This window comes from Anaerotignum sp. (genome assembly GCF_030625865.1).
Lineage (GTDB): Bacteria > Bacillota > Clostridia > Lachnospirales > Anaerotignaceae > Chakrabartyella.
Map to the genome: position 1 here is coordinate 1 of NZ_DAOUQB010000004.1, position 87,016 is coordinate 87,016.

Annotated in this window: 86 protein-coding genes, 1 riboswitch and 1 other annotated feature; of the genes, 12 read left to right on the top strand and 74 right to left on the bottom strand. The window is 40.2% G+C overall.

The features are described 5' to 3' along the window. The 3 genes from P9Q65_RS01990 to P9Q65_RS02000 form a co-directional block, all read right to left on the bottom strand. On the bottom strand, nt 1-219 hold a 219-nt coding region (locus P9Q65_RS01990; RefSeq protein ID WP_304507420.1), incomplete at its 3' end, for an ABC transporter permease. Next, nucleotides 216-2,321, bottom strand: coding sequence for a COG1361 S-layer family protein (locus tag P9Q65_RS01995; protein WP_304507421.1), 2,106 nt, complete (start codon nt 2,319-2,321; stop codon nt 216-218). The genes P9Q65_RS01995 and P9Q65_RS01990, both read right to left, overlap by 4 nt. After that, the gene (locus P9Q65_RS02000; RefSeq protein ID WP_304507533.1) at nt 2,318-2,983 is read right to left on the bottom strand and encodes an ABC transporter ATP-binding protein; all 666 of its coding nucleotides are present in this window, start codon (nt 2,981-2,983) and stop codon (nt 2,318-2,320) included. The genes P9Q65_RS01995 and P9Q65_RS02000 overlap by 4 nt, the downstream gene beginning before the upstream one ends. 240 nt (nt 2,984-3,223) lie before the next feature. Here P9Q65_RS02000 and P9Q65_RS02005 point away from each other — a divergent pair, with 240 nt between their 5' ends. After that, complete coding sequence (locus P9Q65_RS02005; protein WP_304507422.1) at nt 3,224-3,466, top strand: hypothetical protein; 243 nt, start codon at nt 3,224-3,226, stop codon at nt 3,464-3,466. Nucleotides 3,467-3,534: 68 nt separating this feature from the next. Here P9Q65_RS02005 and hflX read toward each other — a convergent pair whose 3' ends face one another. The 30 genes from hflX to P9Q65_RS02155 form a co-directional block, all read right to left on the bottom strand. Continuing rightward, complete coding sequence (gene hflX / locus P9Q65_RS02010) at nt 3,535-4,812, bottom strand: GTPase HflX (protein ID WP_304507424.1); 1,278 nt, start codon at nt 4,810-4,812, stop codon at nt 3,535-3,537. 33 nt (nt 4,813-4,845) lie between these two features. After that, nucleotides 4,846-5,685: a diaminopimelate epimerase gene (gene dapF, locus P9Q65_RS02015; RefSeq protein ID WP_304507426.1), complete on the bottom strand. Its 840-nt coding sequence runs from the start codon at nt 5,683-5,685 to the stop codon at nt 4,846-4,848. 49 nt (nt 5,686-5,734) lie between these two features. Further along, entirely contained in the window at nt 5,735-5,962 is a 228-nt protein-coding gene (locus tag P9Q65_RS02020; protein WP_304507427.1) for a DUF378 domain-containing protein, read from the bottom strand. 63 nt (nt 5,963-6,025) lie between these two features. After that, nucleotides 6,026-7,294, bottom strand: coding sequence for a M16 family metallopeptidase (locus tag P9Q65_RS02025; RefSeq protein ID WP_304507428.1), 1,269 nt, complete (start codon nt 7,292-7,294; stop codon nt 6,026-6,028). A 129-nt stretch (nt 7,295-7,423) separates the two neighbouring features. Then, nucleotides 7,424-9,577, bottom strand: coding sequence for a polyribonucleotide nucleotidyltransferase (locus P9Q65_RS02030; RefSeq protein WP_304507430.1), 2,154 nt, complete (start codon nt 9,575-9,577; stop codon nt 7,424-7,426). A gap of 178 nt (nt 9,578-9,755) precedes the next feature. Further along, nucleotides 9,756-10,019 carry a 30S ribosomal protein S15 gene (gene rpsO, locus P9Q65_RS02035; protein WP_304507431.1) on the bottom strand — a complete coding sequence of 88 codons (264 nt, stop codon included), beginning with the start codon at nt 10,017-10,019 and terminating at the stop codon, nt 9,756-9,758. Between the two features lie 148 nt (nt 10,020-10,167). Next, nucleotides 10,168-11,067 (bottom strand): DMT family transporter, encoded by a 900-nt coding sequence (locus P9Q65_RS02040; RefSeq protein WP_304507433.1) that lies wholly within the window; start codon nt 11,065-11,067, stop codon nt 10,168-10,170. An 18-nt stretch (nt 11,068-11,085) separates the two neighbouring features. Beyond that, nucleotides 11,086-12,042, bottom strand: a complete 957-nt coding sequence (locus P9Q65_RS02045; protein WP_304507435.1) for a bifunctional riboflavin kinase/FAD synthetase — start codon at nt 12,040-12,042, stop codon at nt 11,086-11,088. An 11-nt stretch (nt 12,043-12,053) separates the two neighbouring features. Further along, nucleotides 12,054-12,956, bottom strand: coding sequence for a tRNA pseudouridine(55) synthase TruB (truB, locus tag P9Q65_RS02050; protein WP_304507436.1), 903 nt, complete (start codon nt 12,954-12,956; stop codon nt 12,054-12,056). Between the two features lie 12 nt (nt 12,957-12,968). Continuing rightward, nucleotides 12,969-13,931, bottom strand: coding sequence for a DHH family phosphoesterase (locus P9Q65_RS02055; protein WP_304507438.1), 963 nt, complete (start codon nt 13,929-13,931; stop codon nt 12,969-12,971). Beyond that, nucleotides 13,915-14,298, bottom strand: a complete 384-nt coding sequence (rbfA, locus tag P9Q65_RS02060; RefSeq protein WP_304507439.1) for a 30S ribosome-binding factor RbfA — start codon at nt 14,296-14,298, stop codon at nt 13,915-13,917. The genes P9Q65_RS02055 and rbfA overlap by 17 nt, the downstream gene beginning before the upstream one ends. 12 nt (nt 14,299-14,310) lie before the next feature. After that, nucleotides 14,311-16,569, bottom strand: coding sequence for a translation initiation factor IF-2 (gene infB, locus P9Q65_RS02065; protein ID WP_304507441.1), 2,259 nt, complete (start codon nt 16,567-16,569; stop codon nt 14,311-14,313). An 11-nt stretch (nt 16,570-16,580) separates the two neighbouring features. Continuing rightward, nucleotides 16,581-16,928 (bottom strand): L7Ae/L30e/S12e/Gadd45 family ribosomal protein, encoded by a 348-nt coding sequence (locus P9Q65_RS02070; protein ID WP_304507442.1) that lies wholly within the window; start codon nt 16,926-16,928, stop codon nt 16,581-16,583. Continuing rightward, nucleotides 16,921-17,196: an RNase P modulator RnpM gene (rnpM, locus tag P9Q65_RS02075; protein ID WP_304507444.1), complete on the bottom strand. Its 276-nt coding sequence runs from the start codon at nt 17,194-17,196 to the stop codon at nt 16,921-16,923. The genes P9Q65_RS02070 and rnpM overlap by 8 nt, the downstream gene beginning before the upstream one ends. 18 nt (nt 17,197-17,214) lie before the next feature. After that, a complete protein-coding gene (gene nusA / locus P9Q65_RS02080; RefSeq protein ID WP_304507445.1) occupies nt 17,215-18,321 on the bottom strand; it encodes a transcription termination factor NusA in 1,107 nt (368 codons plus the stop codon). A 23-nt stretch (nt 18,322-18,344) separates the two neighbouring features. Next, nucleotides 18,345-18,812 carry a ribosome maturation factor RimP gene (rimP, locus tag P9Q65_RS02085; RefSeq protein WP_304507447.1) on the bottom strand — a complete coding sequence of 156 codons (468 nt, stop codon included), beginning with the start codon at nt 18,810-18,812 and terminating at the stop codon, nt 18,345-18,347. 231 nt (nt 18,813-19,043) lie between these two features. Beyond that, a complete protein-coding gene (locus tag P9Q65_RS02090; protein ID WP_304507449.1) occupies nt 19,044-19,736 on the bottom strand; it encodes a DUF554 domain-containing protein in 693 nt (230 codons plus the stop codon). A gap of 245 nt (nt 19,737-19,981) precedes the next feature. Continuing rightward, nucleotides 19,982-20,788: a transporter substrate-binding domain-containing protein gene (locus tag P9Q65_RS02095; RefSeq protein ID WP_304507450.1), complete on the bottom strand. Its 807-nt coding sequence runs from the start codon at nt 20,786-20,788 to the stop codon at nt 19,982-19,984. 73 nt (nt 20,789-20,861) lie between these two features. Then, the gene (deoC, locus tag P9Q65_RS02100) at nt 20,862-21,509 is read right to left on the bottom strand and encodes a deoxyribose-phosphate aldolase (RefSeq protein ID WP_304507451.1); all 648 of its coding nucleotides are present in this window, start codon (nt 21,507-21,509) and stop codon (nt 20,862-20,864) included. Nucleotides 21,510-21,671: 162 nt separating this feature from the next. Next, nucleotides 21,672-23,642 carry a bifunctional 4-hydroxy-3-methylbut-2-enyl diphosphate reductase/30S ribosomal protein S1 gene (locus tag P9Q65_RS02105; RefSeq protein WP_304507452.1) on the bottom strand — a complete coding sequence of 657 codons (1,971 nt, stop codon included), beginning with the start codon at nt 23,640-23,642 and terminating at the stop codon, nt 21,672-21,674. Further along, nucleotides 23,639-24,229: a lysophospholipid acyltransferase family protein gene (locus tag P9Q65_RS02110; protein ID WP_304507453.1), complete on the bottom strand. Its 591-nt coding sequence runs from the start codon at nt 24,227-24,229 to the stop codon at nt 23,639-23,641. Before P9Q65_RS02110 ends, P9Q65_RS02105 begins: the two co-directional genes overlap by 4 nt. A gap of 2 nt (nt 24,230-24,231) precedes the next feature. Continuing rightward, a complete protein-coding gene (gene cmk, locus P9Q65_RS02115) occupies nt 24,232-24,909 on the bottom strand; it encodes a (d)CMP kinase (RefSeq protein ID WP_304507454.1) in 678 nt (225 codons plus the stop codon). A 14-nt stretch (nt 24,910-24,923) separates the two neighbouring features. Continuing rightward, nucleotides 24,924-26,159 (bottom strand): NAD(P)/FAD-dependent oxidoreductase, encoded by a 1,236-nt coding sequence (locus P9Q65_RS02120; protein WP_304507455.1) that lies wholly within the window; start codon nt 26,157-26,159, stop codon nt 24,924-24,926. 4 nt (nt 26,160-26,163) lie between these two features. Next, nucleotides 26,164-26,808, bottom strand: a complete 645-nt coding sequence (locus P9Q65_RS02125; RefSeq protein WP_304507457.1) for a histidine phosphatase family protein — start codon at nt 26,806-26,808, stop codon at nt 26,164-26,166. Between the two features lie 345 nt (nt 26,809-27,153). Next, entirely contained in the window at nt 27,154-27,870 is a 717-nt protein-coding gene (locus P9Q65_RS02130; RefSeq protein ID WP_304507458.1) for a pseudouridine synthase, read from the bottom strand. A gap of 67 nt (nt 27,871-27,937) precedes the next feature. Further along, on the bottom strand, nt 27,938-29,092 hold the full coding sequence (locus tag P9Q65_RS02135) for a D-alanyl-D-alanine carboxypeptidase family protein (RefSeq protein ID WP_304507459.1): 1,155 nt from the start codon (nt 29,090-29,092) through the stop codon (nt 27,938-27,940). A gap of 93 nt (nt 29,093-29,185) precedes the next feature. Next, complete coding sequence (locus tag P9Q65_RS02140) at nt 29,186-29,554, bottom strand: hypothetical protein (protein ID WP_304507461.1); 369 nt, start codon at nt 29,552-29,554, stop codon at nt 29,186-29,188. After that, entirely contained in the window at nt 29,529-30,080 is a 552-nt protein-coding gene (scpB, locus tag P9Q65_RS02145) for an SMC-Scp complex subunit ScpB (RefSeq protein WP_304507463.1), read from the bottom strand. The genes P9Q65_RS02140 and scpB overlap by 26 nt, the downstream gene beginning before the upstream one ends. Then, nucleotides 30,067-30,837 (bottom strand): segregation and condensation protein A, encoded by a 771-nt coding sequence (locus P9Q65_RS02150; protein WP_304507464.1) that lies wholly within the window; start codon nt 30,835-30,837, stop codon nt 30,067-30,069. The genes scpB and P9Q65_RS02150 overlap by 14 nt, the downstream gene beginning before the upstream one ends. Nucleotides 30,838-30,861: 24 nt before the next feature. After that, nucleotides 30,862-31,470, bottom strand: a complete 609-nt coding sequence (locus tag P9Q65_RS02155) for a site-2 protease family protein (RefSeq protein WP_304507466.1) — start codon at nt 31,468-31,470, stop codon at nt 30,862-30,864. A 187-nt stretch (nt 31,471-31,657) separates the two neighbouring features. Here P9Q65_RS02155 and P9Q65_RS02160 point away from each other — a divergent pair, with 187 nt between their 5' ends. Both P9Q65_RS02160 and P9Q65_RS02165 read left to right on the top strand, forming a co-directional pair. Beyond that, nucleotides 31,658-31,864 carry a helix-turn-helix transcriptional regulator gene (locus P9Q65_RS02160; RefSeq protein WP_304507467.1) on the top strand — a complete coding sequence of 69 codons (207 nt, stop codon included), beginning with the start codon at nt 31,658-31,660 and terminating at the stop codon, nt 31,862-31,864. After that, entirely contained in the window at nt 31,861-32,292 is a 432-nt protein-coding gene (locus tag P9Q65_RS02165; protein WP_304507469.1) for a hypothetical protein, read from the top strand. Before P9Q65_RS02160 ends, P9Q65_RS02165 begins: the two co-directional genes overlap by 4 nt. Nucleotides 32,293-32,413: 121 nt before the next feature. On the opposite strand, the gene P9Q65_RS02170 is transcribed toward P9Q65_RS02165, so the two are convergent. From P9Q65_RS02170 to P9Q65_RS02215, 10 genes are all read right to left on the bottom strand, one after another. Beyond that, nucleotides 32,414-33,331, bottom strand: coding sequence for a ketopantoate reductase family protein (locus P9Q65_RS02170; RefSeq protein WP_304507470.1), 918 nt, complete (start codon nt 33,329-33,331; stop codon nt 32,414-32,416). A gap of 23 nt (nt 33,332-33,354) precedes the next feature. After that, a complete protein-coding gene (locus P9Q65_RS02175; RefSeq protein WP_304507472.1) occupies nt 33,355-34,299 on the bottom strand; it encodes a DUF2971 domain-containing protein in 945 nt (314 codons plus the stop codon). A 15-nt stretch (nt 34,300-34,314) separates the two neighbouring features. After that, entirely contained in the window at nt 34,315-35,565 is a 1,251-nt protein-coding gene (locus P9Q65_RS02180; protein WP_334307189.1) for a glutamate-5-semialdehyde dehydrogenase, read from the bottom strand. Further along, complete coding sequence (locus P9Q65_RS02185; RefSeq protein ID WP_304507474.1) at nt 35,546-36,127, bottom strand: 5-formyltetrahydrofolate cyclo-ligase; 582 nt, start codon at nt 36,125-36,127, stop codon at nt 35,546-35,548. Before P9Q65_RS02185 ends, P9Q65_RS02180 begins: the two co-directional genes overlap by 20 nt. Then, a complete protein-coding gene (locus tag P9Q65_RS02190; RefSeq protein WP_304507475.1) occupies nt 36,124-36,792 on the bottom strand; it encodes a DUF2085 domain-containing protein in 669 nt (222 codons plus the stop codon). The genes P9Q65_RS02185 and P9Q65_RS02190 overlap by 4 nt, the downstream gene beginning before the upstream one ends. Beyond that, on the bottom strand, nt 36,752-37,234 hold the full coding sequence (locus P9Q65_RS02195; RefSeq protein WP_304507477.1) for a hypothetical protein: 483 nt from the start codon (nt 37,232-37,234) through the stop codon (nt 36,752-36,754). Before P9Q65_RS02195 ends, P9Q65_RS02190 begins: the two co-directional genes overlap by 41 nt. A gap of 22 nt (nt 37,235-37,256) precedes the next feature. After that, nucleotides 37,257-38,051 carry a glutamate 5-kinase gene (proB, locus tag P9Q65_RS02200; RefSeq protein WP_304507478.1) on the bottom strand — a complete coding sequence of 265 codons (795 nt, stop codon included), beginning with the start codon at nt 38,049-38,051 and terminating at the stop codon, nt 37,257-37,259. A gap of 237 nt (nt 38,052-38,288) precedes the next feature. Next, nucleotides 38,289-38,567 carry a hypothetical protein gene (locus tag P9Q65_RS02205; protein ID WP_304507480.1) on the bottom strand — a complete coding sequence of 93 codons (279 nt, stop codon included), beginning with the start codon at nt 38,565-38,567 and terminating at the stop codon, nt 38,289-38,291. Beyond that, complete coding sequence (locus P9Q65_RS02210) at nt 38,560-38,796, bottom strand: hypothetical protein (RefSeq protein ID WP_304507481.1); 237 nt, start codon at nt 38,794-38,796, stop codon at nt 38,560-38,562. Before P9Q65_RS02210 ends, P9Q65_RS02205 begins: the two co-directional genes overlap by 8 nt. A 154-nt stretch (nt 38,797-38,950) precedes the next feature. Next, nucleotides 38,951-40,630 carry a glutamine--tRNA ligase/YqeY domain fusion protein gene (locus P9Q65_RS02215; protein ID WP_330695144.1) on the bottom strand — a complete coding sequence of 560 codons (1,680 nt, stop codon included), beginning with the start codon at nt 40,628-40,630 and terminating at the stop codon, nt 38,951-38,953. Between the two features lie 539 nt (nt 40,631-41,169). On the opposite strand from P9Q65_RS02215, the gene P9Q65_RS02220 reads away from it, so the two are divergent. The 4 genes from P9Q65_RS02220 (at nt 41,170) to P9Q65_RS02235 (ending at nt 46,425) form a co-directional block, all read left to right on the top strand. After that, nucleotides 41,170-41,625 (top strand): DUF5721 family protein, encoded by a 456-nt coding sequence (locus P9Q65_RS02220; protein ID WP_304507482.1) that lies wholly within the window; start codon nt 41,170-41,172, stop codon nt 41,623-41,625. A gap of 128 nt (nt 41,626-41,753) precedes the next feature. Continuing rightward, on the top strand, nt 41,754-43,772 hold the full coding sequence (htpG, locus tag P9Q65_RS02225; protein WP_304507483.1) for a molecular chaperone HtpG: 2,019 nt from the start codon (nt 41,754-41,756) through the stop codon (nt 43,770-43,772). A gap of 419 nt (nt 43,773-44,191) precedes the next feature. After that, a complete protein-coding gene (locus P9Q65_RS02230) occupies nt 44,192-44,692 on the top strand; it encodes a hypothetical protein (RefSeq protein WP_304507485.1) in 501 nt (166 codons plus the stop codon). Nucleotides 44,693-44,742: 50 nt separating this feature from the next. Next, nucleotides 44,743-46,425: a carbon starvation CstA family protein gene (locus P9Q65_RS02235; protein ID WP_304507486.1), complete on the top strand. Its 1,683-nt coding sequence runs from the start codon at nt 44,743-44,745 to the stop codon at nt 46,423-46,425. Between the two features lie 65 nt (nt 46,426-46,490). On the opposite strand, the gene P9Q65_RS02240 is transcribed toward P9Q65_RS02235, so the two are convergent. Beyond that, nucleotides 46,491-47,246 carry an exodeoxyribonuclease III gene (locus tag P9Q65_RS02240; protein WP_304507487.1) on the bottom strand — a complete coding sequence of 252 codons (756 nt, stop codon included), beginning with the start codon at nt 47,244-47,246 and terminating at the stop codon, nt 46,491-46,493. A gap of 245 nt (nt 47,247-47,491) precedes the next feature. On the opposite strand from P9Q65_RS02240, the gene P9Q65_RS02245 reads away from it, so the two are divergent. From P9Q65_RS02245 to P9Q65_RS02255, 3 genes are read left to right on the top strand one after another with little or no spacing between them, the layout of a single operon-like run. Beyond that, nucleotides 47,492-47,827, top strand: coding sequence for an ArsC/Spx/MgsR family protein (locus P9Q65_RS02245; protein WP_304507489.1), 336 nt, complete (start codon nt 47,492-47,494; stop codon nt 47,825-47,827). A gap of 14 nt (nt 47,828-47,841) precedes the next feature. After that, nucleotides 47,842-48,639 carry a nitrilase-related carbon-nitrogen hydrolase gene (locus P9Q65_RS02250; protein ID WP_304507491.1) on the top strand — a complete coding sequence of 266 codons (798 nt, stop codon included), beginning with the start codon at nt 47,842-47,844 and terminating at the stop codon, nt 48,637-48,639. Between the two features lie 15 nt (nt 48,640-48,654). Continuing rightward, nucleotides 48,655-49,119, top strand: coding sequence for a low molecular weight protein-tyrosine-phosphatase (locus P9Q65_RS02255; RefSeq protein ID WP_304507492.1), 465 nt, complete (start codon nt 48,655-48,657; stop codon nt 49,117-49,119). Nucleotides 49,120-49,452: 333 nt separating this feature from the next. Here the strand turns inward: P9Q65_RS02255 and trpA are convergent, their stop codons facing one another. From trpA to P9Q65_RS02295, 8 genes are all read right to left on the bottom strand, one after another. After that, a complete protein-coding gene (gene trpA / locus P9Q65_RS02260) occupies nt 49,453-50,256 on the bottom strand; it encodes a tryptophan synthase subunit alpha (protein ID WP_304507493.1) in 804 nt (267 codons plus the stop codon). Beyond that, nucleotides 50,249-51,439, bottom strand: a complete 1,191-nt coding sequence (trpB, locus tag P9Q65_RS02265) for a tryptophan synthase subunit beta (RefSeq protein ID WP_304507495.1) — start codon at nt 51,437-51,439, stop codon at nt 50,249-50,251. The genes trpA and trpB overlap by 8 nt, the downstream gene beginning before the upstream one ends. Nucleotides 51,440-51,458: 19 nt before the next feature. Next, nucleotides 51,459-52,070, bottom strand: a complete 612-nt coding sequence (locus P9Q65_RS02270; protein ID WP_304507496.1) for a phosphoribosylanthranilate isomerase — start codon at nt 52,068-52,070, stop codon at nt 51,459-51,461. Beyond that, a complete protein-coding gene (trpC, locus tag P9Q65_RS02275; RefSeq protein ID WP_330695146.1) occupies nt 52,060-52,851 on the bottom strand; it encodes an indole-3-glycerol phosphate synthase TrpC in 792 nt (263 codons plus the stop codon). The genes P9Q65_RS02270 and trpC overlap by 11 nt, the downstream gene beginning before the upstream one ends. 11 nt (nt 52,852-52,862) lie before the next feature. Next, entirely contained in the window at nt 52,863-53,873 is a 1,011-nt protein-coding gene (trpD, locus tag P9Q65_RS02280) for an anthranilate phosphoribosyltransferase (RefSeq protein ID WP_304507497.1), read from the bottom strand. A gap of 16 nt (nt 53,874-53,889) precedes the next feature. Then, a complete protein-coding gene (locus P9Q65_RS02285; protein ID WP_304507498.1) occupies nt 53,890-54,453 on the bottom strand; it encodes an anthranilate synthase component II in 564 nt (187 codons plus the stop codon). Continuing rightward, complete coding sequence (gene trpE, locus P9Q65_RS02290; RefSeq protein WP_304507499.1) at nt 54,450-55,913, bottom strand: anthranilate synthase component I; 1,464 nt, start codon at nt 55,911-55,913, stop codon at nt 54,450-54,452. The genes P9Q65_RS02285 and trpE overlap by 4 nt, the downstream gene beginning before the upstream one ends. A gap of 51 nt (nt 55,914-55,964) precedes the next feature. Further along, nucleotides 55,965-56,223: a binding site (T-box leader), on the bottom strand. A gap of 119 nt (nt 56,224-56,342) precedes the next feature. Beyond that, a complete protein-coding gene (locus P9Q65_RS02295; protein WP_304507500.1) occupies nt 56,343-57,122 on the bottom strand; it encodes a PhzF family phenazine biosynthesis protein in 780 nt (259 codons plus the stop codon). A gap of 118 nt (nt 57,123-57,240) precedes the next feature. On the opposite strand from P9Q65_RS02295, the gene P9Q65_RS02300 reads away from it, so the two are divergent. Further along, nucleotides 57,241-58,653: an aminotransferase-like domain-containing protein gene (locus tag P9Q65_RS02300; protein WP_304507502.1), complete on the top strand. Its 1,413-nt coding sequence runs from the start codon at nt 57,241-57,243 to the stop codon at nt 58,651-58,653. 173 nt (nt 58,654-58,826) lie between these two features. On the opposite strand, the gene P9Q65_RS02305 is transcribed toward P9Q65_RS02300, so the two are convergent. The 6 genes from P9Q65_RS02305 to hemW all read right to left on the bottom strand — a co-directional run bounded on the left by P9Q65_RS02305 (nt 58,827) and on the right by hemW (nt 66,119). Beyond that, nucleotides 58,827-59,753, bottom strand: a complete 927-nt coding sequence (locus tag P9Q65_RS02305) for a cation diffusion facilitator family transporter (protein ID WP_304507538.1) — start codon at nt 59,751-59,753, stop codon at nt 58,827-58,829. A gap of 88 nt (nt 59,754-59,841) precedes the next feature. Further along, nucleotides 59,842-59,920, bottom strand: a riboswitch (NiCo riboswitch). A 132-nt stretch (nt 59,921-60,052) separates the two neighbouring features. Further along, nucleotides 60,053-61,210, bottom strand: coding sequence for a molecular chaperone DnaJ (gene dnaJ, locus P9Q65_RS02310; protein ID WP_304507503.1), 1,158 nt, complete (start codon nt 61,208-61,210; stop codon nt 60,053-60,055). 87 nt (nt 61,211-61,297) lie between these two features. Continuing rightward, nucleotides 61,298-63,139, bottom strand: a complete 1,842-nt coding sequence (gene dnaK, locus P9Q65_RS02315) for a molecular chaperone DnaK (RefSeq protein WP_304507504.1) — start codon at nt 63,137-63,139, stop codon at nt 61,298-61,300. Nucleotides 63,140-63,175: 36 nt separating this feature from the next. Continuing rightward, nucleotides 63,176-63,757, bottom strand: coding sequence for a nucleotide exchange factor GrpE (grpE, locus tag P9Q65_RS02320; RefSeq protein ID WP_304507505.1), 582 nt, complete (start codon nt 63,755-63,757; stop codon nt 63,176-63,178). Nucleotides 63,758-63,774: 17 nt separating this feature from the next. Then, nucleotides 63,775-64,821 (bottom strand): heat-inducible transcriptional repressor HrcA, encoded by a 1,047-nt coding sequence (gene hrcA, locus P9Q65_RS02325; protein ID WP_304507506.1) that lies wholly within the window; start codon nt 64,819-64,821, stop codon nt 63,775-63,777. A 155-nt stretch (nt 64,822-64,976) separates the two neighbouring features. Beyond that, complete coding sequence (gene hemW / locus P9Q65_RS02330) at nt 64,977-66,119, bottom strand: radical SAM family heme chaperone HemW (RefSeq protein ID WP_304507507.1); 1,143 nt, start codon at nt 66,117-66,119, stop codon at nt 64,977-64,979. Nucleotides 66,120-66,256: 137 nt separating this feature from the next. Here hemW and P9Q65_RS02335 point away from each other — a divergent pair, with 137 nt between their 5' ends. Beyond that, on the top strand, nt 66,257-68,131 hold the full coding sequence (locus tag P9Q65_RS02335) for an LTA synthase family protein (RefSeq protein WP_304507509.1): 1,875 nt from the start codon (nt 66,257-66,259) through the stop codon (nt 68,129-68,131). Between the two features lie 116 nt (nt 68,132-68,247). Here the strand turns inward: P9Q65_RS02335 and dpaL are convergent, their stop codons facing one another. The 16 genes from dpaL to rpsL all read right to left on the bottom strand — a co-directional run bounded on the left by dpaL (nt 68,248) and on the right by rpsL (nt 86,907). Then, nucleotides 68,248-69,450 (bottom strand): diaminopropionate ammonia-lyase, encoded by a 1,203-nt coding sequence (dpaL, locus tag P9Q65_RS02340; RefSeq protein WP_330695149.1) that lies wholly within the window; start codon nt 69,448-69,450, stop codon nt 68,248-68,250. Nucleotides 69,451-69,592: 142 nt separating this feature from the next. Then, on the bottom strand, nt 69,593-70,885 hold the full coding sequence (locus P9Q65_RS02345; RefSeq protein ID WP_304507511.1) for an alkaline ceramidase: 1,293 nt from the start codon (nt 70,883-70,885) through the stop codon (nt 69,593-69,595). A 286-nt stretch (nt 70,886-71,171) separates the two neighbouring features. Beyond that, the gene (locus P9Q65_RS02350; RefSeq protein WP_304507512.1) at nt 71,172-71,492 is read right to left on the bottom strand and encodes a putative heavy metal-binding protein; all 321 of its coding nucleotides are present in this window, start codon (nt 71,490-71,492) and stop codon (nt 71,172-71,174) included. Nucleotides 71,493-71,518: 26 nt separating this feature from the next. After that, nucleotides 71,519-71,893 (bottom strand): YccF domain-containing protein, encoded by a 375-nt coding sequence (locus P9Q65_RS02355; protein ID WP_304507514.1) that lies wholly within the window; start codon nt 71,891-71,893, stop codon nt 71,519-71,521. Next, entirely contained in the window at nt 71,890-72,606 is a 717-nt protein-coding gene (locus P9Q65_RS02360) for a DUF2161 domain-containing phosphodiesterase (protein WP_304507516.1), read from the bottom strand. The genes P9Q65_RS02355 and P9Q65_RS02360 overlap by 4 nt, the downstream gene beginning before the upstream one ends. Further along, a complete protein-coding gene (locus tag P9Q65_RS02365) occupies nt 72,603-73,862 on the bottom strand; it encodes an aminopeptidase P family protein (protein ID WP_330695150.1) in 1,260 nt (419 codons plus the stop codon). Before P9Q65_RS02365 ends, P9Q65_RS02360 begins: the two co-directional genes overlap by 4 nt. A gap of 169 nt (nt 73,863-74,031) precedes the next feature. Next, nucleotides 74,032-75,198 (bottom strand): alanyl-tRNA editing protein, encoded by a 1,167-nt coding sequence (locus tag P9Q65_RS02370; protein WP_304507517.1) that lies wholly within the window; start codon nt 75,196-75,198, stop codon nt 74,032-74,034. A gap of 228 nt (nt 75,199-75,426) precedes the next feature. Next, entirely contained in the window at nt 75,427-76,266 is an 840-nt protein-coding gene (locus tag P9Q65_RS02375) for a DegV family protein (protein ID WP_304507518.1), read from the bottom strand. A 236-nt stretch (nt 76,267-76,502) separates the two neighbouring features. Next, entirely contained in the window at nt 76,503-77,039 is a 537-nt protein-coding gene (locus tag P9Q65_RS02380) for a hypothetical protein (protein ID WP_304507520.1), read from the bottom strand. A 148-nt stretch (nt 77,040-77,187) separates the two neighbouring features. Next, a complete protein-coding gene (gene yihA / locus P9Q65_RS02385; RefSeq protein ID WP_304507521.1) occupies nt 77,188-77,772 on the bottom strand; it encodes a ribosome biogenesis GTP-binding protein YihA/YsxC in 585 nt (194 codons plus the stop codon). Then, on the bottom strand, nt 77,763-80,105 hold the full coding sequence (gene lon, locus P9Q65_RS02390) for an endopeptidase La (protein WP_304507522.1): 2,343 nt from the start codon (nt 80,103-80,105) through the stop codon (nt 77,763-77,765). The genes yihA and lon overlap by 10 nt, the downstream gene beginning before the upstream one ends. Nucleotides 80,106-80,401: 296 nt before the next feature. Continuing rightward, nucleotides 80,402-82,066: a S16 family serine protease gene (locus P9Q65_RS02395; protein WP_304507524.1), complete on the bottom strand. Its 1,665-nt coding sequence runs from the start codon at nt 82,064-82,066 to the stop codon at nt 80,402-80,404. 254 nt (nt 82,067-82,320) lie between these two features. Next, nucleotides 82,321-83,514: an elongation factor Tu gene (tuf, locus tag P9Q65_RS02400; RefSeq protein ID WP_304507526.1), complete on the bottom strand. Its 1,194-nt coding sequence runs from the start codon at nt 83,512-83,514 to the stop codon at nt 82,321-82,323. 183 nt (nt 83,515-83,697) lie between these two features. Continuing rightward, entirely contained in the window at nt 83,698-85,779 is a 2,082-nt protein-coding gene (gene fusA, locus P9Q65_RS02405) for an elongation factor G (RefSeq protein ID WP_304507528.1), read from the bottom strand. An 89-nt stretch (nt 85,780-85,868) separates the two neighbouring features. Beyond that, a complete protein-coding gene (rpsG, locus tag P9Q65_RS02410; RefSeq protein ID WP_304507530.1) occupies nt 85,869-86,339 on the bottom strand; it encodes a 30S ribosomal protein S7 in 471 nt (156 codons plus the stop codon). 145 nt (nt 86,340-86,484) lie between these two features. Beyond that, the gene (rpsL, locus tag P9Q65_RS02415) at nt 86,485-86,907 is read right to left on the bottom strand and encodes a 30S ribosomal protein S12 (RefSeq protein WP_304507532.1); all 423 of its coding nucleotides are present in this window, start codon (nt 86,905-86,907) and stop codon (nt 86,485-86,487) included. Between the last annotated feature and the right edge of the window lie 109 nt (nt 86,908-87,016).

An 87,016-nucleotide genomic window follows, 5' to 3' on the forward strand; every position in this document is an offset into this window, starting at 1 on the left:
GCCGCCGCCGTCACCGTTGGGTGAGTATACATTTATAACCTGTAAACTCCCCCAATCTGCCAATTGACGTGCAAAGCTCTCATTCATGCCAATCCCGATGGATACCATTACAACAATAGAGGCTGTACCAATAACAACACCAAGAACCGTTAGGAATGTACGAAGTTTTCGCTTCAATAAATTGCGCAGAGCCATATCTAATAAGTCTCTTGTACTCATAAAGACATATCCTCTCTGTCATCATCATCTTCATCGTCGTCTTCGTCTAAGTCATCTACACTTTCTGCAAAGTTACTGGGAGGATCTTGTTTCTGGCGTCTGACAAAGACAAATAACCCCATGCCAATCAGTGCTAATAACGCAATGGAAATCATTACTTTCTTCATATCCATAGGTGGTGTAGCATCCATATCTTCCATATCTTCCGGCATCATGGGCTCCATAACATTTAGAACAAAATCTCTACGATCTTCTTTAACCTCTCCTGTTGCATCCTCATAGGAGATCACAATACTTACAGGTACTTCACCACTATTATTTGGTGTAAAGGAAGTCTCATAGTATTCTCCGGCTCCCGAGTCCATATTACCGATATATGTATTCTTATTTTGACAATCCACATCGCCTTCAAGCTTTACCATTACGTTACTGAGGGTTACCTTACCTGTATTGTAATACCCAAAGGACACTGTTACAGGGGAATACATCTCCACTGTATCAGGCATTGCAAAATCATCCACCTGTAATTCCGTTACTTGCTTTACGTTAATGCCCAATAATTCTGTTGCGGTATATTCCTTTCCCGCACTGTCTTCATATTCAAAATTAACCGTTAGTGTGTATGTTTTAGGCTGAGCCTCAGGCACAACATACAGTCTTAATTGTTTTTGTGCTGTGCTTTTTGGACCAATTGCATCGAAATAAAATGTGTTACTACTCTTCACAGGAGTAAAAATGTTTCCTGATTTTTCACTTTCAGAAGATGTTTCCTCTGCTAAAGTTAAAAACATTTTGATATTCTTAACCCCTTTGGAAGCGTGGGTGTTCAAAATCTCCATATTTAAGTCAAACTCATGTCCTGCCATAACAATCAATGGATCACATGCATAGTTACTTACAATCAGCTTGGGCTTGCTGGAATTTTCCTCATCGGAATCGGGATTGCTCACATTTACCCCCGCGAACTGTTTAAAGGAGGAAACAGCCGTTCCGCCTGATGTATATTCTGTTGTAAATTGTATTGCATAATTTTGTGATTTCGAAGCCGCTGTTCCTGCAAAGGTATAAGAAAGTGTTGTGGTTGCTCCCGGTGCCAATTCAGATATTGTTTTCACACTCGCTGATTTTGGCACAACCGCAGAAGAATCCACGGCCTCCGCTGTTACTACAATATTTTTGGCGGCAATCTTCCCACTGTTATATAAATCAAAGCTAATTGTAAAATTCTGATTTACATCATAAACTCCGCTGGGTTCCTTCATATTCCGAATCTCCAACTGAGATTTCTGCCCCGCAATACCGCCAACATTTACATAATATGCCATTTCTTTTTCAACACTTTTTCCAAATTCGTCTTTAAAATTTAATTTTATATTTACAGGATAGTTCCCCGCCGCCATATCAGCACTGGCTACAAGAGAAAACGCAAAATCCGCACTGCCACCAGCGGGAATACTTGCATAATGTTTGCTGCTGAAACCACTGCTCAAACTGATTTTATCAGTCTCCAGATTGCTCAAGCTAATATCCACATCAAGCATTTCCTGTTCACCATTATTTAGGATTTTACCATTTAAATTTGCACTGCTGCCGGGAGACATGCTTTCCGGGCTGAGTTTCATACTATCTAATTTAAAACTAGGTTCATCATCAAACCCCTCCATTTTTAAATAAACAGTTTCAGAGCTTGAGAAGGCCGAGCCATTTGCATTTGTATATGTAATGTCCAGTGTTACAGGATAGCTGGATTCTTTCACTTCTCCGTTAACATTTACAATTAATGTGACATTTGTGTACCCGTTGGCACCGATACTGCCAACATCTCCTCCCCCTTTTATGGATACTCGAAAAGGATCCGTGGCATTTTTTTTCGCATTGATATAAACGCTATCCGCCGCTGATGCACCTTTGTTTTTCACTTGAAAGGTAAAGCGGTTTTCCTTGCCGGCCTCAACTTCAGCAACAGTATCTCCTGCGACGATAATTCTAGGAGAACCTGAATCGCTAATATCATCTGCAAGTGCCACTGCTGTTTGCCCCAGTACCATAGAAAGTATCATTACTGCCGTAAATACTCTCTGAAACAATCTTTTTCCCATCATTCTTTCTCTCCTTCACCCTGCGTTTTATCTTCAATCCGTTCCACCTTACCGTCTGATAGCATTACAATGCGATCTGCATAATCAGACAACTCTAAATCATGCGTTACAATTACCAGTGTCTGATTATTCTTTTTGGCCAATGCTGTAATCAAATCCATCATTTCATAGGTAGTACGGGTATCCAAATTCCCTGTGGGTTCATCTGCAAATACCACCTGCGGGCTATTGATGAACGCTCTTGCTATACTTACCCTTTGTTGCTGACCACCACTCATCTCATGGGGTTTATGATGTGCTCTGTCCTCCAGACCTACAGCTTTTAACATCTCCATTGCCCGCTCGTTGCGCTCTTGCAACGGAACATTTTTAAAAATTAATGGCAATGTAACGTTCTCCATAGCGGTCAACGTAGGCAAAAGGTTATATGACTGAAATACAAATCCCACATACTTCTGCCTAAAATCCGCCAATTGATCTTCATTCATCCGTTCAATATGCTTTTTGTTAAAAATAATTGCACCCGACGATGGTTTTTCTAATCCCGCAATCAGGTTCAATAAAGTTGATTTACCTGAGCCGGATTTTCCAAGTAAACAGCAAACTTCGCCCTGGCGTATATTTAGACTAATGCCACTCACCGCCTGAATTTGCTCACTCCCCATTTGGTAAATCTTTTTTACATCCTTTATTCGAATTACACTGCGACTCAAGCTTCACACTCCCTTAAACATACAAATTAATGCTGATTTTTAATAGCATTTTAATTCATTCTAACATATAGTTGTTACAAAAAATACCAATAAAACTTAAATCTTTCTTACAAATGTCATGACCTTCCTTTTTATGTGTTGCTCTCTCTCTTCATTCCTGCTATCATCTATATAAAAATAGGGGGGATTTATTTGATTACAATATTCAACCGAAAAGAATTAATCATTACTTATTCTTTAGAGAAAGAGGCCAAAATACGAAATCTGCTTTCCACTCATAATATTGATTATACCATCTCAACCCTTGGTAATATGATGCGAAACATTACGCCCAGTAGTTTGGATATAAGAATTGATGTCCCAACAGAATATAAAATCTATGTAAAAAGGAAGGATTATGAAAAAGCAGTTCATATCTTGAACGAAAACCGTTAAAAAAAGTTCCACTTTTCTAAAAAACTCCTGGAATTTATACTGATTTGTATAAACTCCAAGAGCCGATTTTACTGTTTATATTTTTCCAACCGATTGGCTGACTCATCATCCACATATACTTCCAATAAAACACCTTCCGGCGTATGCTCTTCTCGAATGATTTCACATCTGCCATGAACCCAACCAATTAAACCACCTTCTGTATACGGAACCAATGCAATCAAGGATTTTCGGAAACTTTTTAACAAATTTTCAACTGTTCCCAGCATTCCCTCTAGTCCATCACCGGTAAAAGCAGAAATCTGTACAATATCCCCTGCCCGTGTATCCAAAGGTAAAGGCAACTCCACATCCCTGTCCATTTTGTTAAACACTGTAATCACAGGTGTATCTGCACACCCCAAATCTTGGAGGGTTTTATATACCACCTGCATCTGCTCCTGCCTGTTTGGGTTAGAAGCATCTACCACATGCAACAAAATATCCGCATATTTTAGTTCTTCCAAAGTCGCCCGAAAAGCCTGTACCAAATGATGCGGCAACTTTTGAATAAAGCCAACGGTATCTGTCAGCAAAATTTCAGAACCATTCGGCAGTTCAACCTTTCTTGTGGTGGTATCAAGCGTTGCAAATAATTTATCTTCTGCCAAAACGCCTGCATCCGTTAATTTGTTGATGAGGGTAGACTTTCCCGCATTTGTATATCCAACCAAAGATACCACAGGCGTTCCTTTTTTACCCCTTTGCGTACGCAATAATTCTCGATGCGTTTGTATTTCCTTTGCGGCACTGTTTAATTCTGCAATCCGATCTTTAATATAGCGTCTGTCTGTTTCCAGCTTTTTTTCACCGGGGCCTCTTGTGCCAATCCCACCGCCAAGCCTTGACATAGATGCACCCATTCCTGTCAGTCTGGATAAACGGTATTTTAACTGCGCTAACTCAACCTGAATTTTCCCTTCTCCAGAGATTGCTCTACCGGCAAAAATATCTAAAATGACAATGGTTCTATCCATAACTTTTGTTTCAAGCATTTTTTCCAAATTCTTTAGCTGTGCAGGAGAAAGTTCATCATCGCAAACAACGCCTGTTGCTCCATAAGCCTCCAGCATCATTTTTAATTCTTCAATTTTCCCCTTACCCAAGTAATGACCGGGATGAATCCGTTCCCGTTTTTGTACGCTTCTGGCAACAGCAACCGCTCCTGCCGTACGCACCAACTCTTCCAATTCGTCCAAACATGCCTCTGTTTCCATTGCAGAACGGCTGTTGCGTTCCTCAGGCTCTACGGCAATTAAGATTACCTTTTCCTCTGATTCCGCCGTTTCATGTAATTCTTTGGCCATATATTTCCTCCTTTTTCCCCAACGAAATAAGGTTTAAACCTCTCTTAACCAAACACCGTCGAAAGAAAACGATGCCGGTCCACTCATATATACATGGTTATCTTGTTCGTTCCAAGTTATGGTTAATTCTCCGCCAACGAGAGATACTTGAACCTCCCTGTCACAAAAACCATTCAAAATAGACGCAACCACCGATGCACAGGCGCCAGTGCCACAGGCAAGTGTTTCGCCACTTCCTCTTTCCCATACCCGCATTTTAATATGCTTTCTATTTATAACCTGAACAAACTCAACGTTAGTTCTATTGGGAAATAAGGGATTTGTCTCCACCCGTTTCCCACACGCTTCTACCGGAAACACCTGTGGATCATCCACAAAAGTTACCGCATGGGGGTTCCCCATGGATACACAGGTGAAAATCAATTCTTTTCTATCAACAGTAATGCTTTTTCCAATCACCGGGCTGTCCCCATGAATAACAGGAATTTTTTCAGCCTCTAATACAGGTTCTCCCATATCCACAGAAACGGTTTTCACAATCCCCGCTTCAACATTTAAGGTCATATAACGCATTCCCCCTGCTGTCTCCAATGAAAGCTTTTCTTTTTTTGTCATACCTCGTTCATATACGTATTTTCCAATACATCGTACTGCATTCCCACACATTTCCCCTTCAGAACCGTCTAAGTTAAACATCCGCATACGAAAATCAGCCTTTTGTGAAGGCATAATCAAAACCAGACCGTCACCGCCAACGCCAAAATGGCGTTCACTCATGGCAATAGCCAGTTTTTCAGGCTGCTTCACGTCTTCCTCAAAGCAATTAATATAAATATAATCATTCCCGCAACCTTCCATTTTTGTAAAACGCATTTTCTTCCCCCTGTTCTTATGTAAGCAGCGGATTCCCGCTGCCATTTCATTAATGTCTTGCAATACGGACGGTCGGGCTTTCCTGCACAACAAAGTTGTACAAGGACAAGGACCATAACCCTGCCAAACCAACTAAGCCGAAGATTACTCTGGAGATCCAGAACATGCTTCCACCGAAGATGCTGGTAACAACATCATAACCGAAAAAGCCAATGAGTCCCCAGTTTAAAGCACCGATAATCACAAGTGTTAATGCGATACAATTCATAACCTTCATCTTAAAACCTCCTAAAAATAATTACGGAATAATACCGTTATCCTTATTATTCCTAGGATTCTATTAATTATGAAAAACTTTTTTCCCGATACTGTCAATATCAAACCCTTTGACATTTCCCACAGCACACCAACTGGCCTTTTCCATATCAAAAACCATATTTGTCACCTGTAAAATATCATCCGTCGTAACCTGACTAAGCTTTTCTATAACCTCTTCCGTATTCTGAATTCTCCCCCTTAAAAGCAGTGCTGAACCTGCAGAAGTCATTCGGTTTAGCGTACTTTCCGTACCAATAATGAAATTGCTAATGAGCTGTTCTTTCGTAACATCAATCAATTTTTGAGGCAATCCTTTTTTCTTTGTCGCCTGCACTTCTTCTGCAACCAGTTCATATACCCGTTCCAACTGGTTGGGGTTCATCCCTCCAGAGACGGAAAATAAACCCGTATCTGCAAAAGCCGTAGTGTAGCTGTAAATAGAATACGTCAATCCATTCTCTTCCCGTACTCTTTGGAATAACTTAGAACTCATGCCGCCGCCAAAAATCGTATTAAAAACACCGAGGGCATATTTCATAGGATTTTCTCGCTCAAAACCCGGAAAAGCAATACAAGTGTGTACCTGCTCTACATCTTTTTCTCGGGTAACGTGGGCAATCTGATATTCCGCCTTTGCATTATATTGGTCAAAGGGTTTTTTGGCTTTCCAAGAACCCAATGCCTTATTCAATAGCTCCATCATTGTGTCTGTATTGAAATTTCCAGCTACTGATAAAACCATATTTTCCGTATGATAATTTCTCTCGTAATATTGCCGAATACTTTCAGAAGTAAATGCAGCAATGGTCTTGGTTGTGCCTAAGATAGGCATCCCCAAGGAGGTATTTCTCCAAATGGTATCCTGCAATGCATCATGAACCACTTCTTCCGGTGCATCTTCATACATATTGATTTCTTCAGTGATTACATTACGTTCTTTTTCTACATCCTTTTGCGCAAACAAAGACCGCAAAACCATATCACTCATTACATCTAATGCCCTTTTAAAATGCTCATCTAATACCCTGGTATGATAACAGGTATACTCTTTGGTGGTATATGCGTTAATTTGTCCGCCTAAAGCATCCATTTCTTCTGCAATCTGCCTTGCTGTTCTGTTTTCTGTACCCTTAAACATCATATGCTCTATAAAATGAGAAACGCCATTTTCCTCTGGACGCTCATTTCTTGATCCATTTTTTACCCAAATACCAAAGGAAATACTTCTTACATAGGCAATTTCCTCTAATGCTACAGAAATCCCGTTATCTAGTTTTTTAATTATAACCATATTATCTCTCCCATGCACAAAAGCAGTAATTTTCTTTAGCATGTGTCAAATTAAATTTTTTATGCTTTCATTAAAAAGAGGCTGTGCAGGAAAACCTTCCTTCCCACAGCCTCCTATCCGGTTTAGATATTATGCTTTATGATGATGTGTTTCTTCCTTTGGTTTGTCCTCCTTAGGCATTGCATCCTTAATGGAGAAGTTTAATCTGCCTTGCTTATCAATTTCCATGAGCTTTGCGCTTACAATATCGCCTACAGCCAATACATCTTCAACCTTTTCCACACGCTTGTGGGAAATTTTAGAAATATGAATCAAGCCTTCTTTTCCTGGTGCAAGTTCAAAAAACGCACCAAAAGCCATGAGTCTTGTAATTGCACCTGTATAAACAGTACCTGGCACAGGATCCTTCACAATGGCATTAATCATATCAATAGCACGCTGAATATCTGCGGCATCCACGCCTTTGATAAAGATTGTACCATCATCCTCAGTGTCTATTGCACAATTCGTTTCTTCTATAATCTTTTTAATTACCTTACCTCTTGCACCGATTACCTCTGCAATCTTTTCTACATCAATCTGCATAGACGCAATTTTAGGTGCATAAGGAGAAAGTTCTTTTCTGGGTTCTGCAATAGCCTTCAGCATAACCTCATTCAAAATATATTCCCTTGCTCTGGCAGTCTGGGTAAAAGCCTGCTCAATCATAGCAAAAGTCAAGCCTTTAATTTTCATATCCATCTGAATGGCTGTAATACCCTCGCTTGTACCGGCAACCTTAAAGTCCATATCGCCAAAGAAGTCTTCCACGCCCTGAATATCTGTAATTTCGATAAAGTCATCATCGGAATCCCCGGTTACCAAGCCTACGGAAATACCTGCAACAGGCCGCTTAATCGGTACACCGGCAGCCATCAAGGACATGGTAGAACCACAAATACTCGCCTGAGAAGTAGACCCGTTAGAGCTTAGGATATCAGAAACCAAACGAATTGCATAAGGGAATTCTTCCTCACTGGGGATCACAGGCAATAAAGCTCTTTCCCCCAAAGCACCATGACCAATTTCACGTCTGCCGGGACCTCTGGAAGTCTTTGCCTCACCAACGGAATATCCGGGGAAATTATAGTGGTGGATATAACGCTTTCCTGTTTCGTTTGTATCCAATCCATCCAAACGCTGTCCTTCACTTATCATGCCCAATGTTGTTACAGTCAAGCACTGTGTCTGACCTCTGGAGAACAAAGCAGAGCCGTGAACACGAGGCAAAACATCTATTTCTGCGGAAAGCGTTCTGATTTCTTCAATGCCACGGCCATCGGGACGCTTATGATCTCTCAAAATCATTCGTCTTACTGTCATCTTTTCAAACTTGTAGATAATTTCACCCAGTAAGACGTCAATATTCGCTTCTTCGCCATAAATTGCAATTAATTTTTCTTCCAAAGCTTCCATCGCTTCGTCTGTAATGACTTTAAGTTTTGCGTCTCTGTCCTGCTTCAATTCAGCAAATACCGCATCTTCCATTCTTGCATCGGTAATGTATCCGGTAACCAAATCATAAGCTTCCTGATTAATCATGTGTTCTTCGTAAGGCGCCTTTTCTTTGCCTTCTTTTTCAACGATTTCCTGAATAAATTTTACAACCTGTAAGTTTGTATCAAAAGCCAAATGAATTGCTTCCATCATCAAAGCATCAGGAATTTCATCCGCTCCTGCTTCAATCATCATGACCTTATCTTCTTTGGAAGAAACAGTCAGGGATAATCTTGTACTTTCTCTTTGCTCCGCCGTAGGGTTTACAACCAACTGTCCGTCACAGTAGCCAATGCTTACGGAAGAAAGCGCATCTGTGAAAGGAATATCAGAAAGATTCAACGCCAAAGATGCGCCAATCATGGCTACAACCTCAGGTGCACAATCCTGATCCACAGACATAACGGTTGCCACAATTGCAACATCATTTCTGTAATCCTTAGGGAATAAAGGTCTTAACGGTCTGTCAATACATCTTGCGGTCAAGATAGCCTTCTCGGAAGGTCTGCCTTCTCTTTTGATGAAACCACCGGGAATTTTACCAACAGAATAAAGTCTTTCTTCGTAATCAATGCTCAGAGGGAAAAAGTCAATCCCTTCTCTGGGCTTTGCCGAGGCAGTAGCCGTTACCAAAACAGTGGTTTCGCCATAACGCAAAATTACCGCACCATTGGCCTGTTCTGCAACTCTACCAATCTCAGCTGTCAGCGTTCTTCCTGCTAAATCCATGGAATAAGTTCTAAACATAATGAATTCTCCTTTTGTTTTTCATCTTTGCACCATAGATCTTCAACTTTAACTACACCCAATTGATAGCTATAACCAAAGTTGGAAATCTATAGTGCCACACTCTCTTACTTTTACTTCTTTATATGATAGAAGAAAAGAGAGGACATTTCCCTCTCTCTTCTTTGTATCGCAAATCTTACTTTCTCAGGCCAAGTTCGCCAAGGATCGTACGGTATCTTTCAATATCCAAATCCTTCAGGTAATTTAAAAGGCCTCTTCTCTGTCCTACCATTTTCAAAAGACCTCTTCTGGAATGGTGATCCTTCTTGTGTTCTTTCAAGTGGTCTGTAAGCATTGTAATTCTTGCTGTCAACAGAGCAATCTGTACTTCGGGAGAACCTGTATCGTTAGGGGTTCTACCATATTTTGCGATAATTTCTTGTTTGTTGATTGTTGCCATTTTGTTTTCCTCCTTATAATTCCTTAAAACTAATTCTATTATGCATCCCCAAAAGACTAAGTGATGGTTGGAGAGTCCAAAGACCGAGTCTCGGTTTTACAATATTTTTATTCTAGCATATTCCCTAAATCTTTGCAAGGTCAATCCGCTAATTCTCGGCGTTTTCCAAAGGTTTTTCGTCAACCTCTTTGGCGAAATCAAGCTGGGAAAGAATGACCGCCACAAAAACCACGGCAAAACCCACTGCCATTTTCATGGTAATTTGTTCTTTATAAATTAAAACAGAAAAAATTACACCAAAAACCGACTCTAGGCTTAATAAAATTGTCCCTACGGTTGCATTAATATATTTTAACCCAATACTCTGGAAACTTAAACATAAAGCAGTAGAAAAAACTGCTAAATAAAGCACATTTCCTGCCGCTGCCCAGCTAATGCTTGAGGGAATGGTTCTCGTTACGAGAACGGAAATCCATCCCCACACTGCTGCCACACAAATTTGAAGCATCGTTAGGAGCATAGGATCTCTTCCTCTGCAAAAAAATGCTATGGATATAATATTTGCAGCAAAAGCAGCACTGCAAGCAAGTGTTATACCATCCCCGACAGAAATTCTTAAATTCCCCTCCAAAGAAATCAAACCAATTCCAATTAAACAAATGGCTGCTGATATTACATGGTTTTTCTTTGGTCTCTCCTTCATAACAACCCAGCATAAAAAAGGAACGATTACACAATATGCCGCAGTCAAAAACGCGCTTTTCCCCGGTGTTGTACCAAAGGTCATTGCCACCGTTTGCAGGCCCGTCCCTATTGCCATAGTTGTTCCTGCCACAAATCCTCCTATCAAATACCCTTTGTCGATTCGATGCCATTTTTTGATTGTAGCAATGGCAATCATTACCCCGGCAACGGTAAAGCGTGATGCAACAATAAAAGATGTTGATAGTTCGTCAACGGCAAATTTCTGAAAGACAAAGGCACTGCCCCAAATGGCAGCCGTTAAAAGCAACATAAGCGTCGCCCATAATTTCTTATTCCGATTCATATATTTTCTCCCCAAATTCTACTCTTGGGCGCTTTTCCATTTCGTTAAATACTCCTCAGATGCAAAATATTCTGCTGCCTGTTTCGCATTTATATTGATTTGCTGACGCAACTGTTCCACACTTGGAAATTTACGTTCGCTACGCAAAAATTTATAGAAAAAGGTTTGCAGTGTTTTTCCGTAAACATTCTCGTTAAAATCTAACAAATAGGTTTCCACAATCTTTTGCGTACCGTTTACCGTAGGATTAATTCCAATATTGGTCACACCATAATAATATTTTCCGTTATACAGCGTTTTCGTTGCATAAACACCATTCGGCGGAAACAGCTTTAAAGGGTGGGCAATAATGTTAACCGTAGGAAATCCAATGGTTCTGCCCAATTTTTTTCCTTCTGCCACAGTACCTAAAATAAAGTAAGGCTCTGTCAGCATTCGGTTTGCATCTTCTAAATCTTTCTGAATCAGACATTTTCTGATTCTTGAGGAGCTCACTCTTTCCTCCTCAAATAAAACAGAAGGAACAGCAATAACCTTTACGCCCCGTTCTTCCCCTAATTTTTGTAACATTCCATAATTACCCGATCGGTTAGAACCAAAGTGATAGTTCTCCCCTACAATCAAAACACGGCACTGCAATTTTTCAAAAATCAGTTTAACGGCAAAATCCTCGGCACTCATTGCTGCAAATTCTTGGTCGAAAGGATATTCAATATAAGTATTAACCCCCATACGCTCCATGGTAAATTTCTTTTCTTCGGGAGCCATAATGAGCGCAAAATTATCTTTTTTCTTAAACACCAGCATTGGATGAGGAGCAAAGGTAAAAACAACGCTTTTTAACCCTTCTTCCTCCGCAAACTGCTTTGTCAATTTGATCAACGCACGATGCCCCAGATGCAGACCGTCAAAATTGCCCAGCGTTACCGCAGTCGGCTGATTCTGTTCTATGTGCGTATCCGTGATATGTTCCATTTTTCTACTCCTTAAATCAACATCTTAAATGGTTTGATAAAAAAGCTTTTTTCTTCTTGCATAACTGTATATAACCCTACTAATTTTTTTTCATGGTCAAACACTGTAACAATTTGACCGGCTTCAATCTCTTTTTCGGCCTGAAAAAATCTATCCCAAATTTTTCCGCCGTTATACAGTAATTTCACAGAATTTTCCGAAACCAAAACCCTTGTATATTCCTTTAATGCGTCTTCCAGCCTTAAAAGAACCGACTCCAATTGTCCCGCTTCTGCAATGTCCTTTAATTCACCAAGTTTAATGGCATTTTCCAAAGAAAACGCCCCCGTTGCAGTTCGCACAAGACAGGCCATGTGCCCGCCACAGCCTAAAGCTTTTCCAATATCGGCGCAAAGCGTTCGGATATAAGTGCCCTTGGAACAATCTACATCCATCTCAACTTGACAAGGTGGAATAAAGCGGCGAATTCTAATGTCATACACCGTAATTTTCCGTGCCTTTCGCTCAACTTCCTTGCCTTCCCTTGCTAACTCATAGAGCTTTTTGCCGTTTATTTTTACAGCAGAATACATAGGCGGCACCTGCTCCAACGTTCCAATAAAGCCTTTAATAGTTTCTTGTATGTTGTTCTCATCAAAAATTACCGGCTTTTCCTCCAACACCTCTCCCGAGGCATCCTCCGTTGTGGTAGTAACACCCAAGTGCAATACAGCACGGTAGGTTTTTCGTCCGTCCATGATGATGTCCGCAAGCTTTGTCCCTTTGCCAACGCATATTGGCAATACCCCTTCTGCATCAGGGTCTAAAGTACCTGTATGACCAACCTTCTTCATATGCAGCGTTTTACGCACTACCGCAACAACATCATGGGAGGTAAATCCCTTTTCTTTATAAATATTTAGGATCCCGTCCAAGTGGTCTCCCCCTTACAGCATTTTTTCTATTTCAGCAAAAACCATTTCCTTTGCCTTGGCAATTGGTGCGGCAATGGTACATCCCGCGGCTTTCACATGACCGCCGCCGCCAAATTTTTGTGCCAAAGCACATACATCATAGCCATCATTTCCACGAAAGCTGGCCTTGACATCCATATCATTTTTCTCATATAGAAAACAGGCAATTTTTGTATCATTTACTCCCTTAAGGTAATTGATAATTGCGTCCAACTCTTTATTGGTACCTTTGCAATCCTCAATATCCCCCATGGTAATAGAACTGCAAATCACCCTTCCATCAAAATATCGCTCGGCCTTGTCAAAGGCTCTGCCCATAATTTTCATTTCCGAAAAATTTCGGCTGTCAAATAAAGCATTGTATATTTTGGTAAAAGGAATGTCATAATTCATCAACTCTCCTGCCACCTGCATGGTAAAAGGTGTCGTGGATGTATGGCGAAAACCACCTGTATCATAAATCAACCCGGCATACAAAGCCGATGCAATCTCACCATCCAGAGGAAAATATCCTTTTAACAGTTTAAACACAATTTCACTGGTGGAGGAAGCTGCCTCCTCCACATAGTTATATTCTCCAAAGTAAGAGTTACTGATATGGTGGTCAATATTTACAGTATGCTTTGCACTTCGAAAGATATTCTCAATCCCTTGAAACCGTCCTATATCACCGCAATCCAGGGCAATAAACAGTTCAACCTCTGTAACAACCTCTTTTTCAACAATCAAGGTACTGTTGGGTATCATATTATACTTCTTCCCATAAGGCTCCAGAAGTACCTGAACCATCTTTCCCCCTTTGTGTAAAGAAGCCGCCAAAGCAAGGCATGCCCCAATGGCATCTCCATCAGGGTTGGTATGCCCACAAAGCACAATGTTTTGATGTTGGGAAATGATTTCTCTGATTTTTGCTAAAGAATCATTCTTCTCCATCATTGGCATTCTTCTCCTTTAAATCCTTGGAAATTTGACTCAGCAACTGTTCCATATGAATCGCATATTCTGCAGATTCATCCAACTTAAATGTGAATTCAGGCGTAAAGCGTAAATTTATCCTCTGGGCAATCTGACGACGAATAAAACCGGAGGCGTTTTTCAAGCCTTTCATCACGTTTTCCTTCTCCTCATCATTCCCCAAAACCGACACATACACCTTGCAATATTTCAAATCAGGTGTTGTTTCAACCCTAACCACGCTGGTCATGGAACCAATGCGTGGATCTTTCAATTCTCCTCGTATAATCTGAGAAAGCTCTTTTAAAATCTCATCATTAATACGAGAAATTCTTGGATTATTTTTCATACTATCACCTAATTATCTGGGCACCTCAACCATAGTGAAGGCTTCAACCCAGTCACCTTCCTTTAAATCATTATACTTCTTAAATACAAGCCCGCATTCGTAGCCCGCCGTAACTTCTTTCACATCATCTTTAAAACGTTTTAAGCTTTCCAAATCGCCTTCGTAAACTACAATATTGTCACGCAGAATACGAACCTGGCAATTACGAACAAACTTACCGTCTTTCACATAGCTGCCTGCAATGGTTCCTACGCCGGATGCCTTAAACAACTGACGAACCTCTGCATGCCCCAATACCTTTTCTTCATAAACAGGGTCAAGCATGCCTTTCATGGCAGCAGTTACATCCTCGATGGCATTGTAAATAACACGATACAGACGAAGATCAACCTTTTCTTCATCAGCGAAGGCCTTTGCTGCCGGTTCCGGACGAACATTAAACCCAATAATAATTGCATTTGAAGCAGATGCCAGCATAACGTCGCTTTCTGTAATGGCACCAACGCCACCATGGATAATGCGAACTCTTACTTCCTCATTGGACAGACGCTCTAAGCTCTGGCGAACTGCCTCAACAGAGCCCTGAACATCGGCTTTTACTACGATATTCAATTCTTTCATATTACCGCTTTGAATCTGAGAGAACAAATCATCCAAAGAAACCTTTTGTGGTGTTTCCTTAATTAAGTTTTCTCTGTTTCTTGCAATAATGCTTTCCGCAACCTGTCTTGCCTGCTTATCGCTTTCTGCCACATAGAAGCTGTCGCCTGCAGTAGGCACTTCGGAAAGCCCTAAAATTTCAACAGGTGTGGATGGGCCTGCTTTTTTCACACGTCTGCCCTTGTCATCTGTCATGGCTCTGATTTTGCCATAAGCACTACCTGCTACAATGGGGTCACCCACCTGCAAAGTACCGCTTTGAACCAAAACCGTAGCAACAGGACCTCTGCCTTTATCCAGCTGTGCTTCTACAATAGCACCTCTTGCTTTTTTGTTGGGGTTTGCCCGTAATTCTTTCATTTCTGCAACCAAAGTAATCATTTCCAGCAAGGTATCAATCCCCTCTTTGGAAACAGCGGAAACAGGCACACAAATGGTTTCGCCACCCCAGTCTTCAGACAACAACTGGTATTCCACAAGCTCCTGCTTAACACGATCAGGGTTTGCGGAAGGCTTATCCATTTTGTTAATTGCAACGATAATTTCAACGCCTGCAGCCTTTGCATGGTTAATCGCTTCAACCGTTTGAGGCATTACACCGTCGTCTGCTGCAACAACCAAAATTGCAATATCTGTAATTTGCGCTCCACGCATACGCATTGCTGTAAACGCCTCATGTCCAGGTGTATCCAAGAAAGTAATGGGCTTGCCTGCAATCTGCACTGTATACGCACCGATATGCTGTGTAATACCACCGGCCTCACCCTTGGTTACATCACTGTGACGGATTGCATCCAATAAAGAAGTTTTACCATGGTCAACGTGTCCCATTACTACAACAACAGGAGGACGTTCTTCTAAAACGCTGTCATCCTCTTCCTCTTCCGCAAAAACGGTTTCCATAATGTCTTCTTCTTCTTCTTTTTCCAGAATCACATTATATTCTTCTCCGATGGCAACGGCAGTATCAAAGTCAATCGTTGCATTGATATTTAGCATTTTGCCCTTTTTCATCAAATTCATCACAAGATCGGAGCCTTTTTTCCCAAGAACCTCTGCCAAATCCTTCACTGTAATTGTCTCAGGAATGGTCTTTACCATAGAATCTGCGTTTTCAGTCTTTTCCACTTTTTCATCCGCTTCCAAAGCTTCCAGCTCCGCCATAAGAGCCGCTTCTTCTTCTCTTTCACGACGTCTACGCTCCAGAGGATTTTCTCTTACTTTCTGATCCTTTTTATTTCCTTTTTTGTTTTTGTCCACTTTTTTATTTCCGCTATTCTGCTGGTTATGAGGATTAGCTTTTTTTTCCGTATCTTTTTTGCCTTCTTCTTTTTTGCCTTCCTCTTTTTTTACATAAGGTTTTGCATTTTTTTCATTTTTAGCTTCAGGCTTTTTATTTTCCATCTGATTCTTTGCATCTTTTTTCACTCCGTTTTTATCAGATGCATTTTCCGATGGTTTATATAATGCTTTTACCTTCTCTACTGTGTCAGCATCCAAAACACCCATATGACTGGTTACTTCAATATTAATGCCCTTTAATTTTGTCATTAAATCCTTATTTGTAACGCCAAGTTGTTTTGCTAATTCATATATACGAGTCTTTGACATTCGCTACACCTCTACTTTCCAAACGACGAATCGCTTTTCCCTGTCTCATTCACAGTCTTTTCCTTCTCTGCCAAGTCCATCAGCTTCTTTGAAAAACCGGCATCCGTCACGGCAAATATTGCACGTATTTCTTCACCAACCGCTCTGCCTAAGTCTTCTTTCTCTCCCACTTCAACCAATGGTATTTTATAGTATGCTGCTGAATTATAGAATTTCTTTTTTGTGTTACCCGATGCATCCATGGCAAGAATCAACAACTCTGCTTTTTTCTTGCGAATTGCATTTTCCACGGCTACCTCACCACCGGCCAATTTTCCTGCCTTTTTGCATAGCCCTAAAAGAGAGTAAAATTTACTCATTTTCTTCACCACTCAGCTCTGTTAAAAGTTGTTCATATACCTCTTGGGGAACAGGCGCCTTAAAAGAACGTTCTAACCCCTTTGACTTTTGTGCCTTAGCCAGACACTCGCTGTTTGGGCAGATATAAGCACCTCGCCCTGGCTTTTTCCCTGTTCGGTCTAACGAAAATTCACCTTCATCATTGCGAACAATTCGAATCAGCTCTTTCTTGCTTTTCATTTCCTGACAGCCGGTACATTTTCTTAGAGGAATCTTTCTTTGCTTCATACTGCCATCCTCCTTATCTTATTCTGTTGTCAGTTCCTCTTCTTCAGCCTCAAACTCGTCTTTAGGAGCATCCGCTAAAAAATTGGTTTCTTTTGCCTGTGTTTCACTCTTTATGTCAATTCTCCATCCCGTCAGCTTTGCAGAAAGTCTTGCATTTTGCCCTTCTTTCCCAATTGCAAGAGAAAGCTGATGATCAGGCACTACAATTTTTGCACTCTGCTCTTCTTCGTTTAAAGCAACCGCCAATACTTTGGATGGACTTAATGCTGCCGCAATAAATTCTTTCGGATCATCACTCCAATTAATAACATCAATCTTTTCGCCGCCAAGTTCCTTCACAATTACGTTTACACGATAACCGTTCTGGCCAACGCAAGCACCCAATGCATCCACATTTTTATCCTTGGAATAAACAGCAATTTTCGTACGGCTGCCTGCCTCTCTGGCAATGCTTTTAATTTCAACTGTGCCATCAAACACTTCCGGTACTTCCTGCTCAAATAAACGTTTTACCAATTCCGGATGAGTTCTGGAAACAAAAATCTGTGGGCCTTTTGTAGTTTGTTTTACTTCCAAAACATACACCTTCAGACGATCCATAAAATTATATTGTTCACCGGGAATCTGTTCATTTGCCGCTAAAACCGCATCAATCTTACCCATCTGTACGATAATATTACGTCTATCTCTCCTTTGAACAATACCGGTTACAACCTCACGTTCCTTGGTTATATACTGATTATATAATATTTCTCTTTCTGCCTCACGGAATTTTTGAACCACTACCTGCTTTGCAGTCTGTGCGGAAATACGTCCAAAATCTCTGGGGGTTACTTCTAAATCCACCACATCACCCACAGTATAGCTGGGATTTAAAACCCGCGCCGCCGCCAACAAAATTTCATTCTGTTCATCTTGAATCTCTTCAACAACTTCTTTTTGGGCATAACAAGCCACATTTCCGCTTTCCCTATCAATCACAACTTTTATATTCTGACCACTGCCGAAGTTCTTTTTGCAAGCCGAAACCAAAGATGCCTCGATTGCTTCGAAAATAATTTCCTTGTCAATGCCTTTTTCTTTTTCAATCAAATTCAAAGCATCCATAAACTCCGCTCTATCCATTTTTCCTATTCCTCCTCTTAGCCTTAAAAAATCACTGCCAAGCGAACGCTGGCAACATCTTTTTGTTCAAACGCAATTACCTTGTTATTATCATCTTCAATAGAGATGACTTCATTTTCTAACCCCAATAATTTTCCTTGAAACTGTTTTTGTCCCTCAAAAGCTTTATAAAGCTTAATATCAATTATTTCACCACGATATTTTTCAAAATCCGCCGCTTTCTTTAACGGGCGATCAATTCCCGGAGAACTCACTTCCAAAATATATGCCTGCTCAATAGGATCTTCGGCATCCAGCTTTGCTTCTAACGCACGGCTCACACCTTCGCAATCATCAATATCTACGCCGCCTTCTTTATCAATATAAATGCGTAAATACCAGTTTGCACCCTCTTTTACAAACTCTAAATCAACCAATTCTAAATTTCTCTCAGCAATAATGGGTTCCAAAATAGGCATTATCTTCTTTTCCGTATTACTAATTTTTGCCATTCTTACACCTCTTTAAAAAAATTTGCCTATGCAATAACAAAGAGTGGGTATTTACCCACTCTTTCGTCCGCATACTATAAGTTCCTTGCACCAGTATAACACTGTCCATTTCAAAATGCAAGACCTTTCCTATATTTTTCCCCATTGTGATTCTTCAAAAAAACCCCTTAATCGAATCATTATTTTTAAAACAATCCCTCCACAATAAGAGAGATATGGTCATTTTGGATCTCAAATAATATTGGCCAAAAGCGGCGTTAACAAAATTGGCAAAAACATGGCAGGAAGATAGTTTAAAACCTTTAATTTGGTAATCCCCACCATGTTCAACCCCAATGCAAAAATCAAAACCGATCCTACACAAGTCATTTCTGCAACTACGGCATCCGTTAAAAAAGGTGCAACCACCTGTGCCAGCAAAACAATGCTTCCTTGAAAAACCAATACAAATACAGCGGAAAGCATTACTCCAACACCAAGGGTAGATGCAAATATCATGGAAGAGATAAAATCAAGTACAGATTTTGTAAAAAGCATTTCATAATTTCCTGATAACCCCGCTTGCAAGGAACCCACAACAGTCATGGCACCCACACAAAATAACAATGACGCAGCAATAAATCCTTCAGCCAAAGAAACGCTCCCATCCTCTTTTTTAAATTTTTGTTCCAACCTCTGCGCAAATCGTTTCAGCTTTGCGTCCAAATCAAAGCCCTCTCCAATGATAATTCCAATTGCCATAGAAATAATCAAAACCAATGTATTGCTTCCTTTTAATGCCCCCGACCAACCGATATATAATGTACAAAGCCCAAGGCCTTTCATCATTGCTTCAGAAATTCTTTGTGGCATTCCCGTTTTTACCGCCATGCCAATGGCACTGCCAAAAATAATTACAATTGCATTTACAATAACTCCCAGCATTTATCTCACCTCATCTTGCTTATAAGCATTGCAAGTATAGCATTTTTCAAAATGTTTGTCCATAAATACAATAATCCCAAATACAAAAATACGTTTTTTTCATAAAAAAATCCCCCGTAATTTACGAGGGATACCAGTTTAATATAAATACTTTGTTTAAGAATCAAGAAAAAACCCTATTTCCAGAGGTTTTAAATATCTTTGCTATTCCTAATAAAAATTTATCATTTGATACGGTAAAAGGCTTATTGACGGATATATGTTTCAATAATTTCTTGATATTTTCCGCTTTCCTTTAAATCCTCCAAGCCTTTGTTGAACATTTCCAAAAGTTCTGCATTTTCACCCTTAGGGACTGCAAAACCATAGGGGCTTTTTCGTTCGATATCAGAGACAATTTTCAACTCCATCCCCTGAGAAATAATATAACCCAATACGGGATAATCTTCAAATAAGGCTACACTATTGCCGTTTAGAACATCCTTATATACTTCACTAAATTCATCAAAAGTCACAATTCTAAAGTCATACTTATCTTGAATAGATCTTGCATACGCTTCTGCTTCGGTACCAAGGGCAACGGCAACGGCTACAGTTTTGCCTGCTAAATCTTCATAACTATTAATATCTCGTCTTGCGGCATCTACGCCCATAACGATACCACCCTCGAAATAAGGGTCAGAATAATCAAGCTTTTCCTTTCTTTCCTCTGTAATACTAATCCCGCCCATAGCGGCATCTACTTCGCCTTTCTCCACCGCCTGGAGCATCTCATTAAAGGTCATAGGTACTAATTCATATGTAAATCCCTGTTCTTTGGCAATGGCCGACAACAGATCAATGTCAATCCCTACATACTGATCTAAGGTGTTTTTAAACTCAAAAGGTGCAAATTCTGTATTTGTCGCAATAATATAGTTTTTTGTTTCAGTAGGTGTTACCCCTTCAGCTGTAATGGTTACCTTGGCTTCCTTCTTGCCACCGCAAGCTGCCAATCCAATTGCCATAGCAAATGCCATAATCAACACATTTACCCTCTTAAACAAACTCACCTCAAAAGCCCCCCCTTTTTTCTGTTCCACGACTCATGTGAATAGCACCTTCATCGTATTCCATAAAGCAAGTTTATTCGCAAAGCATATGCAACAAAGAGCTACTACCCAATCTGTCCGCCCCCATATTCAAAAAATCTTCCGCATCTTGAATACTTTTAATTCCGCCTGCTGCTTTGATTTTTGTGTCACCAAAGACATGTTTTGCAAACAATTGGATATCCTCTAATGTCGCCCCACCTTTACTAAAACCCGTACTTGTTTTAATATAATCCGCCTTAGAAGTGCTTACAATTTCACACATACGAACTTTTTCTTCCTCTGTGAGCAAGCAGGTCTCAACAATGACCTTAAGGATCTTAGCTCCACAGACATATTTCACTGCATTGATTTCCTGCAAAATTTTCTCGTAATGGCCTTCTTTCAGCCAGCCTAAATTGATCACCATATCAATTTCATTTGCACCATTTTTAATTGCTTCACTTGTTTCAAAAACTTTTGCCACGGTAGTTTGATACCCATTAGGAAAACCGATTACCGTACAAATTGCAACCTTTCCCTGCACAAAAGAAGCAGCCTGTGAAACAAAGGACGGCGGAATACAAACCGATGCCGTTTTCTGTTTCATCCCTTCGTTGCAAACTTCCATAACCTGCTCCCATGTAGCATCCTGCTTTAATAAAGTATGATCAATATGGCTAATTATGCACTGTTTTTCCATTTAGCACCCTCCTAAAACCGCAATTTTTCCATTTATATCCTGTTAAAAACTCGCTAACAACGACTTTTCACAAGCTAGCCTCATAAATAATTCCCATCTCCATAAATTATCTTCTTTTCCATATACAAAAAAACGTTGCTTTTCAGCAACGTTTTTTTGTAATTAAGCCTCTGTTGTAGCTTCCGCTTCAGTATTTTCTTCTTCTGCAGGAGCTTCCGCCTGTCTCTTGGAAAGGCTAATCTTTTTCTGTTCTGTGTTAACTTCCAAAACTTTCACGCTGATTACTTCGCCAACTTTCAGCTCGTCTTCAGGTTTTACTACATGTTTGTTTGCGATCTGGGAGATATGTACCAGACCATCAACGCCAGGTTCCAATTCAACAAATGCGCCGAAAGGTACCATACGAACAACCTTACCTTCAACAATTGTGCCAACTGCGTATTTTTCAGCTACAAAATTCCAAGGGTTCATTTTGATGTCTTTCAAGGAAAGGCTGATTTTGCCTTTTTCTTTGTCTACATCTAAAACAAATACCTCAACAGTCTGACCTTCTTTTAATACTTCCTTGGGGTTGGTAATTCTGCCCCAGCTCATTTCGGAAATATGAATCAAACCGTCAACGCCGCCCAAGTCAACAAACGCACCAAAATCTGTCAATCTGCTAACTGTACCTGTAACCTTAGAACCAGCTTCAATAGAAGCAAACAACGCTGCTCTCTTTGCACTGATTTCCTTTTCAACCAAAGCTTTTCTGCCACCGATAATACGACGTTTTACTCTGTCCATTTCAATGATATTAAAATCCAATTCCTGGCCTTTGAAAACGCTCAAATCTTCGATAAATCTATTTGAAACCTGAGAAGATGGAATAAATACTCTCACACCGTTAACAACTGCAATTAAGCCACCTTTAACCACTTCTGTTACAGTACCTGCAACAACTGTTTTTTCGTTGAAAGCTACTTCAATGTCTTCCATACCCTTCTGCGCTTCAATACGCTTTTTGGACAAAAGAACATTACCATCGCCGTCGTTTACACGGATTACAAATACTTCAATTTCATCTCCAGGCTGAACTAATTCACTGGGGATCACTGTTGGATCACTGCTAAATTCACCTCTGGGAATTACACCATCGGATTTATAGCCGAGATTAACGGAAACTTCTTCGTTTACAACCTGAATTACAGTGCCTTTTACAACATCGCCTGTGTGCAGGGTAACGAGAGAATCTTCTAACATTTGTTCGAATGTAATTTCCTCACTTCCTTCTAAATTTTGTACTGCATTATCAAATGCTTCGCTCATAGTAACAACTACCTCCTTAATTATTGCAGGTGGAGTAGACGCACCCGCAGTTATACCTATTTTATCATTCTTTAAAAAATTATTCAACACCAAATCGCAAATTGTTTCAATGTGGACAGTATTATTACAATTTTTCCCGCAAATCTCTACCAATTTTTGGGTATTAGAGCTTTTTTTGTCGCCAATCACAATCATTTTGTCAACTTTTTGTGATAATGCAACGGCTTCTGTCTGCCGTTTCTCCGTTGCGGAACAAATGGTATTGAATACTTCCAATTGAATATTTTTCTTGTTTAATTCTTTTACAATTTCCTCAAATCGACTTTGGCGAAAAGTTGTCTGCACCACGAGGATATACTTCTGCCCGTCTTTCAATTCCAATGCAGATGCTTCCTGGGGTGTCTCAATTATTTCCGCCTCATTTTCGCACCATCCATTGATTCCAATCACCTCAGGATGTTGGCTGTTGCCGGCGATAATCACGCCCTCATTTAAATCGTGATGCTCCTTCACCAGGTTATGGATTTTTTTCACAAAAGGACAGGTACCGTCAATCATACCCAGACCCTTTTCTTCCAGCGCATCATAAAGAGCCTTCCCCACGCCATGAGAACGTATCAAAACTGCGCCTTCTTCAATATTGTCAAGGCTTTCTATAATGGCAAGCCCCTTTTTTTCCAAATCCCCTGTAACCTCTTTATTATGAATCAACGGACCGTAGGAATAGGTTTTTTCCTTTTTTTCAATCTGTTTGTATGCCATTTCAATGGCTCTTTTCACCCCAAAGCAAAACCCTGCCGATTGGGCTAATATAATCTCACTCATAGTTTAACCTTCATCTCCTGGACCTTACCCATTATTTTTTCTGTAATTTCTTCCATCAGTTCCGTGTTAATTTTTATACCACGGTATTCCTCTAACATCATCGGTTCACCAAATTCAATTCTAATTTCCGAGCGAAACTTGTAACTACCTGAAATTGTAACAGGAATCACCGGTGCATCACCCTTCAAAGCAAACATGGCAACGCCGGCTTTTGCCGCTTTTGCCTCACCCTCTTTTACCCGTGTTCCTTCTGCAAATATTCCCAGCAATTCTCCACTTTTCAGTACGTTGATCGCTGTTTTAAAAGCTTTCATATCCATTACAGACTGGCGATCCACAGGAAATGCCTTCAAATTACGTAACAAAGCCCCCAAAACCTTATTATGAAACAGTTCTTTTTTTGCAATGTAACGAGGGAGCCGATCCAAATAAACAGCCATGGTGAGAGGATCAAAATTGCTGATATGATTGCAACAAAGCACACCATTGCCTTCTTGGGGAACATTCTCCTTCCCTACTATTTTTACTTTAAACATAATTGTATAAAAAATCTTAACAAGCACCTTTACCACAGGATATAGCGACATTATTACACCTCACTTATTTTTCCTTCTGCAATCTTTACGATTGTTTCCGCAACTTCATCAATGGTCATATTCGTTGTATCCAAATAGACCGCATCCTTCGCCTTACATAAAGGACTGTATTTACGGTTCATATCATTTTCATCTCGACGAAGGATCTCCTGCCGTATTGCATCAAATGCAGGCTTTTCTCCTTTTGCCTCCAACTCACCCATACGACGCTTTGCTCTTTCATCAACACCGGCATCCATATAAATTTTCACTTCTGCCTGAGGAAGTACAAAGGTACCAATATCTCTGCCATCCATAATCACAGCATACTTTTTGGCCATTTCTTTTTGCATATGGCTTAATTTTTGCCGCACAGATTGAATGGTAGCAACCTGAGAAGCCCCCTGTCCAATTTCTTGGGTTCTGATTTTTTGGGTAATCTCTTCGCCGTCCAAAAAAATCAGCTGTCCATCCCTTGTAGGCTGTATTTCCAGCTTTATTTCATCTAATAATGATAAAACACTCATTTCATCCAAAGGAGAAATTCCCTTTTGGATACAAAAATATGCTACTGCACGATACATGGCACCTGTATCCACATAAATAATACCCAACCTCTTTGCAACAGCCTTTGCAACTGTACTCTTTCCGGATCCCGCCGGACCGTCCACCGCAATGGCAAACTTCCTCATTCCAATTCCTCCTATCATTGGGCCAATACGCCTTCTCCCGCCGTATAACCGCTTGAAAAGGCAATTTGCAAATTATAGCCTCCCGTATAAGCATCCACATCCAACACTTCTCCTGCAAAATGAAGATTTTTTACAAACTTGCTTTCCATAGTAGAAGGATCCATTTCATCCACACAAATTCCGCCGCAAGTTATTACGGCCTCATTAAATCCTGCTGTTCCGGTGATAGTTAAAGGCAGTCCTTTCAATAAGGAAAGAAGGTTCTTTCTTTCTTCTTTCGTAATATTGTTCACCTTTTTATCCGCCGCAATCCCGGAGAGGGCAATGATAACAGGGATTAGTTTTTTCGGCAACAGGTCATCCAATGCATTGCCAAAATCTCGGTTGGCATACTTCTCAAAATCACGAAGCAAACGCATATCCAGCTTTTTTTCATCCATAGCCGGCTTTAAATCAATATACAGGCGATAACCCTCTTCCATCGAAAAGAGCAGATGCCTGCTGGCACTTAAAATTACAGGGCCCGATACACCATAATGGGTGAAAAGCATTTCCCCGAATTCTTCAAAAACAGTTTTTCCCTTTTTATTTTTCACCTGAATGGAGATGTTGCGCAGGCTTAAGCCCATCAAGCTTTTGCACCATGCCTCTTCCGCTTTCAAAGGAACCAAGGATGGGTATAGCTTCGTCACCTGATGCCCAGCCTTTTTTGCAAAACGGTACCCATCTCCCGTAGAACCTGTTGCGGGATAGGATAAACCACCTGTGGCAACAATCACTGCATCCGCCTCAACAACCGTTCCTTTTTTCAATCGCACGCCAACCGCTCTGCCTTGGGAAATCAAAACTTCCTCCACAGGGCTGTCCAAATGCAGCTTCACCTTACTTTCTCGCAAATATTGTTCCAACGCAAACACAACATCCAAGGATTTATCGGAAACAGGGAAAACACGTCTTCCTCTTTCCACCTTGGTCTCCAAGCCTAAGCGATGAAATAATTCTTGGGTTTGGGGGCTATCTAAATGATAAAATGCGCTGTACATAAAATAAGGGTTTCCCGGAATATTTTCCAAAAGTGTTTCCACATCACAATCATTGGTAAGGTTACAGCGACCTTTTCCCGTAATTAAAATCTTTTTTCCCAAGCGATTATTTTTTTCATATAAATGTACTTCATATCCACGGCTTCCCGCTCTTGCTGCCGCCATCATTCCCGCAGCGCCACCGCCCACCACAATAATTTTTTCCATATTGTCACCTATTTTTCAATAATTCGGCCATTTCCAAATGTGCCTTGTCATTTAGCGTCATTAAAAACTTTTTATCATCAAAAGTAATATCAATCATAGAAATTGATGTATTCGTCAGCCACATTCTACGGTACATGGTTAAATCCAAACCCAATAGCTTAATCATAAAAACCCGTAGCAACCCGCCATGAGAAACAATGGCAATCCGCTGACCTCTATGTTTTTTTATAATTTCTTCAAAGCCTGCCATAGAACGCTCTGCCACCTTATGGAATGACCCTTCCCCAGGCATAGTATGGGCAAAAGGGTTATCAAAAAAATCCGTATATGGCTTTCCGTATTTTTCCGTGAGTTCCGCCACGGTATGCCCTTCCCATTCGCCAAAATTAATTTCTTTGAAATGCTCGTCCATAATAAGAGAGAGCCCTTTTTGTTGCGCAATGGGTGTAGCTGTAGCAATTGCCCGTTTCAAGGGAGATACATATATGGCATCCAAAGGCATATATGTAAATCGTTTGGCTAAAAGTTCCGCCTGCCATTTTCCTTCTTCGGATAGCTCAATGTCTGTCCAACCCTGATAACGTCCGCCTCTATTCCACTCCGTCTCGCCATGACGGATTAAGTATAATCTTGTTTTTTCCTGTTTCATATGAAATCATTCCTTTTTATGAAATTTCTTAACTATATATTATACGTGACACACCCTTTTCTTTCAAGAAAAAAAGCCCCAAAAGGCATATCCTCATGTAATTTAAACTCAAAAACAATGTTGACCATTCTCCGGAGTTCAAAAATTACCACAATATGCATTGGAGCTTTCTGCGTATGAAAACCACTTTTACCCACCAACTACCCTGTGGCTTAAAAAGTTTCATAAAACATTCCTTTTCCAATTCATGAATAAATTAAAATTTCCCAACAAGAATTTATACCGTTTGGTGAATTACATATATTTTTGTTTTCAATTTTTTCCTATTATAAATAAAAAGAGCTTTTATAACCCTTTCAAATATTTTACTTCTTTGGGCGTAAGATGACGATACTTTCCCCTGGGCAAATCTCCAAGTTTCAATTCCCCCGTAGCAACCCTTTTCAATTGCGCAACAGGGTGCTTAATCGCCTCACACATCTTACGAACCTGTCTGTTTCTCCCCTCATGAATCACAATTTCCACAACGGATTGACGATCACCTTTTTCTAAAATCTGAATTTTAGCAGGCTTGGTTTTTCTGCCGTCAATAAAAACTCCTCGGCGAAATTTTTGTAAATCCATATCATCAGGAGTGCCATAAAGCTTTGCGGTATATGTTTTCTCCACATCATGCTTGGGATGGGTTAGTTTATATGTTAAATCCCCATCATTCGTCAACAAAAGCAATCCAGAAGTATCATAATCCAATCTGCCCACAGGAAAAATTCTTTCTTTTACGTCCCTTATCAAATCCATAACCCCGGGGCGTCCGAACTGCTCCTTTGCCGTTGTCACATAGCCTTCCGGCTTGTGGAGCATAATATAAACCATTTCCACTTCTTTTTTGCTGACTTTTTTATCTTGATACAAAACCTCATCTTTTTGAGGGTCAACTTTCGTGCCTAATTCCGTTATTACCTTTCCGTTTACTTTTATCTTCCCCGCTGCAATCAGTTCCTCTGCCTTTCGGCGGGATGCAACGCCTGCTTCCGCAAGAAATTTTTGAAGTCTTTCTTCCATACTGTTCCTCCATCTCTATCACATTGGAATCAGTATACCCCACAGGAAAAAGAAAGTCAAAGAAACTCTAAAACCAAGTAATCCAATTTTTATATAAATAGGAATACCAATCCGCTAAGGTATATGCCGATGCAGAGTCATTTGCTACAATGGGTATTTCCGTCAGCACCTCATCTTTCAGCTTAAGTTGGGCGTTTCCAAGCTTTTGCCCTGCTTGAACAGGAGCCTCTATGCTTTTGGGTAAAGATATGCTTATCTGCAAAGTTGCCTCCTCCTCTTTAGAAAACAAAGCTTGGTATCCTTCCTGCAAAACAGCGTCCACGGAGGACACCTTGGAATGCAAAACAGAAACGTTTCCGCAAACCTCCCCCTTTTTCACCGCTTCATAAGGAAAAAAGGTAGCAAAACCATAGTTCATAATTTCCTTTGTATCCGTCCATTTTTTCTCTTTACCCGTTGTTCCCCAACCACTGCCCAAAACAGCACTTACCAGTCGTACACTGTTTTGCTCTGCCGCCCCTACAAAGCAATGCCCTGCTTTATTGGTAAAACCTGTTTTTACACCCATTGCCCCTTTGTACTCTTTTAAAAAACGGTCGGCATTGGTAACTTGGCACTGTCTTTTTCCTGTGACCTCAGAAACTGTCACCTCTGGCAAAGCAATAATCCGACAAAACTCCTCATTTTTCAACGCATATGTAGCGATCAACGCCATGTCTTTCGCCGTGGAGTGATGTTTTGCAAAAGGAATCTGGCTGTCTAAACCATTGGGAGAACCGAAAACCGTATCTTCCGCCCCAATTTCAGCCGCTTTTTCTGTCATAAGTGCACAAAAAGCCTCCACACTCCCGGAAACATGCTCTGCCAACGCCACCGCAGTGTCATTGTAAGAACGCAACATCATAGCTGAAAGTAACTCTCCAACTTTCCATTGCTCTCCCGTCTTTAAATCCATATTTACCTCCGGCTGAGCAGCAGCGTTTTTGCTAACGGTAACCACATCGTCAAGCTTTGCATTTTCCAAAACCAAAATTGCTGTCATAATTTTTGTTGTACTCGCCATGGCCAGCGGTTCTTCTTCATTTTTCCCCCATAGCAAACGTCCGGTGTTTCCATCTACCAAAGCTGCTCCCTGCGCGCCTACGGAAGGCTCCCCTCCATAAGCAATGGAACAGCATAAAAAAAGCAGGAGAATAAAGATCCCTGCACGCCTCATGTGCATCACCCCTCTCCTGCTATGTTTATTCAGCTTTTCTATAATTCATACAAAAAAACAATCTGTTTTGGACATTCGCAAAAAATCTCGTATTGCAAATCAATCTCTGAATATATTTACCTCAGTAACCTGATTTTCCGCAATCTCCAACACTAACCATTCGCTGTCAATGGAAATGAGCCCTCTTTCCGGCCCTAAGTAATAAACCAAATTCCCATCTGTCTTAAAATACTCTGTTTCTGTATCTTTCCCCAGCAACAAAATAACTTCTTCCTTAGTCATCCCCAATAAATCGTGATTTTCCAATAAGTTATCCACCATGTCTACCCTTTTTTGTGGATCATTAACCCATCGTTCTGTTGAAAATGTGTGTATCATTTTACTGCGGACAACTACAAACACAATAAAAATAATGATGAGAAAACCAATTGTAAATTTTTTCTTATTCTTTGATAGAATTGCTTTCATCCTCCTCCATCTTTGAAGCTTCCTCCAATTCAGGCAATTCAGCTATGTTTTTGAATCCGAAATAGCGCAAAAATTCGTTGGTTGTCCCAAACATAATGGGCTTTCCGGGGCTTTCCATTCGCCCCACCTCGCAAACCAATTTTTTCTCAACCAGTTTGCTTACGGCATGTTCTGCACTGACACCACGAATTTCTTCAATCTGTGCACGGGTAATGGGCTGTTTATAAGCAACAATCGCCAATGTTTCCAGTAATGCCTGGGTTAAGCCCTGTCGGTTGGGGCTTTTATACATATTTCTTATGTATTCAAAACACTCCGCGGCAGTACACATCTGGTAAGCGCCATTGATTTCAACAATGCGAATTCCACGGCTTTCATTCTCATATTTATCTGCCAAAGTATGAATAATTGCTTTAGCCGTAGCCTTGTCCATTTCAATCGTTTGGGCAATTGCCGTCAAAGACACTGCCTCACCGGAAATAAACAGTAAGGACTCCACCACTGCTTCCAACTCAGATAATCTCATGCAAATCCCTTCCATCATATCTCGATATGGTAATTTCCCCAAAAGTCATTTTTTGAACAATTTGTACTTCTTTTCGTTTAATCAACTCTAATAATGCTAAAAAAGTTACGACTTTTTCCATCTTACCGGAATTTTTCCGAAAAATCGAAAGAAAGGTAGTCTTAGGTTGCAAAATCAGCATATCTCGGATATACTCCATCTTTTCCTGTACCGTAAATAAATCCCTGGGAACCGTTTTGAAGGAGCTTCGCACATGATCTACCTTGGTTTCCTTCCTGTGCATTACTTGGCGGAATGCCAAATATAAATCCTCCATACTTAAACCTTGAAGGAAATCCTCCAAAGTCTGGGATTCCTTTCCTTTCAACTGTTTCACCGCTTGATCAGCTTCTTTGTAAAGCACCAGAGCTGCATCTTCTTCCCGTTGGCGCCATTCTTCCGTAACTTCTTTTATTTTTTTATATTCCAAAAGCTTTAATACTAATTCTTCTCTGGGATCAGGGCCTTCTTCTTCCTCATTCTTGGGCTTGGGTAAAAGCAGCTTGCTCTTGATTTCCAAAAGAGTTGCCGCCATAACCAAAAATTCACTCATATCGTCCATATCTCTATCTTCTGCAGCATCTAGATATTCTAAATATTGGTCTGTCAAACGTGCCATGGGGATATCATAAATATCAATTTCATTTTTTTCTATGAGGTGATACAAAAGATCCAACGGCCCCTCAAAAGCATCTAATCGAATCGTAATTTTTTCCAATGAAATCACCTCTGCCCAATCCGCTTATAAAATAAAGAAAATCCGCCCTAAGATATTGATCACAAAATTGATAATTCCACCAAATAAACCTTGAAAAGCCCCAAAAAATAACAGGAACAGAAAAATCATCTGCACCATCTTTTCGTATTGCAGATACTGAAAATATTTATTTGCAGGCAAAGACACAGAAAGCACTTTTATACAATCCATAGGGGAGACAGGCAAAATATTATATACTGCCAATCCTACGTTATAGTAACATAAATAATTGAAGACCATCGCTAAATAAACATTCCCAACAGATGCCTTCGTATACAGCGCCAAAAAGATGATCCCCAAAACCAAATTTGCAACTGAGGGTAAAACTGCAACCAAAAGGGTATCTCTTTTTCTGTTTTTGTAATATAAAGCACTGGTTTCTACCGGCTTTCCCCAACCAAAGCCACCGCTGTAAAACAACAACAAAAAGCCAATGGGTTCAAAGTGGTTCACGGGGTTCAATGTCAAACGGCCCTTGCTTTTTGGCAAAGTATCTCCCAATGCTGTGGAAACCGCAGCTCTTGTAAACTCATGTATGGTTGTAGCAACAATAATACCGGGTATGCTCACCAAAAAAATCCAAAAGTAATTCATTCTATCCTATTCCTTTCCAAAGAAAATTGTTTTCCAATTTATAATGATACCAGAAATTCAAACCACAGTCAATTTAACCCTTTTTTAAAAATCAAATTTCCCTTCTTTTTTTGCAAAGTCAACTTGACATTTTGTGCAAAGTGAACTATACTAAAGCAAAGTTAACTTTGCAGAAAGGATGTGGATCATGAAAACACGAATCCCTGAACTACGGCGTCAGCAAAAGCTGTCTCAAGAAGAACTTGCAAAAGCAGTGGGTGTAACACGCCAAACGATCACTTCCCTTGAAGTGGGTAAATACACCGCTTCTTTGGTACTGGCCCATAAAATTGCCCTTTACTTTAACTTAACCATTGAAGAAGTTTTTTTATTTGATGAGGAGGAAAAATCATGAAAAAAATAAGTTTTGAGAAGCGGCTGCGGCTGCGGCTCCAAGTAAATATCGCCTGCATGATACTATCTGCCATTTTGTTTGCCATTGTTCTTTGGAATAAAGACTTTGCATTCCTTCAGCCTATGTATTCAGCTTCCCTTTTTGGTCTTTTTTTTGCATCACTAGCCTTGTTTATACGCAACAAAAAGCTAAAAATGGATCCTGAAAAAATGAGAACAATGGAACTACTGGAAACAGACGAACGGAATGTTCTGATCATTCGTGTAAGCTATACTATCTTCACCTATGTTTCCTTTGGTATTCTTTATATCTCTATGTTGATTTCAGGCTTTTTTTCCACAACAGTTTTCTATACCTTGGAAACCCTTCTTTGTGCTAACTTAGTTTTAGTCCTTTTTATTCGTAAAATGGTGGAGAAAATATATTAATCCTTGCTTTTTAGAATAAGGGAAGTCACAGAACAATTTGTTTGTGACTTCCCTTTCATATATGTACATTATATTCTTCAACTCTGCCTAAAAGCATAAGGAAAGATTTCCAATATACACTTTACTGCATTCCGGTTTTTCCTTCATATACCTTCTGCATAAAGGGTACAGAAACCTCCAGCTCCTTCGCTAATCTGCATCCATTGCCCACCAGCCATTCAAATTCCGTTTCCTCTTTCCCTTCAAGCATATCTCTATATAAAGAAGTGATGGTTTCCGGGGGGAATTTCAAAAAGCCCTCCATATTTCTTTGAGGCATATCATCCATGCCTGTAACTCCAGATGCCTTTGCTAAACGGAGAATATCTTCAAAAATCCCTCGCAAAAATTCCATCTTTTCTTTATCTTCTTGGATTTTCCCCGCTTGGCAGTCAAAGTAAATAAAACCACAGCTATTGCCGCACATCATGGCATACTTCTCCCAAAGTTCTTTCATGATATCCTGCCCATAGGTAGAGGGTAATCCTCCCTCATTTAGCATTGCCACAAGTTTTCTGGCTTTTTCGTTGTCCTTTCCATGGGCAAACCCTATGCCAATGCGCAAAAGCTTTCCTCCATTAAAAACGTGGCCAGTTTCTACAATATTGGAAAAACAATAAATATAGCTGTCGCTTACAACCCCTTTTCCGTCCAACCACCGGGAGACTGCTCTTGAAGCAGTAATACCATTTTGCAAAGGAACAACCAAAGTATCCTCTCCAACAATGTCTGCATATTTTTTGCAGGCTGCCTCTAATCCATAGCTTTTACTGCAAAGAAACAGAACATCCACAACCCCAATTTCCTTAGGGTCATCGGTAACCAAACCAGGACATATTTTATGACTCCCCAAAATATCCGACTCTAGATAAAGCCCTTTCTCCTGCAAAACCTGTTTCGTCTCTTCACGGGCAATGAAAATTAAATCTTTTTCATACTTTCTTAATCCTCCGGCAACGGTAGCCCCAACGGCACCTAAGCCCAATATCGCAATTTTCATTGTATCCTCCTTATGTCTGGTATTTAATATCGTAACGGAATATCCGAGAGCTTCACAGGAATATCCAGCCCTTGCCCCATTAGAAATGAACGCACACCTCGCACTGCAATATCGCTGTTATTTTTTGCACCCACCATGACAGATTCCAGTGGTATAGGTGTACCAATCCCATCAAATTCCACCATAATATAGGGTAAAAAAACCTGCTCTAGAATTCTAAACCTTGGTCGTCCTCCCCGTTCTGTTGCCAAAGGTGAAAAGACAAATCGATATTCCTCTTCCCCCTTAAAAAATTCGCTCTTAAAAAACATGGCATACACCGAGCAAACCATTGCCATATCACCGCCAATTTCAATTAAGGATTCTTCCCTTATGTCACCGGTTTCCTCAAAAATAGCCTCCAAATCCGAATAACCATCGTTAACCCCTCGTCGAATGCAGGAGAGCAGTGCCTCTAACAAGCAGGAAATTTGTACTTCCTCGTCATAAATAACCGTACCATGCAAAAACGACCTACTAGAAAACCCTTGCACCAGCTTCTCATAATCAAATCCAAGACAATACCCCTTAAAATCAGTAAATTCAGCCCAAAGCAAAGCGCTGTTTTCTTGCTTGGAAAAGGAAACCACATAAAAACTTATGTGATCCTCCTCCGGGATACAAACGGTTTGACAGGAAGGGGTTATAATGGCAAGCTCATCCATCTCTGCTTTTATAATACGATATAACCTCCGCCCCAGTTCTTTATTAACAATATATCGATCAATTAATTTATCCAAAACCTCTAAGGAATATAGAAATTCAAGTTTGTCATTCAAAAAATCGCTTTTCGTAGCAATAAATTGTCTATTTTCAACAATACCTTGAATTCCCTCTGCTGTTGTATAATGGTACAATTTATCACCGCTGTTGCAAAGGGGTACATGTATCCAATCATCTAAATATTTTGTTGTTCTCCCTGTTTCCACTTGGGAAGCCTCCCGTCACTGTCTGATTTGCCCGTTTCCATAAATAATATATTTTGTCGTTGTTAGTTCCTTCAAGCCCATGGGCCCTCTTGCATGGAGCTTTTGGGTACTGATCCCAATTTCCGCACCAAAACCAAACTGAGCTCCATCGGTAAAACGGGTTGAAGCATTGACATATACCGCCGCCGCATCTACTTCATTTAAAAACCGCTGGGCATTGGTGTAGTTTTCCGTAAGAATTGCTTCCGAATGTCCCGTTGAATATTTCCGAATATGGCTGATTGCTTCATCTATGTTTTGCACCACACGGGTAGAAATAATATAATCTGTATATTCCGTTGCCCAATCCTCTTGGGTTGCAGGTACGGAACCGGAAATTAAGGCACAGGCAGTTTCATCGCCTCTAATTTCCACGTTTTTCTGTTGTAAAGCCTCTCCCACCATAGGAAGAAACTGATCCGCAATTTTTTCATGCACCAATAGGCTTTCGCAAGCATTGCAAACGCCGGGACGCTGGGTTTTGGCGTTCATCACAATCGCCACAGCCTTGTCTAACTCTGCCGTTTCGTCCACAAAAATATGACAGTTTCCAACACCTGTTTCTATCACCGGCACAGTACTGTTTTGCACCACACTTTGAATTAATCCCGCTCCTCCTCGAGGAATTAAAACATCCAGATATCCGTTTAGGCGCATCATTTCATTTGCAGTCTCTCTGGAAGTATCGGGCACCACCTGAACAATGTCTCCGGGTAATCCCTGTTTTTCAAGGGCTTCACGAAATACGGAAACAACCGCTTGATTCGTACGAAATGCCTCTTTGCCTCCCCTTAGTATTACCGCACTGCCAGCCTTTAAGCATAAACCGAAGGCATCCGCAGTAACGTTTGGTCTGGCTTCGAAAATAATTCCAATTACCCCCATTGGCACCCGCTTTTGCCCGATTACCAGTCCATTGTCCAATGTTTTCATAAAAAGCACCTCACCCACAGGGTCATCTAAGGCCGCTACTTGACAAAGTCCCTCCGCCATTTCCTCAAGCCTTGCCCGGGTTAAGGTTAAACGGTCGATAAAAGCCCCCTTGATTCCCGATGCCAAAGCCGCATCAACGTCTTCTTTATTCGCTCCAAGAATATTTTCTGCCGCTGCCAAAAGTGCTTCTGCCGCACAGCAAAGAGCCTCATTTTTTTTCGGTGTAGGCAAAACCGCCAATACTACAGAAGCATCCTTTGCTTTTTTTCCCATTTCAACTAAAACACTCATCATTACAACCCCCTATCACGCCTTTTTCTGTCACAATACAATCAACGGGTATATCATATGCATCAACCTGCAAATCATCCTCCATGATCTGAAAGGAAAACGCCACGGCAATTTTATAAATATCGGGATATTGCTGAAAAAATCTATCATAATATCCCCCGCCATAGCCATAACGATTTCCTTTTTTATCAAATACACTTCCTGGCACAAGGAAAAAATCTCTTTCCCCCGGCGTCACTTCTTCATCTTCCCCTTTTTCCGGCTCCATTACACCAAAACGACTTTTTTTAAGTTCTAAAAAAGAGGATATGGTTACAAAATACATTCTTCCCTTCAATTTTGCAACGGGAACAGCAACTTTCTTTCCGTCCCTCCAAGCCTGCTCAATCAATTGGTATGTATTTACCTCCTCACCCATGCTGATATAGGTGAATATGGTATCTGCTTTTTGATATCTTTCACTGCTGCAAAGAATGTCAATAATCCTGCTGCTTTCCTTTTGTCGGACTTCTTCTGACATTTCTTTTCTTTTTTGCAATATTTTTTGTCGCAATTTATTTTTCATTGCCGCAACACCCCTATTGTTAATATGATGAATAAGCTACCACAAAATGACAGCGTCCAAAATGGCAGCTTCTTGTTTCCCAATAAATTTTTTAATATTACATACAAAAAATCAGTCCAAAAGCAAACAATACCCAGTACAATCACACTTGAAGCAATGATAAATTCCCCTATATTCATCCAAAGCAAAAGCCCCCAAACAAGGGTAATTCCCATGATAAAAAGTTGTTCTTTCGTAGATTGAAAAATAGGTTGCTCGTTCTCTCCAATAACATTAAAATTTGCACCTAATAAGAAAAATCCGCATAGAGAAGACCCTGCCAAAGCTCCTGTAACAACACGCAAAAATTGCGTACTTTCCCAAAATCCCATGTAACTAAAAAAACCATCAACGGAAATGGGAATAAAAGCACAGGCACCAAGTAGCATGCTCCAAGTTGAATAAGGCTTATTCCCTTTCAGTCTTCCAAAAATGAAAAAAAACACCATAGAAAAAAAGATGCCTGAATAGATTCCCGTACAACGGGCGCAAACGGGCAATTTCATTCCGTCAAGGATAAAACTACGCTCTGCCATCTGATGACAGACGGCAGAGCCAATAAAATCAAATATATCCATAACACTTTTAATAATATGGGAAATAGTAATACATATTCCCAACCACACCAAATAAGCCACCAACAATGCAACACAAAAACCAGATAGCAAACATAATACAGCTAACGGTAATCAGTGTTTTGCCAAACCCACGGTAATCCTCAACCGGGCTTTTTAGTAAAACAATACCTGCGATTAAACCGGCAACCTGACCAACTCCACCCACAAAAATAATCAAAAGAGTTATAATTACTTTTAATATTGTGGGAATCGTCTGTTCCTGAACGGGTTTTGGCTCCGTAGATTGATAGTCCTCCCAACTTCTTGTCTGATTTTCAGCCTGAAATTTCTGGGAAGTCCCATTTTCGTCTTCCACCGTAAATTCTTTTACTACTTCTGCTTCCTGCCCATTATCTTCTTTGGAATTTGCTTCATTTGTTTTTAAATTACAAATGGGACAACCCAAGCTTTCATCTAAAATTTGTCTCCCGCATTTGGGGCAATAACTCATACTAATCGCTCCTTATCTTATTTTACGCTTTCTTGCTGTGAAAGAATGTACCCACATCGTCACCGGCAATTACCCGATGGATAATAGTGGGATCCTCACCTAACACGATAGACATTCTTACCCCGGCATTTTGGCAAATGGATGCCGCTTGCAACTTGGTAAGCATTCCTCCCACACTAAACTGAGAGCCTTTGTCTCCGGCCATTTTCTTTATTTCGTCAGTAACCCACTCCACAGATGAGATTCTTTTCGCGTTGGGATTGGTTTTGGGGTCCTGATCATACAAAGCATCAATATCTGTCATCAAAATCAAAAGATCCGCTCCGATAATTTCTGCTACCAGGGCAGAAAGCCTGTCATTATCAGAAATTTCAATTTCATAGGTAGAAATAGTATCATTGGCATTTACAATGGGGATCACCCCAAGTTCCATCAATGTCTCCATGGTATTTTTCGTATTCTGATAACGATTATCATTGCTGATTTCTTCTTTTGTCAGTAAAACCTGAGCAACCGTTTGATTATAGCGATCAAAAAAATTATGATAAATTTGCATAATCATAGCCTGTCCCACTGCCGCCGCAGCCTGTTTTTGGCGGATGACCGTCGGTCTTTCTTTCATACCCATACGAACCGCCCCGACGCCAATGGCACCGCTTGTAACCAATACAACATCCTTACCACTGTTTTTAAGGTCCGTTAAAACCCAAGCCAATTCTTCTATCCGCTTTAAGTTTAATAGGCCGTTTGGATATGTAATTGTAGATGTACCAACCTTCACTACAACACGTTTGCAATCCTTCAACAATTCCCTCACAATAATTCACTCCAATTCCTGTGTATAGACAAAGTATACTATATTTTTCTTCCGTAAAAAAGGACTTTCGCTAATTCAAAGAAAATATTAAAGGTTTCTTTATAATATATCTTGTCACTTTAATGATTCTCTTCCATCACCTTAAGAAGCAATTCCACTAATTGGGGGGCAATATTTATACCTGAAAGCTCCTGCATTTCTTTTAACACCATCACCCTGCCCATATTTAAATTATTTTCATTTTTTGATAACATCTCTACATACCTTTCTATCATCGCCATTACCTTGAATATGATAGGGATTTCTTTCATAAAGAGTTTTCAGTATTCCCTGTATTGTATCTACGCTATAGTTTCTCTTTGATAATAACTTCTCCTTATACATTTCCCGCTCAGCATTACCTATTACCTGTTCAATATTCTGAGAAGAATGAACCTCGGTATCAAACCCAATTGCGATGCTGCACTTTATATCAAAAATCTTTTCCTTTGAGATTTCTAATTTTATCTCATCCATAATCTTTAATCCATTTAAATTGCCAAATGTAATGGACAATGGTTAATATTAAGCAAAATCCTATGTATGCCCAAACTCCCAGCAATTTGCCCCTTGCTTCATATACTTCATTTATATGCTTTGGTACAACCATAAAACTATTAATCTGGCTGGTAATATCCCGGCTTATGTCTGCTGCCACTTTTTCTGTAATTGTATCTGTTGAAACTATCCCATTAGAAAACACCATGTCTCCAGTAAAAAAACATTTATGAATTCTTTTATTTTACCACATTCAAGAAATGTTGGAAATAAGAATTATTATTATCTAATCAAGCTTATGCGGCGTTTTATAAATAAAAAAAACCGAAGAACATAGGCCAGCCCATATCCTTCGGTCATATTTATTTCGATAATTTAAAAGAACTTTTTAAAGGAACAATGCGGTTAAATACCATTTTTTCATTTGTAGTATCTTTCACATCCACAATATAGTATCCATTACGCATAAATTGGTAGCGTTCTCCTTTTTTTGCTTCCTTAATGGATGGCTCAATAAAGCATTCTTTTACTTCCAGAGATTTGGGATTCATAATCATCTCTCCGTTAGGATCCTCAGGATTATCCAGCATCATATAATCATACAACCTTGCCGTTGCCTGAACATTTTCCGTTGCACTTACCCAGTGAAGCGTCCCCTTCACTTTTCTGCCTTCAAAACCGCTGCCGCTTTTTGTTTCAGGGTCATAAGTACAATGAACCTCTACCAAATTACCGGCCTCATCCTTCACAATATCCGTACAAGTTACAAAATATGCACCCTTTAAACGCACTTCCTTACCGGGAGCCAAACGGAAGAATTTTTTCACAGGCTCCTCCATAAAGTCATCTCTTTCAATATACAACTCTCTTGTAAAAGGAACTATTCTGGAGCCAAGATCGGCGTTTTCCGGGTTGTTTTCCAACTCCATCATTTCCACCTGACCTTCAGGGTAATTCGTAATCACAAGCTTCAAAGGATCCAAAACTGCCATAACAACCTTAGCTTTTGCCTTTAAGTCATCACGAATACAATAATCCAACAACCCGCTGTCAACCATACTATTGGCCTTGGAGACACCAATTCGCTCACAAAAATCACGAATTGCTTCAGGTGTATAACCCCTGCGGCGTAAGCCGCTAATGGTAGGCATACGAGGGTCATCCCAGCCGTCAACCAAACCATCTTCAACCAAAGCACGAAGCTTTCTTTTACTCATAACGGTATTTGTCATCCCTAAACGGGCAAACTCAACCTGTCTGGGCGGATTTTCCGTATACCCTGCCTCTCTGACTACCCATTCATATAAAGGACGATGGTCTTCGAACTCCATGGTACAGATAGAGTGGGTTATGCCTTCAATGGCATCCTCCAAAGGATGGGCAAAGTCATACATAGGATATATGCACCATGCATCCCCTGTGGTATGATGGGTGGCGTGGGCAATTCTATAAATAACAGGGTCTCTCATATTAATATTGGGGGAAGCCACATCAATCTTAGCTCTAAGGGTGTGGGAACCGTCAGGAAATTCGCCCTTTTTCATACGCTCAAATAAATCCAAATTCTCCTCAACACTTCTGTTACGGTAAGGGCTTTCCTTTCCCGGTGTGCTTAACGATCCCCGGTATTCACGCATTTGTTCCGCCGTCAAATCGCAAACAAAAGCCTTGCCCGCTTTAATAAGCTTTAAAGCAACCTCATAATACTTTTGAAAATAGCTGGAGGCATAATATAATCTATCTTCCCAATCAAATCCTAACCACTTCACGTCCTCACGAATAGAATCAACATACTCCACATCTTCTTTTGTAGGGTTTGTATCATCAAAACGTAAATTGCATTTTCCTCCGTAAAGCTTTGCCAAACCAAAGTTCAGGCAGATGGATTTTGCGTGTCCAATATGCAAATAGCCATTAGGTTCGGGTGGAAATCTGGTGTGAATTTTGTTCAATTCACCCTTCAAGTCCTCCTGAATATAACTATGTATGAAGTTTCCGGTAGCACCTAATCCGCCATTTTCCATAATCTTTTCTTCTGCCATATTGCGTTCCTCCCAAATTTGTGGTTGTCTTACCTATATCACTACGTCAAAAACTTCCTTATAATTAGAGTCCATTTATAAAAGGATTCCCATATTTTCACATTTCAAACATAGTGATACCAAATGAATTTTCAAATAAATTCATGGTTATAAACGGCAGGTCTCCCTGCACCTGATTCAAAAGAGTGGGCTCACGTTCCCATTCTGTGACGCTTAATATTTTCCCCATGATACCATGGTAAAAAAGAAACATCTTAAATATCATAATTACAATATTATAATATAGCCTGTCTTTAAACGCAATTCATTTCCAACAAAATTTGCCTTATGTTTCCCAACATATTGTAATAGGATTTGTTTTTTTCTATTTTCCATAGTAGAATAAAACGAAAGAAATAAGTATATGAAATTCATTTTATGAATTATCTTTTGTTAGATAGTTTTCTTTTCATAAAAATAACAATAAATAAAAATTTTAGAGGAATATTTTTGGATACGGAGAAATTATTTTTCTCATAGAAATTTTAGGAGGAACAGCAATGCTGGCTTTTACCGTTTTTGATACAAAAAAATTTATGGCACACTTATTAAAAGGTGATATCTTTGATCACTTTACATTTCGTCAAGGGGAAATCTACTCCTTTGCCTCTTTTACCATTAACGGAACAAAGGATGAAAGCGCCTTAACAGAAGAAAATCCAGAACCCTATTGCCTTTGGGCAGATATAAAACCTTTTGTTTTTGAAACAGTGAAGGGAAAAAAACTTCCAAAAAGCATGAAATTGATTCTCTCTCTCCCGAAAGATAAGACAATTCAATACCCCAATGCAAAAGCAGTGTTTTTAAACCTTTTATTCCGAGAAGGCACACTTTTATGTACCACCTCCGTTGCAGAAGAAACCTTTTCATTGGAACAAAAAGCAACGAAACAATGGGATGAGGATATTTTAGAACTCTTTAAGAAGCAGCAAATTGCCATTCAAATTGAAACATAAACCGTTTTGTTAGCACTCATTTAATTCGAGTGCTAATTTTTTATTGACTTTTTCTTTATTAATGACTAAAATTACTGATATATCATACAAGCTATAAAATCAATTTTTGTTTTAGGAGGTTATGCAAAATGAATGAAAAAGGAAATCTCTCAATCAATAGTGAAAATTTCTTGCCAATTATTAAAAAATGGCTCTATACCGACAAAGATATTTTTGTTCGGGAATTGGTATCCAATGCTAGTGATGCCGTGACAAAGCTTCAAAAGTTAGTACGCTTAGGGGAAGCAGAAATCCCCGAAACGGAAAAGTTAGAGATTCACGTTGTTTTAAATCAAGATCTTCAAACGCTGCAAATTATTGACAACGGAATCGGTATGACAGCCGATGAAATCAAAAAATACATCAACCAAATTGCCTTTTCCGGGGCGACAGATTTTCTTGCCAAATTCCAAGAAAAAGCCGATCAGGAAAATGAAATTATTGGACACTTTGGTTTAGGTTTTTATTCTGCCTTTATGGTTGCAGATAAGGTGGAGATTGATACCCTTTCCTATCAACCCGACGCCCCAGCGGCAAAATGGATTTGCGAAGGCGGCATTGATTATGAAATGGATGCCGGAAGCAGAGAAACAAGAGGTACCACCATTACTTTGCATTTAGGAGAAGACGGAAAAGAATTTTTGGAAGAATCTACACTTTATGCAGCCCTTCGGAAATATTGCTCCTTTATGCCTGTTCCTATTTACGTTGATGTTATAAAAGAACCAACGGAAGAAGAAAAGGATGCAGAAAAAAAAGAGGCCAACACCCTTCATGTTTCCCCTGAAGAAGCAGAAAACCTTACAAAAGAAGATGCTTTGGAAGAACTTGAAGAAAAAAAGGCTGAAATAGCGGAAGAACCGAAACCTTTAAATGATACCACCCCTTTATGGCAAAAACAGCCAAAGGACTGTACTGATGAAGAATACAAAGCCTTTTATCATAAGGTATTCTTCGATATGAATGATCCCCTGTTCTGGATTCACTTAAATATGGATTACCCCTTCCGCTTAAAGGGTATTTTATATTTCCCTAAGCTGGTTGAACATATGGACGTTGTTGAGGGAGAAATTAAGCTCTATTCCAATCAAGTATATATTGCTGACAATATCAAAGAAGTGGTACCCGAATTTCTTCTTCTTCTAAAAGGCGTTTTGGATTGCCCTGACATGCCTTTAAACGTATCCCGTAGTGCATTGCAAAATGACGGCTATGTTGATAAAATGAACACCTACATTACAAAAAAAGTTGCTGATAAATTGACTCAGCTCTTTAAAAATGATCGCTCCACATATGAGGGCTTCTGGAACGATATTGGTATCTTCATTAAGTACGGCTGTATGCGAGAAGAAAAATTCTATGATAAGGTAAAAGATGCATTGTTGCTGAAAACCACCGATGATGTATATGAAACCCTTTCAGAATATTTGGAAAAAAACAAAGAAAAACATGAAAATAAGCTGTTCTTTGTTTCTGATGAAAATTTACAAGCACAGTATATCCGCCTTTTCAAAGAACAAGGTCTGGAAGCAGCAATTCTTTCCACTGCCATAGACAAACCCTTTGTTTCTTTCTTGGAGTATAAAAACTCCGGCATCCAGGTGCAACGTATTGACGCTGATATTACGGATACGTTACAGCAAAAAGAAGATGGGGAAATTTCAGAAGCAAAAAAACAGGCAGATGAATTTGCAACTACACAAATGGAAACATTGTTCCGTGAACTTTCAAAAAATGACTCCTTAAAGGTAACCACAGAAACATTAAAAGCAGAAAATGTTTCAGCCATGATTCTTTTAAGCGAAAAATCCCGCCGTATGATGGAAATGATGGAATCCTACGGAAATGCTACAGATTTGAAGGCAATGTTTGCAGATGTGAAACCCGAAGAAACCTTGGTTCTTAATCGTTCCAACGGCTTGGTCAAATACCTGTTTGATATGAGGGAAAAAGAAGAAAAGAAAGATGATGTGCAAATGCTATGCCATCATATCTATGACTTGGCACTTATGAGCCATCGTCCTCTTACCTCAGATGAAATGACAAGCTTTATTGATCGTAGTAATACTTTGCTGGAAAAACTAGCTTCCTTTGAAGCAAATAAGTAATATACTACAACCCATATTGTTTTATAAAAAGCTCCCCTAAGAGGGTAATGCATTCATAGATGGGATAAACTTGACCCATTTTTATGACTCAGATGCAAATTACTCTTTACTTAGGGGCGTTTTTTACTCCATTTTTTTAAGTTCCAATTTAATCCCTCATTGATTTATTAATATTTATTTTTAAAATTATAAAAATATCCAATAAATTTCTTTGATGGAAAAATATGTTATATGTTTTGCATATTTATTATCGCCAAATTTAATTATTTTTGTTAAATAAGTCACTTTATTTCTTCATAAAAAAACAAATGTATTTAAGTTGACGAATTGAAGAAAAAAACAGCTTCAAAGTTGTAATACCTCTTTCCCAAGGCGTATAATTAATATATAGAAAAATAAATTCCAACAGGAGGTGAAATATGACAAAAGAAGCTTTTTTACAACAGCTTATGCCATCCTATGAAGCATACTTTGACATTCAATACAATGTCTCCATTGGTTCAAGGAAATTACCCGCTATTGCTCAGTTTCACTCCCGCTCGGAAAAATATATTTTCGTGCGTTCCGCAAAGCTCTGGGCAACAGAAATGAACGAATATGTATATTTCGCTTTTTCAGATACTCCAAAGGCAGAAGATTTTTCATCTCTGAAAAAAGAAGTCCTTCAAGCCGGTTTGGCGCAAATTAAGCCCCATAGTGAACACATGTATTCTTACGTTTCCCTAATTTTGGTGGCAGATTTACTTCCCGAAGAAATCATCAATGAAATCAAGAAAGCAAAATTTCACAAAACCTATTTATTTTCCTTTCACGGATGGATGTATCTGAGGATTGCTGCGGTAGACCTCAGCAACGGAAAGGTCTATTCAAATCAAAAGGGGAAAGAACTCCTGCCGTTGCTGCAAAATATTTTATCTTAATCATCTATATTTATATTTTACTTACCTAGCCTTGGGAAGGAGGATATTTTATGAATTCATTAGTAATATTATTAATCGGCATCATTGTACTTTTTGTTGGATACCTTACATACGGTAGTTGGTTAGCAAAACAGTGGGGGGTAGATCCTACAAAAGAAACACCCGCCCATACAGAAACAGACGGTCTTGACTATGTCCCTGCAAAAGCACCTGTGCTTATGGGGCATCATTTTGCATCCATCGCAGGTGCCGGACCCATCAATGGGCCTATTCTGGCAGCCATCTTCGGCTGGCTGCCCGTATTGCTTTGGATCCTCATCGGCGGCATCTTTTTTGGTGCTGTGCAAGACTTTTCTTCAATTTTTGCATCCATACGCCACAAAGGGAAATCCATCGGTCATGTTATTGAACAAAACATTGGGCCTAAAGCAAAAATTCTGTTTTTGATTTTTGCTTATTTGACACTACTCTTGGTAGTAGCTGCATTTGCCAGCATCGTAGTAGGCACTTTCAATGGTTTTACCCCAGATGGACAACTGATTCCTGCAAACGGCTCCACCGCAACAATTTCGGTATTATTTATTATTGTAGCAATTATATTCGGTGCTTTGGTATATCGTAAAAATGCGCCTTTAAGCGTAGCTACCATCATCGGTGTAATTGCCATTATCGCTTGTATTGCCATTGGTTTGAACTTCCCTATTTACTTGTCAGCGAAAGCATGGTTACTCATTATCTTGGCTTATATTTTTGTTGCTTCCGTAACGCCGGTTTGGATTTTGCTTCAACCCAGAGATTATTTAAATTCATTCTTGCTCTATGGCATGATGATTGCAGCTGTTATCGGTATCATTGGCAGTCACCCTACAATGAACCTGCCTGCTTTCACAGGCTTTACCGGCGCAAACGATAACAGTCACCTGTTCCCTATGTTGTTTATCACTGTTGCTTGTGGTGCCATTTCAGGATTCCATAGCTTAGTTGGTTCAGGTACAACTTCCAAGCAGCTTGACTCTGAAAAAGATGCGAAAGTTATTGGTTACGGCGGTATGTTAATTGAATGTGCTTTAGCCGTTATTGCCTTAATTTGTGTAGGTATTCTTTTCACCGATGGGGCTATGCCCGAAGGCACACCCACACAGGTTTTCGCAACAGGTATTGCAACCATGATTGCTTCCATTGGTTTGGAATCTTCTTACAACATAGCATATGCAATTATTATTCTGGCTGTATCTGCTTTTTGCTTGACATCTTTAGACACTGCAACAAGACTTGCAAGATACATGTTCCAGGAATTCTTTATTCCTGAAGGCACTGATCCCAAAACATTAACCGGATTCAAGAAATTATGTGCAAATCCTTATTTTGCAACATTGGTTACCGTTGTAATCGGTGGTCTTATGGCTAATGGCGGTTATGCAAAAATTTGGCCTTTGTTCGGTTCAGCAAACCAGTTGCTTGCTGCTTTGGCTCTGTTGGCAGCCGCTGCTTGGTTGGGCAACATTGGTAAGAACAACAAAATGTTTTTGTTCCCCATGGTGTTCATGCTGGTTGCAACCATCAGCGCATTAATTCTCACACTGATCAAGAATATAAAGGCCTTTTCCGCAGGAACTGCAAGCATGTCCGCAGAGGGTCTGCAAATTGCATTTATTATTTTGTTAATTGCATTGGCAATTGATTTGGCGATAGAAGGCTGTCGCGTCATTTTCGGCAAAAGAAAAACCGCATAATACTTCATTAATCAATAAAAATATAGATGATAAAAAGACCCGTGTAATCACGGGTCTTTCCTTTATTAGAGTTGAATTTCCAATTCCACAGGGCAATGGTCAGACCCCATGATATTGCTATGAATTTTTGCATCAATGAGTTTTTCCTTCAGTCTTTGGGAAACAACATAATAATCAATCCGCCATCCCGCATTATTCTTTCTTGCATTAAAGCGGTAACTCCACCAAGAATAAATGCCCTTTGTATCGGGATAAAAGAAACGGAAGGTATCCACAAAACCCGCGCTCAACAGCTCCGAAAACTTTCCACGTTCCTCATCGGTAAACCCTGCACTGCGTCGATTGCTGGAAGGATTTTTTAAATCTATCTCGTTATGGGCAACATTCAAATCTCCGCAAATAATAACAGGCTTTTCTTGATCCAATCTCGATACATATTCTCGAAAAGCATCCTCCCACTCCATACGATAACCAAGTCTTGCATTTTCCTGTTGAGAATTGGGTGTATACACCGTAATATGATAGAATCCCTCAAATTCCAGTGTAATGACTCTACCTTCCATATCGTGTTCTGCAACGCCAATTCCATAGGAAACCGATAGAGGCTCCTTTTTTGTGAAAACAGCTACACCGGAGTATCCCTTTTTTTGGGCATAATTCCAATATTGAAAATATCCATCCGTCTCCAAATCAATTTGCCCTTCCTGAAGCTTTGTCTCCTGCAAAGAAAAAATATCTGCATTTTCCTCTTTAAAATATTCCTTAAAGCCCTTGCCCACCGCAGCACGCAAGCCATTTACATTCCATGAAATCATTCTCATCTTAAAACACCGTCCTCTCATTCTTTTGTAGCTCAATAAAAAATGCTCGTAAAAAAGCATTGTTTTCTTTAAGTATTTTTTAATATGCTTCAATTCTATCATAATAGGAAGTTTTTTCAACTCCTTTCCATTTAAATATCATGTTCTCAAGAAAAAGATTCCATCTGGCTTAATTCTAATCCTTCGTCTTGTTTCTTTTTTCAATTTAGGCTAAAATCAAATATAAACCGAAAGGAGTGAGCATTTTGAATATCCAAATTTATGGCTCAAAAAAAAGCTTTGATACCAAAAAAGCCGAACGCTATTTTAAAGAGCGAAAAATACCTTATCAAAATATTGATATCCATGAGTTCGGCATGAGTAAAAGCGTTTTTGAAAGCGCAAAACGTTGTATCCCCGTGGAAAATATGATAGACAGAAAAGCAAAAGCCTATCAGTCTCTCTATATGGATTATATCGATGAAAACAAACGCGAAAGTACTTTATTCGAAAATCCCAGCCTTTTCATAACGCCCATTGTAAGAAACGGAAAAGACTTTACGTTGGGCTATTGCCCCGATGTATGGAAAGAATGGATCTAAAAGGAGGAACTTCTATGCGCATAGGGCTTGGACAATTGGATATGGGCTTTGAAGATAAAACATATGGGGAAAAACTTTGCGAAAAAATAATCCACACTGCTGCAAAAGAGCAGGTAGATTTTTTAATTTTTCCCGAAATGACCCTAACCGGCTTTACAGAGAAAACAAAGGAGTTCGGTGAACTTTTCTTAGAGAGTAAAACCATAGAATTTTTCAAAAAAAATGCCATTCGGTATCACATGGCAATTTGCTTTGGATTGCCAATCTTAAAGGATGAAAAAGCTGAAAATCATTGTGTAATCCTATCAGAAACAGGGGAACTTGTGGCGGACTATGCAAAAATCCATCCTTTTTCCTTGGGCACAGAAGCCAAATTTTATAAAGGCGGAAATTCTATCGTTTCATGCTCAATAAAAGACTTTATCGTATCTCCCTTTATCTGCTATGATTTACGGTTCCCCGAAATTTTTCAAGCCGCATCCCAAAAAAGCACCTTATTGGTGGTGATAGCCAACTGGCCCGTTTCCCGCAAAGAGGATTGGTCAATCCTATTAAAAGCAAGAGCCATAGAAAATCAGACCTTTGTTATCGGCGTAAACCGCACAGGTAAGGGTGGCAGCCTTGAATATTTCGGCGATAGTATGGTACTCTCCCCTCGTGGAAAAATTCTTGCCCAATCCAAAGAGGGTACGAACCTAACTATCATGGATATCCTTCCTGAAGAAGCCTTTACTTGCCGAAGGAAATTTCCTTTAAAGGCTGATCGAAAACCCGAACTATATGCTAATCTTCTCCAAAATCTTAAAAACTGAAAGGGGTATTATTTTATGATTCGTGTACTATTTATCTGCCACGGTAATATTTGTCGTTCCCCCATGGCGGAATTTCTGTTTCGAGATATGCTCATAAAAAAAAGATTATCGCAAATTTTTTTTGTTGCCTCCGCTGCAACCAGCCGTGAGGAAATCGGTAATCGCATCTATCCCCCTGCAAAGGAAAAACTCTCTTCCCTGGGTATTGATTGCAGTGAAAAAACAGCAAGACAAGTAACAAAAAAAGATTACCAAGATTTTGATTACCTACTGGTTATGGAGGCCTATAATACAAAAAACCTAATGGGTATTTTGGGAGACGATCCCAAAAAGAAAGTCTACCGCCTTTTGGATTTTTCCCCTCGCCCCAGAGATATTGCAGACCCTTGGTATACAGGTAACTTTGATATCACCCATACGGATATTATGGAAGGATTGGAAGCCTTTCTTCATTTTACCCTAAAAAAGAAAACTTGCTAATTTACTCTTTAAAACAAATAAAACAATACACAAAACCCGCATTAAAATGCGGGTTTCAGGGTGTCGAAAAACCTTGGGCAACCGCCCAAACCCGCTTGCTTTTTGTAAAAAGCAAGACCAAAAACTTTTGTATAAACCGCATATTCATGCTGTTTATAGTGGGTCAAGGGTAAAACCCTTGTGGGTGCCTGAGGGTAAACCCTCAAGGTTTTGACTTTATCGACAGTCTGAATCCGCATTAAAATGCGGGTTTGAAATTTTTAAGAAAATTAAGCGATGCCTACTATAATGGGTCAAGGGTGAAATCCTTGTGGGTGTTTGAGGGCAAAGCACTCAAGGTTTTGACTTTATAGCTATTGCTTCTTTTATCTCTCTTACAAAATTGCAAACAGGTTCCACGCAGTCTCTGCCGTGATTACCTACAATTTTAACAATTGCACTTCCCACAATAATACCATCGGCAATCTTACTCATTTTTGCGGCAGTTTCAGGGCTTGAAATACCAAAACCGATGGCACATGGAATGGGATTTACTTCCTTCACGCTTTCCACCATAGCCGCAACATCCGTTTTGATTTCCGTTCTTGTACCAGTAACCCCCATGGATGAAACACAATAAACAAAACCTTCTGCTTCTGCGGCAATTTTGCTGATTCTATCTTTTGATGTAGGTGCTATTAAGGAAATCATCTTTACACCGTATTCCTGAAATTTATCCAGCATCTCCCCTTTTTCTTCAAAGGGAATGTCCGGCAAAATCACACAGCAAATTCCACATTCCTTGCATCCCAAAAGAAACTTATCAAGGCCATAGGTAAAAACAAGGTTTGCATAGGTCATAAATGCAAGAGGTACCGAAGATGTTTCTCTGATTTTTTTCACCATATCAAAAATCTTATCCGTTGTAACCCCGCCCTTTAATGCACGTTCACTGGCCTCTTGAATGATAGGGCCTTCGGCAACGGGGTCGGAAAACGGAATGCCCAATTCAATTAAATCCGCTCCTGCTTTTTCCATAGCATAAACCAGTTTTTCCGATGTTTCAAGATCGGGATCCCCACAAGTGATAAAGGGAATGAACGCTTTGCCCTTGGAAAAAGCCTTGTCTATATAATCTTGCGCCGTAAGTTTATTCATAAATTTCAACCCCCTTGTGTCTTGCGATTGCCGCAACATCTTTATCTCCTCGTCCGGAAACATTCACTACAATAATTTGGTCTTTCTTCATGGTAGGTGCAAGCTTCATTGCATAGGAAATTGCGTGGGCACTTTCAATTGCGGGAATAATCCCCTCAATCCTTGAGAGATACTCAAAGGCTTCTACCGCCTCGTCATCGGTTACAGGAACATATTCTGCCCTGCCGGAGTCCCTTAAATATGCATGCTCAGGCCCTACTCCGGGATAGTCCAGTCCTGCGGAAATAGAATAAACCGGGGCAATCTGGCCATATTCATCTTGGCAGAAATAAGACTTCATACCATGAAAAATACCTACACTACCTGTTGCCATGGTTGCAGCAGTTTCTGTTGTATCCACGCCTAACCCTGCCGCCTCACAACCGATTAACTGCACAGATTTGTCCTCTATAAAATTGTAAAACGCTCCCATGGCATTGCTTCCCCCACCGACACAGGCTATGACTGCATCGGGAAGTCTTCCTTCTTTCTCCAACATTTGATCCTTGATTTCCTTACTGATCACCGCTTGGAAATCCCGTACAATAACAGGAAAGGGATGAGGTCCCATTACCGAACCTAAAACATAATGGGTGTCATCAATTCTTCTCGTCCATTCACGAAGGGTTTCATTTACAGCGTCTTTCAGTGTCATTGTTCCGCTGGTAACGGGGTGAACTTTTGCCCCCAAAAGCTCCATACGGTAAACATTTAAGGCTTGTCGGTCTGTATCATGCTTTCCCATGTAAATTTCGCATTCCAAGCCCATCAGCGCCGCCGCTGTTGCAGTAGCAACCCCGTGCTGACCTGCACCTGTCTCTGCAATAATTCTTGTTTTTCCCATTTTCTTTGCAAGGAGTACCTGCCCCAGAACGTTATTAATTTTATGCGAACCTGTGTGGTTCAAGTCTTCTCGCTTCAGATAAATCTTTGCACCGCCCAGGTTTTCTGTCATATGCTTTGCATAATAAAGATTGGATGGACGACCGGCAAAATTATTCAGCAAATCCTCCAGTTCTGCATTAAATTCAGCATCTTCTTTATATTTGTTATAAGCATCTTCCAGCTCAATCACTGCGTTCATCAAGGTTTCGGGTATAAATTGTCCGCCGAACCCTCCGAACCTGCCCTTTTTTTCTGTCATAAAATCAACCCTTTCTCTCTTATAATAGTTTTGCAAGGGATACGACCCCCATAAACTTCCGCTCATCTTTGTACCCATCCGTTTCACAACCACTGCTAACGTCAAAAGCAAACGGCGTACAGGTTCTTGCCGCCTTGCCAATATTATTTACGTCCAAACCACCGGCAAGGAAATATGGTTTTGAAATAGGTGGAATCATAGTATGGTCAAAGGCTTTTCCACTTCCGCCATATTCCCCTTCACAGTAGGTATCCAATAAAAGGTAATCACAGGGAAGCTCTGACGCTTTTACAATTTCCTCCCCATTTTTCACCCGTATCGCCTTTATCACAGGCTTTTGGGTCATCTCTTTCAGCCTTTTTATATAGTCTGAATCCTCGTCCCCATGGAGTTGAATGATATCAATAATGCCATTGGCGCAAAGACGTTCAATCAGCGCCTGATCCTCATCTACAAATACCCCTACAACGCTTATTCCCATGTCCAGCAATGCTTTCAGTTGAGCCGCTTTTTTAGGGGTTACATATCTTCGGCTGGGGGGATAAAATATAAATCCAATGTAGTCAGGCTTATAACGATTTGCCATGGTTATATCCTCTTGACGGCTTAATCCACAAATTTTAATTTTCATGATGCCCTCCCTTCAATGTTTCCAGCTCTTTCTTTTTATTTTTTGCTCGCATCAGCGTTTCGCCGATCAAAACAGCATCTATTCCAGCATCCCATATCCTTGCAATATCTGCGGCGGTTTTTATCCCACTTTCCGCAACATAAATCACATCCTCGGGAATATATTTTTTAAGCCTGATGCAATTATGAATATCTACGGTAAAATCCTTTAAATTGCGGTTATTCACACCAATCATTCTTGCCCCTGCCTTTACAGCTGAGGTTATCTCTTTCTCATCATGAGCCTCCACTAAAGCACTGAGTTCAAGGCGGTCACAAAGTGCAATGTATTTTTTCAGCGTCTGGGTATCCAGTAAAGCGCAAATCAGCAACACTGCTGATGCCCCTAGGGTCTTCGCTTGATATATCATATACTCATCCACAGTAAAATCCTTTCGTAATAAAGGGATTTGTACCTGCTTGCTGATCTCCAATAAATATTCATCCTTCCCAAGAAACCTTGTAGGTTCCGTAAGAACTGAAATACAGTCTGCTCCAGCATACTCATAATCTGCCGCAATTTCTGAATAAGGAAATTCCTCAGCAATGACACTCTTTGAGGGGCTGGCTTTCTTCACCTCACAAATAAAAGCAAGATTGTTTTTGCATAAAGCTTTTTCAAAGGCAAAAGGCTTTGTGTCTCCCTTCCCTTGGGCAAGCTCTTTCATTTCCTCCAAGGAAATCATTTTTTTCTGCTCCTCCACACGCTTGAATGCGCGATAAGCAAGCTCATCCAGAATCATAATCTTCCCCCTTAGCCCTTAGTTGCCTTCACAAAATCCTCAAGCTTTGCCATTGCCTTGCCGCTGTCCAATATTTCCTTTGCAAGCATAATGCCCTCTTGAATACTGCCGCATTTTTCGGCTATGTAAAGGGAAACTGCCGCATTTAAGAGTACTACATCACGTTTTGCCCCTTGCTCCTTTCCCGAAAGAATATCCAAAGCAATTTTCTTGTTCTCTTCTGGGCTGCCGCCAACAAGCTCCCCTGGCTGGCAGTATTGAAATCCATAATCTTCCGGGTCAATGACACGGTTTTTCAGCTTTCCATTTCGGATTTCGCAAGCAGTTGTTGTGGTTGTCATAGTGATTTCGTCCAACCCATCATCCCCGCATACAACCATTCCCGACTTTACACCAAGGTTCAGCATTACTTGTGCAAGAGGTCTTACAAGCTCCTTATCGTAAACACCCATAAGCTCCATATTTGCACCTGCGGGATTTGCAAGGGGACCAAGGATATTAAAAATCGTTCTTACTCCCAAGCTTTTTCTCACCGGTGCAACAAAGCCCATGGAAGGATGATACTTTTGGGCAAACATAAAGCAAATGTTGTTCTCCTCCAAACATTTTGTCATAACATCCGTTTCTGCCACAATGTTTACGCCCAATCCTTCCAAAATATCTGCTGCGCCGCATTTGCTGGAAACGCTTCTGTTTCCGTGCTTTGCAACAGGAACTCCCGCTGCAGAGATGACAAGGGCAGATACGGTTGAAATATTGAAGGTAAACGCCTCGTCTCCCCCGGTACCCACAATTTCAAGAACATCTTTTTCGTGGAACAATCTTGTACAGGCTTTACGCATCCCCTTTGCGCTGGCGGTGATTTCTTCAATGGTTTCTCCCTTCATTCTAAGGGCAATCAAATATGCCGCCATTTCCGTTTCAGATGCATTGCCTGTCATGATTTCATTCATTACTTCTTCTGCCATTTCACCAGAAATATTTTCCTTCTCAATTGCTAATTTAATCGCTTCTTTTATCATAGAAATTACCTCCTGACTATAATTCCAGAAAATTTTTCATAATTGTACTTCCGTGCTCCGAAAGGATGGATTCGGGGTGAAATTGTAAACCGTAAATCTCTTTCCCCTTTACCTTTACTGCCATTACCTCGCCATCCACTTCACCGATAATTTCAAGGGTATCGGGCATTGTATTTCTCTGAGCAACAAGGGAATGATACCTTGCCGCCTTGATTTTATCTGGTAAATTTTTAAAAATCGGAGAAGACGTGTTAATATCTATTTCACTTTGCTTGCCGTGCATGAGTTTTTTTGCATGGATTATCTTTCCACCATAAACCTCACAGATAGCCTGATGTCCCAAACAAACACCTAAAATCTTATACTTATTGCCAAGCTTTTGTATCATTTTCTCACTGACTCCCGCCTCATGAGGATAACAAGGTCCGGGAGAAATAATGATACAATCCGGATGAAGTGTATCCACCTCCTGTGGCGTAATACTGTCATTTCGAAAAACTCTGATATCCTTGTCAAATTGGTAAGCAAGCTGAACCAAATTATATGTAAAGCTGTCAAAATTATCTATTACAACAATCATAAATCGTTAGCCTCCTTCGCATTTACAATGGCGTTGATTACAGCCTTCGCTTTGTTTTCGCTCTCCATAAATTCCGTTTCTCCCACACTGTCGGCAACGATTCCTGCTCCCGCCTGAATATAGACTTTATTCTTCTGTTTCACTGCCATTCTGATTGCGATACAAGTATCCAAGTTACCCGTAAAATCGATATAGCCCAATGCTCCGCCATAAATTCCCCTCGGGCACTTTTCTATTGTTTCTATAATCTCACAGGCTCTGACCTTTGGTGCACCGGAAAGGGTTCCCGCCGGAAGTAAAGAACGGATTGCATCATAAGCATCAAGTCCGTCTGTAAGCTCTCCATGTACTTCAGAGCAAATATGCATTATCTTAGAATATTTTATAACTTTCATATATTCCGAAACATGAACTGTTAAGGGCTTGGAAATTTTCCCAATATCATTTCTTGCAAGGTCTACCAGCATATTGTGTTCTGAAAGCTCTTTTTCGTCTGCCATTAACTCTTGCTCAAGTGCCCTATCTTCTTCCGCTGTTATGCCTCTCGGCCTAGAGCCTGCAATGGGAAAGGTTGAAAGCTTCCCATCCCTAAGTTTTACAAGAGTTTCCGGAGAGGCAGAAATAATTTGGTTATCATCGCACTGCATAAACACCATATAAGGGGATGGATTCGTTGCCCTAAGTACCCTATAAGCATTCAACAAGCTATCCTGATATTCCGCTTCAAAACGCCTTGAAATCACCCCTTGAAAAATATCCCCATCGTAAATATACTCCCTTACCTTATCCACCGCCTGGCAGAATTCCTCTTGGGTAAAATTGCTTGTAAAGCGGGGAATACATGAAGTATTAACCTTTTGTGTAGGCATCTGATCCACAATAAATGCAGAAAGATTTTCAATATCCGCTACCGCTTTCCCATAATTCTCAAGAATATTGTCTGTCTTCATATTTACTATAATCAAGATTTTTTGTTTTAGATGGTCATAGGCAATGACCTTATCAAAAAGCATGAAGTCATAATCATTCATCTCGCTTTCAGAAAGCTTTAATGTGGGTTCGCTATACCCTATCATGGAGTAAGCAAAGTATCCAACCAGGCCTCCTGCAAAAGGGGGCATCTCCTCAAGCTTTGGTGCTTGATACTGTTTCATTAGCTTTCTTAAAGCCGAAAAAGGCTCTTCCTTAATTTCCTTTTCTTCTCCATCTTCCTCCAGTGAAACTGTTCCATTTTTGCAGGTAATTCTCACAATTGGGTTAAAGCCCAGAAAAGAATATCTGCCCCACTTTTCGCCGCCTTCCACGCTTTCCAAAAGAAAAAAACGTTGATACTTCTGAGAAATTTTTCTTAAGAGCGAAATCGGTGTTATAACATCGGCATAAATTTCTTTTGAAATCGGTACAATGTCATAGCTTTTTGCTAACCGGCTGATTGTTACTGCATTTGGTTTGATATTCATAACGGTTCTCCCTTCAATTTTTGGTAATAAAAAAAAGCTTTTGTCCCTTAACCAAGGGACAAAAGCTTTTAGCTTCTGCGATACCACCCAAATTACCTGTACCAAAAAAATACAGATCACTCATTTTGCGTACAAACATACACACCCTACTGATAACGGACAGGGTTCCCGTCGGACATTACTCTCGCCAAAGCGATTTCTTTCCGCCCTCACAAGTCCATTCGGAACAACAACACTGTCGCTTCACACCAGCCAGCAACTCTCTGAAAGTGATTTTGTTATGCCTACTCCTCTTGTTCGTCGGTTTCAATTTTTGCTTATTGTAGCACTCCAATTTCTCTCTGTCAAGTATTTAATTAAATAAAATTAAATATAATTAACATGTTTCTTTGTATGCCAACCTCACTATTTTTCAGTAAAATATATCGTTTACACAAATATTTCCCCTTTTAAATATAAAACTGCCCCGCCGCTGATACGCACACGCTCGCCGGCATTCTTGCAATGCAAGATGCCACCTCTTTTTGAAACCTGCTTTGCAACCATGGTTTCCTTTCCAAGTTTTTCGCCCCAAAAGGGAATGAGACTACTATGGGCAGAGCCAGTAACAGGATCTTCATTTACCCCTAATTTAGGGAAAAAACACCGAGATGCAAAATCGTATTCCTTGGTCTTGGCTGTTACAACCACACCCAAACCATCCCCAAGTGCCAATAACTTGTCAAAATCAGGATTCAATTCTCTGACGCTTTTTTCATCCTCTAATATCAAAATCAAATCTCTGGATAAATACGCCTCTAATGGCTTGACTCCTATGGCCCTTTCCATTTCCGCCTTAACCTCAATTTTCTCAGGCATGCGGCTGGGAAAATCCATTTCCAACAAATCGCCCTTTCTGGTAACAGTTAAAATACCGCTTAATGTGGAAAAAGCCATTTTTTCAACCTCTGGGTCAATATAATTTGCAACAACAAAAGCCGTTCCCAAGGTTGCGTGGCCACAGAGGTCGATTTCTGCTTTTGGCGTAAACCATTTTAAATCATATTTCCCTAGTTCCTTTTTATGGACAAAAGCTGTCTCCGACAAATTATTTTCTGCAGCAATGCTTTGCATCATTTCCATAGATAAAGGTTGCTCCACAACGCAAACCCCCGCAGGATTTCCTCCAAATACATTTTCCGCAAACGCATCAACAACAAAATATTTCATAAAAATCGCCCCTTTCCTTGTAAATATCATATCATTCCTCTATAATGCAATTATATGTTACGAATTGTATGGCTTCAAGGGATAAATTGTATGACATACAAAAAAAGGAGGAAGTAAAATGCCCGTTAATTCTTTTACTGACTATCCCATGTCTTGGAAGCCAGAAAAAACAAAATTATCTTCACCGTTATATCTTTCTTTGGCAAAACTTCTGGAACACGATATTAAAAATGGTTCTTTGGCACCCCATACAAAACTGCCGCCACAGAGGGAGCTTGCCGACTATTTGGATATTAATTTAAGTACTGTTACAAAGGCCTTCAAGCTATGCCAGCTCAATGGCTTTCTTTATGCCGTAATCGGCAGAGGTACCTTTGTTTCTCCCAATGCCGGCGTTTCCATTTCCATACAAGATACAAAAACAAACAACGCCCTTGTGGAAATGGGGATCATCAAACCCTTAGATTCACTGAATCAATATACGGAAGAAGCAATAAAGACAATCTTGTCAAAAAACCCGACAACCTCCTTGTTGGACTACAGTGCACCCTTTGGGTCTCCCTATCAAAAAAATGCTGCACAAAAATGGCTGGCACAATACGGTTTGCACTCTCATAGGGATGATATTTTCTTTACCACTGGAGGACAAAATGCTTTTGCTGTTGTTCTCGTTACCCTTTTTCACCATGGGGACAAAATCGCTACCGACCATTTCACTTATTCCAACTTTATCGAACTGGCAAATATGCTAAATATAAAGCTTGTACCCATACAAGCAGATGAAAAAGGGATGCTGCCTGAAGATCTGGAAATGCAGTGCCGCCTCCAAGGAATACAGGGGGTTTATCTTGTACCTACATACAACAACCCAACAGGAACTTTAATGGATACCCCTCGCAAAGAAACCTTAGCAAAAGTAATCAAAAAACATCACCTTATCTTAATTGAAGATGATATTTATGCATTTTTATCCCCACAAGGCTATACACCCGTTTCTGCTCTATGCCCCCAGGAAGGATGTTATATCGCGAGTCTTTCCAAAGCAATTTGTCCGGGATTGCGTGTAGCCATTCTATCTGTTCCTCATCGTCTTTCTGCATTGATTGCACGGGGCATTTTTAATATTAACGTGAAAACATCCTCCATAAACGTAGAAACAGCCGCTTATATGATTCAAAACGATATTGCGCAAGAAGTTGTTTCAAAAAAACGTAAGGAAGCTTTCAACAGAAATTTAATCTTTGAACGGTATTTCCCAAACGAAACTCCAACACCTTTATCATTTTCACGTTGGCTGCCCCTTGCCCCAGCCCTATATGATTTGCCTATGGAGCGTCTTGCCTTAGAGAAAGGTTTACGCCTTTTTCACTCCAACCGTTTTTTAGTAGGCACACCGTCTAAGGAGCAATTTCTCCGTATCGCCATTTCCTCGGCAAATACAACGGAAGAACTGGAATACGGACTAGAAAAGCTGAAAAATTTACTCATTGAAGATGAACGAAGAATCGCAGATTTTCCAATTATTATTTAAGGCATGAAACATAGCTTTTCTAAAAATCCGTAAGAAAAAAGCCCACTTTGCAAAAATCCCCTTTGCAATATGGGCTTTTCCATTGTTTAATAATTGATTTTAGGCATTTAAGTTGTCATAGTTCTTTCGGCAACGCTCCTATACAAAACAGCTTCCTGTAAACCAAAAAACCTTTAAATATTATTTTGCTCCTGCTTTGGCTCAATAAAATTACTCACCTCAGGATTGACATGAACCATACAATGTTTTACATCTTCAAAATGTTTTTCGATCTCTTCATGTACTTGCTCCGCAATTTCATGAGCCTCACTTAGGGTAATCTCTCCGTCCGCTACGATTTCAACATCCACATATATTCTGGCACCAAACAAACGGGTTTGCAATTGGTCAATCCCCATGACGCCCGCTTGCCCTTCAATAACCTTTCTCATCTTTTCAACAGTTTCGTTATCACAGGCTGTATCCAGCATCTTGTTAATTGCATCTTTAAAAATATCATAAGCAGCTTTTACAATAAAAACACAAATAATAACACTGGCCAAAGGATCGCAAATTGGGTAGCCCAATCTTGCTCCGATAATACCCACCATACTGCCGATAGAGGACATAGCATCCGAACGATGGTGCCAAGCATCTGCCATAAGTGCACCGGAATTCACCTTTTTTGCTGCATCTCTGGTATACCAATACATCCCTTCTTTTACAAAGATCGACACGATGGCAGCCACCAGCGCCAGAATACCGGGCATAGCTAAGTTTAACTCGCTTGCATGAATAATTTTTTGAACACCTCCATAACCAATGGCAATCCCCGTTGCACATAAAATCACCGCAAGCAACAATGCTGCCACACACTCAATCCGTTCATGACCATACTGATGTTTTTCATCAGACTCCTTAGCTGACAATTTAAATCCAATCATAACAATAAATGTACTAAAAACATCCGACGCAGAATGGATACCATCGGAAACCATAGCACCAGAGCTGGCCATTACACCGGCAACCACCTTCCCAATGGATAAAAGCACATTTACAATCAAACTGTTTACGGATACCTTCATTACAATTTTCTCATTTTTTTCAGCTCTGCTTTTCATCTCTCCCAAAATCCCCCCCATTTTAACTTTATGTATTTTATCTAAATTCAAACATAAAAAAATATAAAAAAACGCCCCGGGAACAAATTACTGTCCCACAGGCGCTTATCTTCCGCTGCTTGCCCGGCCACATAACAAAATGTTATTGCCTGCTCAGTTCCTAGTATTCTAATATATGACATCCTTTATTGTCAAGTGGTTCCTTCAAAAGAGTGTCGACAAAAGCAACACTCTTTCAAAAATAATCATTCTTAAAGTAATTTCACAACGACCTAAAAAACGATAAACAGGAAATCTCCTTATTCTTTAAATAAGCCCTTCATTTTTTCCGAAAAAGACTTTTTTTCTTCGCTGCTACTCCTATTTTCCTGAGCTGGAGCTGCTTCACCCTGATAGAACTGACGCAACAAATCTTTCTGTCTTTCGCTCATATCCGTAGGAATTTTCACTTTCAATGTTACAATCTGATTGCCACGAACTTTGGGGTTTCTTAAGTTAGGGATACCTACCCCCCGTAAAGTAACCACCGTTTCCGGCTGTGTACCGGGTTTAATGGTGTATTTCTGCTCACCATCAATGGTTTTAATGGTAACTTCCCCACCCAAAGCTGCCTGCACAAAAGTAATGGGAACATCACAATATACATCAAAGCCTTTTCTGATAAACACACGGTCGGGCTGAACATAAACGGTTACCAGCAAGTCACCGTAGCCTCCGCCGTTTTCACCAACTTCGCCTTTGTTTGCCAAGCGGATGGTCTGGCCGTTATCAATGCCCTTCGGTATATTTACCTCATACTTCTTCGTCTTTTTCACTTTACCTGTACCACGGCAAGTATTACAAGGATCTTTTACGATTTTACCTGTTCCGTGACATTGGCTGCAAGTACGCACAGAGGTGACCGCGCCAAACATAGACTGCTGAACAAATCTCTCTTGTCCCGTGCCATTACATCTTGGGCAGCTTTCAGCATGGGTACCGGGTTTCGCACCGGTACCATGGCAAGCTTCACACTCGTCTAATATACTAACAGAAATTTCTTTTGTACAGCCAAATGCTGCCTCCTCAAAAGAAAGCTGAATATTTACATTGATATCACTGCCCCGTCTTGGTCCATTTTTACGGGTACCGCCACCGAACCCGCCAAAACCAAACATACTGCCAAAAATATCGCCCAAATCTCCCATATCGAAGCCTTGACCATAAAATCCGCCGCCTGCACCGCCTTGCTCAAATGCAGCATGCCCAAACTGATCATACTGTGCCTTTTTTTGAGGATCGCTCAAAACTTCATAGGCTTCATTGACTTCTTTGAATTTTTCTTCCGCTTCTTTATTGTCGGGATTTTGGTCAGGATGGTATTTCACTGCCATCTTACGGTAAGCCTTCTTCAACTCAGCCTCAGTGGCATCTTTGCTTACCCCCAATATTTCGTAATAATCTCTTTTATCTGCCAACTTCCTCACCACCTTTGTTCTTGCAAACTCTCATTACAGCAAAAGCAGGGGCAGATCCCCGCCCTTGCCATGCACAACTACTATATTTTACAGTTCTTTGCCTTCACCGTCAACAACATTTGGATCTCCGCCGTTGGGGTCTGCACCTTGTTCACCTTGGGCAGCCTGTGCCTGCTGATACAGTTTTTCGGAAATTTTATAGAATTCCTGTGTTAAGGCCTCTGTTGCCGCCTTTACATTTTCCACATCAGTCTCTGTCATTGTTTCGGGGTTCAAATCTTTCACTGTATCTTTCAATTTATTCAATTCTGCTTCCACAGCACTCTTTTCATCTTCGCTCAGCTTGCCTTCCAATTCGCCAAGGGTTTTTTCTGTCTGGAAAATCAAAGAGTCCGCTTCATTTTTTGCATCAATTGCTTCTTTTCTCTTTCTGTCGTCTTCTGCAAACTGTTCAGCTTCTTTTACAGCCTTGTCAATTTCATCATCACTGAGGTTAGAGCCGGCTGTAATGGTGATTTTCTGTTCTTTTCCTGTGCCTAAATCCTTAGCGGAAACATTTACGATACCGTTAGCATCAATATCGAAGGTTACTTCAACCTGAGGGATGCCACGTCTTGCAGGTGCAATCCCATCCAATTTAAAGCGTCCCAATGTTTTGTTGTCTTTTGCCAAAGGTCTTTCGCCCTGTACAACATGGATATCTACTGCTGTCTGATTATCCTCTGCTGTGGAGAATACCTGCTTTTTGTTTGTAGGAATGGTTGTGTTTCTGTCAATGAGCTTTGTTGCAACGCCACCCAGTGTTTCAATACCCAAGGACAAAGGTGTTACGTCCAAAAGAAGTACACTGCCTGCACCTTCGTCTCCAGCTAATTTACCACCCTGAATTGCGGCACCAACAGCAACACATTCATCAGGGTTAATGCCTTTGAAAGGTTCTTTTGCGGTATATTTCTTCACTGCATCCTGTACCGCAGGAATTCTTGTGGAACCACCAACCAACAATACTTTGTCAATTTCGTTTGCACTAAGACCTGCATCAGACAATGCCTGACGAACGGGGCCCATAGTACCATCTACCAAATCAGCTGTCAGCTCATCAAATTTTGCTCTGCTCAATGTTACATCCAAGTGCTTAGGACCATCCTGATTCATGGTAATGAAAGGCAAATTAATGTTGGTTGTGCTTACTGTAGAAAGCTCTTTTTTCGCCTTTTCTGCAGCTTCTTTCAATCTCTGCATTGCCATTTTGTCTTTGCTTAAATCCATGCCTTCCGCTTTCTTGAATTCAGCTACCAAGAAATCAATGACTCTCTGGTCAAAGTCATCACCACCCAAACGTGTATTACCGTTTGTAGAAAGAACTTCGATAACGCCATCACCAATTTCAATAATGGAAACGTCGAAAGTACCGCCGCCTAAGTCATAAACCATGATTTTCTGTTCGTTTTCGTTATCCAAACCATATGCCAAAGCTGCGGATGTAGGCTCGTTAATGATACGTTTTACTTCTAAACCTGCAATACGACCTGCATCTTTTGTTGCCTGTCTTTGTGCATCATTAAAGTAAGCAGGTACGGTAATAACCGCTTCAGTAACGGTTTCGCCCAAATAGCTTTCTGCATCTGCTTTTAATTTTTGCAAAATCATTGCGGAAATTTCCTGAGGAGAATAGCTTTTATCTTCAATATTTACTTTGTAATTTTCGCCCATTCTTCTTTTGATAGAGCTGATTGTATTATCAGGATTTGTAATTGCCTGACGTTTTGCTGTCTCCCCTACCAATCTTTCACCGTTTTTTGCAAAACCAACAACAGAAGGTGTTGTTCTGGCACCATCACTATTTACGATAACAACAGGCTGACCGCCTTCCATAACTGCCACACAAGAGTTGGTTGTACCCAAGTCAATACCAATAATTTTTCCCATAATTTTATCCTCCTATTTCAATATAAATATTTTTTCTTAGTTAGCTACCTTCACCATACTATGGCGTATCACTTTATCTTTATATTTATAGCCCTTTAACATTTCCAAGATAATTTCATTTTCTCCATAGCTTTCATCGTCCTCATGGGCAACTGCCGCATGAAAATTCGGGTCAAACTGTTCCCCCAGTGCTTTGATTTCCTCCACACCCAGGCCATGTAAAACCTCTTGGAATTGTTTTAAGGTCATTTCAACACCCTTAAAAAAGCCATCATTTTCTTCTGCCTTGCCTGCTTGCGCTGCTACGGCTCTCTCTAAGTTGTCAACCACCATTAAAAGCTTCTCTACGGTATCTCTCACACCATCATCATACATGGAAGCTTTCTCTTTTGCTGTACGTTTGCGAAAGTTATCAAATTCAGCCAAACACCTTTGGTACTTGTCAAAATTTTCAGCCGCCTGCTGTTCCAACTTTGCAATCTTCTCAGCAGTTTCATCAACCACCTCACCTTCCACCGCTTTTTCTGTTTCCGGCGATTCTTCTATAATTTCAGTCTGCTCTTGCGTCTCAAGATTTTCTTCCGCTATTATGTCTTCCTTTTGTTTATTCTCTTCCACTTATTTCCCTCTTTTCTCTATCCGTCTCTATTATCGTCCGTCAAGTTTCGTAACACCTTCTCGATATTTTGCACCATTCCGTTTAGCACGGAAATTACCTGGGAATAGTCCATTCTTGTAGGCCCAACAATGCCAATTGTACCTCTTGTGTCGTCGCTGAGCTTATAGGTTGCCGTAATGACACTGCAATCTTTCATGCTTTGCACTGTGTTTTCACTGCCAATTAAAACTTGCAGATCATTGCTTTTGCTTTCTTCTAACAAGGTAACCAAAACATCTTTTTCCTCCAGTGTCTGGAATAAAGATTTTGCCTTGCTGATATCAGAAAATTCAGGAAAGGCCAAAATATTTCTTGCCCCGCTCATATGAAGCTGAACTTTTTCCGCTGCATCCATGGTAGCTTGCAGTGCTCTTAAAATGGGTCTCAGTAACTCACTGTATTCACCCAATTGAATCTGCAGTCTACTTATGACTTCACGGCCAATCTGCTGTAATGCACATCCTTGGAATGCACGGTTTAAATACATCCCAATTTCAAAAATCTTATCTTCATCAGGGACAACTCCCAATTTAATCACATGGTTTTTCATAAAATTATCTTCCGTTACAATTACCAAAAGAACGGAAACCATATCCAACGGCAATAAGCGAATCTGCTTAATTCTTGCCCTTTGCCCCACAGGCTCTGAAATAAAGGATGTATAGTTTGTGAGAGAGGAGATCACCCTTGCTGTTTCTTCCATGAGGTAATCAATCTGACTAATATCTCTGGAAATTACACTTTGTAAATACCCTTGCTCTTCTAAACTCAACTCCCGTTTTTTCATAAGGTGATCTACATAAAGACGATACCCTAAATCTGAGGGAATACGCCCGGAGGATGCATGCGGCTGCATAATAAACCCCATCTCCTCCAAATCACTCATTTCGTTTCGTATTGTGGCAGAGCTGATACCAAGGTTATATTTCTTTGCAATGGTTCTGGAGCCGACCGGTTCCGCCGTTTCAATATAGTCATTGATAATTGCTTGTAGAATTTGAATTTTTCTGTCATTCAATGACATCAGAGCCGCCTCCCCTCTTTTGCTTGTTAGCACTCACTTAGCATGAGTGCTAATTTATATACATAAGATAGCACTTGAATCCTTAGATGTCAAGCGCAAAATATAAAATTTCTTCTATTTTTTAAGAATAAAATAAAAATCATTCCTTTTTCTTTCTAATCCAGTAAAAACTTCGCAAAAACCTGATTACTTAGGTCTATGCCTCTTGCTGTTAATGCAACTCCATTTTCCGTCTGCATCATCAACCCGCTTTCAACAAAATCATAAATAACCGCTCCATAAACGGAGGTCATTTCCACCCCGAAACGGCTGAAAAAGCTTTCGTAAGAAACTCCTTCTGTCATCCGCAGACCCAAAAACATAAATTCTCCCATAGCATCTTCCTTTGTAACAACTTCTTTTTCTTCCTCTAATAAAGATATTTCCCCTTCTGCCAAAATATATTTGTCCAAATCATAGGTATTATGAAAACGATTTCCATTTAAATAGGAATGCGCACCCAAACCCACTCCTAAATAAGGCTCTGTCTGCCAGTATATTTCATTATGCCTGCTTTCTCTCCCCGCTTTTGCAAAATTGGAAATTTCATATTGCCCGTAACCCCTTTTTTCTAAAAAAGAGACAGCATAATGATACATCTCTCGATCCAACTCTTCCCCGATCTCCAAAAGCTCTCCTTTTTGAAAGGCCTCATAAAAAGGAGTCCCTTCTTCGATGATTAAACTATACGCTGAAATATGCTCAGGATTCATGGATGTAATTTTATCCAGCGTCTCCTTCCAATCCCCAAAGGTTTGTGTTGGCAAAGCAAACATTAAATCTACATTAATATTGTCAAAACCGGCTTTTCTTACAACCTGAAAATTATTTTGAAATTCCTCAATAGTATGAATGCGTCCTAAGGTAGATAAAAGGCGATTTTGCCAAGCCTGAACGCCCATGCTCAGGCGGTTAAACCCTATTTTTTTTAAGACTTCTGCTTTTTCTTTCTCAATGGTTCCGGGGTTTGCTTCAATGGTTATCTCAGCATCCTTTGCAAGGAAAAAAGATTTCTTTATCTTCAACATCAAACGCGCTAACTGTTCCTTTGAAAGAACCGTGGGTGTCCCTCCGCCGAAAAATATAGAGCTTATTTGACAACTCTTGTAGTATTGCCCTCTTTTTTCAACTTCCCGTTCTAAAGCACTAACATATTCTTCATACTTTTCCTCCATACTTCCAAAAGAAGGAAAATCACAATATAAACATTTTTTCTTACAAAAGGGAATATGAACGTAAAGTCCCATAGTTTTCATCATAACTCATCCTCTCATTCCCCTCATCATAGCATAGGCTGTCCTTGAAAAAAAGAAGTATTTGTGCTATACTTTTTATTTGTGAAAAATCAATTTTATATATCTTTTGTATAAATCTTGGAAATGCGAGGTTTTTCCCTATGAATGCTTTTCATGAAATGAAAGAAGAAATCACAGAATTTTTTAATCGGAATCTTGCTTTGAAAGGTATCAAATGGATTTGCGCCATTCTATTTCCATTTTATCTTACCTTAGCAGCAAACTACCTTTCCTTTGGCAATAAAGAACAATTGTATTCCCTTTTCACCCAACACACAGGCTCTTTCTTTTTTGGTCTTATGTTGGTTTGGCTTGCTTTTCTCTTTTTTGCCCTCATAATACCAAATTTATCCGTAGCCGCTCTGGTTACCTCACTAATTTTTATTAGTTTATCCTTAGTTGACTATTTTAAATTTACAATTTTAGAGGTGCATTTTTTGCCTTGGGATATCTATTTGGCGCAAAATGCCAAAAGCTTTTCGGAATTTCTAACATCCATTATCATTCCCCAAGGCGCTTGGGAAATTTTATTCAGCACCTTGTTTTATTGTATTTTTCTTTACTTACTTGCTCCCACAATCCCCGTCAAATGGAGATTCCGTGCCTTGGCCTCTCCCTTTTTTCTCATTGGGTTGTGTCTGGTTGTGTCAAACAATACCGTTCGTCAAACCGTTGCTCCCGTTTTTGGTATTTCTTTGGATGAAACTACCGACCAAACCGAGCTATACGCCAAACATGGTTTTTTAACCGCCTTTTCCCTAAACTTTGGTTCTTTGAATATGGGAGAACCCCAAAATTACAGCAAAAGCTACATACAACATGCTTTTGAAAAATATTTACCTGAAAATAATAGTGGGGAGACCTTTCAAAATCCTGATATAATCGTGGTACTTTCAGAAGCATTTTGGGATCCTACCGTTTTAAACGGCGTTACATTCTCTGGCGATCCTCTGGAGAATTTCAGAGAAATAGCCCAAACAAACCCCAGTGGTAAAATGATTTCTCCTACTTTTGGTGGAGGTACCGTACGTCCGGAATTTGAAATTCTAACGGGAATGTCAACCAGTGCATTGCCCCCCGGTAACATCCCTTATCAACAGTATGTAAAAGACGATATCTTTTCTTATCCCAGAACCTATAAAAACTTGGGCTATGATGCCGTAGGCCTTCATACCTACCAAAAAACGTTTTATAATCGTGACAAAGCATATCCCTTCATGGGCTTTGATGAATTTCTAGGTGAATATGATCTCCATGCAGAGCAACATTGGAACAGCGGTCCGTATATAACGGATGAAACCATTGCAGAAGAAGTCATCTACCAATTGGAGCAGCCCCATGACGTAGGGGTATTTGTTATGGCGATAACCATGGAAAATCATAGCATGTATTATGATAAATATGATGAAGAAGATCGGGTCATTAAAGTGAGCGGGGAAAATCTGTCATCTGCGCAAAAAGTGACCTTGGAAAACTATGCCGCCGGCGTTCGTGATTCAGACCGTGCCCTAAAAGCGATTTATGACTTTGTCATGAGTCGAGAAAAGCCTACGGTAGTTCTTTGGTATGGGGATCATTTGCCCACGTTAGGGGATAATTTTGAACCATATACCACCACCAATACCATTTCATCTGATACCGCGGCACAATGGACGGAAAAGGAAAAATACACCATGTTCTCTACTCCTTATCTGATTTTCACAAATTATGATACCGGTCGGGAATATCTGGCAAACCAGGAATCCATCTCCCCTTATCTGCTTCCTGCTCTTATGGCAGACTATATTGATGCACCCCAGTGTATCCAAACGAATTTTCTTTTAGATTTGTACAAAACTTGCCCCATTATCAGTAAGTATTATAATTTTTACTCCCCCAATACCAATAAGACCAAGCGGGAGGAAATGGAAAAGCTTCATGAACTTATGACCTACGATTTGCTTATTGGTAAAAACTATATTTCCCAAATAAAGTAACCTATTTCATTGCAAAAAACCCTATGCTTACCAGTAAAAAATATGGAAAGCATAGGGTTTTTCATAAAAAAGATTGTTTCCCTATTTTAGAAACAATCTTTTAAACTTATTTTCATTTATATTCTGGGAAATCCTCCGTCCCAAACAACGGATTGATACCCGGCTCTGTCTGTATCCCCTTCGGTACTAAAACATAATACCCTTGCTTTTTCATCAAGCTTAAGCTTTTCTTTCCATTCTCTCAAAACAGGGTTTCTCATAATTTCCGCAACACAACCAAAGGTTGCCGCGCCGCTTTCTCCCGAAATAATTCGTTCATCCTCTTTTCCAGGATTTCCCAAAATTCGCATCCCTTGAGCCGCAACATAATCAGGGCAAGAAATAAAATAATCTCCATATTCCTTTAAAATTTCCCATCCAATGCTGCAAGGCTCTCCGCAGGCTAACCCCGCCATAATGGTATTCATTTCTCCGGTCACATTGTGCAGCATTCCATCTCTTGCCTCCGCCGTACGATAGATACAATCTGCCTTATTTGGCTCAACGATAGTAATAATGGGACATTCTTCTTTGTAGAGTGCCGCAAAAAAAGCCGTAACCGCCCCTGCCATAGACCCAACACCTGCCTGCAAAAAAATATGGGTAAGTTTTTCCCTTAGTTGAGTATACGCCTCATATGCCATTGTTCCATAGCCTTGCATAATCCACAAAGGAATCTCCTCATACCCTTCCCATGCGGTATCCTGTACCATAGCCCAACCATTCTCCTCTGCCTGTTTGTTGGCAAAGCGAACGGCATTATCATAATTCAGGTCAGTAATAGAAGCTTCTGCACCTTCTGCCAAAATATTTTCCAAACGCTCCTTTGCACTGCCCTTTGGCATATATACCACAGCCTTTTGTTTCAGCATCTTCGCCGTCCATGCAACACCCCTGCCATGGTTTCCATCTGTTGCTGTCACAAATGTTATTTCCCCTAATTTGCGTCTGGTTTCTTCCGAAATTAAATCGTTGTATGTAAAATTTTCTATGCTTTGTCCTATTTTTTTTGCCAGATAACTTCCTATGGCAAAGCTGCCCCCTAAAACCTTAAAAGCATTCAATCCAAAGCGGAATGATTCATCTTTTATATAGACATTTTCCAGCCCCAATTCTTTGGCTGTATTTTCTAAAGTAACCAAAGGTGTTTGACAATAGACAGGAAAACTGCTGTGAAATGCCTGAACCCTCTTTGCACTGTCCAGACTAAAGTGACTTAAATCCCCTTTTTGCCTGTTGCTTCTATCATACTGTACAAGCTTAAACGTTTCTTTCAACATAATCCCCCCTGAATTGGAATCTTCTTCCTTTTAGTATACCTATGCATTCCTTTTTCTGCAAGATCCCTGTAGGATATAAGTCATAAAAGGGCATGGCTTTTCAAAAAAGCCATGCCCTTCATTCTTATTATTTTAAGTCATATTAAATGGTTGCATTCTCAACCGCCGCTTGAATTAACAAAGTACAAGCGTTTCGATTTAAGGGAAATACGCGTCCAAAATAGATATAATATATCAGCATAGACCAATAAACCTCATATCCCCCTTTGTCATACTCCTCTTCCGTGGGAAAATACCCTGTACAGCCGTTGGTATATCCTCCAAAATAAAAATATTCATTTCTCGTTTGTTCCTGTGCCCTTAACGCAAATTCACACATAATTTCATTTGGCACACCGCAAAAACATCCGTCGTCCATGGAAAAATACTGAATTTCCGTTGTGTCTTTCTGTGTATTCACGCCAAGTTCTTGTAAGCGCCGCACCTCAGATAACCACAAAGTGCCGTCAATCCCTGCATATTTTTTCGCTTCTTCAGCAATTTCCATTGCCCGCTTATCACTAAGCATATCCGAATATAAATCCACATATACAGAGTGCATTTTCAGTCTTTTTATCTCCACAGGCTGTATGGAATCTATCTTTTTTCCAACCTGTCGCAATACCTCTTGGGCCATATCCATTAACCCATGCTCCGATGAAATAAAGCGATCATCGCAGGCATCCGGAGGGGTCAATGCAGAAGAGAAATACTTAGGAGCCACATTGCCGGAGGCGCCTTGTGTTATCATGACTGGGCAGCCAAACCTTTCTTGCAATACATCCCGTACCGTACCAAAATAGTCAGAGGAAATCATATAATTATCCGCTTTTAAAACATTAGCATGGGCAGTTAAGCGCAAAAGCAATAATTTAAGGTTTCCACTTTTCCAGTCTACCACCTTAAAGATTCCAATTCTCCTGTCCAACTCTCCCCTATCCAATCTACGGTTTAAGCCGATATCACCATAAGCATTTCCCCATGCCCCTTTGATAGGCACCATGTTTTGCAATGCCAAAACTACAGCCTTTTTTATTCCGTCGTCTACAAAAAGGGCATACTCCTTTTCTATGGAATCATTGGGCGCCGCGTGCGTATGGGAAAAACAAAGCATTACTTTTTCCATTCCAACCCCTAGCAATGCCCCAATTGTCTTTCTTAAGGTGTCTCCATGCTGTCTAGAGAAACCGATGTGATCAATGGCAATCAAACAACACCTTTCCTCTTTATATTGCCATAGGGAAACCTGAGCAGAAAGTGCATGGGCCACCCCTCTGGATTGCTCATCCTCCCGTCCAAAGCCAATGGTTTGTACAGGCTTTCTCGGTGTAATATCCACTTCTTCATACGCAAAATAAACGGTATCAAATTTTTCATTCATTCCTTGATTTTTCATAACACTTTACTCCTTTTATTCTATTAAGATACACTGCCTCAACAGTGTTCAACCCAGAGGAATTCGTCCGAAAGAAAAGCCGATAATTCCTTTTCCTTAAAATCATAAAAGTTGCAAAGTCATTTTAAAACTATATCTACTCCATGCAAACACAATCCAAAACAACTTTGCATGGAGTAAAAGCAATGGTTAACCTCATACTATCCCTCATTTCTTAATTTAATCTTTTCATATATTCCTCAATTAGCAGACGAATAATAATTCTTATCCAACGACGAAATTTTGATTATCTGCAAGTTACCGCTGTACCGGAAACGCTAACCATCAACATTCCGTTATCCGCTCCCAAGACCTCATAATCCACATCCACACCGACAATGGCATTTGCCCCCATGGCATTGGCTCTCTTTACCATCTCCGCAATAGCCTGTTCCCTTGCGTTAATCAATTCCTCCTCATAAGTACCGGATCTTCCGCCAAAAAAATTACTTAATCCGGCAATCATATCCTTGACAAAATTAACACCTGCAATCACCTCACCAAAAACAATCCCGTGGTAAGTTAAAATTTCTTTTCCCTCAATGGTATTTGTCGTTGTAACAATCATTTTGTTGCTCCTTTCTTTATCTCATATTAATAAATAATCTTACGCATTTGTGCACCAAAGGGCATTAATGCAAGCCCTGCAAATTTAAAATGCTGAATCCCAAAGGGTATCCCTATAATAGTAATACAGCAGACAACCCCCATAGCCAAAGATCCCATTGCCAATTCAAAGCCACACAATAAAATCCAAATTATATTTAAAATAATAGACCCTGAACTTAAATTTCCATAATAAATTTGGGTTCCAAAGGGCCAAATTACCATTTGGGCAAACTTAAAGCATTGTAAACCAATGGGAATGCCTATAATGGTGATACAGCAGATAACCCCTGCCAAAAACCAACCAATTGCTGATAAAAGCCCTCCAAATATCAGCCAAAGAATATTCCCTAAAACACTCATTTTTCTTTTTCCTTCCTATAAAAATCCCTGTAATATTGTACCAACTTTTCATAATCCCTGAAGAACAGCACCTCTTTCCCTGCCATCGAAAGTCTGTAAACACCTTTTTCTATTCGTTCAAACCATTGATAAACATTGCTTCGTAACATTGCGGCATATTTGTCCTCTTTTCCCATTTCTCTCAATTCCTTTAAGGAGATTTGTCCAAACTGTTCCATGATGCAACAAAGCTCAATGGCTTTTTCACGATATGCCGTCATGATCTTTCGACGTGTCATACCTCCCACATTCTCTGCAACTTGGCGATTTTCCATCTCTGCCTGAAGACGCTCTTGCTTCTTCCTGTTTTTGCGCACCAAACTGTCAGAAGGCTCTAAGATTACATCCACCGTTTGCAAAGGGCTATCCAGCGCAACTGTAATTAAACCCAACTCCAAACGCTTTAATAACTTTAGCATATCCTTCCAGGCCTTCTCCCTCTGCCCTTTTTGGGGACGAGGAATGGCTACATAAACTTGGTCTGTCAAGCTTTGTCGCTCCAAAGCCTGATACACCAGTTTTAAGTTGAAACGTGTCTTTAACTCCACGATTAGGGTTTGCCCTTCTTTTACAGCGGCAATGTCACAATTCTTGACCTCAGCCTGTACCTGATAGCCCTCTTCCTCCAAAAAAAGACGAATGGGCTCATACAAATCCGTTTCTTTCAAACTCATGCCTTTCTTCCTTTAGCCATAAATGCCTCAATTTCATCTACAGTACGAATCAAATTGGGTGTCATTACTTCACATCCGCTTTCAGTAACCAAAACATCATCCTCAATACGAATACCAATTTCCCACTCATCAATATATAGTCCCGGCTCTACCGTCAGAACCATCCCCGCCTGCAAATCCCGATCCATATATCGTCCTATATCGTGGGTCTCAGCGCCTAAATAATGGCTGACACCGTGGTAATAATATTTTGCAACATCTTCCATGGTTTCAGCTAAACCAATTTTTTTCAATTCCTCAAAATAATGTTCTTTTAACACTTCATTCAATCGAGAAAAAGGCACACCCGGCTGAATAGTTTCAATCACCTTTTGCTGTCCGGATAACACAATATTATAAACGTTTTTTTGCTTCTCGGTAAATTTTCCGTTCACAGGGAATGTACGGGTAATATCTCCGTTATACCAATCCACCTGTGCCCCCGCATCCACTAAAACCAAATCGCCGTCTTTTGTCAGATGATTATTTTCAACATAATGGAGAATGGTTCCTCTTTTTCCAGCCGCCGCAATGGTTTGAAATGCCTTTTGACGCACGCCCCTTTTGGTTAGCACAAAGTCAAAATATGCCTCAATTTCATACTCCATCATACCCTCACGGGCATTTTCCATCATGGCTAAAAAACCCTCTTGGGTAATCTCCATGGCTTTGCCCATACGCTCCAATTCCCAATCCTCTTTAATCAATCGCAAATCACTGAAAATAGGATACAAATCTTGCATATGAACTCCCGGATATTGTTCTCTTAATTCCTTTGCAAAAGAAATGGCAGCAGAGGGTAAAGCATTCCAATCTCTGTTTTCCAAATCCAGATATACGTTTTTTATATTATGCTTAAATATAAACTCTGCAAAATCCTTCCGAAATCCATCAATAAATTCAATAGTTTCAATTCCGGACTTTTCTCTTGCTTCCTCTGTGGTAATATTTGCCCCTACCCACTTTGCTAAAATTCCATTATCCCGTGGAATATACAAAGTAGTTGTTACATCCGAGGATGTTTTGGTCATCAATAAAATACAGTTTTCTCGTTCGATTCCCGTAACGTAATAAAAGTTACGGTCTGGTGAAAAAGGATACTGTTCATCCCCACGTTTGTAGGGTGCCTGCCCTGCAAAAACCACAGCAACACTATGTTCATTCAACCGTTCTTCCAATTTATCTCTGTTTTTTTGAAATTTATCCATTTCAAACATCAAACCTCTCTTATCATTATATTAACATGAATTACTATCACAAACTCTAAGAATCCCGAATAAAAATCCGAATTTTTTATTAATATTTTTAAAAATAAGATATTTATTCTTTATCCTCAAGTCGATCCATAAAAACCCAAAAATCCCCTTTCAAAAAGGGCAATTGCGCTTATTTTGCCAAAACAAATTCTTTTTCTTTAAAAAATTCAATAATCTCAGCCTTGTCACCATTCAGCTTGCCCTGTACCGATTCTTCTTTTCCGCCGCCTTTGCAGTCAAAGGATTTTTTCAGCTCCTCCACAATCTCACGAGCGTCTTTCTTTCGACTCACCAAAACAAACGCAAATCCTGCTTCCGTAGGTGTGAATACCATGGCACGTCCACAGGTTTTTTCTGCCGCCAAATCTGCCAGTGCCGTTAAGTCCTTTCCGCCCAGGCCATCTTCCATAATCAATACATTCTCTGTATTTTCAGGTAATCTTTGAATACGACCTAAAAAAGCCTCCCATTTCCATTTTTTCAATTCCTGTATATAAGTATCCTTTTCTTTTAAAAGTTTCTGCACTGCGGTTCCAATTTGCTCCTCCTGCACGGATAAGGCTCTACCCACTTCATTGGCGGCCTGATGAATCCTTTGGTAATAGTCTAAAGCTCTTTTACCACAAAGCAGTTCCAAGCGTGTTCCGCCCTTATAGTTCTGCGTGCCCACAATTTTTATCATACCAATTTCTCCCGCAAGCTTTACATGAGTTCCACAGCAAGCGCAGCAATCATATTCCCCCGCCGTAACAATACGGACTTCTCCTGTTAATTCAATTTTACTGCGATATTCCAGAGCCTCTAATTCTTTTTCATCTGGATAAAAAATAGAAATCGGCGTATTTTGCCAGATTGCTTGATTCGCCTGCTCCTCCAGCCAAGGTAAATCCTCCCCTGGAATCTGTGTATTAAAATCAATGGTAATTCGTGCTCGTCCCATATGAAAACCCACATTGTCACAACCATATTGTTTGCAAATTATTCCTGAAAAAATATGTTCACCCGAATGATTTTGCATGAGATCAAAGCGGTGCTCCCAATTAATTTCACCAACTACCTCCAGTCCCACTTCCAAAGGACCATCCCCATAATGAATAATCTCACCGTTTTTCTCATGCACATCAAGCACAGAAACCCCGCCAAGTGTTCCCTTATCCCCAGGTTGTCCGCCGCCCTCGGGATAAAATAAAGTTTGATCCAATATAATATGATAGCCTTCTTTCCTCTTTTCACAGGAACGTACACGGCCTTTGAATTCTGTATCGTATGCGTTTTTATAATATAATTTCTCTGTCATCTTTTCGCCTCCTGCAACACTTTCCCACAGTATATCACGCTTTCCACCTTATGGAAAGGTTGGGCTTACTCCATTTATTCGAAATCGCCCAAGTAAATTTTAATGATATTTCTCTTATACGTTACCTGTCGTTTTTTCAAAAGGAAGATGCCCTTACGTCCTTTTAGACTTCTTCCTAAAACAAAAACAGGTAATGTCCCCTTGAACAATACCTGCATTATTTTAAATCTATTTTTTTGCAATAAAACCCACCGCAACAGTGCCGGGCCCAGAATATGTTCCAACAACAGGCCCGATGTATCCATTATAACAATCAGAAATATCATAATCTTCAGCGAAACAATCTTTCACCATCTTCATATTTTCTTCTGCTGCACCATGGCAAAACATAAATGGATAATTCTCATCCACGCCATCCGCCATGGCAAGCTCTTTTAATATAGAAATCATTCTTTTTTTCCCTTTGGCTTTTGCCGTATTTAACACCAAACCATCCTGAATTGTCAAAATAGGATGTAAGTTTAGCATTGTGCCCACAATTGCCGCCGCACCGGATAAACGTCCGCCTTTTCTTATATATTTTAAGGTCTCAATGGCTGCATAAATTTTTGCTCTGCCTGATAACTCATTCATTTCTTGGTACAACTCTTCCACAGTTGCCCCTTCTTTGGCACGTTTCGCCGCAATCTCCACCAAAAGCCCCAGGGAGCAACAGGCACAGTTTGTATCTGCAATCCAAATCTTCTCACTTTCCAGAGAAGCCTTTGCAATATGGGCAGACTGTACAGTGCCGCTTAATTTACCGCTAATTAATACACAAAGAATGTCATCTCCTTTCTCTAAAGCCGCCTGAAAAGCTTCCTCAAAGGAATGGGGTGTGGGCTGTGCTGTTGTGGGAATTTCAGGGCTTGTTCTAAGATGTTGATAAAATTCTTCCGCTGTAAGGTTCTCACCATCAATGAAAGTTTCCTCTCCAAAATGCACCGTTAAAGGAACACATACAACGCCAATCTCCTTTAATCTATCATGGGATATATCACAAGTGCTGTCCGTAATAATCTGTACCATGTTATTCCTCCTTTTATAAAACGGCAAAAGCCAAAAAATTCAATTTCTGTTTACTTCATATTAATTATAATAGTTTTTAAAACCACGTCAACTGTTTTTAATAGAGAATTACTATTATTTTAGAATAAATTAAACTTTCTATCCATCCAATTATTTTTTATCTTAACATTTCAAAAAATAAAATAAAAAAGCCTTAATTCAATTATTTTAAGGCTTTTCATGCGTTGAAAATTCACTTACTCTACAACATTCTCTTCCTTTGGTGTTTGGTGCCAATTTCCTTTTAGTAATTTAATCCCGCCCAAAATCACAGCCGCAGCTAAAATAATACGTGTTACATTGTGGTTTAATCTCCAAGCCAAATTCCAAAAGAACCCGTCAAAAAAAGGGTTTAACATATTCATAAAAATTTGTGCCAGCATACAGAGTCCAAAAACAACCAAGACAACGGCAACGGCTTTTGCGTTTCTTTTCAAAAATTCATCTGCTTTGGTAAAGTCTACTTCTTCAAATCCGTAGTAATGATCTTCCTGTTTCAGAAACTCTTCCTCTGGCATATTTCGCAAATTGTGGGTATGAAAAAAGCTAAAAAACCACACCACAGGAAGAATTGCCCATAGAACCTCTAAATTTGCCCATTCTCCAAAAGTTCCAACCCCAAAAAATAAAATCATCAGGCTAATTCCCTGTTTGTAGAGCCCCATATACATCTCTCCTGCACCTGGTACTAGGGAGCACCAAAAAGTTAAAAATCCGTTTTTCTTATTTCTCATACTACTACCTCCAAATAATAATCATATGATTTCTTTTGTTAGTATTAGTATATCTGATTCTTCTTGGGAATTTTTTCACTATTTATTAAGATTTTATAAATGTTACAATTGAAAAAAGCACCTGCATTCATATGCAAGCACTTTAATTTTAATTAAAATATTTTTCTATCACTGACCAAAGTTCATCCACACCGGTTTTTTTCTCCCCCGAAAAGGGAATCAAAACGTCCTCAGAACCAAGCCCTAAGGTCTTGCGAATGACGGATAAATGCTTTGGAACTTGGCTTCGATTCAGTTTGTCTGACTTTGTTGCAGCGATTATAATATCGTAACCATAATGCTTTAGCCATTCATACATTAAAACATCATTTTTTCCAGGTTCATGGCGAATATCAATCAGAAGAATAATGGCTCTTAGTTCTTCCCTCTTTTCCAAGTATTCTTCTATCATTTGACCCCATTTTGCAATTTCTGTTTTCGGTGCCTTGGCATATCCATATCCGGGCAAATCCACAACATACATTAGCCCGTTTACGTCATAAAAATTAATTGTTCTTGTTTTTCCGGGGTTGGAGCTGGTTCTTGCCAGCGCCTTGCGCCCTAAAATAGCATTAATCAACGTGGATTTCCCCACATTTGACTTGCCTGCAAAAGCAATCTCAACCCTTCCATCCACTGGATAATGGGAAAAATTTGTTCCAATTGCCGCTAACGAAGTATTCTTTACTTCCATAGGTCTCCTCCCTTCACCAATGCAACCTTAAGTACATCTTCCATGGTTTTTGCCAATACAAAATCAATTCCTTCTTTTATTTCATCGCTAATTTCCTGCAAATCCTTTTCGTTCTCCTCAGGCAGGATCACCGTTTTAATACCAACTTTTTTGGCAGCAAGAACCTTTTCCTGTAGTCCCCCAATAGGAAGAACTCTGCCACGAATGGTAACCTCCCCTGTCATAGCCACATCATGATGCACTTCTTTCTCCGCCAAAGCTGAAATAATTGCAGTAGCCATGGTAATCCCTGCGGAAGGTCCATCTTTCGGTGTTGCTCCTTCAGGGATATGTATATGAATATCTTTCTGCTGATAAAAATCCGGGGAAAGTCCCAGTGATTTTGCCTGGGCGCGAATATAGCTGATTGCCGCTTCCGCGGATTCCGTCATTACCTTTCCCACATTTCCTGTAAGCTTAAATTTCCCGGTCCCCTCCATAACGTTTACTTCTATAGATAGGGTGGTGCCTCCTGCGGCTGTCCATGCTAAGCCACGAACAATACCAACCTGCGGTTTATTGTAAATAGAATCTTTTCCGTACTTTCTTTTTCCCAAAATACTTTCTAAATTCTTTGCAGAGACAGTTACATTTTTTTTCTCACCGCTTAATATCAATCTTATCGTCTTTCTGCAAACTTCTCCGATTACTCTCTCCAGCTGTCTTACTCCGGCTTCTCTTGTATACCCGTCAATCATCCCTTCAATGGCATCGTCACGAAACTTTATCTGCGCTGCTGATAAACCGTTTCTCTGCCGCTGCTTACGCACAAAATGTTCTTTTGCAATATGCAGTTTTTCCTGTGTTGTATAACTTCCCAGAGAAATCACCTCCATTCTGTCTAAAAGAGGTTTGGGTATGGTGTCTAAATTGTTGGCCGTACACATAAAGAGAACCTTGGAAAGATCATATGTTAACTCAATAAAATGGTCACGGAAGGTACTATTCTGTTCGCCATCTAAAACTTCAAGCAAAGCCGCCGCCGGATCTCCGTTGTAAGAAACTCCCAGTTTATCTATTTCATCCAAGAGCATTAAAGGGTTTACAGTCCCCGCCTGCTTCATGGCATTGATAATCCGCCCGGGCATGGCACCGATATAAGTTCTTCTATGTCCTCTGATTTCCGCTTCGTCCTTAATTCCACCTAAAGACATTCTGATATACTTTCGGTTTAATGCTTTTGCAACAGAATGGGCAATGGATGTTTTGCCAACCCCAGGAGGTCCAACCAAGCAAAGAATCGTAGGTCTTTCCTCTGGAACCATCTTTCGCACTGCCAAATACTCCAAAATACGTTCCTTTACTTTTTTTAACCCATAATGCTCTTCATCCAAAATCTTTTCAGCCTTTGCCAGATCAAAACTCTCTTGCGTCATTTCGCTCCAAGGCAAACTCAGTAAGGTTTCAATGTAACTTCTGGAAACGTTGGATTCCGGAGAGGTAACGGGAATTCTCAACATACGAGCAATCTCTTTTTCCACCGCCAAGCATACCGCATCGGGAGGATTTTTTTCTTCCAATTGCTTACGATATTTTTCCGCATCAGCGCCTATGCCATCCTTGTCCCCCAGTTCCTCTTGGATCACCTTCAATTCTTCTCTGAGGTAGTAATCTCTTTGGTTCTGTTCAATGCGGGCTTTGGTTTTGCCTTCAATTTCTTTTTTAATATTTAGTATTTGTTTTTCGCTTTGTAAAACTTCCAGTACTGCCTCCAAGCGTTCAAATGGATTCAGTATTTCCAGAATTTTCTGCTTACGATCGTAGGAAATCTCCAACCCCGACGCAATAAGATCCGCCAATTTTCCCGGCTTCGATGCAGCCTTCACACTGCTTAAAAGATCAGATGCGGTGCTGTTGGGAACATATTTAATGTACTCCTCATAGCGCTCTGTTACCACGCGCATATATGCTTTCAAATAATCATCCGGCTCATCCAGAAAATCTTGTTCCAATGAAGTGATCTTTGCAAAGTCAGTGGAAGTTTTAATCCATATCTCGTCTAATCTTCCGCGTTCCTGTCCCTCTACAATAACGTGAGTTACATTCCCGGGAAGCTTTAATACTTGCTTAATTGTACATAAAGTACCAATTTCATATAAATCATTCTGCTTGGGATCTGATGTTCCAGGGTCAATCTGCGTCACCAAAAACACCTTGCCGCCACTGTTTTCTGCCGCCGCAACAGCCTCTAGCGATCTCTGTCTGCTAACAGGAAAACTAATTGCCATACTGGGGAAAACCGTCAGTCCCCTTAGCGCAATCATAGGTACTTTGACCGTCTGCTTTTTCTCCATTCTTCCACCTCTGTTTTCTATATTTAATCAAGGATATCATATCTAAGCCCATAAGCAGAGAACTGCAAAAAGAATACTAACCCTTCAAAATTTATCAATTTATCTCCAATACCATAAAAATATCACCATGATTTTCTTATATATGGATTGACGCCCTATTTCCTTTGAAAGTTGGGTTTGTTTTATATTCTTCAACAAAAAAATAGTCGCTAAAATTCCTAGTTCTCCGCTAAAACTTTACATATTATACCCTAAAATCTACTTTCGGTCAAATAACCAAGTTACATTCCTAATTCCTACCACAGCTCACTTTTTTGTGCTGTCAAAATGCCCTCTTCATCTACAACTACGCTGTTTTCATCCTTTCGAAAAACTTGCTCCAAAAGCTCATGAACATTTTCTAAAGGCTTGACAGAAAGTCCTAAGCTTCCGTAAGCCTCCCGCCAATTCTCCTTGGGAATGAACGCACACTTAACACCGGCATCCTCAGCAGCTGCCAGCTTATCAGCAACTCCCCCAACAGGCAAAACCTGCCCCAAAAGTCCAATTTCACCCGTTAACGCAACTTCGCCATCCACTGCCGTACCAGTAAACGCGGAATATACTGCCAAAAACATTGCAACGCCCGCCGATGGCCCATCTACTGGTGTTCCACCTGGAAAATTAATATGCACCTGGTACATATCCTTTATAAATCCATATTTCTCCATTACTGTCAGCACATTTTCCGCTGAACTTCGGGCATTGCTTTTTCGTCTGCTAGAACGTTGTTTCCCCCGAATTTCCTCTTCTTCCACAATTCCTGTTACCGTTAAAAGACCTTTTTCGGACTTCTGTACGGTTGCCTCTATTGCAAGCAAAGTGCCATTTCCTCCACTTTGAACAGCCATGCCGTTTACCACACCTATTTGAGCCTTCTTATTTACTTTTTTACGCAAAATCGGTTGATACCTCCCTGTTTCAGCTACCCAATCTAAATCAGCAAAAGTAATTTTCCTATTTCCTTCCATCACAGCCAAGGATGTTAGAGACTGTACAATATTTACTGTATCTCTACCACCATGGGCATAGCAAGCAATTCTTTCGCAAAGTCCTTCCTCATAGGGCATACCTCCACGGTTTAAACTATTTCTGGCAATTTGCTCTACCGATTTTTTATCCAATCCTTCGAAAAATATTTCGGTACAGCGAGATCTAAGGGCAGGCGGAATGTCAGAGGGATTCCTTGTTGTTGCACCGATTAATCGAAAATCAGCAGGAATTCCTTTTTGAAAAATTTCATGAACATAGGGAGGAATATTTTTGTTTTCACGGCTGTAATAACTGCTTTGAAAACGGGCTATTCGATCTTCCAGTACCTTCAAAAGTTTATTCATCTGAACGGGATGCAGTTCTCCAATTTCGTCAATAAATAAAACACCCCCATGGGCATCACATATTGCACCAGGTCGGGGCTGTGGCACCCCCAGTTGTCCCAAAGCACCAGACCCCTGATATATGGGATCATGTACAGACCCCATAAGTGGATCTGCAATATTCCTTTCATCAAATTGAAGGGTCGTTGCATCTATTTCCACAAATTTCGCCGTTTCCCCAAAAGGACTGTCCTCTTTTTTCCTTGCCTCTTCCAAAATCAAACGAGCAGCCGCAGTTTTTCCAACCCCCGGAGGTCCATAAATTAGAATATGCTGGGGGTTGGGTCCGCATAATGCTGCCCTTAAAGCTTTAATCGCTTTTTCCTGCCCAATAATCTCTGCTAAGTCCTTGGGACGCGTTTGTTCGGATAGAGGTTCAGTCAACATACGTCGCCTCATAGCCTCCAGTTCATGCATTTGTTTTGAATTTTCATCCGGAGAGTAACTCCCCCCCGATCGTTTTTTTTTGCTTTTTGTAAAAAAATAGTAAGCACCCAATGCAAAAAATAGTATTTGCACTATGGTCAATACGCTCCATCCGTTCACAAGATCCTCTCCCTTTTTCTTTTTATTGGTAATAGTATCTCGAAAAAAATGGAATCTATCCATTGCAGCAAAAACTATTTATTTTTCGTAAAAACTCCCTAAAGCTTTTAAATAGGTTAAGGATTTCCTTTTGTTCTTATTTCAATAAATAACACCTTTGATATAGATTTACTTTGCGTATAAATTAAATAAAAAAACACCCCCAATATTATTGTCTAATATTGGGGGTGCATTATAGAAAATATTTCTATAAATTACTCAGTGATTTCGATAACGGAGCCAGCACCAACAGTTCTGCCACCTTCACGAATAGCGAAACGAAGACCCTGAGCCATAGCAACAGGTGTAATCAATTCGATTCCCATTTCTACGTTGTCGCCAGGCATACACATTTCTGTGCCTTCAGGTAAGGAGATAACGCCTGTAACGTCAGTTGTTCTGAAGTAGAACTGAGGTCTGTAGTTGTTGAAGAAAGGAGTATGACGGCCACCTTCTTCTTTGCTCAATACATAAACCTGAGCTTTAAATTTTGTATGAGGTGTAATGGAACCGGGTTTAGCCAATACCTGTCCTCTTTCGATTTCACTTCTCTGAACACCACGAAGAAGAACACCGATGTTATCGCCAGCTTCAGCCTGATCCAAAAGTTTACGGAACATTTCAACGCCAGTAACAACAACTTTTCTGGTTTCATCTGACAAACCAACGATTTCAACTTCATCCTGAACTTTAACAATACCGCTTTCAACTCTACCAGTTGCAACAGTACCACGACCTGTAATGGAGAATACATCTTCTACAGGCATCAAGAAAGGCTTGTCTATATCACGCTTAGGATCGGGAATATAAGCTTCGATTTCATTGTAAAGTTCAACGATCTTGTCACCCCAAACACCGCTAGGATCCTGAAGAGCCTGCAATGCAGAACCTCTGATAATAGGGATATCATCGCCAGGGAATTCATACTCGGAAAGGAGATCTCTGATTTCCATTTCAACCAAGTCAAGAAGTTCTTCGTCATCAACCATGTCGCACTTGTTCATAAATACAACAATATAAGGAACGCCTACCTGACGGGAAAGCAAAATGTGCTCTCTTGTCTGAGCCATAGGGCCGTCAGTTGCAGCAACAACCAAAATTGCACCGTCCATCTGAGCAGCACCTGTGATCATATTCTTTACATAGTCAGCATGTCCTGGGCAGTCAACGTGAGCGTAGTGTCTAACAGGTGTTTCATATTCAACGTGAGCTGTAGAGATTGTGATACCACGTTCTCTTTCTTCTGGAGCTTTATCAATGTTTTCAAAAGCAACTTCTTCGCCCAATTGGTATCTCTGATACAATGTCTTTGTAATTGCTGCTGTAAGAGTTGTTTTACCATGGTCAACATGACCGATCGTACCGATATTTACATGAGGTTTGGTTCTTTCAAATTTTTGCTTTGCCATTTTAAATTATCCTCCTTTAATTTTGTTGGAAATCTATTGAATTTAGTACATTTGCAGGAATGTACCTATCGATTTCAATTATATTAGACTTCCTTTCTTTTTGCAATACCAAATATCCATTCCATGTCTATTTTGGCATTTTTTCTGAGAAATAAAATCCTTTATCCTATTGGGATAAATCTATTATTTTTTACCTTCCAAAACCTTTTCCTGAACGGATTTAGGGCAAGGTTCATAATGGTCTACTTCCATTACATAGTTACCACGACCCTGTGTTTTGGAGCGAAGGTCTGTGGAGTAACCGAACATTTCAGCCAAAGGCACGAAGGAATGAATGATCTGTGCGTTAGATCTAGCTTCCATACCTTCAATACGACCACGACGAGAGTTAATATCACCGATAACGTCGCCCATATAGTCCTCGGGTACAGTTACTGTAACCTTCATGATAGGCTCCAGAAGAACTGCGTCACCTTTTCTCATCGCTTCCTTGAAAGCCATGGAACCTGCTACCTGATAAGCCGTTTCAGAGGAGTCAACGTCATGGTAGGAACCATCGTAAACTTCAGCCTTAACACCCAATACAGGATAGCCGCCCAAAATACCAGATTGCATTGCTTGCTGAATACCTTTATCAATAGCGGGGATGTATTCCTTAGGAATAGAACCACCCACTGTTGCATTTACAAACTCATAATTGTTTTCTGCGTCTGTACCAATAGGATAGAAACGAACCTTACAGTGACCATACTGACCACGACCACCAGACTGACGTACGAATTTACCTTCAACGTCAACCGCCTTGCGGAAGGTTTCTTTGTAGGATACCTGAGGAGCACCAACGTTTGCCTCAACCTTGAATTCTCTCAAGAGACGGTCAACGATGATTTCCAAGTGGAGCTCACCCATACCTGCAATGATTGTCTGTCCTGTATCAGGGTTTGTATATGTCTTAAATGTGGGATCTTCTTCAGCCAATTTCGCCAATGCAATACCCATTTTATCTCTGCCTGCTTTTGTTTTAGGTTCAATGGCAACTTCAATAACGGGTTCGGGAAATACCATGGATTCCAAAATAACTTCGTTATCTTCATGACAAATTGTATCGCCTGTTGTTGTCAGCTTAAAGCCAACAGCTGCCGCAATATCACCAGAATAAACCTTTTCGATTTCTTCTCTATGGTTAGCATGCATCTGCAGGATACGACCAACACGTTCTTTTTTGCCCTTTGTAGAGTTGTAAACATATGTGCCGGAATCCAACGTACCGGAGTACACACGGAAGAATGCCAGCTTACCTACGAAGGGGTCATTCATGATCTTAAATGCCAATGCGGAGAAAGGTTCTTCGTCGGAAGAATGTCTTTCAACTTCTTCGCCTGTGTCAGGGTCAATACCCTTGATTGAAGCAATGTCAGTGGGCGCTGGCATATAATCAATAACGCCATCCAGAAGCTTCTGAACGCCTTTATTTCTGTATGCAGAACCACACATAACGGGCACCAACTGACAAGCAATACAAGCCTTACGCAGTGCAACCTTGAGTTCTTCTTCGGAGATTTCTTCCTCAGCAAAGAACTTTTCCATCAACTCTTCATCTGTTTCGCAGATGGTTTCAACCATAATTGTTCTATACTCTTCTGCCAATTCTGTGTAATCAGCAGGGATTTCCTCTTCATCTACTTCTGTACCTGTTGCATTTTCATAGAAGTAGGCTTTCATCTTCATCAGATCAATGATGCCTTTGAAATCGTTCTCTGCACCAATAGGCAGAGTAACAGCTACTGGATGGCAACCCAGTCTGTCTACGATAGACTTCATAGAACCCAAGAAATCAGCACCCATGATGTCCATTTTATTAACGAAAATCATACGAGGTACCATGTAGTTATCAGCCTGTCTCCAAACTGTTTCTGTCTGAGGTTCAACGCCGCCCTTTGCATCCAGAACACAAACAGCACCATCTAATACACGCAGGGAACGTTCTACTTCTACTGTAAAGTCAACGTGTCCAGGTGTATCAATAATGTTGATTCTGTTTTCATTCCAATGACAAGTTGTTGCAGCGGAGGTAATTGTAATACCTCTTTCCTGTTCCTGCTCCATCCAGTCCATGGTTGCAGTACCTTCGTGGGTATCGCCGATTTTGTAGTTACGGCCGGTATAGAACAGAATACGCTCTGTAAGAGTGGTCTTACCAGCGTCAATATGTGCCATGATACCAATATTTCTGGTTCTAGCAAGCGGGTATTCTCTGTTTGCCACGCTTAGTCCTCCTTTTTGCTTTCATAATGGGATAATTGGAAAGACCCATTACAAGTCTTTCCAAAAATACACATTTCCATTCTAACTTATTACCACTTGAAATGGGAGAAAGCCTTGTTTGCTTCTGCCATTTTGTGTGTTTCGTCTTTCTTCTTGCAAGCACCACCGGCATTGCTTAAAGCATCAACAATTTCAAATGCCAGACGGTCAACCATAGTCTTTTCGCCACGTTTTCTTGAATAAATTGTTAACCAACGAAGTCCCAATGTCTGACGTCTTTCAGGTCTAATTTCCATAGGAACCTGATAAGTTGCACCACCAACACGGCGCGCTTTTACTTCCAACACAGGCATGATATTGCCCAATGCTTCTTCAAAAGCCTCCAAAGGCTCTTTACCTGTCTTTTCCGCTACTTTGTCGAATGCACCATAAACGATTTTTTCAGCAACGCCTTTTTTACCATCCAACATAATGCTGTTGATCAGCTTTGTTACAAGCTTGCTATTGTAAACGGGGTCTGCTAAAACCTCTCTTTTCGCAACATGTCCTTTTCTTGGCACGATTCTTCCCTCCTTAATGAATAATGATATTCTCGGTACTTCACGAGCCTTATACTCGTGTTTTCATGCCTTACCACTCAACGTATATCTCGTCTAAGCAATCGCAGATTGTATTGATCTGTATAAGGCATTTCTTCTTATTTTATTACTTCTTTGCTGCTTTAGGGCGTTTCGCGCCATATTTGGATCTAGCCTGCATTCTCTTTGCAACGCCTGCTGTATCCAAAGTACCTCTAACGATGTGGTAACGCACACCGGGAAGGTCTTTTACTCTACCACCTCTGATCAGAACAACGCTATGTTCCTGCAGATTGTGGCCTTCACCGGGGATATAAGCTGTTACTTCAATACCGTTGGAAAGACGAACTCTGGCGATCTTTCTGAGCGCGGAGTTAGGCTTCTTAGGTGTGGAAGTCTTAACTGCTGTACATACACCACGTTTCTGAGGAGAAGAAACATCTGTCGCTTTCTTCTGCAGAGAGTTTAAGCCTTTCTGCAAAGCGGGTGCTGTTGATTTTTTCTCGATAGTCTGTCTGCCTTTTCTTACTAACTGATTAAACGTAGGCATTAATTGCACCTCCTTATAATAATAATACTTTCTGCTCTTGCAATATTTTAGCCTTTATTGGTGTGTAATTCGGGCGTGCTTAGAAAAGCCCATAATTACAGACACTAGA

Coding starts and splice junctions, on each gene's coding strand:
- P9Q65_RS01995 (WP_304507421.1), bottom strand. CDS start 2,321: ATGATGGGAAAAAGATTGTTTCAGAGAGTATTTACGGCAGTAATGATA.
- P9Q65_RS02000 (WP_304507533.1), bottom strand. CDS start 2,983: ATGGGGAGTGAGCAAATTCAGGCGGTGAGTGGCATTAGTCTAAATATA.
- hflX (WP_304507424.1), bottom strand. CDS start 4,812: ATGGCCAAAGAATTACATGAAACGGCGGAATCAGAGGAAAAGGTAATC.
- dapF (WP_304507426.1), bottom strand. CDS start 5,685: ATGCGTTTTACAAAAATGGAAGGTTGCGGGAATGATTATATTTATATT.
- P9Q65_RS02020 (WP_304507427.1), bottom strand. CDS start 5,962: ATGAAGGTTATGAATTGTATCGCATTAACACTTGTGATTATCGGTGCT.
- P9Q65_RS02025 (WP_304507428.1), bottom strand. CDS start 7,294: ATGGTTATAATTAAAAAACTAGATAACGGGATTTCTGTAGCATTAGAG.
- P9Q65_RS02030 (WP_304507430.1), bottom strand. CDS start 9,577: ATGTTTAGAACTTATTCCATGGATTTAGCAGGAAGAACGCTGACAGCT.
- rpsO (WP_304507431.1), bottom strand. CDS start 10,019: ATGGCAACAATCAACAAACAAGAAATTATCGCAAAATATGGTAGAACC.
- P9Q65_RS02040 (WP_304507433.1), bottom strand. CDS start 11,067: ATGAATCGGAATAAGAAATTATGGGCGACGCTTATGTTGCTTTTAACG.
- P9Q65_RS02045 (WP_304507435.1), bottom strand. CDS start 12,042: ATGGAACATATCACGGATACGCACATAGAACAGAATCAGCCGACTGCG.
- P9Q65_RS02055 (WP_304507438.1), bottom strand. CDS start 13,931: ATGATGGAGAAGAATGATTCTTTAGCAAAAATCAGAGAAATCATTTCC.
- rbfA (WP_304507439.1), bottom strand. CDS start 14,298: ATGAAAAATAATCCAAGAATTTCTCGTATTAATGATGAGATTTTAAAA.
- infB (WP_304507441.1), bottom strand. CDS start 16,569: ATGTCAAAGACTCGTATATATGAATTAGCAAAACAACTTGGCGTTACA.
- P9Q65_RS02070 (WP_304507442.1), bottom strand. CDS start 16,928: ATGAGTAAATTTTACTCTCTTTTAGGGCTATGCAAAAAGGCAGGAAAA.
- rnpM (WP_304507444.1), bottom strand. CDS start 17,196: ATGAAGCAAAGAAAGATTCCTCTAAGAAAATGTACCGGCTGTCAGGAA.
- nusA (WP_304507445.1), bottom strand. CDS start 18,321: ATGGATAGAGCGGAGTTTATGGATGCTTTGAATTTGATTGAAAAAGAA.
- rimP (WP_304507447.1), bottom strand. CDS start 18,812: ATGGCAAAAATTAGTAATACGGAAAAGAAGATAATGCCTATTTTGGAA.
- P9Q65_RS02090 (WP_304507449.1), bottom strand. CDS start 19,736: ATGCTGGGAGTTATTGTAAATGCAATTGTAATTATTTTTGGCAGTGCC.
- deoC (WP_304507451.1), bottom strand. CDS start 21,509: ATGGAAAAACAGTGCATAATTAGCCATATTGATCATACTTTATTAAAG.
- P9Q65_RS02105 (WP_304507452.1), bottom strand. CDS start 23,642: ATGAGTGAGATTATATTAGCCCAATCGGCAGGGTTTTGCTTTGGGGTG.
- P9Q65_RS02110 (WP_304507453.1), bottom strand. CDS start 24,229: ATGTCGCTATATCCTGTGGTAAAGGTGCTTGTTAAGATTTTTTATACA.
- cmk (WP_304507454.1), bottom strand. CDS start 24,909: ATGAGGAAGTTTGCCATTGCGGTGGACGGTCCGGCGGGATCCGGAAAG.
- P9Q65_RS02120 (WP_304507455.1), bottom strand. CDS start 26,159: ATGGAAAAAATTATTGTGGTGGGCGGTGGCGCTGCGGGAATGATGGCG.
- P9Q65_RS02125 (WP_304507457.1), bottom strand. CDS start 26,808: ATGAAACAGGAAAAAACAAGATTATACTTAATCCGTCATGGCGAGACG.
- P9Q65_RS02130 (WP_304507458.1), bottom strand. CDS start 27,870: ATGGAAGAAAGACTTCAAAAATTTCTTGCGGAAGCAGGCGTTGCATCC.
- P9Q65_RS02135 (WP_304507459.1), bottom strand. CDS start 29,092: ATGCACATGAGGCGTGCAGGGATCTTTATTCTCCTGCTTTTTTTATGC.
- P9Q65_RS02140 (WP_304507461.1), bottom strand. CDS start 29,554: ATGAAAGCAATTCTATCAAAGAATAAGAAAAAATTTACAATTGGTTTT.
- scpB (WP_304507463.1), bottom strand. CDS start 30,080: ATGAGATTATCTGAGTTGGAAGCAGTGGTGGAGTCCTTACTGTTTATT.
- P9Q65_RS02155 (WP_304507466.1), bottom strand. CDS start 31,470: ATGAATTACTTTTGGATTTTTTTGGTGAGCATACCCGGTATTATTGTT.
- P9Q65_RS02160 (WP_304507467.1), top strand. CDS start 31,658: ATGAAAACACGAATCCCTGAACTACGGCGTCAGCAAAAGCTGTCTCAA.
- P9Q65_RS02165 (WP_304507469.1), top strand. CDS start 31,861: ATGAAAAAAATAAGTTTTGAGAAGCGGCTGCGGCTGCGGCTCCAAGTA.
- P9Q65_RS02170 (WP_304507470.1), bottom strand. CDS start 33,331: ATGAAAATTGCGATATTGGGCTTAGGTGCCGTTGGGGCTACCGTTGCC.
- P9Q65_RS02180 (WP_334307189.1), bottom strand. CDS start 35,565: ATGATGAGTGTTTTAGTTGAAATGGGAAAAAAAGCAAAGGATGCTTCT.
- P9Q65_RS02185 (WP_304507474.1), bottom strand. CDS start 36,127: ATGAAAAATAAATTGCGACAAAAAATATTGCAAAAAAGAAAAGAAATG.
- P9Q65_RS02195 (WP_304507477.1), bottom strand. CDS start 37,234: ATGAGTTATTGCCCCAAATGCGGGAGACAAATTTTAGATGAAAGCTTG.
- P9Q65_RS02205 (WP_304507480.1), bottom strand. CDS start 38,567: ATGGATGAGATAAAATTAGAAATCTCAAAGGAAAAGATTTTTGATATA.
- P9Q65_RS02210 (WP_304507481.1), bottom strand. CDS start 38,796: ATGGTGTTTTCTAATGGGATAGTTTCAACAGATACAATTACAGAAAAA.
- P9Q65_RS02215 (WP_330695144.1), bottom strand. CDS start 40,630: ATGGCAGAAGAAAAGATTATGGAAAATGGCGGATTAGGTGCTACCGGA.
- P9Q65_RS02220 (WP_304507482.1), top strand. CDS start 41,170: ATGCTGGCTTTTACCGTTTTTGATACAAAAAAATTTATGGCACACTTA.
- htpG (WP_304507483.1), top strand. CDS start 41,754: ATGAATGAAAAAGGAAATCTCTCAATCAATAGTGAAAATTTCTTGCCA.
- P9Q65_RS02230 (WP_304507485.1), top strand. CDS start 44,192: ATGACAAAAGAAGCTTTTTTACAACAGCTTATGCCATCCTATGAAGCA.
- P9Q65_RS02235 (WP_304507486.1), top strand. CDS start 44,743: ATGAATTCATTAGTAATATTATTAATCGGCATCATTGTACTTTTTGTT.
- P9Q65_RS02240 (WP_304507487.1), bottom strand. CDS start 47,246: ATGAGAATGATTTCATGGAATGTAAATGGCTTGCGTGCTGCGGTGGGC.
- P9Q65_RS02250 (WP_304507491.1), top strand. CDS start 47,842: ATGCGCATAGGGCTTGGACAATTGGATATGGGCTTTGAAGATAAAACA.
- P9Q65_RS02255 (WP_304507492.1), top strand. CDS start 48,655: ATGATTCGTGTACTATTTATCTGCCACGGTAATATTTGTCGTTCCCCC.
- trpA (WP_304507493.1), bottom strand. CDS start 50,256: ATGAATAAACTTACGGCGCAAGATTATATAGACAAGGCTTTTTCCAAG.
- trpB (WP_304507495.1), bottom strand. CDS start 51,439: ATGACAGAAAAAAAGGGCAGGTTCGGAGGGTTCGGCGGACAATTTATA.
- P9Q65_RS02270 (WP_304507496.1), bottom strand. CDS start 52,070: ATGAAAATTAAAATTTGTGGATTAAGCCGTCAAGAGGATATAACCATG.
- trpC (WP_330695146.1), bottom strand. CDS start 52,851: ATGATTCTGGATGAGCTTGCTTATCGCGCATTCAAGCGTGTGGAGGAG.
- trpD (WP_304507497.1), bottom strand. CDS start 53,873: ATGATAAAAGAAGCGATTAAATTAGCAATTGAGAAGGAAAATATTTCT.
- P9Q65_RS02285 (WP_304507498.1), bottom strand. CDS start 54,453: ATGATTGTTGTAATAGATAATTTTGACAGCTTTACATATAATTTGGTT.
- trpE (WP_304507499.1), bottom strand. CDS start 55,913: ATGAATATCAAACCAAATGCAGTAACAATCAGCCGGTTAGCAAAAAGC.
- P9Q65_RS02295 (WP_304507500.1), bottom strand. CDS start 57,122: ATGAAATATTTTGTTGTTGATGCGTTTGCGGAAAATGTATTTGGAGGA.
- P9Q65_RS02300 (WP_304507502.1), top strand. CDS start 57,241: ATGCCCGTTAATTCTTTTACTGACTATCCCATGTCTTGGAAGCCAGAA.
- P9Q65_RS02305 (WP_304507538.1), bottom strand. CDS start 59,753: ATGAAAAGCAGAGCTGAAAAAAATGAGAAAATTGTAATGAAGGTATCC.
- dnaK (WP_304507504.1), bottom strand. CDS start 63,139: ATGGGAAAAATTATTGGTATTGACTTGGGTACAACCAACTCTTGTGTG.
- hrcA (WP_304507506.1), bottom strand. CDS start 64,821: ATGTCATTGAATGACAGAAAAATTCAAATTCTACAAGCAATTATCAAT.
- hemW (WP_304507507.1), bottom strand. CDS start 66,119: ATGATGAAAACTATGGGACTTTACGTTCATATTCCCTTTTGTAAGAAA.
- P9Q65_RS02335 (WP_304507509.1), top strand. CDS start 66,257: ATGAATGCTTTTCATGAAATGAAAGAAGAAATCACAGAATTTTTTAAT.
- dpaL (WP_330695149.1), bottom strand. CDS start 69,450: ATGTTGAAAGAAACGTTTAAGCTTGTACAGTATGATAGAAGCAACAGG.
- P9Q65_RS02345 (WP_304507511.1), bottom strand. CDS start 70,885: ATGAAAAATCAAGGAATGAATGAAAAATTTGATACCGTTTATTTTGCG.
- P9Q65_RS02350 (WP_304507512.1), bottom strand. CDS start 71,492: ATGATTGTTACAACGACAAATACCATTGAGGGAAAAGAAATTTTAACT.
- P9Q65_RS02355 (WP_304507514.1), bottom strand. CDS start 71,893: ATGAGTGTTTTAGGGAATATTCTTTGGCTGATATTTGGAGGGCTTTTA.
- P9Q65_RS02360 (WP_304507516.1), bottom strand. CDS start 72,606: ATGAGTTTGAAAGAAACGGATTTGTATGAGCCCATTCGTCTTTTTTTG.
- P9Q65_RS02365 (WP_330695150.1), bottom strand. CDS start 73,862: ATGTTTGAAATGGATAAATTTCAAAAAAACAGAGATAAATTGGAAGAA.
- P9Q65_RS02370 (WP_304507517.1), bottom strand. CDS start 75,198: ATGACAGAGAAATTATATTATAAAAACGCATACGATACAGAATTCAAA.
- P9Q65_RS02375 (WP_304507518.1), bottom strand. CDS start 76,266: ATGGTACAGATTATTACGGACAGCACTTGTGATATATCCCATGATAGA.
- P9Q65_RS02380 (WP_304507520.1), bottom strand. CDS start 77,039: ATGAGAAATAAGAAAAACGGATTTTTAACTTTTTGGTGCTCCCTAGTA.
- yihA (WP_304507521.1), bottom strand. CDS start 77,772: ATGGAAGTAAAGAATACTTCGTTAGCGGCAATTGGAACAAATTTTTCC.
- lon (WP_304507522.1), bottom strand. CDS start 80,105: ATGGAGAAAAAGCAGACGGTCAAAGTACCTATGATTGCGCTAAGGGGA.
- tuf (WP_304507526.1), bottom strand. CDS start 83,514: ATGGCAAAGCAAAAATTTGAAAGAACCAAACCTCATGTAAATATCGGT.
- rpsL (WP_304507532.1), bottom strand. CDS start 86,907: ATGCCTACGTTTAATCAGTTAGTAAGAAAAGGCAGACAGACTATCGAG.